Source organism: Streptomyces sp. NPDC004732 (genome assembly GCF_040609235.1).
Classification (GTDB): domain Bacteria; phylum Actinomycetota; class Actinomycetes; order Streptomycetales; family Streptomycetaceae; genus Streptomyces.
This window is the reverse complement of record NZ_JBEXJR010000006.1, coordinates 1-113,791: the sequence shown is the minus strand read 5'-3', so window position 1 is coordinate 113,791 and position 113,791 is coordinate 1. Positions and strand designations below refer to the sequence as shown.

Below are 113,791 nucleotides of genomic sequence, written 5' to 3'. Positions count from 1 at the left end.
CCGAGTTCGGAGTGTTCGCGCAGCCAGGAGCGGCTCGGCGGCGGCTCGTGGGGGACGTCGGTGGTGGTCACAGTCCCAGCTCCTTCAGTACCGACACGACGCGCTTGTCCTGGGCGTCCAGGAAGTCGCCGAACTTCTCTCCGGTCAGGAAGGCGTCGTCCCAGCCGTTCGTCTGCAGGGACTTGCGCCACTCGGGCGAGTCGTGGAGCTTCCTGATCAGCCCGGTGAGCTTCTTGCGCTCGGCGTCGCTGAGGCCCGGCGGGGCGACGATGCCGCGCCAGTTGGTGAAGTCCACGTCGTAGCCGGACTCCTTGAGGGTGGGTCCGTCCAGGCCCTTCACCCGCTCGGGCCCGGTGACGGCGAGCAGCCGCAGCTCCCCCGACTTGATCTGGTCGAGGTACTCGCCGACGCCGGAGACGCCGAAGGAGACCTTGCTGCCGAGGATGGAGGCGAGCAGTTCGCCGCCGCCGTCGAAGGGGACGTAGTTGACCTTCTTCGGGTCGATGCCCGCGGCGCGCGCCATCAGCATCGGGGCGAGGTGGTCGGGTCCGCCGGGGGACGAGCCGCCGCCGACGGGCACCTTGCCCGGGTTCTTCTTCCAGGCGTCGACGAGCTGCCCGATGGTCTTGTACGGGGAGTTCTTGGCGACCACGACGACGTCCTGCTCCTCGGTGAGCCGGGCGATGGGTGTGGTGTCGGCGAGCGTCTTGGGCGAGTCGTTGGAGCGGGCCGCGCCGACGACGCCGAGGCCCATGGACATGGCGAGCTTGCCGTTGCCGTGCTCGCCGACGAGCCGGGTCAGGCCGACGGTGCCGCCCGCGCCCGGCAGGTTGAACACCTCGATGTTGTGGGTGAGTTCGGCGTCCTCGGCGTTCTTCGCCGCGGTGCGTGCGGTGATGTCGTAGCCGCCGCCGGGCGTGTTGGGGACCATGAAGCGCAGGCCGGGGATCTGTGTGCCGGTGTCGGCGCCGCTGCCCGTGGTGAGCAGCGGCGGCGCCACGAGCACGAGGAGGGCGGCCCCGAACAGGGCGAGGGGGGTGCGCAGGCGCACGTGTGCCACCACCTGTCGGTTACGTCGGAGTGGGGATGGGTGTGAGGTGGCCCACATGTTGCCCGGGCGTTAACAACCTGTCTCTCTTCCGGAACCAACGGACGTTGTGGTCGTTGTGGTCGCGCCCATAGCCTGCGGCGATGACAAGGGTGCTGGTCGTGGACGACGACTTCATGGTCGCCAAGCTGCACAGTCGGTACGTCGCCGCGGTGGAGGGCTTCACCGTGGTCGGGGCCGCCCACAGCGGCGCCGAGGCGATCGACGCGGCCCGGCGGCTCCGCCCCGACCTCGTGCTCCTCGACGTGTATCTGCCCGACATGGACGGCATCGCGGTGCTGCGCGAGCTGCGGGCGGCCGAGGAGCGCGATCCGGCGCGGCGGCCGGTGGACGCCCTGTTCATCACGGCGGCGCGGGACGCGGAGGTGGTGCGGGCGGCGCTGCGGGCGGGCGCCCTGCACTACCTCATCAAACCGTTCAACCGGACGGCGCTGCACGAGCAGTTGCGGCACGTGGCGGCGTTGCGGGCCCGCCTCGACGGCCTCGACGAGGCACGCCAGGAGGACGTGGACCAGCTCTTCGGCACCCGCCCGCCGGGCTCCCGGGAACTCCCGAAGGGCCTCGCGGCCCACACGGCGGACCTGGTGGAACAGACCCTGCGCAACCACCCGTCCGGCCTCTCGGCATCGGAGTGCGCGGAGGCGGGCTCCCTGTCCCGCGTGAGCGCCCGCCGCTACCTGGAGTTCTTCGCGGACACGCGCCGCGCCGAGGTGACGCTTCGCTACGGCGGGACGGGGCGGCCGGAGCGGCGGTACCGGTGGGTGGGGTGATCCGCCCCGGCGCGCATTCGCCTGGCTCTCCCCCTGGTTGAGCCTGGCGATCCCTGGCGAATGGTGGCGCTGGGTCGAGCGGGCACCTGGCGCGCCGGTAGGTTCGAGAGGACCGGCGATGTCTCTCCCGGAACGCCCGCCCGGTCGGGGCGGGGCCCAACTCGGTTGGGTACGCAGAGAGACAGGAGCCGGACACGATGGACGGATCTAGGCGGAAGGGCAGGTGCCGCAGGCGCCCCCGGTACGAGTGGGTGCAATTAGCGGCGCTGTCCCTCACGGCTGTCACCGCCATCGCGGGGTGCGTCGAGCGCTTCATGTGACGCATGAGGTGTGAGCCGGACGGCTGGTCGGGCGGATGAGCGAGCCCGGCCGACGGATGCTCGGCCGGACTCACCCGCCCCGCGCACGGGCCTGGCTCCGGGCTGCATTCCCGGAGTCAGGCCCTTGTACGTGCGCAAGGAGCATTCGGCGCCCCGGCCGCGGGCCTGCGCGGGCGCTCCTGGACGAGATAACCCCATGTCACGGCATGCATCAAGCCGCTACGACCACCCCATTCGGCAATTTGCGGCTTTTGCCGGTGGCGAATGATCTTGCTAACCCTGGCGTCTGGGTGGCGCGAAAAGGAGAACTCCCAGGTGGCGAAGTGCCGGGGGTAGCGAACCCTGGCGTATTGGCGCCCCGGTCAGGCCAATCGCCGGACGCGCGGGAGGTATGCGTGGTATGGCGTGGCACGGATCCCTTCGGGATCGCACGGATCCGCCCGTAGCTCATGTAGCGGTCAAACAGGGGCGTCCGAGGACCCAGTCTGAGCCCTCGGTTAGCCCTCCCTTAAAGCGACCGTAAGCACCGCGGTAGCACATCACAGCAGGTCAACCAGCCTTTGCGGCTCAGGGAAAGAGGTCTGGGGAGCCAGACAGGGAGCCACGACCGTGGACTAGATCGGCTCGTGCGCCCCAGCCCCCTCAGGGGGCTCTCCCTCAAAGATCTCATCCATCACCTCCGCGCCCTCCGTAATCACCGGGCGAAGTTGCTTCCGGTACACCCGTTCCGTGGTCGCACTCCCCCGGTGCCCAACCAGCCGCGAGATGACTTCGATTCGCAGCCCGTGGTCGGAGAGCAGGGACACGAAGCTGGTACGTAGCTCGCGCGGGGTCCAGTCCCTTGGATTCTCGAACCCCGCCTCCTTGAGCAACCGCCGAAAGTTGCGCCGGACGTCCAGCGCAGTCCGCCGCTCCCCCACCACAGAAGGAAACACCAGGCCGTTGGAGTCCCACTCGCCTCCAGCCGCTTTGCACTCTGCCTGCTGCCGTGCTCGGTGAGCGTTCAGCACCGGTACGACGTGCCGCGGCATGGCGAGTGAGCGGCGGCTCTTTCGGGTCTTCGTGTCACCGCCGCGGCGCACGGACCTCCAGACATCCACGTGCGGCTTAGTGCCATCGTTCGGCGCCGTGTGCACGTGCGTCCAGGTGAGCGGACGGGCCTCCTCAGTGCGAACTCCCACCAGGAGGGAGAGGACCACGTACACGTGAATCCACGTCCCCATCATGGATTGGAGAACCGCCTCGGCCTGCTCAAGGGAGAGGGACTTGCTCGGCCGACCGGGTCGCCCCTCGGGGACCTCAACCCACTCGGCGACATTGCGCGTGGCTTTCCCTCTGCGCTGTGCGTGGCTGATGGAGCGCCGCAGTACCGAATGAACCATCTTCAGAGACTGTGTGGACAGTACGTCCGCCTTCTCCTCAAGCCATTCGTCCAGGTCGTCCGCCTCAAGCTCACGCAACTTGGCATAGCCCAGGTCCGGCTCGATGTGGGTTCTGGAAAGACTCCTATAGGTCTCGATGCTGCTGACCTCACGCCCTTTGAGCCCCTGGCGGAACCAGTCCTTCACGGCCTGGGAGACCGTGTAGTTAGCTGGCGTCTTTCGACCTGCCTCAAGCTCCTTCTTCAACTCCCTCAGCTTGCGCCGCACTTCAGTCTTGGTCTTGCCAGACACCTTGGGCCGGATGCGCTTGCCTGCTGGTGTGTGCCCGAGGGAAACAGCTCCCACGTAGCGAGCCTTGGACTTGTCCCAGTAAATCGAGTCTTCGCCATGGCCCGCCCTGCGTCGCCCCTCGGAATCCTCGGTCATCCGCTCCTGCCTTCCCATGCGGCCAGGCAGGGCCCACCGGGGCGGGCCCTGCCTGGGGTCTTGCCCTAACTGCTATGCGGCTGCTTGCGCTTCTCGTTTGAGCAGCTCGACGTACTCCGTGGCGTACTCGGGCGGAACAAGTCGGCGTCGACCGATCCGGACCGTCTGGAGCCGCCCAAGGCGGATTTCCTCGTAGATCAGTGAACGGCCAATAGCGAGAGCCTCGGCTGTCTCCTCCGGGGTGTAGAGGAGCCTGGCGACAGGTACAGCGGTGGCACTCATCAAGGAGCCTCCTCGGCGGTACTTTTCTTGCCTTCGAGAGATGAGCCCGTGGGCCCGTGTCTGTCCTAGGTGCGGATTTCTGCGTCATCACGTCACCTGCGTCAATCAGGCTTCTGACCTGCGGGTTTGGGTGACGCAGCAGGATGGGCCCTGCGTCATCAGTGACACGGGCTCTCGTCACGCGGGTGACGCGGGTGACGCGGGGGTGACGCAGGATTCGCCGTCTGCGTCACCGTTGTCTGTGCAGGTCAGTGGCCCTCTGTCGGGCCGTGATGACGCGGTGACGCAGATCTTCCCTACTTAGGAAAAAGACGGGGTGGTTTCTGTGGTTCTACGTCGCCCCTCAGAACTTGAAGAGCGGGCCGCTTCGCGGCGCGACCTTTGCAGGGCGGCGGAGCCGCCGAACAGCAAGAGGAGCACACCCGGCGGGGGGTGTGCTCCTCTTGCTTGTCCGCCTGCGCGCGGTCAGAACGCGATCTGCTGTGCGTGCGGCGGGGGCGGGGGCTGGCGGCTGAGCTCGATGTAGCGGGCGGCGCGGGTGCGGCCCCACTCGACCAGGACGCCGCGGGAGGCCAGGGTGGGCTGGATGCGCCGGAGCCGGTCGGAGAGCACCTTGCCGGTGGTGGGCCAGCCCTTGGGCAGGGGGCGGCAGTCCTCGCCGCTGTAGAGGGCGGTGAGGCAGTGCAGCCACTCGGCCGACGTCATCCGTACCTCTTCGCCGGGGGCGAGTTCGGCGGCGTGCTGCAGGACGGTCTGCGCGAGCAGGTCGCCTTCGATGACGTCGTCGTTCAGGTCGTCCAGGCTGGCCCGGTAGGCGGCCAGGGTGCCGAAGCTCATGGCCGCATCCAGCTGGGCGCACAGGTGCGCGAAGTCGGCCATGCGCAGGTCGGTGGGGGTTTCCGCTTCGGCCGCGCGGACCTTGACGGTCAGGTCGAGCAGGGAGCCGAGGACGGTGGGCAGGATTTCGGCGTACTCCGCCCACAGCTCTGCTTCGGTGCGCCGCACCCGGGGGCGCTCCAGGCGCAGGGTGAGGAGGCGTTCGGCGAGGTCGGGGCGGATGATGCCGACGTCGATGCCGGTGAGCAGCACCGGGCGGCGGTAGCGGGAGCGGACGACGTCGCCGTCGGTGAACAGCGCGCGCTTGATGCTCTCGGCGCCCGTGATGACGCAGCACATCAGGTCCGACAGGTCCGGGGCCAGGTGCGAGAGGTTGTCCAGAGCGGTGATCCATCCGGCCGCCACGGCCGTGATCATGTTCTCTTCGTCCTTCGGGGGGCGCCGCAGGTCGCTGCTCATCCCCTCGATGATGCGGATGAGCATCCGCCCGGCGGTCGACTTGCCCGCGCCCTGCGGGCCGGTCAGGAACGGCGCCGGGACCGGGACGGACGGTTCCAGGCAGCCGATGAGCCAGGCGACGGCCAGGCACTCGGTGGGGGCGTCGGCGAAGTTGCACAGCCGCAGCAGCTGATCCAGGCCCTTGCCGTTCGTGTCCCGGGTGGGGAGGGGGAGTTCGCCGGTGAGCTGGGTGCGCCGCCAGCAGACCTCTTCGGGGCCGGGGATGCGGATGTCCCAGCCGGTGGAGTGGATGCGCACGGACTGTCCGTCGTCGCGGCCCAGGTCGAGCCAGGTGGCGCCGTCGAAGCCGGGGGCGACGCGGATGTGCGTGGGCTGTACCTGCTCGGTGAGCGCGAGTGCTTCGATCAAGTCCAACGCCTCCTTGAGGGCGGTTCCGGTGAAGACGCCGACCTCGTCACGGAAGAGGCCGACCATGAGTTCTTGGCGGTGGCTCCCGGTGGTGCCCTGGGAGCGGATGGGGCGGGCCACGGGGTGGCCGGTGCGCTGGGCGTACACGGTGCCGTCGACCGTGCGGAAGTACCGGAAATGGGCCTGCGCGTAGTCGGTGATGACCTTGCGGGCCGGGTCCTTCTCGTCGTCGGACACGCTCACAGCTCCAACGTGTAGCGGGCGTTGGCCCACGCGTCCGCGCAGTGTCGGGGCGTTTCGCCCTTGGCCTGCGCGGCGGTGAACAGGCGCACGACGTGTGCGTCGGTGAGGCAGCCGCACCGGCCGTGGGTGGAGAGCACCGCCAGGAAGGTGCGGTAGACGGTGGCGTGCACACCGCTGGTGGCCTCGGTGATGGCCTGCTCCGCCATCGTGAGGCCGCGGGCCAGGTAGGCGGGCGTGCGGTGCGGGCAGGCACCGCCTCCGCGCGGAGCAGGAGCGGCAGCGGGGTCGGGCACGGGCCGGGCCAGGGCTGGCTTCACGGCGAGCGCGCGGACGGTGTCCGGCAGGACGGTGATGGTGCCGGTGCCGAACCCGAGCCACCGGGCGTAGGCCATGGTCGACTTGATGTCGACGCCGGGCCGCACGGCGTTGGCGGACTGCATCCGTCCGAGGTAGAGCCAGTGCTCGCCCCGGGTGGTGGACACGGTCTGAGTGGCGGGCAGGCTTTGGCGGGCCCACGCGATGGCGTCGGCGTCGTCCAGGTCCACGACCGTCAGCCCGGCCCCGCCCGGGTGGTAGGCGACCGCGCTCGCGCACAGCCACGCCCTGCGCCAGATACCGGAGCTGATGACATCCGGGTCGGTGGTGGCGGCGGCCCAGGCGTGGCACGGGGCCGGGCAGGCGCACGGCCCGGGGCTCTTCATGTTCGGTCGGCCGCCGCATGCGTTGTCCGCGCAGCGGCGGCAGTTGCCGAACGGCATCTTTCCGGCGCGCAGCGGCAGGACTGGCACACCGGAGGCGGCCAGGGATTGAGCGGTGTGCTGGTGGTCGTTCATGCGGCGCTCCGGTCGGTGAGGAGCATCTGGCGGTGGGTGGAGATGGCGTTGATGACCCGCTTGCGCCACTTCAGGGCGTAGGGCAGGCAGTTGGCACAGTTCTTGTGGGGATGGCCCGGCAGTGGCGGGCGGCGGCGCGCGTGGGAGCTCCAGGCGGCGGAGTCAGCGGAGGCCAGCAGGTGGCCGACGCGCTCCAGGCCCAGGATCTTGAACCCGAAGCCGTGCAGGCGCAGCCCGTGGGCGGCCATCGCGGTGACGATGGCGGCGCCCTGCTTGGTGGACTGCAGGCGGCAGACCGAGCCCAGACCCACGATCGACTCTGCCCGGAGGTCGACCCCGGCCCGGTCGTACATCTCCAGGCAGTCCTCATAGGCCTCTACGCGGTCGCCTTGGAGGACGGGGGCGATGCGCAGGTCGGGGGCCAGGGAGCGCAGTTCCAGGAAGTTCTGCACGGTGCGGCGCTGGTGTTCACGCACGCTCAGGTGGGTGCCGACGAAGTGCTGGCCGCCGAAGGAGCCGCCGTTGATGATGGCGTCCTCGCACATCCAGTCCTGTGGGGCGGCCCAGTCGTAGGGGCCCACGTGCTCCCAGATCCGGCGCAGGCTGTCCACGTACTGGCGCGGGGTGCGCAGCCAGGCGCCCTTGCGCTGCAGTTCGGTGAAGCCTCCGCTGTCGATGGCGTAAGGACCCCGGGCTTCATCCCACTTGACCGCGCGGTCGAAGTGCTGGGCCTTCAAGAACAGTGGCACCTTCGTCATCCGCAGCCAGTGCCGTTTGTGGGTGGTCAGGTAGAAGCGCATCCCCGGCCACGGGATACCCGGCGCGGGAGCTCCCGCGTGGCCACCACGGTCGCTACGCCCTAAGGGGGCTCGCCGAAGGTCGATGGTTTGGGTCATGCTGGAGACCTCCATCAGGTCTGTAGATGATGGGTGGACAAGGGCGGCCCCAGTTCTTTGGCGAGATGCGGGGGCCGCCCTTGGCGTAGCTACTGGCTCTTGGCCCACGCGGCGTACTCGCGCCGGACGTAGTGGCGCGGGTCGCAGGTCGCGGGCACGCGATCGAGGTCCATCAGGTACTGGGCGGACGCGTCGGCCACTTCGGCGGCGTCGCCGTGGATGCCGACGGCCTCGTCGGTCAGGGCGATGCGGTCCAGTACGGCAGCCTTGCGGAGCCAGTACTCCCGGTCCGTAGCGTCCAGGTCCGGGTCCCGTGCAGTGCGGGCGGTCCAGCCGATTTCCCGAAGGATGTTCGGGGCTGCGGCGTATGCCTGCTCGGGATTGATCCAGTCGGTGTCCATGTCAGTGCTCCTGGGGCCCGGTGCGGATGACGGCGAAGGTGTCGGTGATCGCGTCGTAGTGGATGTGGACCGGGCCGGGCGCCTCCGTGCGTGCCTGGGTGGCACGGTGGGCGGCCACGAGGGAGGCTCGGGGGTTGCCAGCCGGGTAGGTGTTCAGGCTGACGGTGTGGTGTCCGGTGCAGTCGCGGCAGGCCATGGCGCTACTCCTGACCGTGGGTACGGGTGTCGGTGATCTGTGTGCGCTCGGGCCGCGGGGTGGTGTTGCCGCTGTCGTCGCGCTGCCCAATCAGGGCGGCCACGGCCAGGAGGAGCGGGATGATCACAAACCAGAGCCAGGCGGGGCGCCGGGCCCGAATCGGGTCGACGGGAGTGATGCTGATCTCGTATCGGATGTGGTCGCGCTTGCCTAACAGCACGGTGAAACCTCCAGGTTGAGGTGGCGCAGGTGTGGGGCTGGTCGGTTCATTCAGTGCAGGCGGGTGCGTGCGAACCCGCGCGTGTGCGTGGTGACGGTGTAGTGCTCTTGGTGGACGGGACCTTCGTAGTGGTGGTGGGTTTCGGTGTTGGCGGCCTTGGCGGACCGGATCGCGGAGCCGACAGCGGCAACGACGGATGCGACGGCGGCGATGGGCAGCGTCACGAACAGCACGCTGGACAGGGTCACGGCGGCGAAGCCCTGGCAGGCGAGCCAGATGCCGCAGCCGAGGCCGACGAAACCGGCACCGACGCCAACGGCGACCACGGCGGTGCCCGCGGCCCAGGGCGGGACGATCCGGTGGTCGGGCTGCGGGACCGGGGGTGTGCTGCCGTGGGGCGGGAGCGGTGAAGTGTCGCGGTAGGAGGTGGCCGTGGGCGCCGGTTCGGGCCGGTAGGCCTCTTCGATGATCCGTCGGGCCTCGGCCGCGGCGTCCGATTCGCTCAGCGACGTGAGGTCTGGAGGTTGGGGCACGGCGGGGTGCTCCCTTCCGTGAGGAGTCGTCTGGGGAAGGCGAAGGCCCCGGACACTTGCTCTCCGGGGCCTTCGGCGTATGCGGTTGTGGGCAGGTCAGTCGTCATCGTCCGGTGTGATGTTGATGGCGTCGCAGTTCCAGCACTCCCACTCGGCCGGGAGTTGGTAGCGCTCGGTCCAGAAGCCGACCGGTTTCCCGTAGACGGAGCAGTCCGCACCGCACGACCAGCAAACGAAGTCGAAGTCCATGCCGGACAGGATGACGAGCGGCACTGACAGCGACTAGATGCACTGCCCGCGACGGGTCAGCGGACCAGCGCGTACAGGCCATGTCCGACGCGCTCGACTTCTTCGGCGTCGGCGAGCATGCCGAGCCGGTTGCGGACCGAGCCAACCTTCACCGGCTTACCGCCGTCGGCGTTCACGGCCGCGGTGACGGCGTCGGCGGTCATGGGCTCCTCGTCTGCGGCCAGGACGACGCGGATGCGGTCCTCCAGGAGCTTCGCACTGCGTCCGCCGCTGGCCGCCTGGGCCTTGGCGGTCTGCCTGGCCTGCTCGTCCTTCACGACCTGACACAGCGCCCACATGGCCGAGGTGCCGCGTACGGCGTAGGCCTCGCCCGCGGCCTCCAGGGAGTCCTCCTCCAAGCGCTCGGGGTCCCCGGGCCCGTACAGAGCGAGGATCTCCGGGTCCAGGCCCGGGGTGGGGGTGATGGAGCCGATCCGGAAGTGCCGCATCATCGACATCGGGTGGGGTCCGGACAGCAGATACGCGGTGCCCTGGGTGTCGCAGAAGTCCTCGTCCTCTTCCGTGTCCGGGGCGAACTGGCTTCGCAGCGTGCGGGGTTTGAGGGTCTTGGGGATCGGCATGAGCTGGACTCCGGCGGGCAGCAGCCCGTCCGCGACCAGCTGGCGCATCATCGACGACGACCAGCGCAGCAGGGTGACTTCGCCTTCCTTGAGCATGGCACGCAGCGTGTCCGAGCCCCCCAGCTCCTCCAAGTGGCTCGCCTGGGCGTCCAGTTCCTCCCCCACTCCGACGGAGCGCCCGGTGCGGCCCAGTTCCTTGACGAGGTAGGTGGCCTCTTCTCGGTAGGGGGCGCCCTTCTCCAGGAGCCGGTTGGCCTCGTCGATGCGCACGGACAGCAGCGGGTCCGGGTCGCCGATCAGGAAGGCGTTGCGGCCCATCGCCCGGTAGCGGGGCTGGCGGGCCTGGGTGGCGACGGCCACCGCGGAGCGGAGCATCAGGATCACCTCCTCCTGGGAGGTGGCGAACCAGTCGACGTTGCCGTCGGCCTCGGGGGCGGACTGGCCACCCTTAAGGTCGCCGTGCCACGTGACGATGCGATTGCGCTTCTCGCAGGCCAGCGTGTACTGGACCGTGCGGGACTTGCCTGAGCCGGTCGTACCGAAGTTGAGCGCGCGCTGCGCGGAGCCGGTGCGCGGGTCGTACAGGCGCCGGTGGGCGGGGCGGCCGTTGTGGTAGCGGCCGACCACGATCCGTCCGTACCGGTCCATGAGCATGTCGCTTGGTGAGGGCGGCGGCATCGTGGCGAGTGGGTTGGAGGGGTAGATCGTGACGATCGCGTGCCGGGAGCCGTCGGTTTCCACGACGATCCGGCCCGGGTCGGTGATGTTGAGAGCGGATGCCAGAGCGGCCTGGTCGTAGCGGATGACCTTGCCCAGCGGGACCGTCAGCATGAGTTCTACGATCCGGTCATCCGGGAGGGCGGGAACAGGCGTAGCGGTGGTCATGCGTCGACTTCCTTCCTGGTCATGGAGCCGAAGTTGATGGCGGTGAGGGTGGCTTCGGGCATGGCGAGCGGCGCGATGCGCTCGGCCCATACGGTCGCGGCGTCCGGCTCCTGTTCGTCGGCCTTGCCGACGGTGAGGAGCTGCACGGAGGCGCCACGGCCGGGGGCGGGGCCGATGTTGATGAGTTCCACGGGCACGTCCATGAGCGCGGACAGGCGCTTGAGGGAGATGTCCGGGACCGGCTCGCCCGGGGTGATGGAGTGGATGACCGCACGCATGGCCTGCTCGCCGGTCTGCTCGATGTCCTGCAGAACGGTGCCGGGTGCGGCGCCCTCCTCGGTGGCCGCGTTCTCCGCCCACCACCGGGCGACCGGGTGGCTGTGGGGCTGGTCGGTCACCGCCAGGTCGCTGGTCTGCTTCGTGGGCGGGGGCGGGACGAGCATGTGGCGGGCCGTGCGCGCCGGGCGCAGCCACCAGATACCGGCCGACCACAGGGACACGGCCAGGACTTCACCCCAGTGGATGCCGGGCACGAGCTGCTCGGCCAGCAGGAGCCCGGTCAGGCTCGCCCCCGGAGCCGTGTAGAGCAGGGCGGTGGTGCGGGCCTGGTGGCTGGGCTCCCTGCGGGTGATCGTGCTCGACCCATTGTGGAACTGGTGGTGCTCCTTGACCTCCGTGTACCTGGCAGCGCGGTGGGTGGGCAGGAACAGCAGGCCCGTTCCGGTGGCGGCCGCGGTGGCGAGCAGCGATTCGCCCAGGAGGTCCGGGGTGAACAGGCCGGTGGTCGCGGCGGCAGCGCCCGCGGCCGTGGCTACCCGGCCCACGCGGCTGCGGGCGGTGTCGATGTGTCGGCGCGCGGTGCCGAGCTGGGCGCGCAGCCGCTCCATACGGTCGGCGGAAAGCATCATGCGGGCCGTCCTTCTCCCGGGCGCCCGGGACTTGGGAACGACGCAGCGGCGCCCGTATCGGGCCGCCGCTGCGTCGGGGAGGGGTAGGTCAGCGGTTGCTGTAGAACTCCGCCTGCGCCATGGGTACGGGCATGTTGTTGGCCGTGTCCGCCACCGGCCCGTAGTCGCCCTCGTGCCCGGCGGCGGCCTCGTCGAAGAGGGCCGACAAGTCCTCGGTCGCGGCCGCCATCGCCTCCGCGTCCTCCAGCACGGACCGCATGACGCCCGCGGCCTCGTGGTGCTCGGTGACGGTGTCGGAGTCGACGTCCAGTTCTGCCATCTGGTCGGCGAGCCGGTCGACCGAGGTCGAGCAGCCCTCCACGTACCGGTAGGTCGCGCGGACCTGTTCGCTCATGCCCCGCAATCGCACTCCGGCGGCGGTGAGCTGGGCGATGACGACGCCGTACCGCACGCCTTCCGCCAGCACCGCGCCGGTGGCCGCGATGGCCGCGCCCGCGGCGCTACCGGCCTTCTCCAGTGCTTCGCCCACGGTCTTCTCCTACTCGTTGTGGTAGTCGCGCTCAGCCGGGCGGGTGTGGCCCATGTCGCGGGCCGCATCGGCCAGCGGCTTGTGGATGGCCTCTGCGTTGCTGCCCGCGGTACTGATGGCCTCGGAGGCCCGCGGCAGGGCGTCGGCAATGGCCTGCGCCTTCGCCTTGACCGTGTCGGTCTTCTCCATCAGCCGGACGACCATGCCCTGCAGCACGCCAGGCACCTTCAGCTCAACGACCTTGGCGTGCAGGGCTTCGAGCTTCGTCATCAGCCGTTCGCAGCCCTCAGCCGCGGCGCGGGCCTCGTCCACCCCGTCGGTGATCTCCTGCGCCATGTCGGCGTCGGCGTCGATGACGTCGTGGATGGTCAGTTCCGCGTCCTGGTACTGCGTGGACTTCACCGGTGCGCTCACGAACCGGGCTCCTCTCTGCGGGGGTACGGCCGAAGTCGCGGGCCCCGGCGGTGTCGCACCGGCCTCCTGCGGCGCCGACGCGGCGGCGGGCAGGGCCGGAGGGCTCTGGCCGATGGCAGCCGGGGCTGGCGGATCGGAGGGCGGCGGATCGTCCCGTTCCAGCGTCACGCTGTGGTCCCGGGAGGCCCCCGGGGGCGGCTGCATCCCCCCGAAGCCCGGCATGCCCCCACCCGGCGGTGTCTCCCCGAAGGCGTAGTCAGAGGGATCGTCAGGTCCCTCCCAGGCACGCCCGTACCGGCCCTGCTCGGCTGCTGGCGCATCCGCCGCCGGGTCTACCCCTGCGGTGGCTCCGTCCGCGTCCCCGCCCTTGCCCCGGTTCCCACGACCGCGGTTTGTCGGACCGGTCTTGGGTCCGGTCTTCCAGGGCAGATCGGTATCCGGCTTGTGCGGGCCGGGGATCTTGCGGTCCGGGTCGTACAACGGCCGAGGCGGAGTCGTCGGCCGCGGCGGTACCGGCGTGTCCTTCTCGCTCTTCTTGGCCCCGGGCTTCTTCGGCTCCTTGGTCAGGTCTGGCTTGCCGGGCTTCGCGTCCGGCTTCTTCGCCGCGGACTCCTTGGGGTTCTTGGAGTCCTTGGCCTGGGGTTTGTTGGTGGGCTTGTCCTTCCACGGGGAGATCCCCTCAGGCGCTTTCGGGACCTTACCCTTGCTCCCGTCCTTCGCGTCGCTGGCCGCCTTTGGCTCCTTGGCGCCCTTCGCGGACTTGGCGTCGGCCGCCTTGGAGTCCTTCGCGGACTTCGTGTCCTTGGCGGTCTTCGTGTCAGCGGCTTTGGAGGACTTCCCGTCCTTGGCCGACTTGCTGTCGGAGGCGCCCTTGGAGCCTTTGAGATCCTTCGGGCTCCGGGGGTCCTTCGGCTTGCTGCTGCGGTCCTTCGCGGACCGGTCGGCGCCGGGCTTCGGGCCTGCACGCTCCTTCCCGGAAGGGTCTTTGCCCTTCCGGCTGCTGTCCGGGGTTTTCTGCGGCGCGCTGGGACTCTGCCGGGGCCCGCCGGGCGCCTTGGGGCCCGTATTGCCTGCGCGGCTGTCAGCGGGCTTCCCCGGGCCCTTCCCGCCGCCGGGGCGCAGGGAGGCAGGAGTCCGCGAACTCCCGCCCGCCCCAGGTGCCTTGCCGCCCCCGGCGGGTGGTCCGCTGCCTGCCCGGCCGTTGTTCGCCTTGAGAGCCTTGCCATACTCGGGGCCGGACTGGAGGCGCTTCTCCGCGGCCTTGTCGGCCGCCAGGCGGGCCTTGTCCGCCAGCGCCCGGCGCTGCTCGGCATTGGCCTTCACTCCCTGGGCGGCATGCCACATGCCCTGAGCGCACGCGACCCCCACGGCCGCGAGCACGGCCATGCCCATCACGACCGCATCCCGCAGCCCCGGCTTGTCCGGGTCGGCAGGAGGCGGCGGGACGAACGCCCCTGCCTCCTGCTCACCGTCATCGCCAGATTCCGCCTCCGGTACCCCAGCGACCGTCATGCGGTAGGGCGGGGCCATGCCAGACACGTCCGGGAGCTCCGGCCAAGAACCCACCGGCGCGGCCGTGGGGATCGTCAGGCCAGTGGCGTCATCGACATCGGGCCCAGGAGGGGCCCAGGCCCCGGCGTCGGCCGACGGAGGGAGGTGGACGTGAGGGAACGGCAGAAGGGTGCCGTCCCGGTCGTCGGTGGTCACGGACACTCCTTTCTGAGGGTTGACAGAACGTCACCGAATCGGGCATCCTCGCGCGGCGCGCGTACGCGCGCCGCGCCTTGGGCCCCCGGAACCCCGGGGATTGGGCGGTGAAGATGAACATGTGCATCACGCGGCGTCACGCTGGGCCTCAGCCCGCTCCTTGCCCGCAGCCCAGTTCGCGATCTCCTGCGCGAGCTCGTGCATGGCCTTGATGTCGCCCGACTTCTGGGCGCGGCGGGCGGCAGCCTTGGCCCGGTCGAAGCAGACCTTGGCCAACTCCGCGTCATTCGTCGCGGCCTCCAGGCGCGGGTTCCAGAAGGTCGCCAGGTTCTTCAGCCGCTTCAGGCCCTCGGGGGTCATTCCGTTTCCGCTCACGCCGATCGCTCCTGGTTCACCAGATCCAGGAAGTCCCCGCTTCCGGCAGGTCCGGCGGTCGGCGCCTGGACCGGCTTGGGCGGCACCGCCCCGTCACCGGCGCCGACCTGCGGCGTCTGCCTGGCCTGCTTCTTCTCCAGCGCCGCCGCCCGGCGCGCGGCCGGGATCTCATGGCGGCCCCGCCGGTAGCGGGCCTCCAACGCGAAGGTCAGGGCAGCCGCCTGCTCCAGGTGCTCCTGGATCTCCCCGAACGGCGAGCACACCCAGCGGTGCCGCCACCAGGCTTCAAAGGTGCGGTAGCCCTCGGGGCGGTTCTGCCTCCACATCGCCTCCGCATCGCTGCGAATATCGGAGACGTAGGCGGCCTGGGCCTTCAGCACCCCGCGCAACTGCGTGGCGAACGCCTCCACCATCTCGGGTTTGTTCAGCATGTCGCCGGACCACTCCGGGCCGGACGAAGATGTGCTCACGGTGGTCTTCTCCTTTCAAGAACGCCAGATCAGGCCGGGCGTGGGGGTATCCGGGTGCTGCGCAGGAACGGGGGTTGGTGCTCAGAGCTGTGACGGGCGCGGGTGGCTGCAATCTCTTGCCGCCTGCGGTTCACGCGGCGCCATGCCGGTCGGCGTCGGCACACAGAACGCACATGCCGAGCGAGGTGGGCAGGCAGTAGCTGTAGACCACGCCGCAGACGGGGCAGGTGCGGCGAGCCAGCATCGCCAGCGCGAGCGCACCCCATTTGCGGGAGGTCATCGGACGGACCGTGGCAGCACAGTCGACGCGGTACAGGTAGGCGACCATCGCCCCGCCCTTGCGACCGCGGTGGCGCAGCATCACCTGCGCGGCTACCGGCTGACCGCCCGGCCGCAGCCCTCTCTCGCGAAGCTGACGCCGAGTGGCCAGACCCTCGGGGGCCATCCGCCAGGGGAAGGTGGGGACTCCGTAGCGGGCGCCGCAAGGGTCGAAACAGTCGGTGTACGCGAGCGACATGACCGTCTCCCCCGGCTCAACTGGCGATGGCGGCGGGGAAGTCAGCCAGGTACGGCTCACGCGCCTTGACCCGGCCACGTGCCGTGCGGGCCGTCGACTCCGACGTGCCCAGCCCCACCATGGCCATCGCGTGCGTCATGCGGGCCGTGCTCGGCTGCGTGAAGTCCGTGCCGTACAGGGCCCGCACCAACTGATCCACCCGGTTCGGGTAGAGCACCGGCGGACACAGGTCGACGGCCGTCGACGACACCACGACGGGTACCGGATCAACGGTGACGGGCGCGGGCAGTTCCGGCACCACAGCAGCCTCGGCAGGCGCAGCGGGGGCGGGGCGGTCGACGCTCACCGTGACGGGCGTCAACGACGCTTCGACACCCGGCGGCGGAGCGTCGACGCCCGTCATCGCATGGCGGGCAAGGTAGGCGTGCACCTGCCGCATCAGCGCACCGAACGCCAGCAACGCAGCCACCGGAGGCACCGCAGCCACCACGTAGTTCAGGGCGTCGGCGTCCTGCCCGACCCCCGCCACGTTCAACGCGATGGAGGCACCATCCCCGGCGGTGACCAGGCCAATGGCCCACCAGTCCACCCGATGAGCCAGCGAGGCACGCAGGATCAGGAGCTCGCCGATGACGATGAACAGATCCACGGTCGCGGGCCAGGCCCAGGAGCGGGCCACCGCGTCCGCCATGCCGTGCTGCGCGGCCACCTCCTGCAAGTGCTCGTAGGACAGCCAGAACGCCGCCGCGGTGAGCACCACCGTGAGCACCCCGGCAACCGCCGTGATCGCACCGTCCACGTTGACGCGCGTCGACGCGGCTTCGACGCCCGTCGGCCGTGCCTCGACCCGAGTTGCGGCACTCATGCCGCAACCGCCATCCGCGGCGTACCGCAAACGCCCGTCCGCCGCCCCGGCGCCCTGCGCGCCCGCCGGGGCCGCGGCGCGCGGGCAGGCAGGTCGCTCGCCCTCAGCAAGGCACGGGCGTAAGCCGCGGCCACCGGGTCGACCTCCCCCAGCTCCTTGACCACGTCGCGAGCCACCGCCAGCCGCGCCGCCCTGTCCTCCGCAGACTCCCCGGCTTCGCCAGTGAACAGTTCCGTGTCAAACCCCGCCGCATGCTCGGCGAAGCCCAACGCCAGCTCCGCGAACTCCTTCGCGGTAACGGCAGTATGACCAGCAACGATGCACTTCATGGGTCGCACTCCTCTGACATCAGATGGGACGGGAACGGCCCAAACAGCGGCTCCGGGTCTAGCCACCCGGGGCCGCGCGCCGTTGTGTGATGACCTCTCGTCGAACTGCACGAGCGGCCACGGACGCCCGGCACAGAGCGCCATGTACGGCGCCGGTGTCGGGGACCGTGAGCACTGGTGCTCAGCGCGGACCTGTACGGCCCGCGGAAGGTTCTGCGCAGTCAGATCACGCAATGCCAGTCACCGCTCCGGAGAGCGGATCCGGGCAGGTCATCCGGTCCGACATGGGTGGTCGGAATGATGACCCGCACTCATCGACCGCCCGCGTTCAGACGGCTGAGTCGGCACCCTGTTGAGTTCTTCGCAGTGCGGAATCCGGGCCTTGCTGTCCGGGCACTGCATGAGGAACATGTAGTACGTGTTCCTCATCTTGAGGAGAAGAGTTCGCCCCGTCAAGCCCTTCGGCTGTTGGAGTTCAGCGAGCTCTTCGCTCTCGATGCACCTACAGACTGGCCGCGGCGGGGGCGACACTCGACTCCGCGCATGTACGACCTGGGTCGTTCTTGGCTAGCGTGAAGTCGTACCAAGTCGTCCCAAGTAGAGGGAGGTTGACGTGGCAAACGAGCGGCTGCGCGGCGCGATAGTGGACTTGGGGCTGACGTTCGATGAGGTCGCGGCACGCCTCGGGGTCGCCGCGAAGACAGTCGAGCGCTGGATCAACGAGCCCGAGCGCAAGCCATACCGGCGCTACCAGTACGCGACCGCCTCGCTGTTGAAGTGCGAAGTCTCGTACCTATGGCCGGACGAACGCACATCAGCAGAGGTGACGGCATCCGGCAACGCGGAGCTGGTGAGGCTCTATCCGCACCGGTCCGTCGTGATGCAAACCCTCTGGACGAGCCTCTACTCCAAGGCGACCCGTCACTTTGACTTGCTGGTGTACTCGGGGTTCTGGCTCACGGAAGACGCGACGTTCCATCGCATCGTGAAGGAGAAGTCCGCGGCCGGAGTACCCATCCGATTCATGCTGGGAGAGCCCACCTCACCGGCCGTGGCCGTGCGCGGCGGCGACGAAGGAATCGGTGCGACGATGGCAGGCAAAATCCGGAACGCCCTCATCAACTACGGCCCGCTCTTCGGCCTGCCTGGAGTGGAGTTCCGGCTGCACGGTACGACCCTCTACAACTCCATCTACCGGGCCGATGACGAGATGCTGGCGAACGGCCACCTCTACGGCGTCGGCGCCTACATGGCTCCCGTGCTGCACCTGCGACGCGTGCCTGGCGGTGAACTCTTCGACGCCTACGCTGAGAGCGTTGAGAAGGTCTGGGAATCGGCTCGTCCGATCTCGTCACCTGCCGATTGGGAAGGCGCTGCCTGATGAGCCGAGTCGACTACTTCCGCGACCCGAACGCGCCTCAGGCGAACTCGGTGGTGCCCTCGGTCACAGCGGTCGTCCTGGACGACGCGGGGCGATTGCTGCTCATCCACAGGACGGACAACGGCCTGTGGGCTCTGCCCGGCGGCGGGCACGATATCGGGGAGCGAATCGGTGACACCGTCGTCCGTGAGGTCGCAGAAGAGACCGGCATTGACGTCGTGGTGGACGGCATCACAGGGCTCTACACCGACCCAGAACACGTGCTGGCGTACGACGACGGAGAGGTCCGCCAGCAGTTCTCCATCTGCTTCCGCGCTCATCCCGTTAGCGGTTCCCTGCGCACGAGCAGCGAATCGAAAGAGGTCCGCTGGATTTGCCCAACGGACCTCAGTGGACTGGACATTCACCCGTCGATGATGCTGAGGATCCGCCACGGACTCGATGAATCGCGGCAGGAACCGTACATCGGCTAATCGCCGCCAGAGACCTGCGCCAATCGGCGCTCGACACGCTTCGCTGCTGCATGGATGTCGGGAGTCGCACGCTGAATGAACCGCCCGACGATGGTGTCCGGACCGTACCGCTGCACGATCTCGCCCAGCCGCTCAGTCGACGTGGTCTGTGTCCCGTCGGGCGTCGTCGTCATGTCGCAGTACAGCAGAGCGTCGACCAATTCCGGGCGCTCAAGCTCGAACTCTGCCTCTAGCTCGCCCCTCAGCCCTCGCTCCTCAGCTTCGAGCAGGGCACAGGAGTGGTGAGCAACGAGCCGAACCACCCGGTCGTCTGCCTTCTCCTGGTCTCGAAGGAACCGCGCCCCGTCCAAAGGATGAAAGCCGGTAGTAGCGATGGCCGGCGAGTACCCGATGTCGTGCAGTATCGCCGCGGCTTCCAGCAGCTCGGCATCCTCGCGAACGATCGGGGCCAAGGTGCGAGCACGCTCGGCGACCCCCAGCGAGTGCGCCCACCGGCGCGGAAGCGGATCGGACAGCAGCGATTCGGAGAGCGAGTACGCCCACTCAGTCAGTCCCATGGCGGCCAAGGCTACGGCCGAAGGTTGGGAGTTGGGAGGGCCCGCACGGTCCGCCCCTTGCCGTGGACGGTAGCGAGCAGGCCATTTCCCTCCATCTGGGCAAGGACACGGCGCACAGCGGTACGAGAGGCACCGAAACGCTCGCACAGCTTCGCTTCGGACGGGTATGGGTCCCCCACAGACAGTGATTCTTCGTCGATGATGTCGGTCATCCGCTCCGCGAGCGACCGTCGATCGCCGCTGCGGGCAACTCGCCAACCGATACCGGGAGCAGACTCAACCACACCGTCGGCTTCAAGGACCTTGAGGGCACGGCGGATCGTGTTGCGAGAGACGCCGTGCGAGTTCACGAGGTCAGCCTCTGACGGTAGAGCTCCAGTGCCGTCCCCCTCTGCAATGTCGTTACGCAGTGCCTCCGCAATGACCAGGTAGGTTCCGCGCGGGCTGGCCTCTGGCACCTCGGCTCCTCTCGCATGGCTACATCGCTCCCCCGCCAAGGGTCCCACGGTCCCATGACAAGAGAGACCGCCGCTGAGCCGTCCGCACTGCGCCATCCAGGGCTACCACCGCCGCTTCACTGCTCCCGTATCAATGGAGCTCAGTTCCCTTGAACCCACCCGAGCGGCCCTCACTCCGATGCAAAATAATCTGCATGCTCGCAAACCTACTGCCAGGAATCCGAGAAATTCGCGCCCCACTAGCCGCTGGATACATTTTACTGATCTCCCTCTGGATCGGCTTATCTGAGCAAGTTCCAGCAAGGGGTAGTGCTCAGGGTGCGTGGAAAAGCGTCTATCAACTCACCTCCTTGATTGGCACTACAGCTACCCTTGCTGGCGCAAGCTTTGCCGCCTACCTAATCGGCTGTCTATTTGAAATCCGAGCCCGTTCCATAGTCCATTGGTTCGCATTCTCAGAGTGGCGATGGAGCTTTCATCAGAGACTCCTTGGAAACCCTTTGGCAGGTCAAATCGAAGACCCAAAAATGCTAATGTGGACGGAGATGCCAGAAACAATGAGAGGCTCCGCAGAGTTGCACTCACTCCTGATTCCGAATGAATCATTCACCGCTGTACGGCGACCCGAGTGGGGCAGGCGCGCCTCACGCTCAGCCCTGATTGACCTAGCCATCCACATTAGACAAAAGGGAGGGAGGACGGTAGATCTCAACTCGGCCATGGGGAGATTTGGCGATGAACTGGACCAGCTGGCAATCCGCCTGCAGGCTAGGAACATAGATCTTTACGGCACCTACGATCGCGCCGCCGCCGAAGCGGATCTTAGAGTAAACGTCGGCTTCAGCCTATCGATACTCGCAAGCACCGTTGCAGCTAGGAGCAGCCTCGCGATCCTCCTCCTCATCCCCTGCGCCTGGTTCCTTATTGCGCGGGGGCAACAAAAGGCCCGCGAAGCCAATGACGTATTAATCCAGGCTGTAGTCTCGGGAGAATTAGAGTCGAATGTTCTTTCATCTGCCCTTCCCCAGCTCCAAATCCCCTCGCCGAGCTCCGAAGGGGATGAAGCGGAAAGGAATCCTGGTGGCGCGCCCACCCCGCCAGACAACGGCTCGATTGGTCCGACTTGAGCAAAGCCAGCGACTAGTACCCACCTGCGCGAAATAGCAGGTCGCAGACCGTGCATGATTCGGGTCCACTTGAATTCAAGCATCTGTTGCGACTACGCATCAACAATACCTGGTGGGACATCTTCTTCGCGTCCGAAGAAGATACCTTTCATCATAACCTGTCCTGGGTATGCGATATTTGGCCCGTAGAAGGAATTTGCTGTAGCGTCGACTGGAGCGTAAATCCACCGAGCCGAGTGATCGCCACTTTTATCGAAGCGAAAGAACCCGGATTCCGATCTGCCACCATCACTTACGGGGAAGAAGCCGCTCCCTGGCGATATGTCAGTTGAAAACACATCCGCACGCCTAGTGATTAGGCTCATCACATTAGGGCCTACCGTGATGTTGCGTGCGGACACGGCGCGCACCGTTCTCGTAAGTAGGCGGGCTACGGATTCCGGGTGAATCTGCCTCTTCAAAACTCTTCTTAGTTCCCTCTCCAGAGACTTGCGCTCCTCGTCTCGCAGCGGTTGACCGGCTACATGCAGGAGGAATGGTGAATCCGTTGATAGCCACTTTTGACTGACAGTGAATTCCCAGTCAGCCTCCGGTCGCCACACTTCGTCGATTCCCTGAGCGTTACTAACGACGACCAACAGAGGGTGCAGTTCGTCATGTGAAGCCGATCTCCCGAACGGCTCAGGGTTGCGCAAACCGACGAACCCGCAGCCTACAAATGAAGTGCGTCTGACAATTCTTCGCTTGCTCGGCGGGACGCCTAGTGGAAGATTCCTGATCCCTTTAGCCGCCTTCTCGGCTAGGCCTTCCATGAGCTGCACAGGATTCCCTTGTTGCCCCATAGATTCGAGGAGGAGCTCATCAGTTGGCTTCCTAATAGCGCATGCCGCAAGCCCTGTATAGGCGTAGGACATGTAGTTCCCGACAAGCGTGGCCTTATTTGCCGCCTCTTCGGCAATTTCTCCATTGAGTCTGGTCAGTCGACGGTCGGACGTTTGAACAGCGAAATTTTGCGTTAGACATGTGAGGAGTAGCGTCATCACAGCATGATTTCAGATTCCAGGGCACAAAGGCTCCCAACCAAGAAAAGAGCGATCAAAGTGCCCGTGTACGGGATAAACCCCAGGTCAAAGCACCGTTGAGGCTGAAGCAAGCCAGTCTCTTCGAAGCGCTCGGCCGCAGGTTCGAGCCCTGCCGGAGGTGCTCTTCGTATGTAACGTCCAGCCCTTCCTTGTGGAGGGGCCTTGCTGGCCAGGGCACCGTTCACCCAATACAAAGAAGCCCCGCCCTCGGCCGATCGCAGGGAGGGGCCAGGGCTGTCACCGGCTCTTTACGGGGTGGCCGCGTACTGCACGGCAGTCGACCAGGCACAAGTTTAGTGTCCTCCGTAGGCCTGCGTCTGGCCAGCGGTACTGAGCAGTCTCTCGGTAAGGCGAAGCCTCGGGGGGGGGCAAGACGCGTTCGAGGGCTAGCCGACACCCCTCCAGGGAGCCAAACGGGGAGCCACACAAGGCGACCCGTACCGGATCTCTACGGACCCCCACGGACTGACCCGTAGCTCACGTACTGGTCAAACAGGGACTCCGCGCACCCCAGTCTGAGCCCCCGGTTAGCCCTCCCTTAAAGCGACCATAAGGATCACCATCCCCCGCCCTCAGCAGGGGATTTCGCGGATTTCAGGGGCTAGTTTTCTGGTCGCCGGGGCGGTGACGAACCGTCGGTGCCGCTGGTGATCGGGGGGCCGTGCCGCCCGTTCGCCACCGCCCCGTGTCCCCCCTGAACCGCCGTTTGAGGAGAACCGCCATGTCTGCACGCCGCAAGGTCGCAAGCCTCGCCGCCGTCGGTGTCGTGCCGCTCGCCCTGACCGCCCTTTCGGTCACGCCCGCCGCCGCGCACGGCTCGATGACGGACCCGGTCAGCCGGGTCTCCGCCTGCTTCCAGGAGGGCCCGGAGTCGCCCAAGTCGGCCGCCTGCAAGGCAGCCGTCGCGGCCAGCGGCGCGCAGGCCTTCTACGACTGGAACGGCGTGAACATCGCCAACGCCGCAGGCAAGTCGAAGGAGATCATCCCCGACGGCAAGCTGTGCAGCGCCGGGAACGACAAGTACCAGGGCCTGGACCTGCCGCGCGCCGACTGGCCGTCCAGCAAGCTCGCCGCGGGCAACCACACGTTCCGCTACAAGGGCACCGCCCCGCACAAGGGTTCCTTCGAGCTGTTCGTCACCAAGGAGTCGTACGACCCGTCGAAGCCCCTGAAGTGGTCGGACCTGGAGGAGAAGCCCTTCGTCAAGGTCACCGACCCGAAGATGGAGAACGGCGACTACGTCTTCGACGGAAAGATCCCCGCCAGGGAGGGCCGCCACCTGATCTACTCGATCTGGCAGCGCTCGGATTCCCCCGAGGCCTTCTACACCTGCTCCGACGTCGTCTTCGGCAAGGACAGCGGCGGTTCGGGCGCTGCCGCCCCCGCTCCGGCCGCGTCCGCCCCCACCGACAAGGACATCGCGGCGGGCGCCGACAAGTCCTCCGTAGAGCACCACGGCCACGGGGACACCGACGCCAAGACGGGCGCCGAGGCCACCGGGGCCGCTCCGGCCGCGGACGAGGCGGCCGGCGACAACCAGCCCGAGGTGAACGGCGGCGCCGAGAAGCCGGTGACCACGGCGAACGACAACCTCGCCGAGACCGGCGGCGACAGCAACACGCCGTACATCGCGATGGGCGGCGCCGCCGCTCTCGCCGTCGGCGCCGCGGCGATGTTCGCCACGGCCCGCCGCCGGGCCGCCGGACGCCACGGCCGCTGAACCGCCTGATGGGCCGCCGCCGCTCCCCGGTCGGGGAGGGCGGCGGCCTTTCGCGTGCCTCGCGTCAGGACAGGCAGGTCGTCGGCGTCGCGTGCTCCGGATCCAGCGCGTTCGCCACCTCGTGGTGGGCGACGCGGTCCAGGATGCCGATCGCGACGTGCTCCGACAGGTCGACGGGGCAGAGGTCCTGGACGGTGACGTTGTGGACGTTGGGACCGTTCAGGAACTGGGTGCGGTACGGGGTCACCACCTCGTCGTACTTGGTGGAGATGACGGTGTAGCGCACGCCGGGCACCGTGTCGCCGCCCTCGTTGAGCTTGGTGAGGAAGGGCGATCCGGCGATCTGGTCGGCGAGGCCCGGGGTCTTCGTGGTCAGCAGGTCCTCGATGCCGGGGAAGTACGGCAGCAGCTTGGTGAGACCGAGCAGGGTCGTGCCGTGGTTGTCGGGGGCGAGGCCGATCAGGGCGTTCACCTTGGCGGCGCCGCCGAGGAACTTGAGGTACTGGCGCGGCATCATGCCGCCCTGCGAGTGTCCGACGAGGTCCGCCTTCTTCGCGCCCGTCGAGGCGAGCACCTTGTCGACGAAGGCGTCGAGCTGTTCGGCGGACTTGTCGATGGGGCCGAGCCCGTTGAAGAACGGGACGCCCGGCAGCTGGCCGTAGTCCAGGGAGTAGACGCAGTAGCCGCGCTTGACCAGGTAGGGCGCGAGGACGAGCCAGTTGTCGACCGAGTTGCCGAACGTGCCGTGCACGAGGACGACCGGGCGGGGGTGCGCGGCGGACGGCTTGCAGTCGTAGTCGTTCCAGCCTCTCGACGACGACGCCGTCGCCGCCGACGCCGTCGAGCCAGGCGCCGTGTCGGCCGCGGCCGTTGCGGCGGGGGTGAGGGTGACCGCGCCCGTGACGAGCAGGGCGGCGGCGAGCGCACGCAGCGCTCGTCTCCAGGGCAGCATCGTGTGATCTCCTTGCGGCTCAAGGGAGTTGCGATGGCGGAATGCAGTGCCGTGATCCGGATCACCAGATGTTGCGTGCACGACAAGCTACGCGCGAGTAGTGCAGGAGTGAAGTTACGCGTCGGTAAAAGTTCCAGCGATCACTGGCGCGGTCGCTCCGCGCCTGGTCACGCTATGCCGCATCACGCCACCCCGGGTCACGCCACGCCGCATCACGCAGCCCCGCGTCACGCACCCCCGCATCACGCCGCCAGCGTTCCCGGCACGATCGCGCCCGGGCCGAACTTCTCCCGCGCCCGGTCGGCCACCTCCTCGATCCGGCGGGCCTTCTCGTCCGCCGGATCGAACGACAGCTGGTGCGCGGCGCGTTCGGCGGGGCCGATCCCCTCGGCGCGCAGGGAGACGGCGCGCACCCGGGCCCGCTGCAGGCCCAGCGCCTCGTACATGCGGTACGCGGCCGTGGTCAGCGCCGTGGAGTGGGCGGTCGGCTCGGGCAGGGTCCGGGAGCGGGTGATCGTCGAGTATCCCGTGCGGTCCGCGTACCGCACGGTGAGGGCCAGCGTGCGGCACACCTGATCCTCGCCGCGCATCCTCGCGCCCAGCTCCTCGGCGCCGGAGAGCAGCGCGCGGCGGTGCCGGAAGGGGTCCAGCTCGTCGCGGGGGAAGGGGCGCTCGACGGAGAGCGAGCGGGCGGCGGCGTTCGGCACGACCCGGGCGCGGTCGACGCCCCGCGCCTTCTCGCTCAGCTCGCGGCCCGCGCGGGCGCCGACGAGCCGCTGCAGGGTGGCCAGGGGTGCGGCGCCGACCTTCCCGAGGGAGTCGAGGCCGTACTCGCAGAGGGTGCGGGCGGTGGCGCGGCCGATGCCCGGCAGCTCGCCGACCGGCCGTTCGGCGAGGAACTCCCGTACGCCGTCCGCCCCTTCGGGCACCGAGCGGGTCACGCCGGGGGCGGCGCCGCGCGCGGCCATCCGCGCCAGCATCGGCCCGGGTCCTGCGCCGACCGCGCACTCCACCCCGTACAGCGCGAGCGCCCGCACCCGGACCAGTGCGGCGAGGTCGACGGCGCTCCGGCCGAAGTACCGCCGCGCGCCACGCACGTCGACGAGGGCGGCGTCGGGCGGGAGCGCCTCGACCTGCGGTGTGAACTCACCCAGCAGGGCGAGGAGTTGGGGCAGGGCGGCTTCGTACATCGGAGGCAGCAGGAAGCGTACGTAGAGGGTGGTGGTGCCGTTGCCCACCCCGCGCTCCCCGTCGTTCATCCCGCGCTCCCCGGACTCTGGTGCCACAACTTCCTGCCGCCACCCGCGGGCCCCTCGCCCGCCGGGCGGAGGTCCGCCCAGGGGTGCATCTCGTACCCCGTGGCCATCCGGATGCGCCGCCCTCCCGCCGAGGCCGAGGCCGAGGCCGGTTCCGAGGCCGGTTCCGGGACCGACTCCGACTCCGACTCCGACTCCGACTCCGACTCCTGAACCGGCTCCGCCAAGCGCTGCGCCACCGCGTCGAGGCCGCCCTCCGCGCGCACCTCCACCAGCTCCGCCAGATTCCAGGCCGCCGCGCCCACCACGCTGAGGCTGCGCGGTCCGCGGCGCTGCACCACACCGCGTACGAGCAGCAGCCAGGAGTGGAAGACGGTGTGCGCGCACCGCTCGTGGGCGTCGTCGAAGAAGGCCAGGTCCACCAGGCCCGTGCCGTCGTCGAGGGTGGTGAAGATGACGCGCTTCCCGGAGCGGACCGGCGGGGTCTGGGTGGCGGCCTTGGCACCCGCGACCAGGACGGTCGCGCCATGCTCGGCCTCGCGCAGGCGCCGGGCGCTGAACACGCCCAACTCCGCCAGGAAGGCCCGGTGGTCGCCCATGAGGTGGCGCGAGGAGTCCATGCCGAGGACGCCCAGTTCGGCGCTGAGCCGCTCCGCGTCGTCCAGGTCGGGCAGGCCCGCGGGCGCCGTCCGCCGGCCGCCCGCCAGCGGCAGTTGGGCGCCTGCCGCACCCCGCGCGCCGCGCCGCAGCTCGGCCAGGTGGAGCTGCAGGTCGCGGCGGTTGGCGCCGAACGCGTCGAGCGCGCCGACCTGCGCGAGCCGCTGCGCGACCGGCTTGGCGGGCCTGGCGCGCTCCCAGAAGTCGACGAGGGAGGCGTAGGGCTGCCCGTCGGCGATCCGGGCGGCCTCGGCCTCGCTGATGCCGTGCACGTCACAGAGCGCGAGCCGCAGCCCCCACCGGTCCGGAGCCCCCTCGGAACCGGACACCAGTTCGATACGGTGAGCGACCGCGGACCGGTTCACGTCCAGGGGCAGGATCGGCACCCCCCGCCGCCGCGCGTCCGCGAGCAGCAGCCGCTTCGGGTACATCCCGGGGTCGTGCGTGAGCAACCCGGCGTAGAACGCGGCCGGGTGATGGGCCTTCAGCCACGCCGACTGGTACGTCGGCACGGCGAAGGCGACCGCGTGCGCCTTGCAGAAGCCGTACGAGCCGAAGGCCTCGACGATCCCCCAGGTACGGCCGATGGTCTCCGCGTCGTACCCCCTGGCCGCCGCGTGCTGTGCGAACCAGAAGCGGATCCGGCCCTGCGACTCGGGGTCGGAGAGCCCGCGCCGCACCCGGTCCGCCTCGTCGCGCCCGCAGCCGGTCATGATGTCCACGATCTCGATGATCTGCTCGTGGAAGACGACGACGCCGTACGTCTCCTTCAGCGGTTCCGTGAGGTCGGGGTGCGGGTAGCGGACGGGCGCGCGGCCGTGCCTGGCCTCGATGAAGGGCCGCACCATGTCGGCGGCGACGGGACCCGGCCGGAACAGCGAGATGTCGACCACCAGGTCGTGGAAGGTCGCGGGCTGCAGCCGCCCGACCAGGTCCCGCTGGCCCGGCGACTCGATCTGGAAACACCCCAGCGTCTCGGCGGACTTGATGAGTCGGTACGTCGCCGGGTCGCCCGGCGGCACCTGGCGCGGGTCGTCGAGGTCCACGGCGGCGCCCGTGGCCCGCTCGACCTCCGTCACCGCGTGCGCCATCGCCGACTGCATCCGCACGCCGAGCACGTCCAGCTTGAGCAGGCCGAGGTCCTCGACGTCGTCCTTGTCGAACTGCGACATGGGCAGGCCCTCGCCGCTGGTCGGCACCACGGGGGTGCGGGCGAGCAGCGAGGCGTCGGAGAGCAGCACCCCGCACGGGTGCATGGCGACACCGCGCGGCAGCGCGTCCAGCGCCTCGACGAGGTCCCACAGACGGCCGCGGTCGCCCAACTCCTCCGCTATCTGCCGCAGTTCGGGCAGTTCCGCCATGGCGGAGCGGGCATCACGGGCGCGGATGTGCGGGAAGGCCTTGGCGATCCGGTCGATGTCGGCCGGGTCCATGGACAGGGCGGCGCCCACGTCGCGCACGGCATGGCGGACCCGGTAGGTCTCGGGCATGGCGACCGTCGCGACCCGCTCGGTCCCGAAGCGGCCGATGATCGCGCGGTAGACCTCCAGACGGCGGGCCGACTCCACGTCGATGTCGATGTCCGGCAGGACGTGCCGCCGCTTGGACAGGAACCGCTCCATGAGCAGCCCGTGCTCGACGGGGTCGGCGTGCGCGATGCCGATGAGGTGGTTGACCAGGGACCCGGCGCCCGAGCCGCGCGCCGCGACCCGGATGCCCAGGTCGCGCACGTCGTCGACGACCTGGGCCACCGTCAGGAAGTAGGAGGCGTAGCCGTGGTGGTCGATGATGTCCAGCTCGTGGTGCATCCGCTCCCAGTACGCGCGCCGGGAGTCGTAGCCGCGCAGCACCATGCCCGCCGCGGCCCGCGAGGCGAGGACCCGCTGCGCGGTGCGGCGCCCCGCGCCGACGAGGTGCGGTTCGGGGAAGCGTACGGAGCCGATGCCGATGTCGTCCTCGGGGTCGACGAGGCACTCGGCGGCGGCCGCCCTGGTCTGTTCGACGAGGCGGTGGGCGGTGTCGCGGCGGAAGCCCGCGGCCTCGACGACGCGTTCGGCGACGCCCAGCATGTCGTCCGCGCCCTTCAGCCACCGCTCGCCGCTGTCGAGTTCCTTGGTCGGGTCGACGGGGACGAGACGGCGGGCGGCGTCGAGGACGTCGGCGACGGGGCCCTGGCCGGGGTCCGCGTAGCGCACGGCGTTGCTCAGGACGGGGCGCACGCCCTGCTCGGCGGCGAAGCCGACGGTGCGCGCGGCCAGGCGCAGGGAGCCGGGGCCCGTGCCCTCGCGGCCGTGCCAGACGGACTCCAGGCGCAGCGCGTCGCCGTACCGCTCGCGCCAGGGGGCGAGGAGGCGGGCGGCCCGGTCGGGGCGGCCCGCGGCGAGCGCGCGTCCCACGTCGGACGCGGGGCCGAGCAGCACGGTCAGGCCATCGCCGTGGTTCTCCTGCCAGGGCAGGACGGGACCGCCCTCGCCGGCGCGGTGCGCGGCGGTGACCAGGCGGCAGAGCGTGGCCCAGCCGGTGGCGCCGTCCCTGGCGAGGAAGGTGACGCGCGGGGTCGACTCGTCGATGAAGGCACCGCCGCGCACGGGGGCCCGGCGCCGCTCGCCCCTGGCCGGGGCGGGCTCGCCCACCGCGAGCTCGGTCCCGAACAGCGGCCGCACGCCCGCCTTGGCGGCGGCCTTGGCGAACCGGACGGTGCCCGCGAGGGTGTCCCGGTCGGTGAGCGCGAGGGCGTCCATGCCCCGCTCGGCGGCGCGCTCGGCGAGCCGCTCCGGGTGCGAGGCGCCGTACCGCAGGGAGAATCCGGAGACGGTGTGCAGATGCGTGAACCCGAGCACACGCACCTCCTGAAGCCCTGAACCGATCCGATCTCACATCCCCCGCCTCCACCATAGACCAGTTTCGAACTTACGTACGACACATACGTTCGATTCACTCGCAAGGCCTGTTCCAGCCACCCGTCACGTCGTCCGTTCGGCCCATCCCACCTGCGCAGACGCCCCGCACACCGGAGCGTGGACCCATGAGGTTCGCCGACGAATTGAAGAACGCCGTCACCCCGCGAGCAGCCCTGCTCGTCATCGGCGTACTCGCCCTGCAGCTGCTGTTCATCGCCTCCTACGTAGGGGCCCTGCACAACCCGAAACCGACGGACGTGCCCTTCGGGGTCGTCGCCCCCGGGCCCGCGGCCGAGCAGACCGCCGACCGGCTGAAGAAGCTCCCCGGCGACCCGCTCGACCCGCGCGTCCTCAAGGACGAGGCCGCGGCCCGCCACCAGATCATGAACCGCGACATCGACGGCGCCCTGCTCGTCGACCCGCGCGGCACGACCGACACCCTCCTGGTCGCGTCCGGCGGCGGCACCGCCCTCTCCAGGACCCTCACCACGCTCACCACCGACGTCGACGCGGCCGAGAAGCGCACCGTGAAGACCGTCGACGTGGCCCCCGCATCGGACCAGGACTTCAACGGGCTCTCGTCCTTCTACCTGATCGTCGGCTGGTGCGTCGGCGGCTATCTGTGCGCGTCGATCCTCGCGATCAGCGCGGGCTCCCGGGCCTCCAACGTGCCGCGCGCGGTCATCAGACTCGGCACCATGGCGCTCTACTCGATCGTCGGCGGGCTCGGCGGCGCGATCATCATCGGGCCGATCCTCGGCGCCCTGCCCGGCAGCGTCCTGGGCCTGTGGGGCCTCGGCGCCCTGGTGATCTTCGGGGTCGGCGCGATCACGCTCGCCCTGCAGTCGCTCACCGGCATCGTGGGCATCGGCCTGGCCGTCCTGCTCATCGTCGTCGCGGGCAACCCGAGCGCGGGCGGCGCCTTCCCGCTGCCGATGCTGCCGCCCTTCTGGGAGGCGATCGGGCCCTGGCTGCCGCCGGGCGCGGGCACCTGGGTGGCCCGCTCCATCGCGTACTTCGAGGGGAACTCGGTCACCCGGCCGCTCCTGGTCCTCTCCGCCTGGGCGGTCCTCGGCGTCGCCGTCACCCTCGCCCTGTCCGCCCGGCGCAGGACGGCGCACAACGGCTCGATCGACCTCAGCGGCACCAGCTACGGCCAGGGCGGCAGCCACCTCGGATGACGTGCGCGGATCCCGTCGCGAAGGGCATTGTCAGACCCGGGTGCGAGGCTGAGACGCATGATCCGCACACTCGCCGTCGAGAACTACCGCTCCCTGCGCAAACTGATCGTCCCGCTGGACCGGCTGAACGTGATCACCGGGGCGAACGGCACGGGCAAGTCCAGCCTGTACCGCTCCCTGCGGCTGCTCGCCGACTCCGCCACGGGCGGCGCGGTCGCGGCCCTGGCCCGTGAGGGCGGCCTGCCGTCCGCGCTCTGGGCGGGCGAGCGGAAGGCCGAGCCCACCGGGTTGAAGCTCGGCTTCGCGGGCGACGAGTTCGGGTACGCGGTGGACTTCGGCCTCCCCCAGTCCAGCGGTTCGGGCCCGCACGGCGCGCCGTCCCTCTTCCAGCTCGACCCCGAGATCAAGCGCGAGTCCACCTGGGCGGGCCCCGTCCTGCGGCCCGCGGCACTGCTCTGCGACCGCGCGGGCCCCGCGGTGCGCACCCGCACGGCCGACGGCGGCTGGCACCGCGCCCAGGGCATCCGTCCGTACGACAGCATGCTGAGCGAGTTCGCCGACCCGCAGCTGGCACCCGACCTGCTGCGGCTGCGCGAGCTGATCCGCTCCTGGCGGTTCTACGACCACGTGCGCACCGACGCCGAGGCGCCCGCACGCGCCGCCCGGATCGGCACCCGCACCCCGGTCCTCGCCCACGACGGCGCGGACCTGGCCGCCGCCCTGCAGACCATCCGCGAGACCGGCGACGACGCGGCGCTGGACGACGCGGTGGACGACGCCTTCCCCGGCAGCCAGGTCCGCGTCGTCGACAACGGCGGCCGGTTCGAGCTCCAGCTGCACCAGCGCGGGCTGCTGCGCCCGCTGGGCCCCGCAGAGCTGTCCGACGGCACGCTGCGCTATCTGCTGTGGACCGCCGCCCTGCTCACCCCGCGGCCGCCCGCGCTGCTCGTCCTGAACGAGCCGGAGACGAGCCTGCACCCGGACCTCCTGCGCCCGCTGGCCGACCTGATCGTGACGGCGACGAAGGACACGCAAGTCGTCCTGGTGACCCATGCCCGCCCCCTCGCCGAGGCGGTGGCCAAGGGTGCGGCCCGCCACCGGGTCGACGTCAACTCCATAGAGCTGACGAAGGAGTCGGGCCAAACGGAAGTAGCAGGCCGAGAAAGCTTCCTGGACGAGCCCCTGTGGTACTGGCCGAAACGATGAAGCGCCCCCTTAAGGGGCGCTTCATCAAGGGCGCGGGGAACTGCGCGACAAGCCACAGCGGCCCCGCAGACGGCAACCGGGATCAGGCCCCTTCCCCGTCCCCGTAATACGCCTGCCGCATGAGCTGCTGCATCTCGTCGATCATCGGCATACGGGGGTTGGCGGGCGCACACTGATCCGCGTACGCGTTCATCGCCTGCTGCGGCAGCGCCGCGAGGAAGGCCTCCTCGTCGACGCCCTCCTCGGCGAAGGACGCGGGAATCCCGCACTTGGCGCGCAGTTCCTCGACCGCGCGGGCGTAGGACTCGACGCCCTCCTCGGGGGTCGCGGCCGGGAGGCCCAGCATCCGGGCGATCTCCTGGAAGCGCTCCGGCGCCCGGTAGACCTCGGCCTTCGGCCAGGGCGTCGCCTTGCCGGACACCGTGCCGTTGTGCCGGATGACGTGCGGCAGGAGCAGCGCGTTGGTGCGGCCGTGGGCGACGTGGAACGTGTTGCCGAGGGTGTGCGCCATGGCGTGCACCAGGCCGAGGAAGGCGTTGGCGAAGGCCATGCCCGCGACGGTCGAGGCGTTGTGCATCTTTTCGCGCGCCTCGGGGTCCTCGGCCCCGTTCACGACGCACCGCTCCAGGTTCCCGAAGATGAGCTTGATCGCCTGGAGGCAGAGCCCGTCGGTGTAGTCGTTCGCGTACGCCGAGACGTACGCCTCGGTGGCGTGGGTCAGCGCGTCGAAACCGGAGTCGGCGGTGACGGTCGCCGGGAGCCGCATCGGCAGGACGGGGTCGACGATCGCGACGTTCGGGGTGAGCGCGTAGTCGGCGAGGGGGTACTTCTGCGCGGCCTCCGGGTCGGAGATGACCGCGAACGGGGTGACCTCCGAGCCGGTGCCCGACGTGGTCGGGACGGCCACCAGCTGCGCCTTCTCCCCCAGCCCCGGGAACTTGAACGCCCGCTTGCGGATGTCGAAGAACTTCTCCTTGGTGTCCGCGAACTCGACCTCCGGGTGCTCGTACATGAGCCACATGATCTTGGCCGCGTCCATCGGCGAGCCACCGCCGAGGGCGATGATCGTGTCCGGTCCGAAGTCCCGCATCAGCGCGGCGCCCGCCCGCACCGTCGAGAGCTCCGGGTTGGGTTCCACGTTGTCGATGACCTGGACGGTGACGGCGTCCGGACGGGCCGCGAGGATGTCGGTCACGCGGGCGACGAAGCCGAGCTTCGACATGGTCCTGTCGGTGACGATCGAGACCCGCTTGATGCCGTCCATCTCACCGAGGTAGCGCAGCGCGTTGCGCTCGAAGTAGATCTTCGGCGGGACCTTGAACCACTGCATGTTGTTGTTGCGCCGTCCGATCCGCTTGATGTTGACCAGGTTGACCGCGGAGACGTTGTTCGACACCGAGTTGTGTCCGTACGAGCCGCAGCCGAGGGTGAGTGAGGGCAGGAAGGAGTTGTAGACGTCGCCGATGCCGCCGAAGGTGGAGGGCGCGTTGACGATGACGCGGACCGCCTTGACGCGCCTGCCGAACTCCTCGGCGAGCTCCTCGTCCTCGGTGTGGATGGCGGCGCTGTGCCCGAGTCCGTGGAACTCGACCATCCGGGCGGCCAGTTCGAGACCGTGCTCGGTGGTGTCGGCCTTCAGGAGGGCGAGGACCGGGGAGAGCTTCTCGCGGGTGAGCGGCTCGCCCTCGCCGACCTCGGCGCACTCGGCCACGATGACCGACGTGCCCTCGGGGACCTCGAACCCGGCCTGTTCGGCGATCCACTGCGGGGACCTGCCGACGACGGCCGCATTCAGCTTGGCGCCCGAGCAGTTGTTGGCGAAGGCGGTCGTGCCGAAGACGAACTCCTCCAGCTTGGTCTTCTCGGCCGCCGTGACGACGTACGCACCGAGCCGTTCGAACTCCGCGAGCCCCTCGTCGTAGATCTCCGCATCGAGGATGGCGGCCTGCTCGGAGGCGCAGATCATGCCGTTGTCGAAGGCCTTGGAGAGCACGATGTCGTGCACGGCTCGCCGCAGCTTGCCGCTCCGGGTGACGTACGCGGGCACGTTCCCCGCGCCGACGCCGAGCGCGGGCTTGCCGCAGGAGTAGGCGGCCTTCACCATCGCGTTGCCGCCGGTGGCGAGGATCGTGGAGATGCCCTCGTGGTGCATGAGGAGGCCGGTGGCCTCCATCGAGGGCTCCTCGACCCACTGCACGCAGTCCTCGGGCGCGCCCGCCTCGACCGCCGCGTCCCGCACGATCCGCGCGGCCTCGGCGGAGCAGCGCTGGGCGCTCGGGTGGAAGGCGAAGACGATCGGGTTGCGGGTCTTGAGGGCGATGAGCGCCTTGAAGATCGTGGTGGAGGTCGGGTTGGTCACCGGGGTCATCGCGCAGACGACGCCCACCGGTTCGGCGATCTCGGTGACGCCGTTCAGTTCGTCGCGGGAGACGACGCCCGCGGTCTTCAGGCCGCGCAGCGAGTTGACGACGTGCTCGCAGGCGAAGAGGTTCTTGACGGCCTTGTCCTCGAAGAGGCCTCGGCCGGTCTCCTCGACCGCCTGCCGCGCCAGCTCGCCGTGCTGGCTCAGCGCGGCGAGGGAGGCCTTCTTGACGATGTGGTCGACCTGCTCCTGGTCGTACGCCGCGAACCTGTCGAGCGCCGCGAGCGCCCTCTCGACCAGTCCGTCCACCATCTCCTTGGCCTGCATGGCGGGCACTCCTTCGTTGAGACCTTTTCGCTACGCCTCCAATTCCACACCTGTACGCCCCGCAAAAGACGCCGAAAAGGGCCCCATCCTCTGGGCAGAAGGTCCTTTCTGGGAATCTGATCCCTCCCAGAAACCAGATCTGACCTGCATGAAGATCAAGGGACTTTGGACCCTTGCGCTCTTGTGAAAGTTTTCACAAGGAATCCGAAAAAAGCCCCGCCCCCACATTTGCGGGGGCGGGGCTCCAAGCGTCCCGCAGGCTCAGCCGATTTCCGCGCCGTAGGCCGAAAGGGCCTCCGGAACCGGCTGGAAGAAGGTCTCGCCACCACCGGAGCAGTCGCCGCTGCCGCCCGAGGTGAGACCGAGCGCGGTGTCGTCGGCGAAGAGTGCGCCGCCGCTGTCGCCGGGCTCGGCGCAGACCGTGGTCTGGATCAGACCGTCGACCTGGCCCTCCTGGTAGTTGACCGTGGCGTCGAGCGCGGTGACGTCACCGTCGTGGACCTGGGTGGTGCTGCCGCTGCGCTGCACCTTCTGGCCGACCGTGGCGTCCCCGGCCTTGCTGATCGCCTGGGTGCCGCCGTAGAGGTTCACCTCGCTCGGGTGCGCGGTGTCGGCCGTGTACTTGACGATGGCGTAGTCGTTGCCCGGGAAGCTGGACTCCTCGGTGGCGCCGATCTCCTGGCCGCCCTGCGAGTCCGACCAGCTCTTGACCGCGTTGCCGCAGTGCCCGGCCGTCAGGAAGTACGGCTGGCCGCCCTTGACGACGTTGAAGCCGAGCGAGCAGCGCGAACCGCTCCCCCAGATCGCGTCGCCACCGGCGATGAAGGGCTTGTACTCACCCTTGCTGTGCTTCAGTTCGACCTTGCCGCCGAGGCTCTTCACGATCGAGTCGACCTTGTCGAGCTTCGCGCCCTTGACCGTGCGGTCGGCCGTCACGACGACCTTGTTGGTGGCCGGGTCCATCGCCCACGAGGTGCCGGGCACGGCCGCCTTGTCGTCGAGCGTCGCGCGGGCGCTCTTCAGCTCGGCGAGGGAGTTCTCGACGATTCTGGCCTTGCCGCCCGCCGACTCGACGGCATCCGCCGCGCTCTCGTTCAGCACGTTCACGACGAGGGTCTTGGCCTTCGCGTCGTAGTACGTGCCCGCGGCGTCCGCGCCGAGGTCCTTGCCCAGGGACGAGGCGAGCTTTCCGGCCTTCGCCACGGACAGGGTGTCGGGGGTGGGGGTGGGGGAGTTCTCGCTCGCGTTCGCAGTCTGGAAGGTGACTCCCGCGGCGACCAGCGCGGCGATGCCCGCGCCTGCCACGGCGGCACGCCGCTTGGGTATGCGTCGGTGCTTCAAAGCTCACGACCTCCTGTGGGGGGATCGACCCGTCCGGCGTGGGGGCCTGACGGACCGCGAGGCTTACGCGGCACGGAGTTGCCACGCTGAAGTAGCCGCGTCCATGCCAAGTTGGCCCGGCTAACTATCCCGATGCATTCCGGTAGCACACAAGGTCTACTTCAGGTCGCGCGAACGACAACGCCCGTGCGCCCCCCGCGAGTCGAGTGAGCCAGGTCACGCCACGTCGGTTCCCGCTGCAAACACCCCGCGCAAGGACCGATCGCCAGCCTGTAAGGTCTAGTCCTGTCCGGATCTCGATCCTCCGGATGGCCCCAGCTCTCCGACTTCCGCGTCCCGCGCTCCGGAATCCGGCAGCTTCACGGGCTCCGCGCGCGCCACGGACGGCGCCTCCGCGTGATTTCCCCCCGCCTGCGACCGTTGCGGCTGCGGCTGTTCCTGCGGCTGCTGCGGCACGGCCTGCTGGGCCCGCTCCAGGAAGCGGAGGAGCTCCACGGGGAAGGGCAGGACGAGGGTGGAGTTCTTCTCGGCGGCGACGGCCACCACGGTCTGCAGGAGCCGGAGTTGGAGGGCCGCGGGCTCCTCGGACATCTCGTGGGCGGCCTCGGCGAGCTTCTTGGAGGCCTGCAGTTCGGCGTCGGCGTTGATGACGCGGGCGCGCCGCTCGCGGTCGGCCTCGGCCTGGCGGGCCATGGACCGCTTCATGGTCTCGGGCAGCGACACGTCCTTGATCTCGACGCGGTCGATCTGCACGCCCCATCCGATCGCCGGGGAGTCGATCATCAGCTCCAGGCCCTGGTTGAGCTTCTCGCGGTTGGACAGCAGGTCGTCCAGATTGCTCTTGCCGATGATGGAGCGCAGCGACGTCTGCGCCATCTGCGAGACCGCGAAGCGGTAGTCCTCCACCTCCACGACCGCCTCGGCGGCGTCCACGACCTTGAAGTAGATGACGGCGTCGACGCGCACCGTGACGTTGTCACGCGTGATGCCGTCCTGGGCGGGCACCGGCATCGTCACGATCTGCATGTTGACCCTGTTGAGCCGGTCCACCATGGGCACGATCATGGTGAACCCCGGTCCGCGCACGTTGCGTTGGAGCTTTCCGAGCCGCAGCACCACACCGCGTTCGTACTGTTTGATGACGCGCGCCGCCGCCATCGCGTAGACCACTCCGAGCGACCCGAGGGTCACCCCCACCGCCACCAGCTCCTCGACCATGCCGGCCCCCCAGGGTCCGAATTGGGCGTGTTGCGCGCTCTCTTCGAAGGTAGCTCGCCCCCCGGGCAAGAGCGAGCCCCCGCCCGGTGTCCGGACGGGGGCCTGTGGCGGTGGAAGCTTCGACGGCAACCGCCGTATCAGTGGCCGCTGTCAGTAGACGCTGACGTTGTACGCGCGCAGCGCCTCGGTGACCGGCTGGAAGAACGTCGTGCCGCCCGACGAGCAGTTGCCGCTGCCGCCGGAGGTCAGACCGAGGGCCGTGGAGCCCGAGTACAGCGGGCCGCCGCTGTCGCCGGGCTCGGCGCAGACCGTGGTCTTGATCATGCCGTAGACGACGTCGCCCCCGCCGTAGTTCACGGTCTGGTTCAGCGCGGTGACGCGGCCGCTGTGCGTGCCGGTCGTGGAGCCGCGCCGGGTGACGTTCTGCCCGACGGTGGCGTCGGCGGCGCGGGTGATGTCCTGGCTGCCCACGGTGCCGGACTTGGTGACGGAGGTGTTCGTGTACTTCACGATGCCGTAGTCGTTGGTCGGGAAGCTGGAGCCCGACGTGGTGCCGAGCACGGTGGTCTTCGCCGAGTTGGACCACCAGGTGGTCGCCCCGTCGGTGCAGTGCCCTGCGGTCAGGAAGTAGTAGGTGCTGCCGTTGCGCACGTTGAAGCCGAGCGAACAGCGCCAGCTGCTCGCGTAGATGGCGTCGCCGCCGGAGATGTACTTCTGGAACGTGCCCGGTGTGCGCTCGATCTTCAGTGCGTCGGCATTGGGCCCTGCCGCGTCCTTGAGCTCGGCGATCTCGGCCTTGGAGACCGTGCTGTCGGCGGTCACGACGACTTGGTCGGTCTTCGGGTCGACGCCCCAGGCGGTGCCCGCGACATCGGCACCGAGGAGGGCGTCGCTGGCCTGTTCCAGCTGTGCCGCGCTGAAGGCCGCCGCGCCGTCCTGTGCGGTGGCGGCGGGCACGGCCAGCGCTCCGGCGGCCACGAGTCCGGTGGCCACGGCCAAGAGGCGGGTGTGTCTCGATATGCCACTGCGGGAAGTGGTGCGCTTGATCCTCACGTTTGTTCCTCCCGAGGGAAGTCAGTGGGTCCTTGTGGGTTGAGGACCCGTGAGGCGCAGCCAAAGAGACAGCCCGGATTCCGGATACGCCGTGCTCCTGACAAGCGCTGCTCGGGAGTATTGAGGGGCGGGGACGAGCCGCACAAGGGCGCCTTTCGGCCGTCGACCGATACATGTCGGCCAGCCCCGGTGGGTCGTACCTCTCGTACGCCACCGGGGCTCGCGTCACTTCTCCGGGTGCGCCGGCACCCGTTCGAGTGCTCTGACGTCTCAGCTGTCGCGAAGGTTCCGCTCGCCCGCCGCGATCTCGCTGAGCAGGGTGTTGCCGGGCGGCGGGAAGGGGCAGATGAAGTGGTCGGCGAAGGCGCACGGGGGCAGCAGCGCGCGGTTGAAGTCGACGGTGGTGCGGCCGTCGGCGTCGGGCGCGGCGGGCCGCAGGAAGCGGAAGCGGTGGCTGGAGAGCCCGCTCGAGGCGTCCGCGAAGACCGCCCACAGCGATCCGTCGCCCTCGACGCTCACCTGGAGGGTGTGCTCGACTCCCCCGAGCCGGAAGGAGAGTTCACCGCCGAGTCCGAGCCCGCGCTCCTTGCCGTCCGCGTTGCCGACCGTGACGGTGCGGTCCTCGTCGTACGGGGTGAAGCGCCCCGGCACGGCCCACCGGGCGTCGTACGCGGTGGCGTCGATGCCCCGGAAGACGCGGCGCGCGGCGGCGTCCGGGTCGAAGTCGCGCACCGCCCAGAGGCCCTCGCGCCGGAAGACGACGAGCCGCCGCCCGGCGAGCGCGACCCGGGCGTCGGTGACCGGACCGCTGTCGGCACCGAGCCGGACCTCTCCGGTCAGGGGCTGCCCGTCCACGGTGATGCCGTCGTCGGGGCGCGCGGCCAGAACGACCGCGTCGGGCGTCTCCACCCAGTGCCCGGGGATGCCGGGAAGGTGTCCCTCCGGATAGTCGGCGAGCCAGTGCGTGCCGGTGAGGGCGAGCGGCCCGTAGGGGGCCGACACCGTCTCCGTCCGCTGCTCGTGCCAGTGCTTCCAGTCCTGTGCGGCGTCCGTCATAGTGATCAACCCTTCCATACGGGCTCGCGCAGCCCGAGGTGGGAACGGAGTGTCGTGCCCTCGTAATCCGTGCGGTGCACGCCGCGCTCCTGGAGCAGCGGCACCACCTTGTCGACGAACTCGTCGAGCCCTCCGGGGGTGAGGTGCGGCACGAGGATGAAGCCGTCGGCGGCGTCGGTGCGCACGGACTCCGTCAGATCGGCGGCGACCTGGTCCGGGGTGCCGATGTAGGACTGCCGGGCCGTGGTCTCGATGACGGTCTGGCGGATGGAGAGCCCCTTGGCCTCGGACAGGGCCCGCCACTTGTCGGCGACGGCGAGGGGGTCGCCGATCTTCACCCGGCCCTGGACGAGCTGCGACTCCGGGTCCGGGTCGATGTCGGGCAGCGGCCCGTCCGGGTCGTACGCGGAGAGGTCGACGCCCCAGACCTGTTCCAGGGCGAGGATCGCGTTCTGCGGGGAGATCTGCGCGCGGCGGATCCCGGCGGCCTTCTCCTGCGCCTCGGCGGCGGTGTCGCCGAGGACGACGGTGACCCCGGGCATGATCTTCAGGTCGTCGGCGGAGCGCCCGTACTTCGCGAGGCGGCCCTTCACATCGGCGTAGAACTCCCGTCCTGCCTCCGGCGTGCCGTGCCGCGTGAAGATCACGTCGGCGGCGGACGCGGCGAACTCCCGCCCCTCCGGCGAATCGCCCGCCTGGATCACGACGGGGTGTCCCTGCGGGGAGCGCCGCACGGGGAACTCGCCCTCGATCGAGAAGTGCCGCCCCCGGTGCGCGAAGGGCCGCGGCCTGCCCTCCGGCGACCAGGAGTCCCACAGTTCGCGTGCCGTCGCCAGGAACTCGGCGGCGCGGGTGTAGCGGTCGGCGCGGTCGAGGTAGCCGCCGCGCCGGAAGTTCTCGCCGGTGAAGGCGTCCGAGGTGGTGACCACGTTCCAGGCGGCGCGGCCCGCGCTCAGGTGGTCGAGCGAGGCGAACCTGCGGGCCAGCTCGAAGGGTTCGTTGAAGGTGGCGTTGACGGTGCCGGCGAGGCCGAGCCGCTCGGTGACGGCGGCGAGCGCGGTCAGGACGGTGAGCGACTCGGGCCGCCCGACGACGTCCAGGTCGTGGATCCGCCCCTTGTGCTCGCGCAGCCGCAGCCCTTCGGCGAGGAAGAAGAAGTCGAAGAGGCCGCGCTCGGCGGTGCGGGCGAGCGACGCGAAGGACGAGAAGTCGATGTGCGAGCGGGACCTGGGGTCGGACCAGACGGTGGTGCTGTTGACCCCGGGGAAGTGGGCGGCCAGGTGCACCTGCTTGGGTCGCTGTGTCATGCGGACTCCCCCGTGAGTGCGGCGTATCGGTTGACGGGCCGGGCGAGCCCCAGGTGTTCGCGGAGCGTGCTGCCCGGATAGAAGGTGCGGAACAGGCCGCGGTGCTGGAGCAGCGCGACGGTGCCGTTGACGAGCCGCTCCAGGTCACGGCGGGGCTCGGCGGGCGTGAGGTGGAAGCCGTCGACGGCGCCCGCGCGGTGCCAGTCGGCGATCAGCTCCGCCAGGTCGACGGGCCCGCCGCGGTAGGCGGGCCCCTCCGCGGTGGGCAGCGGTCCGCCGCCGTGCCCCGGCTCCGCGGCGTGTTCGCCGCCGCCGAGGTCGACGTCGAGGGCGGCGAACACGAGGAGCGTCCGCGGGTCGCGGCCGAACCGGGCGGCCAGGCCGCGCAGTTCGGCCCGGGCGGCAGCGGCCCGTTCGGCGGACGCGGCGCGCACGAGGGCGACGTCCGCGTGCCGGGCCGCGGTCTCGCGGGCCTGCGGCGCGGTCGCGTCGACGACCCGCACCGGGTGGCCCTGCGGTGGCCGCGGCACGATGGAGGGCCCGCGCACCGAGAAGGAGCGGCCCTCGAAGTCGGCGTAGTGCAGCTTGTCCCGGTCGATGAAGCGGCCGGTCGCCACGTCCCGTATCTCCGCGTCGTCCTCCCAGCTGTCCCACAGCCGGGCGGCGGCTTCGGCGACCTCACCGGCCTCCTGCCAGAGCTCCTCGCGCGGCGCGGCGCGGCGCCGCCCGAAGAGCCGGGCCTCGGCCTCGGTCGCCGACACGTCGAGCGCCCAGCCGGCCCGCCCGTGGCTGACCCAGTCGAGGGTGGCCACGGCTGCCTGCACGTGGAACGGCTCGGTGTGCGTGGTCGTGACGGTCGGCACGAGGCCGATGCGTCCGGTGCGGGGCGCGATCCGTGCGGTCACGGCGAGCGCGTCGGGCCCGGAGCGCGCGAAGGAGTCCCCGAGCGTCACGAAGTCCAGCGCCCCGCGCTCGGCGAGCAGCGCCGACTCGGCGTAGGCGTCGGCCGTGTAGGCGTCGGGGGCGTCGGGCCTGTCGATGGCGACGGCGAGATGGAGCGGGCCGCGGCCGGTCACCGCGTCCTGGGTGGGGTGCGAGGCAGTCATGCGAAGGCTCCTAGAGGACCTTGGAGAGGAAGGCGCGCGTGCGGTCGTGGCGCGGCCTGTCGAGTACGTCGGCGGGGGCGCCCTGTTCGACGACGCGGCCGTCGTCCATGAAGACGACGGTGTCCGCCACCTCGCGGGCGAAGCCGATCTCATGGGTGACGACGATCATCGTGGTGCCCTGCCTGGCGAGGTCCTTGATGACGTCGAGGACCTCGCCGACCAGTTCGGGGTCGAGGGCCGAGGTCGGCTCGTCGAACAGGAGCAGCTTCGGCTCCAGGGCGAGCGCGCGGGCGATGGCGACGCGCTGCTGCTGTCCGCCGGAGAGCCGCTCGGGGTGGACGTCGGCCTTGTCGGCGAGGCCGACCCGCGCCAGGAGCTCGCGGGCGGCCCGCTCCGCGGCGGCACGCGGCCGCTTGAGCGCGGAGACAGGCGCCTCGACGATGTTCTCCAGCACGGTCAGGTGCGGGAAGAGGTTGAAGTTCTGGAAGACGAAGCCGATCCGGGTGCGCTGCTTGAGCACATCGCGTTCGGGCAGCTCGTACAGCTTGTCGCCGGAGCGCCGGTATCCGATGAGGGAGCCGTCCACGGAGACCTGTCCCGCGTCGACCTTCTCCAGGTGGTTGATGGTGCGCAGGAGGGTGGACTTGCCGGATCCGGACGGGCCGAGGACGACGGTGACCTCTCCCCTGCCGACCCGCAGGTCGACCCCCTTCAGCACCGGCAGGGAGCCGAAGGACTTGTGCACGGAGCGGACTTCGACCATGGGGTCGGCGCTGGGGGCTTCACTGGACAGGGGCATGGGTTCGTCGGGTTCCTCGGGTCGTGGCGGTGCGCAGGAAGTCGAGTACGGCGCGTGCGGTGGCGTCGTTCTGCCGGAAGGTGGGGCTGTTGGTGCGCGGCCGGGTGAACGCGCCCGCGCCGCGCGCGTCGGTGTGCGGGCCGAGCGCGAAGCGGCGCGGATGCGGCACGCCCGCTCGGTCGAGCACCCGTCCGTCGGCCGGGTCGACGGCGAGGAGCCCCGCGGCGGTCGACGCGGCGCCCTCGGCGTGCAGGGCGCGCAGCAGCGGGTCGCGGGTGCGGGCGAGGGTGGGCTGCGGCAGCCGCGCCTCGACGAGCGCGCGGGCCTCGGTGACCTGTCCGGGCAGGGTGGGACTGTGCGCGCGGAACACCCCGTCCTCGGCGGTGACCTGGACGTCCGCGCCGAGGAACCGCACGACTCCGGCGCGGGAGAGGGCGAGCAGCTGCCTCAGCCGGGGTCCTGGCGGCCCGGACGCGAGGTAGCTGAAGAAGCCGTGCCACCACGTCCCCACGTCGCCGAGCCGCACCAACTGCCCGTACACGGAGAGCAGTCCGAGGAAGACGGCGAGGTCGGGGCTGTGCGCGGGGTCGTGGCGGCGCGCGAGGTCGTCGGCGATGTGGCCGCGCAGCCCGTCCTGCAGCGCCGCGTACGAGGTGTGGCGCACCCCGGCCAGGGGGTGGTCGAGTGCCGTGAGGTCGAGCCGGTCGGCGGGGTCGGGCACGGCGGAGGCGACGAGGGCGTCCAGTTCGGGGCTGCCGGGGTCGCAGGCGGCGTACTTCTCGTCGAAGTCCGTCCATGCGGTCCTGGTGCGCTCGGGGTGCGCGGTGAACAGGCGGTGGTAGTGGGCGAAGCCGAGCTCCTTCTCGACGAGCGGCCAGACGTCCCGCCGGAAGTCGAACCCGCCGGGCCTCGCGAGGAGTCCGTCGATCTCGTCCGGCCCCAAGTAGCGGGGCAGCGGCGGCCGTTCGCCCGCCCAGTCGTAGCCGATCTTCGAGTGGTAGGGGACGCCGCGCCGCGAGCCGACGTACAGGACGGGCTCGCGGCCCGACGGGTGGTACGTGTCCCCTTCGTACCGTCCGCCGCGGCCCTCGGTGAGCAGCACCATCAGGTCGACGAAGGCCAGGCCGAAGCCGCGCACGATGACGGGTGCGCCGGGCGCGAGCCGGGACAGATCGCTGTCGGCGGTGAAGTCGGGCGGCAGATGCACGAGCCCGGACCGCTCCGCAAAGGCGGCCAGCTCGGCCTGCTCTGCGTCCAGTTCGGCGTCCAGGTGACCCATGGCCAGGATGACGAGGTCGGCGGCGAGGGGCTTGTCGAGGCCCTCGACGGTCACCTCCTGGCGGGAGCTGTGCGCGCCGGTGACGCGCAGCGCCCTGCGCCGGTGATGGTGGACGACGACGCCCTCCGGCAGGGCGGCCACGGCCTTCTCGTACACCCAGCGCATATACGCGCTCTGTTCACGGCGGCCCAGGAAGGACCGTCCGTCGTGGCCGGTCCACTCGTGCAGGGCGGGGCCCGGCAGGACGGGGCCCGCCACCTCCACCGTGGCGTCGGTGAACATCGTGACGTCCTGGGCCTGCGAGTTCATCCAGAGCAGCGGCGACTGGTCGTGGCGCCAGATGCGGCCGCCGCCCGGCGGGTAGGGGTCGACGAGGTGGATGTCGAGCCCCGGTCCGTCGTACAGCTCGGGGGCGTTCGCGGCGAGGCGCTCCAGGATGCCGGTGCCGCGCGGGCCCGCGCCCACGATCACCAGAGAGCGCCTCACCGGGCACGCTCCGAACCCCGCGCATAGTGCCGCTCGACGTAGTACTGGCCGACGCTGAGCACCGAGGTGACCACGACGTACCAGATGGTGGCGACCATGAGCAGCGGGATGACCTGGTAGGTGCGGTGGTAGACGAGCTGCACGGAGTAGAGCAGGTCCTGCACGGCGATGACGGAGACGATCGAGGTGCCCTTGAGGGTGCCGATCAGCATGTTCCCGGCGGGCGGCACGATGGACCGCATCGCCTGCGGCAGGATGATCCGCCGCCATCTGCGCCACCGCCCGAGGCCCAGCGACTGCGCGGCCTCGGTCTGCCCGCGGCCGACGGAGAGGATTCCGCCGCGCACCACTTCGGCGGCGTAGGCGGCCTCGTGGAGGGTCAGCCCGATGACGGCGATGGTGACAGGGCCGAGCAGGTTCACCGTCTTCACGCCGAACAACTGCGGGTACAGCGCCCCGATGTTGAACCAGAAGAGCAGCTGCACCAGGATCGGCATCGACCTGAAGAACCAGACGTATCCCCAGCTCACCGCCCGCAGCACGGGGTTGGCGGAGAGCCTGCCCATGGCGAGGAGCGTGCCGAGGGCGAAGCCGAGCACCATGACGAGGGCGGTCAGCCAGAGCGTGAGGCCGAGCCCGCGCAGCACGGACGCCGAGGTGAAGTAGTCGCCGACGACGTCCCACTGGAACGCCTCATTGCGTACGACGGAGTTGGCGACCAGCGCGAGCAGGACCAGGACGGCGACAGCCGCTGTCCACTGTCCCGCGCGGGGGCGGGGCACGATGCGGGGCGTGTCGGGGAGCTCGGGAGGATCCCGGGGCTCGGGGGCAGTTGCCACTTTGGCGAGGGTCTCGGAAGACATGCGGAAGGCTCCGTGGATACAGAAGATCGAACACGGGTGATGCCTTCACACGGACCGAGCCCCTCAGCACGATCCGCTTTGAGATTACGGTGCGCCGCACACGCGCTGTCAAGGCTGTCCAGGATGTGAGCCCTACGTCTCACGGCAGTTGACGCGGAAACGGATGCCTGTTCCACTTGGCCCATGCATCCGCAGCAGTGGCTGGTCACGCGCTCCCACATCGACTTCGGTCGAGTGTGGTCGGCGTCTTGTTGATGTCTCTCTGAGCCGACCCCCTGCGCTTCACGCACCCCTGAGCCCGCTCCGCGTCCGCTGAGCCCGCTCGCCCTGTCCGGGTCGGCACCCTGCGCTCTCCGCACACACGACGTCCGTGCACCCGCACGCCGTCGCTCCCGCCTTCACACGCGTACGCCGCCGCCCCTGCCTCATGGGCGCACGGCACCCCTCCCCTCGTACGTCCGCTGCACCCTGCCCTACCCCGCCCTGCCCTGCCCTGCCCTGCCGAGCTGGAGACCGTCACACCATGAGCAAGCCCCCGCATTCCCGCCGCATCCCGGCGGCCTTCGCCCTGATCACCGCGGCCGCCCTCGTACTGACCGGCTGCGGCTCGGGCGACGCCGCGGACACCACGGGCGGGGCCGCCCCCGCGGGCAAGAGCGCCGAGATCCCGACCGCGGACGTGGTCTCGTCGGTCCGGAAGGACGAAGCCGCGGCGAAGCTGCTGCCCGCGGACGTACGCGACCGGGGCTCGCTCTCCATCGCCTCCTCCGTCGGCGGCACCCCGCCCGGAGCGCTCTACCTGGAGGACGGCAGGACGATCGTCGGCCAGGACATCGACTTCGCGGACGCCGTCGCCAAGACCCTCGGCCTCAAGCTGAAGCGGGAGGCCGCGAGCTTCGAGGCGATCCTGCCCGCCCTGGGCAGCGGCAAGTACGACCTGGGCACGGGCAACTTCGGCGTGACCGACGAACGCCGGAAGACCATCGACTTCGTCACGTACATCAACGACGGCCAGGGATTCGCCGTCCGCAAGGACAGCGACCTGAAGAAGGTCACCGATTTCGAGCAGCTGTGCGGCCTGAACGTGGCGACGGGCGCGGGCACCACCTTCGAGGTCACGCTGGAGGACAACAAGCACGTCTGCGAGGACGCGGGCAAGAAGCCCTACAGCGTGAAGACGTACGCCGAGCAGGGCGCGATCTGGGCCGCGCTGCAGCAGGGCCGCGCCGATGTGGTGATGTCCACCATCAACGGCCTGCGCTACGCCGTGAAGCAGCAGGAAGGCCTGAAGTTCCTCGGCGAGTACCGGCGGCTCGACGTCGGCTTCGCCTTCAAGAAGGACACGAAGCTGGCGCCCGCGTTCCGGGCCGCGGTCGACCGGCTGATCAAGGACAGCACGTACGACCGCATCCTGAAGAAGTGGGGGACGCAGGGCTCCGCGATCGAGAAGTCGCAGATCTCACCCCCCGAGATCAAGAGCTGACGGTCGGTCACGCGCCCCGGCTAGAGCCCGCAGTCGCAGCAGGAGCAGCACTCGCAGATGCCGCAGCAGCCACAGTCGCAGTCGCAGTTGTTGCAGCAGCCCTCGCGCTTCTTGCGGGACCAGGGGCCTTCGTAGTGGTCGGCGCAGCACATCTTGCAGGTGCAGCAGAGCCCGATGGCGACGGCACACCCCGCCCAGAAGCCGCGCTTGCCGGGCTTCGGGGGCTGCGGCTCGAAGGCGGGCCCACCGCCGAAGCCACCGGGCCCTCCGGGGCCGACCGGCCCTCCGGGACCACCAGGGGCCCCGCCGCCGTACGGATTGCCGCCCCCGTACGGATTGCCGTCCCCATACGGATTGCCGCCCCCGTAAGCCCCGCCCTGCGGCGGAGCACCGTACGGGCCACCACCCTGCGGCGGCCCGAAGGAACCGCCCTGATGCGCCGTCACCTCATGCGCGTGCCCGCACGCGTCGGTGCCGAAGGCCCGGTCGATCGACCTGCCCAGCTCGTGCGCGAGCAGCAGGTGCGCCAGCTTGCCGTCGGTGAACTCGGCGTCGCGCAGTGCGAGCCGGATGCCGTGCAACGCGTCGTCGGCAAGACGCCGCGCCTCGGCCGGTGAGGTGCCGGTCGCGGTGAGCGGGTTCCACGCGCCCGACGCGGCGTCAGCTTCCTTGTCCTCCACGGCGTCGAGCAGGTGCGCGAGCCTGCCGAAGAGGCGGCCGGCCTCGGCGAGCGGCGCCGCGTTGCCCGGTCGCCCGGCGAGCACGGCGGTGTGCGCGAAGGCCGCGGCGGTCGCGGTCTCCGTCGGCTCGGTGACCGCGAGCAGCGAGGTGCCGGGGCCCGCCAAGGACTCGATTCCGGCCTGCCGTTCGACGGCGTCGACCAGGACCGCCGTGTCGAAGCCCACATCGGCGCCGGTCCGCGCGCCCGCCTTGTCCCAGTTCCTGGCCACGCGCCGGGCGGCGACGGCCACCGGCCTGCGCGCCAGGATCCCGTCCCCGTCGACGACATGGTCACGGACCTTGGCCGACGCGAGCACCAGCGAGACGGCGGCGGCGAGCCGCGCACCCTCCCCCTGGGCCACGGAGGCGGTCCGCATCCCGCGCAGCGGGCAGGGCCCCGCGGTGCGCCGCCACCCGGACGACCGCTCGGCCTGAGCCTCCGTCAGAACCGAGATGATGAGGCCGTCGTAGTTGGTGACGACGCGTGCGAACTGCCCGTGGTCACCGCGCAGTGCGAGGCAGAGCCCGCACAGGTGCGCCATCCACTGGGTCTTGAGCCCTTCGCCGAGGCGATGGCTGCAGGGCCTGACGATTCCGAACAAGACGACTCCCCCGAGAGGCCCGTATGTGATCAACCCCGGCATCGTAGCGAGGGTCCCGTTCACCCGTACGCACCGACCGTCACCCATACGCCGTGAAGAATCATATTTCACTCACTGTCAGCAGCCGTACACAGCACGACCCTTGGAGCGCACCGCACATCAGCGTGTTGACTCTGCACCAGTACCGTCACGAAAACCCCGCGCGGCGACTATCCACTTGGCGCATCATCCGCATCATGGACGACGATAGGGATGCGGAATTCAGGGAAACCGCTGCGAGAGGAGGCGTCCATGGGATCGGTGCGCAAGGCGAGTGCCTGGCTTGGCCTCGTCGACGACAACAACGACGAGCGTTACTACGACGACGGCTACGAAGACGACCGGACTGAGGGACCCGACCAGCCGGAGGCCTGGGTCACGGACCCGCGCGTGCGGGTGGCGAGCGAGCCTGCCCCGGATCAGGAACACCGGATCGGGACCGTGACCCCGGACAGCTTCCGGGACGCGCGCCGCATCGGTGAGCTCTTCCGGGACGGCGTCCCGGTCATCATGAACCTCACGGCCATGGAGCCCACCGACGCCAAGCGCGTGGTCGACTTCGCGGCAGGCCTCACCTTCGGCCTGCGCGGTTCGATCGAGCGCGTGGCCACGCGGGTCTTCCTGCTGACGCCCGCCGACACGCAGATCGTCAACGGCGAGGCCGGAAGCCGCGCGGCGGACGGCTTCTTCAACCAGAGCTAGGGGCAGGGCCGCTCACCGGAAGGCATCGAGACCGGTGAGCGCCTTGCCCAACACCAGCTGATGCATCTCGGACGTGCCCTCGTAGGTGAGCACGGACTCGAGGTTCGTCGCGTGCCGCATGACGGGGTACTCCAGCGAGATCCCGTTGGCGCCCAGGATGGTCCTGGCCGTGCGGCAGATCTCGATCGCCTCGCGGGCGTTGTTGAGCTTGCCGAAGCTGATCTGCTCGGGACGCAGCTTGCCCGCGTCAAGCCGCCGCCCGAGGTGGTGGGCGAGCAGGATGCCCTTGTGCAGCTCGACCGCCATGTCGGCGATCTTGGCCTGGGTGAGCTGGAAGCCGCCGATGGGCCGGCCGAACTGCTCGCGGCTGCGCGCGTAGTCGACGGCCGCCTCGAAGGAGGAGCGGGCCGCGCCCATGGCCCCCCAGACGATGCCGTAGCGGGCGTGCGAGAGACAGCTCAGCGGGCCCTTGAGGCCGACGACCTCGGGCAGCACGGCGTCCGCGGGCAGCCGCACCTCGTCGAGGACCAGCTCGCTGGTGACGCTCGCGCGCAGCGACCACTTGTGCTTGATCTCGGGCGCCGAGAATCCCGGTGCGTCGGTCGGAACGACGAATCCCCTGATGCCTTCGTCGGTCTGCGCCCAGACGACGGCGACCCCGGCCACCGAGCCGTTCGTGATCCACATCTTGCGGCCGGTGAGGACCCAGTCCGTCCCGTCCTTCTTGGCGTGCGTCCGCATGGACGCCGGGTCGGAGCCGTGGTCGGGTTCGGTCAGGCCGAAGCACCCGATGATCTCCCCGGCGGCCATGCCCGGCAGCCACCGCTGCTTCTGCTCCTCGGAGCCGAACTTCCAGATGCCGTACATGGCGAGGGAGCCCTGCACGGAGACGAGGGAGCGGATCCCGGAGTCGGCGGCCTCCAGCTCCAGACAGGCGAGCCCGTACTGCACGGCACTCGCCCCCGCGCAGCCGTAGCCCACCAGGGACATCCCGAGCGCTCCGATGGAGCCGAGCTCGCGGGCCAGCTCCCGGATGCCGGGCAGCTCGCCCTTCTCGTACCAGTCGGCGATGTGCGGCAGGACCCGGTCGGTCGCCCAGGTGCGGACGGTGTCACGGATCGCGAGGTCCTCGGGGTCGAGGAGGTCGTCGATGCCGAGGGGGTCGGCGGGGTCGAAGGGCGGCAGAGGGGTGCGGGCACTTGCGGACATGCGGGCCTCCGGCGACACAAAACTAGCAGTGGTAGTTAGCTACGGCTCGCGCTGACGTTACGACGCAGTGTCCCCCACGTCCAGAGCACGCCGACCCCCACCAGGGCCCCGTCAGGGGCGCGGGGAACTGCGCGACCAGCCACAGACAACCCGCACCCGAGGGGGTCAGACGTCCACGGACGACCCGGCACCGACCCGCGCAGGGTCACGAGGCGCAGGCACCCCCTGCTCAGCCCGCGCCGCAGGCGCAGACGCAGGCGCCCCACACTCCATCCCCCGCGGCAGCTTCAACGCCGCGACCGCCCCGAGCAGCAACAGCCCCGCGCTGACGAGCAGAGTCACATGCAGCCCATGCACAAAGGAGTCCCGCGCCGCACTACGCAGCGCCTCCCCCGCCCCGCCCCCGACCCGCGAAGCGACCTCGTACGCCTCGCCGAGCGAGTGCCCCGCCGCGGCGCTGTCCGCCGCCGACACCCCGTGTACCGAGGAGAGCCCCGGCGCGTACGCCGCGTTCATGACGCTGCCGAGCAGCGCGATGCCGATGCCCGCACCCAGCTGGTAGGAGGTCTCGCCGATCGCCGCCGCACCGCCCGCCTGGGACAGCGGCGCCTCGCTCAGCATCGACTCGTACGCACCGAAGAGCGTGGTCTCCAGGCCGAAGCCGAGCAGTACGAAGCCGATGAGGAGCAGCACGTCGTTGGCGTGGCCGCCCATGCCGGTGAGCAGCACCACGGCGAACGCGGTCAGGCAGAAGCCCGCGCAGACCATCGCGCGCGGCCCCAGGCGGCTGAGCATCTTCGAACCCGCGAGGCCCGCGGCCATCGCGGCGATGGTGAGGGGCAGCAGCCGCAGCCCCGTCTCCAGCGGGGAGAGGCCGAGCACCAGCTGGAGGTACTGCGCGGCGATCAGCTCGAGCCCCACGAGGGCGAGCATCGCGAGGACGATGCAGCCGACCGACGTGCTGAACGCGGGCCGCGCGAACATCGACAGGTCGACCAGCGGGTGCGTGCGCCGCCGCTGTCTGCGCACGAAGCCGACGAGCAGGGCGCCACCGCCGCCGAGGGCGAGCAGGGTCGTGAGGCCGAGCGGGTCCTCCCCGCTGCCGAGCCGCTTCACCGCGAGGACGAGGCCGAAGAGCCCGGCCGCGGCCATCAGCGCGCCGACCACGTCCCACGGCCCGTTCCTGTCACCGGTCGACTCGGGCAGCAGCCAGCGGCCGATGGGCAGGCTGATCAGCATCAGCGGGATGTTTATCAGGAAGACCGAGCCCCACCAGAAGTGCTCCAGGAGGAACCCGCCGAGCAGCGGCCCGACCGCCGCGCCCACCGCGGCCACCGCGCTCCAGAGGCCGATGGCGACGGCCCGCTCACGCCGGTCGGGGAAGACCTGGCGCAGGATCGACAGGGTCGCGGGCATGATCATCGCGCCGCCGACGCCGAGCAGGGCGCGGGCCGCGATGAGCACCTGCGCGTTGTCCGCGAGGGCCGCGATCGCCGAGGCGACGCCGAAGAGGGCGTATCCGAGGAGGAGGACGCGTCTGCGGCCGACGCGGTCGCCGAGCGTGCCGAAGAGGATGAGGAGTGCGGCGCAGACCAGTGGATAGATGTCGACGATCCACAGCAGTTCCATGGCGCCGGGCTTCAGGTCCTCGGTGACCGCGGGCACCGCGACGTGCAGCACGGTGGCGTCGACGGCGACGAGCAGCAGGCTGACGCAGAGGACGACGAGCACGACCCAGCGGTTGGCCCCGGCACCGGCCCCGGATCCCCGACGGCCCTGCGGTGCTGCGGCCGTGGTCGTCCCGGACATGTGCGTACCTCCCAGTGGTCCCTCGCATCGGCGGCCTGCGGGATGTGAACTCCCTGCTCCGGCTCCACGGACAAGGCGAGTGAGCCGTCAGAGTACGCGAGACCTCGCCCGTGACGCGTGGCGGACCTCTCACGGTTGTACGGATGTGATGTGGCGTGCGCCACGCCCCTGACCTTCGACCACGCCCCACGGCGGCGCCCGGTTCCCCCTACGGCCGATAATCGGGCTCGTGACCGATCTTGATCAACGTCTTTCGCCACCCCCGGCGGGCCATGCGCTCCGCCGCGCGGCGCCGGCGCTCCTCGTGTACGCCGGGGTGCGTGCGCTGGGCGTCGCCGTGCTCGCGGTCTGGGGCGCGGCGGCGGGCAAGAGCCCGCACACGCTGCTGACCGCCCGCTGGGACTCGCTCTGGTACACCCGCGTCGCCGAGCACGGATACGGCTGGGAAGTGACGCTCCCGGACGGCAGCGTCCACTCGAACCTCGCGTTCTTCCCGCTGCTGCCCTGGCTGGAGCGGCTCGTCTCGGCGGTCAGCCCCCTGTCGTACGCCGACGCGGGTCTGGTGGTGAGCTGGCTCGCGTCGCTCTTCGCCGCCGCCGGGATCTTCGCGATCGCCGACCGTCTCTACGGGCGCCGGGCCGGGATCTGCGCGGCCGCGCTGTGGGCGGTGCTGCCGGTCGGCATCGTGCAGTCGATGGCGTACAGCGAGTCCCTGTTCACCGCGCTCGCCGCCTGGTCGCTGTACGCGGTGCTCAGGGGGCGCTGGGTGACGGCGGGCGTGCTCGCCTCCTTCGCGGGGCTGACCCGGCCGGTGGGCGCGGCGGTGGTCGCCGCGATCTGGGCGGCGGCGGCCGTGCAGATGTACCGGGAGCGGCGGACGGACCTGCGCATGCTCCTCGGCGTGGTCCTGGCCCCGCTGGGCGCCGCGGCTTATGTGCTCTGGGTCGGCCACCGCACCGGCGGCGGCCTCTTCGGCTATCTCGACGTGCAGGCGGGCTGGGGCAACGGCTTCGACTTCGGCTATGCCTTCGTGCGCTTCATCGGGGAGAAGTTCACCTCGGTCCCCGGCGCCCTCGCGGGCCTCGGCCTCATCGTCGGTGTCGGCCTGGTCGTCTGGCTGTACGTCCTGTGCGTACGCCGCAAGCAGCCCCTGCCGCTGCTCGTCTACTGCGGGATCGTCGTCGTGCTCGCCCTCTGTGCGGCCGGTTACTTCGGCTCGAAGCCGCGGCTCCTGATGCCCGCCTTCCCGCTGCTGCTGCCGGTCGCGGTGGCGCTCGCCCGGCTGCGTACGTCCAGGTCGGCGGCGGTCCTCGGGGTGGTGGCCGTGGCGAGCGCGGTCTACGGGGCGTTCTGGCTGCACGGCTCGGGCCCGCCCTGATCCCGTCATGATCATTTCCATGCCCTTCGGTGATCGAACGGGAAATTCCGCACCAGGACCCGGTGAACGAATTCATAAGGGGTATAAAACTGCGCCGGAAATGATCAACCAATTGCGTAAGGCGGTCGGTGCGGAATAAACAAAACTCGGGAATAAACCCCGTCCTGAGATCAATCCCACATCACATCGTCATCACAAAGCCACTGATTCGGCCTAGTGCCGCACTCACTCGCTGTAACGTCGATTGGGTGCGTACCGAACGAAACCTCACCCGTCTTGACCGGGTCTTCGCCCGGCTGGACCGTGAGCCGGAACGACCGGCCCACCTCGATGTGCCGAGGATGAGCCGGCACAGGGTCGTGCTCTTCAGCGCGACCCTGGCCTTCTACCTGGCCATCGTCGTCGCCGTGCTCGTCACCTCGTGGCTGGTGCGGTTCGACTGGCAGGTCATGTTCTTCCGGCCCTACCAGCAGTGGCCGGAGATCCACGCCTTCCTGGACTACTGGGTCGTGCTCGGCCAGCGCGGCCCCACGGCCGTGATGGTCGCGGCCTGGCTCGGCTGGCGCTCCTGGCGGCAGCACACGCTGCGCCCGCTCCTCATGTTCGGCGCCGCCCTCCTCCTGCTCAACATCACCGTGGGCGCCGCCAAGATCGGCATGGGCCGCCTCGGCCCGCACTACGCGACCGCCATCGGCTCGAACGAGATGTGGCTCGGCGGCGATATATTCCCTTCAGGCCACACCGCCAACGCCGTCGTGACCTGGGGAATCCTGGCCTACCTCGCCTCCACCCCACGGACCCGCCGCTATCTGTCGGCCCTGTCCGCAGTGGTCTCGCTGAGCGTCGGCCTCACCACCGTCTACCTCGGTACGCACTGGCTGAGCGACGTCTTCCTCGGCTGGGCCGCGGGCCTGCTCATCCTGCTCGCGCTGCCCTGGTGCGAGTCGCTGATCGCCCGGGTCGAAGCCGTGATCTTCAGCGTCCGCGAGGCCTGGCGGGCCCGCCGCACCGGCATCATCACGGTGCCGGAGCCCTCGCCGGTCGGCGCCGCCGCAATGGTCCCGCAGCGCTCCGCCCCCGACGGGGACGCGCCGTCGCGCGAGCCGGTCGCGGCCGCCCGCGGCGCACGCCCCTCGGCCTACCTGGCGCCCGGACCGCACACGGCCCGCTCCGAGCGGACCCCGGTCACCCCGGCGGGCAGCCGCCGCCCGCCGCACCCCGACCGCGTGTCGCGCGGCACCCCGTCGGCCCGCCCGGTGGCGGGCGGCTGACCCACGAGCGGCGGGGGCCGGTACGCACAGCCCATCCCCCGCACCGCGAAGGCCCCGGTTCCGTGTCGGAACCGGGGCCTTCTGCTGTACGGCAGGGGCGCGCCTCAGCCCTTCCAGCAGCGCGCCACCACGCCGTCCTTGACCTCGAAGTTGAGCCGCCCCGCGAGGTACTCCATCGTGATCATCGCGCCCGGCTGCAACGACCTGACGGTGGACCAGCCGCGCTCGCGCGCCTGTCGCTCGGCGCCGTCGGCCTGCAGGCCGACGTAACCGTCCGGGCTGTCCTGGGGTTCTGCGGGAGGGGTCGGGATAGGTGCCATGCCCGCCACGTTAGGCGGCACGGCCCCGGCGGGGAAGGCCGGGAGGCGTACACCATGGGTCACCGGTACCTCTCCGGTCACGCTTTTGTCACAGGATCACGACGTGCGTTTCGGTCGAACTCCATCACACGTACGGGCGGTTCCGTACTTGTACCGACGTAATTCACGGGTGTCCTCACGTCACTCGGAAGGGTTCTTCCCCACTCCCGGAAAATACTGGTCCGAATAGGATCGCGACTCTTTAAGGGGACCCCCCGCATTTCCGAATCCCGGCCGTCGCGCGGGAGGTGACGAAGCGTGGGGGAATTCGCCATTCCGGCACGCCCCCTGTCGGAGCCGGGGCGACGCGAGCATCATGGGTGGGCTTCGAACAGGCTTCGGGCGGGCCCGGGACGCGAGGGCGAAGGGGCGGGCGATGGGGACCGAAACGGCACGGGCGGCCGAACGACCGGTGCGGGATCGGCGCCCCGGCCGGATCATCGTGGACTGGCTGACCACCACGGACCACAAGAAGATCGGTCACCTCTACCTGATCACGTCGTTCGTCTTCTTCCTGTTCGCCGGGGTCCTCGCCCTGCTGATGCGGGCCGAACTGGCCCGTCCCGGGCTGCAGCTGATGAGCAACGAGGAGTTCAACCAGGCCTTCACCATCCACGGCACGATCATGCTGCTGCTCTTCGCGACGCCCACGTTCGCGGGGTTCGCCAACGAGATCATGCCGCTGCAGATCGGCTCGCCCGACGTCGCCTTCCCGCGGCTGAACATGCTCTCGTACTGGCTGTTCCTCTTCGGCGGCCTGATGGTCCTCGGCTCGCTCCTGGTGCCGAGCGGGCCCGCCGCGTTCGGCTGGTTCGCGTACGCCCCGCTCAACAGCATGGAGCGGTCGCCCGGCGTCGGCGCCGACCTGTGGATCATGGGGCTCGCGCTCTCCGGCTTCGGCACGATCCTCGGCTCGGTGAACTTCCTGACCACCATCATCGGGATGCGGGCGCCCGGCATGACGATGTTCCGCATGCCCATCTTCACCTGGAACGTGCTCTTCACGTCGATCCTGGTGCTGATCGCGTTCCCCGTGCTCGCCGCCGCGCTGCTCGTCCTGGAGGCGGACCGGCAGTTCGGCTCGCTCGTCTTCGCCCCGGAGAACGGCGGCGCGCTGCTCTGGCAGCACCTCTTCTGGTTCTTCGGGCATCCCGAGGTCTACATCATCGCGCTGCCGTTCTTCGGCATCATCACGGAGATCATCCCCGTCTTCAGCCGGAAGCCGATCTTCGGCTATCTGCCGCTGGTCGGCGCGACGACGGCCATCACCGGTCTCTCGGTGGTCGTCTGGGCGCACCACATGTTCGCCACCGGCGCGGTCCTGCTGCCGTTCTTCTCCTTCATGTCCTTCCTCATCGCCGTCCCCACGGGCGTGAAGTTCTTCAACTGGACGGGCACGATGCTCAAGGGCTCGCTGTCCTTCGAGACGCCCATGCTGTGGGCGGTCGGCTTCCTGGTGAGCTTCCTCTTCGGCGGCCTCACCGGCGTCCTGCTCGCCTCGCCGCCCATCGACTTCCACGTCACCGACACGTACTTCGTCGTCGCGCACTTCCACTACGTCGTGTTCGGCACCGTCGTCTTCGCGACCTTCGGCGGCTTCTACTTCTGGTGGCCGAAGCTGACCGGCAAGATGCTCGACGAACGGCTCGGGAAGATGCACTTCTGGACGCTCTTCGTGGGCTTCCACACGACGTTCCTCGTCCAGCACTGGCTGGGCGCCGAGGGCATGCCGCGGCGGTACGCCGACTACCTGGCGGCGGACGGCTTCACGGTGCTCAACACCATCTCGTCCATCGGGGCGTTCCTGCTCGGCCTCTCCACGCTGCCGTTCCTCTACAACGTCTGGAGAACCGCGAAGTACGGCAAGAAGGTCGAGGTCGACGACCCCTGGGGCTTCGGCCGCTCCCTGGAGTGGGCGACCTCGTGCCCGCCCCCGCGGCACAACTTCGTCACGCTGCCCCGGATCCGCTCGGAGTCCCCGGCGTTCGATCTGCACCATCCCGAGTACGCGGCGTACGCGGCTCAGGAGCCGGAGCAGGCGCCGGAGGATCCGCAGACGGAGCACCCCGGTCCAGGGCCCGGCTGAGCAGGTCCCTGGACGCCGCGATCCGTTCGGTGAGTCCGGCGGGCTCGACGACCTCGAACTCCATGCCCATGAACAGCACGTGGAAGACCATCACGTCCAGGCTCGTCGCGCCCGTGCGCAGCAGGCAGGTCTCCGCGGTCTCGGCCTCCAGGGTGCCGTCGGCGGGCGCGATCCGCTGGGCCGCCTCCGCCATCGGCACGAAGAGCCTGACCACCGCTTGTGCGGCGTACGCGCGCGTGGAGACGCCCTGCTGGACGTAGGCGGCGAGGTCGTCGGCCGGTGGGGTGCGCGGGGTGAAGCGCGGGCCGTGCGGCGGCCTCGGTTCGACGCGGTCCGCGCGGAACGTACGCCAGTCCTCGCGGTCGAGGTCCCAGGCCACGAGGTACCAGCGGCGCTCGGTGCAGACCAGGCGGTGCGGCTCCACCGCCCTGCGGGTCGCACTGCCCTCGTGGTCGCGGTAGTCGAAGCGGAGGCGCTCCGAGTCCCTGCAGAGGTCGGCGAGTTCGGTGAGGACCGCCGGGTCGACGCCCTGTGGCTGCGGGGCGCGCAGCATCGGCACGGTGAACGCGTTCAGGGCGCCGACGCGGCGGCGCAGCCGGTTCGGCAGCACCTGTTCGAGCTTGGAGAGCGCGCGGACCGAGGTCTCGCCGATGCCCTCGATGCCCTGCCCGGCGGCGGTCCGCAGCCCGACGGCGACCGCGACCGCCTCGTCGTCGTCCAGGAGCAGCGGCGGCAGTTCGGCCCCCGCGCCGAGCTGGTAGCCGCCACCGGTGCCGGGGCTGGCGTTCACGGGGTAGCCGAGCTCGCGCAGCCGGTCCACGTCGCGACGGACCGTGCGCGGGGTGACGCCGAGCCGGTCGGCGAGGTCCGCGCCGGACCAGTCGCGGTGGGCCTGCAGCAGGGAGAGCAGGCGGAGCAGTCGTGCCGAGGTCTCCAACATGGACGTGATTGTGCCGGTGATCGAGGACAGCCGCTGTCCTCGGTGTCAGCCGGACGGGGCGTTACCGCGTCGTCTCGCGGACCCGCACGGACAGGTCGTTGTCGAGCGTGTAGTACGGGCCCGCCTCCAGCGTGCCGTGCTCCTCCGTCGCGCACGGCACGACCGGATACGTGAAGATCGCCTTCTTGTCCGGGACGTCGTCCAGGAGCCGGGCGAGGCGCACCCGCGGACCGCTCTCACCGGCAGGCAGCAGCCACAGGTCCCAGGGGCCCGCCCCGCTGTCGGCGAGCGGGCCGTACCGCAGCGCGAAGGAGAACGCCGGTCCCTCGGCGGTGATGTCGACCCGCAGGACGCGCTCCGGCTCGTCGCGCCGGACCGCCTCGACGTACGCGGCGTCGGTGAGCGCGGTGCCGTACACCCGGCCCTGCACGGTCATGGCGGTGCCGGTGATCTCCAGCTCGCCGGTCTCCGCGTGCGGCGCGCGCCGCCAGCTGCGCACCGAGAGGTTGCCCTGCTTCGTCGCGTACGGGATGCGCACCGCGACATGGCCGCGGCTGCCGCTCGGCGCGCGGTCGACCAGCGAGCGCAGGTCGTTCACGCCCGGCATCAGGCGCCGCGGCTCACCGCCCGCGACCTGCGCGTACGCGTTCCAGCGGCCCTCGGCGAGCTCGACGCTGCTGGGCAGCGCGGCCCGCAGCCGTCCGTCACCTGACGGGGTGAGCGGCAGCCGCACGACGTCCTCGGCGGAGTCGGCGTCGGCGTCGCGCAGGCGCAGCAGGAGGTGGGCCACCTCCTCCGTGCCCGGCTCGCTGGGGTCCGTGACGTCGAACGTGAGTCCCCCGGCGGAGTCCGCGATGCAGTCGGCACGTGGCGCCTCCGACGCCTCCTGGTCGTCTCCGGCGTGCGACGCCTGCGAGGTGGCCAAGGCCGTCATGCGGTCGATCCCTTCGTCTGTGCGCGGCCGAGATCCCGCACGGCGTACGCGCCCCCGAGCAGCGCGCCTCGTGTGCGGTGCAGGGAGCCGCGCATCCGGCCCCCGAGCGAGCTGCCCCGGGCGAGCATCCCGGTGAACATGTCGTCGTAGCGCTCGGCGATGCGTTCCGGGTCGAAGCGCTCGGAGTCCTGGAGCGCCGCGCCCGCCATCCGCTGCCGGAGCGAGTCGTTGTTGATCAGTTCGAGCAGCCCGCCCGCGATGGCGTCGGCGTTGCCCACCTCGACGAGCCGCCCGTCGACACCGTTGTCGATGATTTCGCCGGGTCCGTGCGGGCAGTCGGTGGCGACCACGGGCAGTCCGCAGCGCATCGCCTCGACGATCGTCATGCCGAAGGACTCCAGGCTGGAGGTGACGGCGGCGATGGAGCCCTTGGCCCACTCGGGCTCGATCGGGTGGGCGGGGCCCATCAGGAAGACGTGGTTGTACAGGCCGAGCTCGTCGATCAGGGCGCGCAGCTTGTCCTTCTGCTTGCCGCCGCCGTAGATCCGCAGCCGCCAGTCGGGGCGCTCGCGCCGCACCTTGTCGAAGGCCCTGATCAGCAGGTCGTACCGCTTGACCGGGGCGAGCCTGCCCGCCGCCACGACCCACTTGTGGGAGCCGTCGGCGGGCTCGATGCCGGGTGCGGGCACGGGGTTAGGCACGGCTTGGACGTGTACGCCGGGCAGCCGCATCTTGCGGGTGTACGCGCGGGCGTCGGCCTCGGTCGTCGTGGTCAGGACGTCGAGGCGCGGGTAGACGCTGCGCAGCTGGCGGCGGAGTTCCTTGCTGTGGCTGTCGAGCGTGAGGTGCTCCTGGCCGACGCGCAGCGGGCCGCGCGCGGTCTGGCGGGCGAGGTGCACGTTGAGCCCGGGCCGGGTGCCGATGACGACGTCCGCGTCGGTCCCGGTGAGGTGGTCGGCGATGCGCCGGTCGGTGAGGGCGCTGTACTGCTCGTAGCGTCCTTCGGCGCTGGGGAACGTACGGGCGGGGCGCAGGTGCTCGGGGTCTTCGCCCTCGTACCCGGCGGTGCCCTTGCGCAGGTCGACGAGGTGGCGCAGTCGGACGCGCTGGTCAGGCGCGAAGACAGGCTCGTCGCGGTGCCGGAAGACGGATACAACCTCGACATCATGCTGCTGGGCCAGCGTGTTCGCCAGGTTGTACGTCGTCCGGATCGTCCCTCCGATTCCGTACGCGTTGTGAATAAGGAAAGAGATGTGCATGCGTCCCCGTATTCCGCGCTTCCTTGCGGACAGTCCCCCTCGTCCGCCTACCGCAGGGTTAGACGGGGATTCCTGGCCAAGGGTTGGGTTTCCTCACCATCCTGTTCCCGAACGGATGCGTGATCGGTAGCCAAGGATGGGAACCTTTTTGCGATGGCGTGCATCAAGGCTGGTAGGCGAGCTGAGGGACGACGAAGCAGTTGTCGTTCATGTCGCCCCCTTGAGTGACCCAGCCGTCACCGTCCCGCCAGCGTGCAACGGACACACACGTCCGGCGCGTCCCCGGCGGCTCCGGCCGCCGCTCGAACGTCACGGGCACCAGCAGCCCCCGCGCGGAGTACGGCTCGCCCCGCCCCATGAAGCGGTCCACGCACGCGCGCGTGACCTCCCCGCCGCTGCCGCTCAGGCAGGACTTCGCGGCGTCGGTGAACCACATGGCGGCGGCCCAGCCCTCCAGTTCCCACTGGGAGAGCGCCTTGCCGCGCAGGGCCGCGCGAAACTCGCGTACGGCCGGGTGATCGGTGTCCTCGTAGTTCCTGCTCGACCCGGTGGCCCACAGGGCGTTGCGGCAGCGGGGCGCGTCCTTGTAGTCGTCGCCGACGGTCGAGGTCCAGTTCTGCACGTTGGTGACCTTGGCGGTGACCTTCGCGCCGACGTCGTCCATCGCCTCGCACAGCCGGGCGTTGCCGTGGGTGTCCATCGCGTCGAAGACCAGGTCGGCGCCCTGCTCCTTGAGGTCGGCCGCGGCGGCCCGGAAGTTGGGCAGGGCGAAGTCGACCTGTTCGGTGACCACCTTGTAGCCCTCGGCCTTGAGGCCCCGGGTGACGAGCCGTGCGTACGCGGCGGACGCGGCCTGGTTGTAGGAGACGACGGCCGCGGTCCGCGCGCCCTGCTCCCGTTTGAAGTAGCGGTAGACCTCGGTCCCGCCGTACAGCTTGCCGTCCCAGCCCGGCGTGCCGTTGCGCGGGGCGAGGCTGCCGTAGATCCCGTAGAGATGCGGGTACGTGTCGTACGCCGGGCCGATGGGCTGTCCCCCGATGTCGGGCACGCCCACGCGCGAGACACGGGCCGCGCCCGCGTAGTCCAGGGAGGCCGTGGCGACGAGCGCGACGACCTTCTGCTCCTCGACGAGCTTGCGCACGCAGTCGTTGTTGCCGACGCCGCTGCCGCCGTCGTCGCAGGTGCGCACCTCGACCTTGCGGCCCCCGATGCCGCCGTGCGCGTTCAGCCGGTCGAAATAGGCGCGGGCCCCGTCGCGCGGCCCGGTGAACGCGGCCCCGCCGACCGGACTGGTCGCGCTGGTGATGATGCCGACCCTGACCGGCGCTCCCCCCGCGGGGGCAGACGCCGTGCCACGCCGCTCGAAGTCGCTCTCGGGCAGGCGGCTCCCGCAGGCGGCGCCCGCCATCAGGGCCGCGACGACGAGCAGCGTTTCAGCAGCCCGGACCGGGCGACGCATTTCCGCTCAGCTTCACCAGGGCGCAGAGGGTCTTGACGGAGACCTTCCAGGTGTCGTCCTCGTTGACGGACGTGCCCGAGGCGTCGGGCAGCGCGGTGGCGCCCTTCAGGGTCAGCGCGTACGTCACGTCGGCCTCCGTCGCCGAGCCGAACTCGACCTTCGTCACGTCCGCCGCGACCTGCTGGCCCCGCTTGTCACCGCTGAAGCTCTCCAGAACGTCGCGCATCCCGGCGCCGTTCTCCAGGACGGTCTCCTTCTCCTTCAGCGACGTCTTCGGGTCGAAGAACTTCTCCCAGTTCTCCGTGACCTCTTTCTTCGCGGCCGCCGGGTCGGCGGGGGCGGACGCGGATGCGGAGCCGTCCTTCTCTGCCGGGTCCGTGGTCTTCTCCATGGACGGCTCGGGCGGCGTGGCTCCGTCCCCGCCTCCGCTGTCGTCGCCGCAGGCCGCGACGGCCGGTCCGATCAGCAGGACCGCGGCGGCCGCCAGCGCCGCGCTCCGCGCCCTGCCCCGCCCGTGGTACGTCCCCCGCCTTGGGCTGCTCCCGAGAACCATCTGGCTCACCACCGGGTATCGGTCCGGGCCGTGCGGGCCCGGAGCTTTCAGGGTCAGCTTCCAGAAGGCATAGTGCAATCCATCGGCTGACATGGACAGCCCACCGACGTTACTGATGTGACCGACGACGTGTCCCAGGGGGCCTCGATGCGGGCGGATCGGACAGCTCGGACGGCCGGTGCGTCCGGCTCCGCACGCCTGCGCGCCGTGCACCCCATGCTGTGGGCCGCCTTCGCGTCGCTCGCCGCGGGCGCGGTGCTCTGCGTCATCGGCTGGTACGGCATCTCCGGGGAACGGTTCGCCGAGCGGCAGCTGCCCTACCTCGCGTCCTGCACGGTGCCGGGCGCCGCGCTGATCGTCACGGGCGCGCTGCTGCTCACCCACGGCAGGAGCGTCCTGGCGGCGGCGCGCGTCGAGGAGCTGTACGGACTGCTGGTGGCGACGGAGCCCGTGGCGGCCGGGGAGCGGGCCCAGGGCCCCGCGGCGGGCGGCGGCACGCCCCTCATGGTCCCCGGCGGAACGCTCTGGCACCGCGCGGACTGCCCGCTGGTCGCGGGGAAACCGGAGGCGGTCCCCGCCGACGCCACGGTCCTGTCGGCCCAGGCCCTCGCCCCCTGCCCCATCTGCGAACCACGGCGCCCCCCGGAACCCGACGGTCCGCCGTCCGGCCCCACGTCGGCCCCGGAGCACTGACCCGGTGGCGTCCCTGAGCTACGACCTCACGCTGGCCGGGCTCTCGGTCGGCAGCGCGGCCGCCCTCACCGGCATCGGACTGATCGTCACGTACCGCGCGACCGGCGTCCTCAACTTCGCCCACGGCGCGATCGCCATGCTCTGCGCCTACGTCCTGCGCCAGCTGACGGTCGAGTGGCACTGGCCGCTCCCCCTGGCCGCTGCGGTCACCCTGCTCCTGGTCGCGCCCGGCATCGGCCTGCTCCTCGACCGCGCGGTCTTCCGTCCGCTGGCGGTGCGCGGGTGGGGGTCCGCCCAGGGGACCGGCTCCGGGGGCGATCCGGCGCAGACCCTGGTCGCCTCGATCGGCCTGTTCGTCCTGCTCGTCGGCGGGGCGGCCCTCCTCTGGGGCCCGGGCGCCCGTGACGACGCGCCCGAGCTGCTCTCCGCCGACCCCTGGGCCCAGCTGGGCGCGGCCGTCGCCCTCGCGCTCGCGGTGGCCGCGCTGACCCGCTGGACCCGCTTCGGCGGCGAGCTGCGCGCGGTCGTCGACAACCGCGGCCTCGCCGTGCTCTCCGGCATCGACGCGGACCGGGTGGCCGCGGCGGGCTGGGCCTTCGGTTCGTTCACCGCGGGCCTCACGGGCGTCCTGCTCGCCCCCTTCGTACGTCTCGATCCGTACGGCATGCCGCTGCTGGTCATGGAAGTGGTGGCGGTGGCCGTGGTGGCCGGGATGCGGAGCCTGCCCGTCGCCGTGGCGGTCGCCCTCGGCCTTGGCGTGGCACAGAGCCAGCTGACGCGCCTGCACCCCGGGGGCCGGACCGAGCAGCTCCTGCAGACCGCGAGCGCGAACCTCTTCGTGATCGCCCTGCTGGTCGCGGCGCTGATCCTGCCGGGCGTCGGCACCAAGGACGCGCTGCCCCGCACCGCGACGGCCCGCGTCCCGACGCCTTCGGGCGCCTGGATCGTGGCGGCGGTGCTCTTCCTCCTGCCGCTCGGCTTCGCGGGCCCGGACCTGACGACCGCGGTCCAGGTCCCTGCCCTCGCGGTGATCCTGCTCTCGCTGGTGATCGTCACGGGCCGGGGCGGCCAGATCTCGCTCGGCCAGGCGGCGTACGCGGGCCTCGGCGCCCTCTTCACGGCCCTCATCGCGGCAGGCCGTTTCCCCGGCCTCCCCGAACTCCCGCACCTCCCCGCCCTGGCCGTGGCGGTCCTCCTCGTCGCACCCCTGGGACTGCTCACCGGCTGGCCCGCGATCAGCCGCCACGGCCTGGCCCTGGCGCTCGCGACGTTCGCGGTCGGCGTGGGCGTCAGCCGCTTCGTCTTCACCCAGCCGTACGCGACGTCGGGCCTGACCCTGGACCGCCCCGCGGGCTTCTCGGGCGACCGCGCGTACTACGTACTCGAACTCGTCCTGCTGGCCGGGGCGTCGGTCCTGGTCACGGCGTTGCGCCGGGGCCGTACGGGGCGGGCGCTCGCGGCGCTGCGGGACCACGAGGCGGGCGCGGCGGCGGCGGGGGTGCCGGTCCCGGCGCTCAAACTCGGCGCGTTCGTCACCGGGGCGGCGCTCGCGGCACTCGGCGGCGGCATGCTCGCGCTGGGTCAACGGGCGTTCGACACGGGGGCGTACGACCCCGTCCGCGGTCTGCTGTGGTTCGCCGCGATCGTGGTCCTCGGCTCGGACAGCGTCCTCGGCGCCCTGGCCGCGGCGGCCCTCCTGGTCGGCCTGGACGCGGGAACGCGCGGCGGTGTGGCGGCCGCCGTGATCGGTCTCCTCGCGGTCCTGATCGGCCGCTTCCCCGGCGGCCCGTACGACGCGCTGCGCGCCGCCACCCGCAGACTCCGCCGCACCCCGCGCCTCACCGCCGCGGGCGAGAGGGCCCGCGCGTCCCTGGCGATCACGGGCGGAGTCGGCCTCGTGCACGGTCCGCCACCGCCCCGGCGGGTGGCTCCCCCACCGGCCAGGCCCCGCACCGGGCAAGCCGAACCAAGAAAGCCCCACCCCACCCTCACCGCCCACCACATCACCCTCGCCTACGGCGGCTTCACCGCCCTGGACGGCGTGAGCCTCAGCGTCCTCCCGGGCCGCATCACCGCCGTGGTGGGCCCCAACGGCGCGGGCAAGAGCACCCTCTTCCACTGTCTGGCAGGCACCCTCCGCCCCTCCGCCGGGCGCATCACCCTCGGCTCCAGGGACATCACCGCGCTGCCCGCGCACGCCCGCACCCGTACCGGCACGGCCCGCACCTTCCAGCAACTGGCGGTCTTTCCGTCGCTGACGGTCGCGGAGAACGTCCGGGTGGGAGCGGAACAGGGAGGAAGAGGAGGAGGAAGAAGAAGAGGAAGAGGGAACACCCGGGACGCCGCCGCCCGGGCTCTCCGGCTCCTGGATCTGACGGCCCTTCGCGCCCGGCCCGCGACCGGCCTCTCCACCGGCACCCTCAGACGCACGGAACTGGCGAGAGCCCTCGCGGGCGGCCCCCACACCCTCCTCCTGGACGAGCCTGCCGCGGGCCTGGACGCGTCCGAAGTGGCGGCGCTCGCCGCGCTGTTGCATGCCCTCGCGGCCGACGGCATGGCGCTCCTCGTCGTCGAGCACGACCTCGACCTGGTCGCGGGCCTCGCCGACACCGTGCACGTGATGGCGGCGGGCCGCATCGTGACGACAGGCCCCGCGGGCCAGGTGCTGGAAGGGGCCCCCTGAGTGCACGGCATCGAACTGCGCGGCGCCCGCGTCCACTACGGCCCCCTGGAGGCCCTGCACGGCATCACGCTGGCAGCCCCCGCCACCGCCCTCACCGTCCTCCTCGGCCGCAACGGCGCCGGGCGGACCACGGCCCTGCGCGCCCTGGCAGGCACGGTCCCCCTCTCCGCGGGCTCGGTCGTCCGCGACGGGCGGGACATCACGCGCCGTCCGGCCCATGAACGGGCCGCGGACGGCCTCTGTTTCGTACCGGACCGCGGTGCGGTATTCCCCTCCCTCACCGTCGCGGAGAACCTGGGCCTCGCACACACCGCGGGCGACTGCGCACGCGCGCTGGACGCCTACCCCGAGCTGCGCCCCCTGCTGCACCGCTGCGCGGGCACCCTCTCGGGAGGCGAGCAGCGCATGCTGGCCCTCTCCAGGGCCCTGCTGTCGGACGCCGGGATCATCCTCGCGGATGAGCCGACCCAGGGCATGTCACCCGCCGTCGCGGCACGGACCTACGCACTCCTCGCCGGGCTCGACGCCTGTGTGGTCCTGGCCGAACAGCGGCTGCCGCCCGGCCTGCGGGAGGGCGCGGGCCGGACGGCGGTCGTGCACGAACTGCGCCGGGGCGCGGTCGTGTTCAGCGGAGAGCCGGGAGAGCTCGGGTCTGGCCGGTCGCGGTACGCCCCGGGATGACGAGGAGCGTGCCGACGCCGAGCCGTTCGGGGCGGCTCCCGACCTTGTCGCGGTTGGCCTTGTACAGGGCCTGCCAGCCTCCCTTCACGTCGTAGCGGCGCGCGATCGAGCTGAGCGTCTCCCCCGGCTTCACCTTGTGGACGCGGCGGTCGAACCGCTCGATGCGCACTTCCTTGGAGCAGACGGGCCAGGCGCCCCAGCCCTGGGTGCGCAACACCCTCTCGGCGACCTTGATCTGCTCCTCCCGGGTGGCGAGATCGGCGCGCGGCGCGTACTTGAGCCCGCCGTGCTCCTCCCAGGTGGGCTGCCAGAACTGCAGTCCTCCGTAGAAGCCGTTGCCCGTGTTCGTCTGCCATCGGCCATTGCTCTCGCACTCGGCGAGGCAGTGCCACGGCCCCTTGTCCAAGGAGCAGTCGTACGGCCTGGAAACGGTGCCCGACGGCTGCGGCGGAGCCGCGGACGCGGTGCCCGACGGCAGCGCCACCGCCGCGAGGACCGCGCCGACGACCAGAGACCCCAGCGATACGGACCGGACACGCTTGATCGACTTCGGGTGCATCGGGTCACGCTAGGCGGCTCCGCGGCGGGCCCGTGGCGTGCCGCGCCGCCGCGGAGCCGACCCCCACCCGGTCGGACGATCGGATCAGACGCTCAGCCGCTGCCCCGGCACGATCACGTCCGGGTCACCGCCGATGACCCGCTGATTGGCCGCGTACACCCGCTGCCAGCTGGTTCCGTGCCGGGCCGCGATGCGGCTGAGGGTGTCGCCCTGCCGGACGGTGTAGTTGCCGGGAGCGCCGCGCGAGGCGCCCCGGTCGGAGCGGTACGCGGTGGCGCCGGGCCGCTGCCCGACCGCCTTGGGTGCGGGCTTCGCCGCCCTGGGCGCGGGCTTCACGGCCTTCGGCACCGGCGCCGCGGCGGACGGCGCGCCGCCGTACGCACCGGCCCGCGCCGAACAGCTGGGCCACGCGCCCCACCCCTGCGCTCGCTGCACCTTGGCGGCGACGGCGATCTGCTGCGCCTTCGACGCCCTGTCGGCGGTCGGCGCATAGGCCCCACCGCCGTACGCACGCCACGTACCGGCGGAGAACTGCAGTCCGCCGTAGTAGCCGTTGCCCGAGTTGATCTGCCAGTTTCCGCCGCTCTCGCACCGTGCGATGCGGTCCCACACTCCGCTGTCCGCGGCACCGGCCTGGCCGGTCGCGGCAAGCAGGCCGAGCGGGGCCAGGAGTGCGGCCCCTCCGATCACTGCCATGGTGCGCGTGTTCCTGGGACGTGCGGACATGAATTTCCCTCTCGCAGGACCCGGGCTCCCCCTGGCCGTACGGGCCCCTCACGCATCCGGCGCCTGGGGTCCGTCCGGCCCCGCCCGCCGGTGTCGGTGCTTGAGCTGGCTGGTGCGACCGGCGGACGTACCCGAGCGGTGCTCGCTGCACACGGCGGTGGAATCTAGAAGTCCTCCCGTCCCGTATCAACCAAGTCCTTGTCATTCCAGGCCAGTTGGGCGTTACCCGCGGTATCGGCGAGTTTCGGCCACCCACTTCATTCGCCGATATCCGGATTTAGTGACCGCGCCCCTCAGTGATCTGTGACTCAGCTCACCACTCCAACCTCCGTGCACTCAGCACTTGTTGGCGCGGAGTGACAGATTCCGCCGCCCGATTCACCCTCCGCTGCGGATGGTTCGATTCCGTTCGTCTTCGTGCGTGACCTGCGCCACTGATCCGCCGTTGAGTCTTAAGAGCCGGACACCGTCCGGCCCGCCACAACCTCCCCATGCACCCCAGATGACGATCCCGAGGAGCCACCCGTGCCGCGCATGCTGGACGTCAGCGACGACGTACGCGCCGAGATCGGCGACGAAGAAGCCGACCGGCTGCTCGCCGGAGACAACACCCCGGGCAGCTACGACTGCACGTCCTGCCGCACCCCGGGCGACGCGGAACAGGAGCGCACCAGCACCGTCCTGTTCGTCGGCGACGAGACGGCCGTGCTCGCCTTCGCCCACGCCACCTGCCTGCCCTCCCAGATCGTCACGGTCTCCGAGGAGCAGCTGCAGGGCGCCGTCCGTTCGATCACCGGCGACGACGGCTCCGCGTCGTCCGACGCGCCGAGCCAGGCCGTGCTCGGCGTGACCAGCGGTCTCGTCCTGATCGAGGGCGAGCTGCGCCCCGCCCTGGTCGTCGAGCCGACCGGGGCCATCGCCCGCCCCGGCGCCGCCCAGAGCGGCGGCGGCGACGAGTTCCTGCCGCTCCTGATCGAGCAGGGCTTCATGCCCGTCACCTCGCTCGACTCCGTGCCGCCCGCGCTGCCCGGCTGGTCGGTGCTGCTCGCCATGGGCCAGCTGCACGCCATCCTGCAGCCCGGCGCCACCGGCAGCTCCCCCGTCGCCTGGTGGCAGGCGCACCACCCGCTCCAGGTCACCGAGGACTGGCGGACCGCGGCCAACAAGACCCAGACCGTGCTGCTCTTCGCGGCCCCCGTCGGCTCCATCGGACGGCAGCCGCGCGAGGACATGCTGCGGGACGCGCTGGACAAGGCGGCGACCCACGGCCGCCTCGTCGCGAGCTCGCTGCCGCTCGCCGGGACCTGAGCGGCCGCTGGTCGGCGAGGGCCGCCCCGGACCCCGAATGCGCCGGTCACACTCCTGCCGGACGGGGAAAGCGGCGCGGCCCCCGCATCCGCACGGCGCCCGTTTCGTTGGCACATACGTGCATCCATACGACCCCTCCCCCCGCCACCGGCCGGCGTACCAGAGCCCCATCCCGTCCATGCGCACCGCGCAGGACTCGACGGGCAGCCACTCGGCCACACCCATCTACGACGCGCTGTACTCGGAGTACCTCAGGGCCTTCAGGGCCCTGCCGGGCGACCGGAGCGGCGAGGAGGACCTGGGATTCACCGCCTTCGGTCCGGGGCCGTACGGCATCCAGCACCGCGTCGACGGGCGGCACGACCCCCGCTACGGGCAGTTCCACGTGTCCCGCTACGGGCAGTACGAGCACCACGCCACGGGCCACCACCAGTTCCCCGCGGCCCTGCCGCCCGGCTCGCGCGGCGGGCGCTGAGCGCGCCCGCCAGGACAGCCGAATGCCCGGCCTCCCCACGACGGGGGGCCGGGCATTCGGCTTGCGTACGAAGGCGCCCGCGGGCGGTCCTACTTCTTGCGGCCGCGCTTCTCGCGCACCCGCACCGAGACGTGGATCGGCGTGCCCTCGAAGCCGAACTCCTCGCGCAGGCGGCGCTCGAGGAAGCGGCGGTAGCCCGCCTCGATGAAGCCGGAGGCGAAGAAGACGAACCGCGGCGGCTTGGTGCCCGCCTGCGTGCCGAAGAGGATGCGGGGCTGCTTGCCGCCGCGGACCGGGTGCGGGTGGGAGGCGACGATCTCGCCGAGGAACGCGTTCAGACGCCCGGTCGGCACGCGCGTCTCCCAGCCCTCCAGGGCCGTCTCGATCGCCGGGACCAGCTTCTCCATGTGGCGCCCGGTGGTCGCCGACACGTTGACGCGCGGGGCCCAGGCCACCTGGGCGAGCTCCGTCTCGATCTCCCGCTCCAGGTAGTAGCGGCGCTCCTCGTCGAGGGTGTCCCACTTGTTGTACGCGACGACGATCGCGCGGCCCGCCTCGACGGCCATCGTCACGATGCGCTGGTCCTGGACCGAGATGGACTCGGAGGAGTCGATGAGGATCACCGCGACCTCCGCCTTCTCGACGGCGGCGGCGGTGCGCAGCGAGGCGTAGTAGTCCGCGCCCTGCTGGAGGTGGACGCGCTTGCGGATGCCCGCCGTGTCGACGAACTTCCAGGTCACGCCGCCCAGCTCGATGAGCTCGTCGACCGGGTCGCGGGTGGTGCCCGCCAGCTCGTTGACGACCACGCGGTCCTCGTTGGCCACCTTGTTGAGCAGCGAGGACTTGCCGACGTTCGGACGGCCGATCAGCGCGATGCGGCGCGGCCCGCCGATGCCCGCGCCGAAGGTCTGCGCGGGGGCGTCGGGCAGCGCCTCCAGGACGGCGTCCAGCATGTCGCCGGTGCCGCGGCCGTGCAGCGCGGAGATGGGGTGCGGCTCGCCGAGGCCGAGGGACCACAGGGCGGTGGCGTCGGCCTCGCCGGACGGGCCGTCGACCTTGTTGGCGCAGAGCACGACGGGCTTGCCCGCCTTGCGGAGCAGGCGCACGACGGCCTCGTCGGTGTCGGTGGCGCCGACCGTGGCGTCGACGACGAAGACCACGGCGTCCGCGGCCTCGATCGCGTACTCCGCCTGGGCGGCGACGGAGGCGTCGATGCCGAGCACGTCCTGCTCCCAGCCGCCGGTGTCGACGAGCTTGAAGCGGCGGCCCGACCACTCGGCCTCATAGGTGACGCGGTCGCGGGTCACCCCGGGGCGGTCCTCCACGACGGCCTCGCGGCGGCCGATGATGCGGTTCACCAGAGTCGACTTGCCGACATTGGGGCGGCCGATGACGGCGAGGACGGGCAGCGGGCCGTGGCCCGCCTCCTCGATGGCGCCCTCGACGTCCTCGATGTCGAAGCCCTCTTCGGCGGCGAGCTCCATGAACTGTGCGTACTCGGCGTCGCCGAGCGCCCCGTGGTCGTGCTCGGCGAAGCCGTCGCCCTCGGGCTGGATCTGGTCGTTCATGAAGTCCGTACCTCGTCGTTCATCGTGGTGATCGGTGCACCGGCCTGCGTATCGGGTCGGGGCACTACTTGATAAGTCTCGCTCAGCGCCCGGTCAGGCGCCTGGCGTTTTCCAGGTGGGCGGTGAGGTTGCTCTGGATGCGCACGGTCGCCTCGTCGAGCGCCTTGCGCGTGCGCCGCCCGCTGCCGTCGCCCGCCTCGAAGGGGTCGCCGAAGACGACGTCGACCCGGCTGCGGAGCGGGGGCAGCTGCTTTATCAACCGTCCAGGACGCTCGGTGCTTCCCAGCACCGCGACCGGCACGATCGGGGCGCCGGCCCGCACCGCGAAGTACGCGAGCCCGGCCCGCAGCGACGCGAAGTCGCCCTCTCCCCGGGTGCCCTCCGGGAAGATGCCGAGGACGCCGCCCTGCTCCAGGACGCCGACCGCCCGGGTGATGGCCGTGCGGTCGGCGACCGAGCGGTCCACCTTCAGCTGGCCGATCCCGTGCAGGAAGGGCCCGAGCGGCCCGATGAACGCTTCCTTCTTGATCAGGAAGTGCGTGGGCCGGGGTGCGACACCCATGACCATCGGGCCGTCGACGTTGTGCGAGTGGTTGACGGCCAGGATCACGGGGCCGGTCGCGGGCACCCGCCAGGCACCGAGCACGCGCGGCTTCCACAGGCCGTACATGAGGCCGACGCCGATCCTGCGGCCGACCTCGGCGCCCCGCTCGGAAGCCGCCCGCTCGGCGGGAGCCCCGCTCACTTCGCTGCCCGCTTCTCCTCGACGAGGGTGACGACGCACTCGATGACCTGCTGGAGCGTGAGCTCGGTGGTGTCGACCTCGACGGCGTCGCCCGCCTTGGCCAGGGGGGACGTCTTGCGGCTCGAGTCGGCCGCGTCCCGCTTGATCAGGGCTTCCTGGGTCGCCTTGACGTCGGCGCCCTTGAGCTCGCCGGAGCGGCGGGCGGCGCGCGCCTCGGGCGACGCGGTGAGGAAGATCTTCAGGTCGGCGTCGGGCAGCACGGTCGTGCCGATGTCCCGGCCCTCGACGACGATGCCCTTCTCGGCCGAGACCGCGATGGAGCGCTGCAGCTCGGTGATGCGGGTGCGCACCTCGGGGACGGCGCTGACGGCGCTGACCTTGGAGGTGACGTCGGTGGTGCGGATCGGGCCCGCCACGTCCGTGCCGTCGACCGTGATGGTCGGGGCGGCCGGGTCGGTGCCGGAGATGATCTCCGGCTTGCCCGCGACGGCGGCGATGGCGGTCGGGTCGGTGAGATCGATGCCGTTGTGCACCATCCACCAGGTGATGGCCCGGTACTGGGCACCGGTGTCCAGGTAGCTGAGGCCGAGCTGGGCGGCGACAGCCTTCGAGGTGCTCGACTTGCCCGTGCCGGACGGTCCGTCGATGGCGACGATCACGGCTGCCGGGGCGGCGGTTTCGGCTGTTTCCACGGGGCTGTGGGCACCTTTCGCTGTACGCGGGCCAGGGAAGCGGGGCGCGAATGCGCCCCGCACAAGGTTACTGGCTCGCACGCCCTGCCCCGACAGCCCCTTCGCGGGCCCGCTACTGCCGGATCGACCAGCCCCGCTCCCGCAGCGCCGCCGTCAGCACCGGCACGTACTTCGGCTCGACCATCAGCTGCACCAGGCCCGCCTGCTGCCCGGTCGCGTGCTCGATGCGCACGTCCTCGATGTTGACGCCCGCGCTGTCCGCGTCGGCGAAGATGCGGGCCAGCTGACCCGGCTGGTCGCTGATGAGCACCGCGACGACCTCGTACGCGGCCGGGGCTGCGCCGTGCTTGCCCGGCACCCTGACCTGCCCCGCGTTGCCACGCCGCAGCACCTTCTCGACGCCGGCGGCGCCCTCGGTCCGCTTCGCGCCGTCGGCGGACTGCAGGGCGCGCAGCGCCGCCACCGTCTCGTCGAGGTCGGCTGCGACGTCCGCGAGCAGGTCGGCGACCGGTCCCGGGTTGGCCGAGAGGATGTCGATCCACATCCGCGGGTCGGAGGCGGCGATCCGCGTGACGTCGCGTATGCCCTGGCCGCACAGCCGTACCGCGGACTCCTCGGCGTGCTCCAGGCGGGCCGCGACCATGCTGGAGACCAGGTGCGGCATGTGCGAGACGAGGGCGACCGCGCGGTCGTGGGCGTCGGCGTCCATGACGACGGGCACGGCCCGGCAGAGGGCGACGAGCTCCAGGGCGAGGTTGAGCACCTCGGTGTCGGTGTCCCGGGTCGGGGTGAGCACCCAGGGCCTGCCCTCGAAGAGGTCGGCGGTGGCGGCGAGCGGGCCGCTGCGCTCGCGCCCCGACATGGGGTGCGTGCCGATGTACGGGGTCAGGTCGAGGCCGAGCGCCTCGAGGTCGCGGCGCGGGCCGCCCTTGACGCTCGCCACGTCGAGGTAGGCGCGCGCGACCCCGCGGCCCATCACGTCGGCCAGCGTGGTGGCGACGTGTGCGGGCGGCACGGCGACGACGCACAGGTCGACGATGCCCTCGGGCGCCTCGTCCGTGCCCGCGCCGAGTGCGGCGGCGGTGCGGGCCTGTCCCGGGTCGTGGTCGTCGAGGTGGACGGTGACGCCGCGGGAGGCGAGTGCCAGGGCCGCGGAGGTGCCGATCAGGCCGGTGCCGATGACGAGGGCGGTTCTCACTGGGCGATGTCCTTGCGGAGTGCGGCCGCGGCGCCGAGGTACACATGCGTGATCTCGGAGCGGGCCCGGTCGGTGTCGATGTGCGCGAGGACGCGGACGACCCGGGGCAGGGCGCCCTCGATGTCCAGCTCCTGCGCGCAGATCAGCGGTACGTCGACGATGCCGAGTCCGCGGGCGGCGGCCGCGGGGAAGTCGGAGTGCAGGTCGGGCGTGGCCGTGAACCAGATGCTGATCAGGTCGTCCTGCGTCAGCCCGTTGCGTTCGAGGACGGCGGTGAGCAGCGCACTGACCTGCTCGCCCATGTGCCCGGCCTCGTCCCGCTCCAGCTGGACGGCGCCCCGGACCGCTCGTACCGCCACGTCACTGCCCTCTTGTCTCGCGTTGTCCCGCGTACGCCGTGGATGAGCGTCAAGCCTATCCAGCGTGCGGCACAGGAGTGCGCGGCGCCCGTCTGCCGAGACGGGCGCCGCGCACCATACCGGGGTGGGTCAGAGCTGCTGCTGCCTGATCAGGTCCTCGAGCGACCCGGAGGGCACCTGGCCCTCGGGGGTCAGCTTGTCGACGGCCTGCGGCAGCACCTGAGCGATCTCGTTCGCGGCCTGCTCAGGGGAGACTCCGGCCTCCTCGGCGACTTGGCGGAGGGTGTCATCGGGCAGTGCCTGCTGCAGCTGCGCGCCGGTCACCTCCTTGTTCTCTCCGGCGCCGACCCAGGACTGGGACTGATCGGCGAGTCCGGCCTTGTTCAGCCCCTCCAGGAGGCCGGACAGCGGGTTGCCGCCGCCCGCGCCGCCCTTGCTCATCAGGGCGCCGAGCAGCGCGCCGAGGATGTTGGCACCACCGCCGGACGAACCGCCGCCCTGCTGGCCGCCGCCCAGGAGACCGCCGAGAAGGCTGCCCAGATCGTTGCCCGCCATGGTCCTGCCTTTCGCGTGGAGAGCCGGGCCCGCGCCGTACCCGGCCGCGGCCCTCGGACCATGCCAATGTCGCCCGAATCGCCCTCTGTCGCCACTTGGGCCGATTGGGGGTCGTTCAACCCTGGACGAGAGGGCCGCGGATCCGCTTGCATGGAGGGTCGGCAGGTGCCGCGCCTCGGGGGAGGCTCGTATGAAACGCTCAGGTCCGCTCCTCACCCTTCTGACCGGGCTGCTGCTCGCCCTGTTCATGCTGTCGCTCAACGCGACGACGGAGACCGGCAGTTCGTCGTACGGCGGGGACGCACCCGACACCGCGGCGTCCTCCCCCACGAAGGGCACTCCGAAGGGCACACCGAAAGGCACGCCGAAACCCTCCGCGAAGCCGACGCGGTCACCGGCCGAGAAGCCGCCGCCGAAGGCCGAGTACGCGGGCCGCACCGACGACGACACCTCCGCGGTCTCCATCTCGGTGCGCGACAGCAAGGCCATCGCCTACTACTGCGACGGCCGCGACACGGAGTCCTGGCTCAAGGGGAACGTCAAGGACGACGGCTCGATGCGCCTGACCGGCAAGCACGGCGCGAAGCTCGAAGGACAGATCACCGGCAAGAAGGTCCGCGGCACCGTCGACGTCGACAAAGCGACCCGGAAGTTCACCGCCGACAAGGCCGTCAAGCCCTCGGGGCTGTACCGCGCCACGACCGAGGTGCGCGGCGCGAAGGTCGACGGCGGCTGGATCGTCCTGCCCGACGGCAGGCAGGTCGGCATCCTCAAGCGCGACGGCAGGCCCGCGCAGGCCCCGCGGCTCGACCCCGAAACCGGCGCCGTCCGGGTCGACGGCGACGTCGTCACCGCCACTCCCGTGACGCCCTAGCGTCCCGTACCGCCGTGAAGGGAGACCCGCATGAGCGTCGACCCGAGCGCCCCCACCCAGGGCGGATTCCCCGTGCCCCCGGGCGCGACAGGCCACCGCAGGCCGGGCGCCGCCCGCTATCTGCTGCCCGCGCTGGTCGCCGCGGCCGTGGCCGTCGGCCTCGGTGCGTACGGCAAGGCCCACGACCCGGCGGGCACCGCCTTCAACCTGGCCGGGTTCAGCAGCACGAGCGCGGTCAAGGCCTGGCTCGCCACGACGGCGTTCGCCTTCGCGCTGCTCCAGGTCGTGTCGGCGCTGATGCTGTACGGGCGGGTCCCTGGACCCTCCTGGTCGGCGGCGCTGCACCGCTGGGCGGGCCGGATCGCGTTCCTGGTCTCCGTCCCCGTGGCGGTGCACTGCCTCTACGCGCTCGGCTACCAGACGTACTCCACGCGCGTGCTGTGGCACTCGCTGCTCGGCTGCTTCTTCTACGGGGCGTTCAGCGCCAAGATGCTGCTCCTGCGCACGGAGCGGCTGCCGGGCTGGCTGCTCCCCGTGGTCGCGGGCCTGGTCTTCGCCGCGCTGACGGGCATCTGGCTGTCGTCGGCGCTGTGGTTCTTCCGTACGTTCGGGGTGACGGCATGAGCGGGGGCGGGAGCGGGGGCACGCCGCGGCGGGCGGTCCTCGCGGTGGGCGCGGTGGCGCTCGCGGCGGGGTGCACCAAGTACGGCGACGAGGGGGCGGAGCCCCAGCCGCCGGAGTCCCCCGCGTCGGACGGCAGCACGCCCGCATCGAAGGAGCCCGCGGGCGACGAGGAGCCCGCGGGCCCGGAGCTGGCGAAGACCTCCGAGGTCCCGGTGGGCGGCGGCAAGGTCGTCAAGGACAAGAAGGTCGTCGTGACGCAGCCGGAGAGCGGCACCTTCAAGGCCTTCTCGGCGGTCTGCACCCATTCGGGCTGCATCGTCGCGGAGGTGGCGGACGGCACGATCAACTGCCCGTGCCACGGCAGCAAGTACCGGGTGGCCGACGCGTCGGTGGCGGACGGACCCGCTCCGCGCCCGCTGCCCCCGGAGAAGATCACGGTCACCGGAAATTCGATCACCCTGGGCTGACCCCGGGCCGTACGCTCCCCTCCATGCACCCTCAGGACCTGGTACGCGACCACACCGTCTACTCCTGCGTGATGGGTTCGCGCGCCTTCGGCCTGGCCACGGACGGCAGCGACACCGACCGCAGGGGCGTCTTCCTGGCCCCCACACCGCTGTTCTGGCGCTTCGAGAAGCCCCCGACGCACGTGGAAGGTCCCGCCGACGAACAGTTCGGCTGGGAGCTGGAGCGGTTCTGCGAGCTCGCGCTGCGCGCCAACCCGAACGTCCTGGAGTGTCTGCACTCCCCGCTCGTGGAGCACCTCACGGACACCGGCCGCGAGCTCCTCGCGCTCCGCGATGCCTTCCTCTCCCGCCAGGCCCACGACACCTTCGCCCGCTACGCGCTGGGCCAGCGCAAGAAGCTCGACGCCGACGTCCGCACGCACGGCGCCCCGCGCTGGAAGCACGCCATGCACCTGCTGCGGCTCCTGATGTCCTGCCGCGACCTGCTGCGCACCGGCGAGCTGACGATCGACGTCGGCGAGCAGCGCGAGCCGCTCCTCGCGGTGAAGCGGGGCGAGCTCTCCTGGCCGGAGGTCGAGTCCTGGATGAACCGGCTCGCCGCCGAGTCGCGGAGCGCGGCCGCGCACAGCCCGCTCCCGGCCGAGCCCGACCGGGAGCGGATCGAGGACTTCCTGTTCCGCACGCGCCGGGCGTCAGCCCTCGGTTCCCTTGAGCCGCACGCGCACGACGAGGTCGTGCAGGGCGTCGTACGCCGAGTGGCTACCGGGCAGGGCTGAGTCCGCCTGCGCCTCGTCGAGGACGGCGTGCAGCCGCTCCACGTCGGCGGCCACGCGCGCGTGGTCCACGGTGGCGCCGCCGTGCTCGGCTTCGGCCTTGGCGGCGACGAGCTCCGGCAGGTAGGCCGGAGCGGCCGCCTCCTCCTGGACGAGCGTGGGCAGATGGGCGACCACGGCGCCGCTGCGCATCAGGTGGATGCCGGTGAGCAGCACGCGGAAGGTGTAGAGCAGCGGCTTGAGCTCGCCGTTCTTCTCGAAGAGCCGCCACTGGGTGTTGGCGAACCCCCGGTAGTGGTGGGCGTGGTGGCTGGTGAGCACGTCCGGCGCGAGCGCGAGGAGCTCCGCGTGCGCGCCGGTGGTGTGCACGACCAGCGGGGAGAGCAGCTGCTCCAGGACGTATCCGTTGTGCCGCAGCATCAGCCGGACGAACTTGCGCAGGTCGTGCGTGACGAGGTCCATCTCGACGCCGTCCCGGTCCCACATCCTGGACCGCGTCTCCTCCGGCTCCCGCAGCCCGACCAGATCGGTCACGGGCAGCAGGTGCACGCCTCGCAGGTCGACGTCCGAGTCGCGCGAGGGAAAGCCGTACAGATGCGCCCCGGAGACCGTCGCGAAGAGCAGCGGGTCGGCCTGCTCGGCGACGACGGAGGTGAGGTCGATGTCCAGGCCGGGGCCCAGGTGCACAGTCATGGCTCAAGCCTCCCAGAGCGCCCCGAACTCCTGGAGCTCGACCCTGTGTTCGACCTGCTCGACCCACTCCGCGGGCCAGGCGTCCGCGCCGAGGTGCGCCCCCGCGAAGGCGCCCGTGAGACAGGCGATCGAGTCCGAGTCCCCCGACGTGCAGGCGGCCCTGCGCAGCGCGGTGACCGGTTCGTCGACGAACATCAGGAAGCAGAGCAGCCCGGTGGCGAAGGCCTCCTCGGCGATCCAGCCCTCGCCGGTCGCCAGGCAGGGGTCGGTCTCGGGCGAGGGCGTGCGCAGCGCGTCACGGAGCCGCTCGAGCACCCCGAGGCACTCGTCCCAGCCGCGCGCGATGAACGCCTGCGGCGACGCGTCCCCGCCCCGCCGCCACAGCTCGCCGAGCCAGCGCTCGTGGTACGTCTCCCGGTTCTCGTACGCGTACGAGCGCAGCAGCCCGACGAGTCCCGTCGGCTCCGCGCCCTCGGCGAGCAGCCGCACGGCGTGGGCGGTGAGGTCGGAGGCGGCGAGCGCCGTCGGGTGGCCGTGGGTGAGGGCGGACTGCAGCTGGGCGGCGCCCGCCCGCTGTTCGTCGCCCAGTCCGGGCACGAGCCCGATCGGCGCCACGCGCATGTTGGCGCCGCAGCCCTTGGAGTGCACCTGGCTCGCCTCCTCCCAGGGCTTGCCGGTCTTGAGGAGGTAGCAGGCCTTGAGGCAGGTGTTGCCGGGCGCGCGGTTGTTCTCCGGCGACTGGTACCACGCCACGAACTCCTCGCGCAGCGGCCGCTCGAGCCGCTTGGGTCCGAGCAGTCCGCGGTCCATGGCGGTGCGCAGGCCGCGGCTCAGCGCGAGCGTCATCTGGGTGTCGTCGGTGATGTACGCGGGCCGGGGCAGCGCCATCTCCCGCCAGGGCCCGCACTTCGCGAGGATCGAGGGCACGTCGTTGAACTCGGTCGGGAAGCCGAGTGCGTCCCCGAGGGCGAGGCCCACGAGGGATCCGGTGGCGGCACGCTTCATGAGGGCTGTCCTTCCGGAGCGGGGCGGAGCAGGGGCGGGTGCAGCGCGGTGGCGGTGCCCGCCCGGAAGAGGGCCGCGGGCTTGCCGCGTCCGCCGGTCAGCCGCGCGGCGCCGGGCACGGCCTCCACGAGCCCTGCGGTGCCGACCACCTTGCGGCGGAAGTTGGCGGGGTCGAGCTCGGCGCCCCACACCGCCTCGTAGACCTGGCGCAGCTCGCCGAGCGTGAACTCGGGCGCGCAGAAGGCCGTGGCGAGCCCGGTGTACTCGAGCTTGGCGCCGACCCGGTCGTGGGCGTCGGCGAGGATCCGGTCGTGGTCGAAGGCGAGCGGACGGTAGGTCGCCGGGCTGTAGGGCAGCCAGGCCGCGCGGGCCGCGTCGCCCCCGCCGCGCGCCTCCGGCAGATCGGGGACGAGCGCCGCGAACGCGACGGAGACGACCCGCATGCGCGGATCGCGGTCCGGGTCGCTGTAGGTGCGCACCTGCTCCAGGTGCAGCCGCCCGACGTCGGCGATCCCGGTCTCCTCGGCGAGCTCCCGCCCGGCGGCGGCCTCGGCCGACTCCTCGGGGAGCACGAAGCCTCCCGGCAGGGCCCAGCGCCCGGCATGCGGCTCCTGGCCGCGCTCGACGAGCAGGACGTGCAGCGCGCCGTCGCGGACGGTGAACACGGCCAGGTCCACGGTGACGGCGAACGGCTCGAAGGCGTGCTTGTCATACCCCTGCATGCACCACCACCCCCCTCTCTTTATAGTCCCGTTGACTATAAAGAGAGGGGGGTGGGCGGCACAAGCGGTTCCCGCAGACCTGCCGGCCTACAAGTCGACTTCCTGCATCAGCATCCCGACCTCCGTGTTGGACAGCCGCCGCAGCCAGCCGGACTTCTGGTCGCCCAGGGTGATCGGCCCGAAGGCCACCCGCACCAGCTTGTCGCAGGGGAAGCCCGCCTCGGCGAGCATGCGCCGCACGATGTGCTTGCGGCCCTCGTGGAGGGTGACCTCGACCAGGTAGTTCTTGCCGGTCTGCTCGACGACGCGGAAGTGGTCCGCCTTGGCGTACCCGTCCTCCAGCTGGATGCCGTCCTTGAGCTGCTTGCCCAGGTCACGCGGGATGGGGCCCACGATGTGCGCGAGGTAGACCTTCTTCACGCCGTACTTGGGGTGGGTCAGTCGGTGCGCCAGCTCGCCGTGGTTGGTGAGCAGGATGACACCCTCGGTCTCGGTGTCGAGCCGCCCCACGTGGAAGAGCCGCGTCTCGCGGTTGGTCACGTAGTCGCCCAGGCACTGACGGCCCTCGGTGTCCTCCATGGTGGAGACGACGCCGGAGGGCTTGTTCAGGGAGAAGAACTGGTACGACTGGGTGGCCACGGTCAGGCCGTCGACCTTGATCTCGTCCTTCTCGGGGTCCACGCGCATGCCCTGCTCGAGGACGATCTCGCCGTTGACCTCGACACGGGCCTGCTCGACCAGCTCCTCGCAGGAACGGCGCGAGCCGTAGCCCGCGCGCGCGAGCACCTTCTGCAGACGCTCGCCCTCCTGCTCGGCGCCCGGGAAGGTCTTCGGCGGGCTCACCTTGGGCTTGCCCGCGTACCGGTCGCGGTTGCGCTCCTCGGCACGGGCCTCGTACTCACGGGAGCGGGCCGGCTCCGACCGGCCGCCGCGCTGCTGGCTCTGCTTGGGACCGCCCTTGGCGCCACCGCGCGCGGCGTTGCCACGACCGGACTTCGGTCCTGCGTTGGTGCCGCCGGGGCCCACGTCGTAGCGACGCTCCTCGGGGCGCGGCTTGCTCGGGCGGCTCGGCCGGTCGTCCCGGCCCTGCCGGTCGTCCCTGCCCTGCCTGTCGTCACGGTTGTTACCGGCGCCCCGGAAGTTGCCGCGACCGCCGCCGCCACTTCCCCGGCCGCCGCCGCTGTTGCCGCGGCCGCCGCTGTTGCCACCACGGCTCCCGCCGTTGTTTCCGCTGCTGTTCCTGCCGCTGCTGCTTCGCATCAAAAGTTCCGTCTAGTCGGCTGTGCCCTCGTAACCCGGCGCATCGGGTGCGTCCGGGTCGAACGACGGAACACCTTCCTGCGTCTCTCCTTCGATCGCGTCCGCCTCGGGGAGGAAGGGCGCGAGCTCCGGGAGCTCGTCCAGGCCACGCAGGCCCATCCGCTCCAGGAAGTAGTTCGTCGTCCTGTACAGGATCGCACCTGTTTCGGGTTCCGCGCCCGCCTCCTCCACCAGACCCCTCTGGAGGAGCGTGCGCATCACCCCGTCACAGTTCACCCCGCGCACCGCGGAGACCCTGGAACGGCTGACCGGCTGGCGGTACGCGACGACGGCGAGGGTCTCCAGGGCCGCCTGGGTGAGCCGCGCCTGCTGTCCGTCGAGGACGAAGCCCTCCACGGCCGCGGCGTACTCGGGCCGCGTGTAGAACCGCCACCCACCGGCCACGAGCCGCAGCTCGAAGCCCCGCTTCTGCACGGTGTACTCGTCGGCGAGCTCCCGCAGCGCGTCGGCGACGGCGCGCCGCGGCCGCTGCAGGATCTTCGCGAGGTGCTCCTCGGTGGCGGGCTCGTCCACCACCATCAGGACGGCCTCGAGGGCGGGCCGCAGCTCGAGATCGGCCACGGCACCGGCAAGCTCCCCGACCGGGCTCTGTACGCTCACGCCTTCTCCTCCACGGGCTCGGGGGCCCGGTCGAACTCGTCGGTCACCGTCGGCTCCGCGGCACTGTCCCCGCCGGTCCACCGCACCATCAGCTCGCCCAGGGGGTCCTCCTGGTCCAGGGCGACGGCCTTCTCGCGGTAGAGCTCGAGCAGGGCGAGGAAGCGGGCGACGACGGTGAGGGTGTCCCCCGCGTCCGCCACGAGCAGCCGGAAGCTGGCCTCCCCCTGCTCCCGGAGCCGGGCGACCATGAGCCCGGCCTGCTCCTGCACGGAGACCAGCGGAGCATGGATGTGTTCGACGTACACCTGCGGCTTCGCGCGGGGCTGCATCGCCTTCACGGCGAGCTTGGCGAATCCTTCCGCCCCGATGCTGATGACGACTTCCGGGAGCAGCTCGGCGTGGTGCGGTTCGAGGCCCACGGTCCGCGGATAGCGCCGCGCCTCCTCGTCGAGCCGCCCGCTGAAGATGTCCGCGACGTGTTTGTACGCGCGGTACTGCAGGAGCCGTGCGAACAGCAGGTCCCGCGCCTCGAGGAGCGCCAGGTCCGCCTCGTCCTCGACCTCGGCGGTGGGCAGCAGCCGCGCCGCCTTGAGGTCGAGCAGGGTGGCGGCGACGACCAGGAACTCGGTCGTCTGGTCCAGGTCCCAGTCGGCTCCCATGGCCCGGATGTGGGCCATGAACTCGTCGGTCACCTTGGAGAGCGCGACCTCGGTGACGTCCAGCTTGTGCTTCGAGATCAGCTGGAGCAGCAGATCGAAGGGCCCCTCGAAGTTCGCGAGCCGGACCTTGAACCGCCCGTCGTCGGGCTCTGCGTGCTCTGCGGGTTCCGTGGGCTCGACGGGCTCGGTCGGGGGCTCCGGCGCCGCGGGCTCCGCCACCGCTGCCCGCTCCGCGGGCGCCGCGCCGGGCCCACGGCCCAGGATGCGGCGACGGGAGGGCGGGGGCGGAGCGGATTCACTGTTCGAGGCCATGAGGCCTGAAACGCTACCCCTACCGCCCGCGCAATCGTCGTACGAGGATGCTCGCGTCCCCGCGGGACTCCAGATCGGCGAGGACGACCGCGACCGCCTCCCGCACGATCCGCCCGCGGTCGACCGCGAGCCCGTGCTCACCGCGGAGCACGAGCCGCGCGTGCTCGAGGTCCATCAGCTCCTCGGCGGAGACGTACACGGTGATCTTCTCGTCGTGCCGCTCGCGCCCGCTGGGCCGACGGTTGGCCGCCCGCGCCCGCCGCCGCGCCTGCGCGGTCGACGAGCCGCCGGACTTGCCGCCCTGGGCGGCCGAACCTTCCTGCGCCGGTCCCGAGCGCCGTCCGGCGCCCTTGTCGGCCTCGGCGGCAGCCGCCCTGGCACGCGACCCGTCGCCCGACTCCGCGTCCGATGCCGCGTGTTCGGCGGGCTCACCGTCGCCCTGAGCCGCGTCCTCGGCCGCCGTCTCGTCGCTCTCGCCCGCCGGAGCGGGCACCTTCGCCTCGCCGTTCGCCTGGCGTCGCGGCGACGACGACTGCAGCGCCATGCCCCCGGTCGTACGGAACAGTTCGTCGGCCCCGGGCAGACTCACTCGGCGTGACACCGGGCGAGCACCTCCCTGGCGAGCTGGCGATAGGCGGCCGCGCCGACCGAGTTGGAGGCGTACGTGGTGATCGGCTCACCGGCGACCGTGGTCTCCGGGAAGCGGACCGTACGCCCGATGACCGTGTGGTAGACGTGGTCGTCGAAGGCCTCGACCACGCGCGCGAGCACCTCACGGCTGTGCACCGTGCGGGAGTCGTACATGGTCGCGAGGATGCCGTCGAGCTCCAGGTCGGGGTTGAGCCGCTCCTGGACCTTCTCGATGGTCTCCGTCAGCAGGGCCACGCCGCGCAGCGCGAAGAACTCGCACTCGAGCGGCACGATCACCTTGTGAGCCGCCGTCAGGGCGTTCACGGTGAGCAGGCCGAGCGAGGGCTGACAGTCGATCACGATGTAGTCGTAGTCCTGCATCAGCGGCTTGAGCGCCCGCTGCAGGGTGGACTCGCGCGCGACCTCGCTCACCAGCTGCACTTCGGCGGCCGACAAGTCGATGTTGCTGGGCAGCAGGTCCATGTTCGGGACCGCGGTCTTCAGGAGCACCTCGTCCGCGGACATGCCGCGCTCCATGAGGAGGTTGTAGACCGTCAGGTCCAGCTCCATCGGGTTGACCCCGAGGCCCACGGAGAGGGCGCCCTGCGGGTCGAAGTCGACGAGCAGGACCCGGCGTCCGTACTCCGCGAGGGCCGCGCCCAGGTTGATGGTCGACGTCGTCTTGCCGACGCCGCCCTTCTGGTTGCACATCGCGATGATCTTCGCGGGACCGTGGTCGGTCAGCGGGCCCGGGATCGGGAAGTACGGCAGCGGGCGTCCCGTCGGGCCGATGCGCTCGCGGCGCTGACGGGCGGCGTCCGGCGCGAGCGTGGCCGCGTACTCCGGATCGGGCTCGTACTCGGCATCGGGGTCGTAGAAGTGCCCCTGGGGCAGTTCCTCGTAGTCGGCGAGGTGGGTGTGGGTGTTATCGCCACTCCGGTCGCCGGCCATGGCGTTCACGTGATGGCCATCCATGCTCTGGGGTGCTGACTGTGTCGGCTGGGGGCCCTGCCGGGCTTCGAAGGTGCGGACAGCGACCGAGCCGACGGCTTCGAGCCCCTCGGGACCCTGGTCCCGCACAGACGTTCCTGGTTGACCACCCCCGGGAGCAAATGTCGACTCATTCACAAGTCGTCTTACCTCCTTGGTGACCAGGAAATTTCTCGATAGGTCAGCGTGGCACCATGCCGACGGTTGGCGACTCTATGGCGTGTCACCGCTCCGCAGCAACACAATCCGCCGGACCCGGCCTGATGTGTCGGCAATGGAACACCCTTGTGTCAAGGGCGCACGGCTCGTCATCGTTGCGTTTTGGGGGTGGGCGAAACGGTTAAAGGGTTACGTTCAAGGCCAGTTGAGCGTGTCCACACTGATACGCATACGGCCGGACCCCTCTCAAGGTCCGGCCGCGGGCGTGAGATTGACGACTTTCGTTGACGACAGCGCCGAAAGTGTCGGAGACCGACCGGAGTCGGTCACCTCGGTCAGCCGAGGAGCGACTCCAGCTCGAGGTGCTCAAGACCGTGGGCCTCGGCGACCTCCTTGTAAACGACCTTGCCGTCATGGGTGTTGAGACCCAGGGCAAGCGCCGGGTCGCGGCGCAGGGCCTCGACCCAGCCGCGGTTCGCCAGCTCGACGATGTACGGCATCGTCGCGTTGGTCAGCGCGTACGTCGACGTGTTCGGCACCGCGCCGGGCATGTTGGCGACGCAGTAGAAGACCGAGTTGTGGACCGGGAAGGTCGGCTCGGCGTGCGTGGTCGCGTGCGAGTCCTCGAAGCAGCCGCCCTGGTCGATCGCGATGTCGACAAGGACACTTCCGGGCTTCATCCGCGAGACGAGCTCGTTGGTGACCAGCTTCGGGGCCTTGGCGCCGGGGATGAGGACGGCACCGATGACGAGGTCGGCCTCGAGGCAGGCCTTCTCCAGCTCGAAGGCGTTGGAGACGACGGTCTGGATCTTCGTGCCGAAGATCTTGTCGGCTTCCTTGAGCTTGTTGATGTCCTTGTCGAGCAGGGTCACGTGGAAGCCCATGCCGATGGCGATCTGCGCGGCGTTCCAGCCGGAGACGCCGCCGCCGATGACGACGGCCTTGCCCGCGGCCACGCCGGGGACACCGCCCGGCAGGACGCCGCGGCCGCCGTTGGCGGCCATCAGGTGGTAGGCGCCGACCTGCGGGGCCAGACGGCCCGCGACCTCGGACATCGGGGCGAGCAGCGGGAGCGCGCGGTTCGCGGTCTCGACCGTCTCGTACGCGATGGCGGTGGTGCCCGACTCCAGGAGCGCGTCCGTGCACTCCTTGGACGCGGCCAGGTGCAGGTAGGTGAAGAGGGTCTGGTCCTTGCGGAGGCGGTGGTACTCCTCCGCGATGGGCTCCTTGACCTTCAGGAGCAGGTCCGCGGTGGCCCAGACCTCATCGGCGGTGTCCAGGATCTTGGCGCCCGCCGAGACGTACTCGGCGTCCGTGATCGAGGAGCCGACGCCGGCGTTCCGCTCGATGACGACCTCATGGCCGTGGCGCACCAGCTCGTGCACTCCGGCGGGGGTGATGGCCACCCGGAACTCGTTGTTCTTGACCTCGCGGGGGATGCCGACCTTCATCGTCGATCACGGTCCTTGGCTCAGGGGATTTCTCGGGCAATGCAACGCATACCGGTACGCGTGGGGGCGCAGCGGAAGACACCGCAGAGGTACGCGGCGGAGCCAGTCTAATGAAGGATTTCTCGCTGTCTAGCCTTTCAATACTTCAATCTTCTGTGGAAGCACTACGGATTTCGTAGGCGGAAGGTGCTGCTCCACCGTTTGTTTCAAGCCTCGCGGCCGCCGGAAGCTCTTCTCCCAGCATGCGCTCGGCCGCACCCCGGTGCAGCCTGGCGGCCGCGGGGTCGCCGAGCCGCTCCAGGGTGTCCGCGAGCCGGAGCTGCAGCGCCGCCTGCAGCCGGACGTCCTTCGCGTGCCTGGCCAGCTCGACGGCCTCCTGGCAGGTGCGCAGCGACTCCTCGGGCCGACCCGCGTACTCCTGCACACGGGCCATCTCGCTCAACGCCCGCGCCTGGGCGGCCACATCGCCCGTCTTGCGATAGCCGGTGACCGCCGAACTCCAGTTGCGCAGCGCCTCTCCGTAGCGCCCCGCATAGGTGTGCACCGCGCCGATCCGGCCGTAGAGGCGGGCGGCGTCCGCGCGCTCGTCCCGGGCCAGGCGCTGGGCCAGTGCCCTGCCGAACCAGTCGGAGGCCCGCGACCAGTCCCCCAGCTCCTGATGTGCGCCGCCGACGGATTCCATCGCGCGTCCGGTGGCGTACGGATCGGCCGCCGCCCGCGCCGCGTCCAGCGCCGCCCGATAGCGGGCCAGCGCATCCTCGGTACGTCCGGTCTGCGCGTCCAGATCCGCCAGGTTCAGCAGCGCCGCGGCCTGCTCGCGCGGCAGCTTCCGCCGCTCGGCCACGTCCAGGACCAGCTGATGGATGCCGTACAGCTCGGGAGCCGCGTCCTCCGTGCCGCGGTGCGCCACCAGGGCCCTGGCCAGGGCGGCCATCAGGCGCCGCGCGAGGGTGTCGAGCTCCCCGTCGGCCACCGCGAGCCGCGTGGCGGCGAGCAGCGCGGGCTGCCGGATCCGCAGCCACTCGGCGGCCGCTCGCGGGCCGGGGAAGCGCAGCGCGCGCGGCAGCCCCGCGAGCTTCTTGCGGGCGGCGGAGGCGTCCGGCTCCGTGATCGCCCGGCAGGACTGCAGCAGGCGCACGGTCCGCTCCAGCATCCGGGCGCGGGCCAGCTGGATCTCGGCCGGGCGGTCCTGGCTCTCGGTGCGGGCCCGCAGCAGCGGCACCAGGCAGCCGGGCACCTCGTACTGCGGCAGCGGGGAGGCGACGGCCCGCACGAGCCCGAGGCCGACGAAGTCGTCGAGCGTGGTCCTGGCCGCGGAGACCGAGCAGCCCGCGAGCGCGGAGGCGGTGTGCGGGTCGACGTGACCGGCCGGGGCGAGGGAGAGGAAACGCAGTATCCGGGCCGCGGGCGCGGGCAGCGATGCGTAGGTGTGAGCGAAGACACGGGCGAGGGCCGAGCCCTCCTGAGGCATGTCGTGCACCTGCTTGGCCAGATCGGCGACGGCGGCCTTGGGCCGCTCCTTGAGCCAGCCCCCGGCGAGGACGAGCGCCGCCGGATGTGCCGAGCACGCCTCGACGAGGGACTCCGCGGAGCGCGGGTCCACGGTGATGCGGACGGGCCCCGCGGCGCGCGCGAGGAGCTCGACGGCGGCCGGTTTGTCCAGGCCGCCGAGCGTGCAGGGCCGCACGTCGGGGATGCCGGTGAGCGGGCCCTCGGCGACCGCGACGACCAGGCAGTCGGGGGTGTCGGGAAGCAGCGGGTCGACCTGCTCGGCGTCCGTCGCGTCGTCGAGGAGGAGCAGGGCCCTGCGGCCGGAGAGCGCGTCCCTGAGGATGTCGGTGAGGTCGTCCTCGGACGCTCCGGGGGGTGCGGGCACGCCCAGGGCGTCGAGGAGTTCCCTGGCGGTGCGGTCCGTGGGCACCCGGCTGCCGTCGGGGTCGGTGAGGCGGGCCCGCAGCACGCCGTCCGGGTAGTCGCCCGCGAGCTGCCGGGCCAGTTCCTCGGCGAGCGAGGTGCGGCCCGAGCCGGGTCGGCCCGCGACGAGCAGCACGCGCGCGCGGGGTGCCTTGCGGCCCGCGAGGGTGTCGAGCCCCGCCCGGTCGATGTCCGCGCGGAGATCCTTCAACTCCCGGCGTCTGCCGACGAACTGAGCCCCCGTCGACTCCAGGGCACTCGCGGGCGGTGGCACGGCGCCACCCGCCGCCGCACCGTCCGTGTCGACCGCCTGATCCGTCACGGGCCACGCTCCCGTCCGCCTGCGCACGAACCCGCCCGGAACTCCGGGCGGGACGCTTTCAGAGCCTAGTTCAGGCCCTGCCGCGCTTCCGGCCGCACGGCGCGCACAAGTCGCCCGATCGGATCAGTGGATCGTCATATCGGGAGTACTCCCCGGCGGGATCGGGGCTATGCCTCGAAGGGCCGGGCGGGCCAGGGCGCCTCGGCCGGGCGCAGCGCGTCCAGACCGTCGCCGTGCAGGGCCGCGTGCAGCGAAAGGGCACCCACGACCAGGCAGTTGTTGTGCAGCTCACCGGCGAGCACACCGCGTACGAGCTCGTCGAGGGGCACCCGGGCGAGCTCCATGTCGGACTCCTCCTCGGAGACCTCGAAGCGCTCCCCCTCGGCCTCGGCCAGATCGCGGGCCAGGAAGATCCGCACGGCTTCGTCGCAGCCACCGGGGGTGGTGTACACGTCGGTGAGAACGCGCCAGTCCTCGGCCTTGACGTGCGCCTCTTCGTAGAGCTCGCGCTGGGCGGCGTGCAGGGGGTTCTCGCCGGGGATGTCGAGGAGCCCCGCGGGGATCTCCCAGAGCTTGTGGCGGACCGGGTGGCGGTACTGGCGGATGACCAGGACGCGGCCCGTGTCGTCGAGCGCGAGGACGGCCACCGAGCCGGGGTGGACCTGGTAGTCGCGGCGGACGACCGACCCGTCGGGCATGACCACGTCGTCGGTGCGGACGGAGGTCTTGTTCCCGACGAAGGGGGTTTCCGTCGCCGTGACCTGCCACTCCTCGGCGGTGTCCTTGATCGTCATGTCGCCCTGTCCTCCCACACGTACAAAAAGAAACCGGAGTGCGCGCCTCGAAGGCACGCACCCCGGCAACCGTATCGCCTGGTGTTACTTGCCCGACTTGCCGCCGGACTTGTGCTCGCCCTGCTGGCGCTCGACGGCGGCCTTCACGAGGCCCGCGAAGAGCGGGTGCGGGCGGGTCGGACGGGACCGCAGCTCCGGGTGCGCCTGCGTGGCGACCAGGTAGGGGTGGACGTCGCGCGGGTACTCGACGTACTCGACGAGCTTGCCGTCCGGGGAGGTGCCGGAGAACTGGATTCCGGCCTTCTTCTCCAGGTCGGCGCGGTAGGCGTTGTTCACCTCGTAGCGGTGACGGTGGCGCTCCTCGACGTACTCCTTGCCCTCGTACACCTCGCGCACGATGGAGCCCTCGGCGAGCTTGGCGGGGTACATGCCCAGGCGCATCGTGCCGCCCATGTCGCCCTCGCCCGCGACGATGTCGAGCTGCTCCGCCATGGTGGAGATCACCGGGTGGCCGGTGGCCGCGTCGAACTCCGTGGAGTTCGCGTCGGGGATGTCCGCGAGGTTGCGGGCGGCCTCGATGACGATGCACTGCAGGCCGAGGCAGATGCCGAGCAGCGGCACCTTGTTCTCGCGGGCGTACTGGATCGCGCCGACCTTGCCGGAGACACCGCGGTCGCCGAAGCCGCCGGGGATCAGGATCGCGTCGCAGTCGGCGAGCTGCTTCTTGGCACCGGCCGGGGTCTTGCAGTCGTCCGAGGTGACCCACTTGACCTTGACGCGGGCCTTGTTGGCGAAGCCGCCGGCGCGCATGGCCTCGGTGATCGAGAGGTAGGCGTCGGGCAGGTCGATGTACTTGCCGACGAGCGCGACCGTGACCTCGTGCTTCGGGTTGTGCACGCGGTCGAGCAGGTCGTCCCACTGCGTCCAGTCGACGTCGCGGAACGGCAGGTCGAGCTTGCGCACGACGTAGGCGTCGAGGCCCTCGGTGTGCAGGACCTTCGGGATGTCGTAGATCGACTTGGCGTCGATGGCGGCCACCACGGCGGCCTCGTCGACGTCGCACATCAGCGAGATCTTGCGCTTGATGGCGGTCGGCACCTCGCGGTCGGCGCGCAGGACGATGGCGTCCGGCTGGATACCGATGTTGCGCAGGGCGGCGACCGAGTGCTGGGTCGGCTTGGTCTTCAGCTCGCCGGAGGGGCCGATGTAGGGCAGCAGCGAGATGTGCACGACGAAGACGTTGTCGCGGCCGACCTCGTGGCGGACCTGGCGGACGGTCTCCAGGAACGGCAGCGACTCGATGTCGCCGACCGTGCCGCCGACCTCCGTGATCACGACGTCGACGTCGTCGGTCGCCATGCGGCGGATGCGGTGCTTGATCTCGTTGGTGATGTGCGGGATGACCTGGACGGTGTCGCCCAGGTACTCACCGCGGCGCTCCTTGGCGATCACCTGCGAGTAGACCTGGCCGGTGGTCACGTTCGCCGAGCCGTCGAGGTCGACGTCGAGGAAGCGCTCGTAGTGGCCGATGTCCAGGTCGGTCTCGGCGCCGTCGTTGGTGACGAACACCTCGCCGTGCTGGAAGGGGTTCATCGTGCCCGGGTCGACGTTCAGATACGGGTCGAGCTTCTGCATCGTGACGCGCAGGCCGCGCGCCTTGAGGAGCGCACCCAGGCTGGAGGCAGTCAGACCCTTGCCGAGGGAAGAGGCGACACCCCCGGTGACGAAGATGTGCTTGGTCGTCGTGGATTTGGGCTGCATGGCCAAGAGGGGGCTCCCGTGGTCGCGGTCTGGAGGGTGCGTACCGGCGCTCTCACCAGGGGGTCGGGAGAGGTGCCGTCGCTGCGGTTCGGGGGTTCTATGACCACCGGCTCACGGGCTACCAGGGTATCAGCGACGGAGGGAGCCCGCGCCCGACCACACTCCGCCATCGGGCGCACACATCTCGGTCACGAGACCCGCACGCCCCCATTTTCCCCCGCCGCACCCCCTCTCACCTGCCGCTCACCCGTTCGGCCGAGCCTCGTTGCCAGGAGGGGCGCGCAGATCACTAGGGTGCGTCGTATCCTGCTCGGACAATCGCTGCCGAGCCCCTCCGGCACACGGCACCATCCCGCCTTGCACCCGGAACAAGCGCTCGTCGACGATCACTTGACCGCTGACCTGTAAGCGCCCCGCGGGGCGAACGTGGCCGTTCGACTGGAGATAGACGTGGCCGGGCGCATCGAGGATTACGCACTCATCGGAGACATGCAGACCGCAGCCCTGGTCTGCCGGGACGGCACAGTGGACTGGCTGTGCCTGCCCCGCTTCGATTCCCACGCCGTTTTCGCCGGCCTGCTGGGCACAGAGGAGCACGGCTTCTGGCGTCTGGGGCCCGCACACAACCCGGACACGCAGCCACCCAGTGCCGCGCGCCGCACCTATCGCGGCGATTCCCTGGTGCTCGAATCCGAGTGGGACACGACGCGCGGCACGGTCCGCGTGATCGATTTCATGCCTCCGCGCGACACCGACGCGCCGCAGCTGGTGCGGATCGTCGAGGGCGTCAGCGGCCGGGTGCCGATGCGCTCGGCACTGCGGATGCGTTTCAGCTATGGCCGTGTGGTGCCCTGGGTGCACAAGGTCGACGGACGCACGGTGGCCGTGGCGGGCCCCGACTCGGTGTGGCTGGACACCGGCGCCGAGACCTACGGCAAGGACCTCACCACCTACTCCGACTTCACGGTCTCGCCGGGTGAGCGGATCGCGTTCACCATCTCCTGGCAGCCCTCGCACAAGGACCAGCCCGCGCTGCCGGAGCCCGAGAACGCGCTCACCGCCACGGAGGACTTCTGGCGGGAGTGGGTCGAGCACTGCACGTACCACGGCCCCTACCGGGAAGCCGTGGTCCGCTCGCTGATCACGCTCAAGGCGCTCACCTACGCGCCGACCGGCGGGATCGTCGCCGCGCCCACCACCTCGCTGCCCGAGGACATCGGCGGCTCGCGCAACTGGGACTACCGCTTCACGTGGCTGCGCGACGCGGCGATCACGCTCTCCTCGCTGCTGCGCACCGGCTACCGCGAGGAGGCCCGCGCATGGCGCGAATGGCTGCTCCGCGCGGTCGCCGGCGACCCGGAGAACCTGCAGATCATGTACGGCATCGCGGGCGAGCGCGAGCTCGGCGAGACGGAGCTCGACTGGCTGCCGGGGTACGAGAACTCGCAGCCGGTGCGGGCGGGCAACGGCGCGGCGGGCCAGCTGCAGCTCGATGTGTACGGCGAGGTGACCGAGGCCCTGCACCTGGCCCACATGACGGGCCTGGCCCGCAACGACTACGCCTCGCTCCTGCAGCTCAAGCTGATCCGCTACCTCGAGGACCACTGGGACGAGCCGGACGAGGGCATCTGGGAGGTGCGCGGCCCGCGCCGCCACTTCGTGCACTCCAAGGTGATGGCATGGGTCGCCGTGGACCGCACCATCAAGCTCATCGAGTCCGGCGACGCGGACGGACCGCTGGAGAAGTGGCGCGGGCTGCGCGACGACATCCACCGGGACGTCTGCGAGAAGGGCTACGACAAGGAGCGGAACACGTTCACGCAGTCGTACGGCTCGAAGGAGCTGGACGCCTCGCTGCTGCTGATTCCGCAGATGGGCTTCCTGCCGCCGGACGACAAGCGCGTCATCGGCACGATCGAGGCGATCCAGCGGGAGCTCTCGACCTCGGACGGCTTCATCCTGCGCTATCCGACGTCCGGCGACGACGAGGGCGTGGACGGCCTGGAGGGCGACGAGGGGGCGTTCCTGGCCTGCTCGTTCTGGATGGCCGACGACCTCGCGATGATCGGCCGGGTCGACGAGGCCCGCAAGCTCTTCGAGAAGCTCCTCGGCCTCCGCAACGACCTGGGGCTGCTCGCCGAGGAGTGGGACCCGCGCCTCCAGCGGCAGGTCGGCAACTTCCCGCAGGCGTTCAGCCACGTGCCGCTGATCGACACGGCGCTGCGGCTGACGGCTTCGGGGGCGTACGGGGGCTGACGCCTCCAGCACCCCCCGTCACCTGTGGCGTACGTCACAGGTGACGGGGGGTGCGTGCAATTTCCGCGCGCAGGCCACGAGTTGCCGGGCCGCCGTCGCCGGTGGCCACCCCCGTGATCGTCCGGAGATGTTCCCCGAAGGTGTGCCCCGGTAGCGTCCGCGCCATGGACAGTCAGGGCACTCAGGGCGGCATCACCGTGCAGCGCGCGCTGGAACTTCCGGGGCTGCGCGGCGGGCTCCCCGAGGTCGTCGCGGGCGCGGAGCGGCTGCAGCGGACCGTGCGGTGGGTGCACGCGGGCGAGGTGCCCAACATCGCCTCGCTGCTCAAGGGCGGCGAGCTGCTGCTCACCACCGGCCTCGGGCTCGGCTCCCGCCCCGCCGAGCAGCGCGCCTTCGTGCGCAACCTCGCCGAGCGGGGCATCGCGGCGCTCGTCGTCGAGCTGGGGCCGCGCTTCACCCGGCTGCCCGCGGCGATCGTGGAGACGGCGCGGTCCGCCGGGCTTCCGCTGGTGCAGCTGCACCGCGAGGTGCCGTTCGTGACGGTCACCGAGGAAGTGCACACCGAGATCGTCAACGGCCACTACGCGCTCCTCCAGCAGGCCGAGGAGGTGCACAGGCGCTGCACGGAGGCGCTGCTCGGCGGGGGCGGCACGCCGCAGGTCCTCGGCATCCTCGCGGAGTTCAGCGGCAACCCGGTGTTCCTGGAGACGGCGGACGGCCAGCTCCTGTACGCCGCCGGGGCGGGCACCGAGTGCGCGGACCCGCTGCAGGTGTGGGAAGGACTGCGGGGGAGCACCGTCGACCGGCAGGCCCCGCCCGCGAGCGCGGTCATCGTCGATGTGCCAGGCGGCGGTCCGGGCGCGGGCTCGGTGCGGGCCAGGCTCGTCCTGCTCGCCGTGGAGTCGGCGCCGCTGCCGGTGCACCGCATCGCGGCGGAACGGGCGGCGGGCAGCCTCGCGGTGGTGCTGATGCAGGCCCGCCAGGAGGAGGAGCTCGCCGCGCGCGGACGCGGCGACTTCCTCACCGACCTCGCGGAGGGGCGCATCGCCGCCGAGGACGCCCCGGCGCAGGCCCGCGTCCTCGGCTTCAAGCCGGTCCCGGCCGACAGCCCGCTGCTCCCGGTGGTGATGCGGCTCGCGGACGGGCTGCCGACCGGCGGCGGCTGGGCGGTCCTCGCGCGGGCCGTCGCGGAGGAGCTGGCGTCCGTGGGGGTGCCCGCGCTGTTGGGCGTACGTCCCGTGGAGGGGCGCGTGCCGCTGCTGCTCGGGCTGCGGTCGGAGACCGAGCGGACCGCGGTGGCCGACCGGGTCGCCGCCGCACTGCGGGCCGGTGTCGAGCGGGCCGGGATGCAGCGGCCGGGGGCGCAGCCGCCGGTCGTGGTGGTCGGGGTCGCCGGTGGCTGGGCGGCGGCGTCGGCGGGGCTGCGGCACGCGGCGGAGACGGCGACGGCCGCGCAGGGCCTCTCCGACCGGCCCTGGTACGACGCGCGGCGGCTCGACATCGACCTGCTGCTGTGGCGGCTGCACCGCCATGACGAGGACGGGGTCCTCGCGGCGTTCGTGGACCGCGCGATCGGCCCGCTGCGCGCCCACGACCAGCGCTCGAAGCCGCCGCTGCTGCCGACGCTGCAGACCTATCTGGCGCATGCGGGGCGCAAGGCGGAGACGGCGCGCGAGCTGCACCTGAACCGCCAGACCCTGTACAACCGCCTCGCCAGGATCAGCGAACTCCTCGGCACGGATCTCGACGACCCGCAGACGGTCCTCGCGCTGAGCCTGGCGCTGCGGGCGCGCAGGCACGTGGCGTAGCGGCCGCAAGCGCACAGGCCTCAGGCGTACGGGCCTCAGGCGTACGGGCCTCAGGCGTACGGGAGGGGCCGGGTCAGCTCGTCGTAGATGCTGAGGACTTGGGTGACCGTTTCGTCTTCGGTCGGCCACGTGGCGGCCTGGGCCTCGCCCCGGTCCTTGAGCTCCGCCCGGCGGACCGGGTCGGCGAGGAGTCGTACGACGGCGGTGGAGAGGGCCTCCGCGTCGCCGTACTCGACGAGTTCGGCCGCGTCGCCGACGAGCTCGGGGATGCCGCCGACCGCGGTCGCCACGAGCGGCACGCGCGCGTGCAGCGCCTCCTGGGCGAGCACGGAGCGGGACTCCCAGCTGCTGGGCAGCACCGCGAGGTCGGCCGCCGCGAGGAGTTCGGGGACGTCGTCGCGCCGCCCGACGAGACGGGCGGGCAGCTGCTCGTCCTCGATGCGGCGCTGCAGGGCGGCCCGTTCGGGCCCCTCCCCCGCGATGACGAGGAGCGGCAGCGGGTCCAGGTGCCGCCACGCGCGCGTGGCGTTCAGCAGGACGTCGTAGCCGCCGTTCCGTTCGAGTGCGCCCACGGCGATGATCAACGGGCGGTCCACGGCGCCGACTTCGGCACGGGCCTTGTGGAGGAGGCCGTCGGGTTCCTCGGCGGCCTCCGTGCGGCGCGGTGCGGGCAGCGCGACGGCCGCGAGGCGTGCGTCGCGAGCACCCCTGCCGCGGGCCCGGTCGACCAGATCGGACGAGGTGCCGAGGACCACGGCCGCGGCCCTGGCGACGCGCCGCTCCAGGAGGCGCAGCACACGGGCCCGGGCGCCGTCCGCCTGCGCGCGGGTGTGCCAGGTGACGACGAGGGGGACGCGGCGCCCGGTGAGGGCGACGGAGGCGCGGAGGGCGGCGTGCAGTCCGTGCGCGTGCACGAGGTCCGCATCGGCGCAGGCGGCGCGGAGGGCGGCCACGGAGGCGGGGTCGCCGCTGCGGGGCACGGGGACGTGCCGGGCACCGGCACCCGCGAAGTCGTAGGCGCGGGCGGCCTCGTCGGGGGCGCACACGGTGACCCGCACACCCCGGGCGGCGAGGCCCGCGGCAAGGGATCTGACGTGCGCGCTGCTGCCCGCGCTGCCACCTCCGAGGACTTGCACGGTGTGCAGCGGCGTCCGTCCGTGCGGCAAGTGGCTGCTCACGTGGCTCACGTGGCGGGGGCTCCTGGGTCTGCGTCGGTGGGTGCTCGGACTGTACTCGGGCAGATGCTGCGCCAAGGATGCCAGTACGCACGGGCGTTCCGGCACTGCCGAAAGGTCACTTCCGTAATTGGCGGGGCAACTCCGTGGACGGGATCACCCACACGGGGGAGAGATGTGGGAGTTTCGGTACGTACGGGGCCCAAGGTGCTTGCGGCGCCTCGCCCCTAGAACGGCCGCGTGAACGGAGCGTCCTGCACTCGGTCGTACACCGCGCGCAGCCAGGGTTCACGGACGGCGGGCAGCCTGGCCAGCGTACGGAGGAAGATCCGCCGGTCGGGTGCGAACAGCCGCATCGGGCGCAGCGGCAGCGGATCGTCGCGGTAGACCCCGTCGGGCAGCCCGCCCGTCGCCGGAACCGGCAACTGCTCACGGGGGAAGGCCACATGCAGCCATACGTCGGCTTCGAGCGGCACGACCGCGGCCGTGGTGTCCGACGGCTGCCACACCTCGCCGGTCCTCGGGTGCCGCGGCACCAGGGCGATGTCGGTGTCCCCGGCCACCGACGGCAGACCGGGACCGGCCACCACCACCCGCCGCGCCGCGGGCCCCGCCGGGAGCAGCGCGTCGAACGCACGGCCGAACGTAGCCGTGAGGATCCCGTCGGGCAGAGCCACCGGCGCGCCCGCCGAGGCCGCCAGCAGATGGGCCAGCGCCGCGCCGACCGCCGCCTCCCACCGCGCGTCCCACGCCCCGCACGGCTCGACCGGTGGCGCCCCCTGGTGTTCCCGCGCGAGCGCCTCCCAATCGGCCGCCGGGTGCCCGGAGGCAGGGCCGTCCTCGGGGACGCGCCGGACGGCGTCCGGGACGAGCCACACCGTCTGCCAGAACGAACAGTCGTCGATGCGGGTCGCCACCGGGCTCGCGCACCGCGCACAGGCGAGGTTCGGGCCGTCCCGACCGTCGAGCCCGATGCAGTAGCCGTCGCACCGCTCGGGGATCAGGACGGTGCCGCGGGTGTCGCCCGGCGCGACGACGACCGCGCCCGGCGGCCCGAAGGACAGCCCGTGCACGGGCGCGAACACGCCACGCTCCGCCGCCTCGTCGGCCCCGACCTCGCCCCAGGGCCGCCAGGGCAGCCAGAACGGCTCCGGTTCGACGGCGTACGTGCCGGGCTCCATGAGTGCGGGGAGCAGGTCGTGTCCGTACGTCTGATGGGCCCGTACGGGCAACGCGACCCGCTCGACGGGCCCGGTGAGCACGGCATCGCACCGCGCGCACGCGAACACGACCACGCACTCTTCCCCTAGCCCCGGACCGGCCCTGCCCCCCGCCGAACCGTCCGACACTAACCCCGCGCGACGATCACGATCCACCCCTTTTGTCCCCGTACACCGCCACGGCCACCAGCGCCGCCGCGTGTGCGGCAAGCCCCGCGCGGCCGTTGCCCGCGACGACGGCCGTGCCGAGGGCCGCGCCCAGGGCGTGCGCGCCCGCGTCACCGAGCATCGCGCGCTCGCCGAAGTCGTCGGGGAGGACGGCGGCCGCGGCCCCCATCGACGCGGCGGCGACCACCCCGCCGGGCCCCTTGCGCAGCAGCCCCGGCGCGCCCAGCGCGAGCACGGCCGCACCGGCCCGCCCCGGACGCACGTCCACGAGGTTCACGACGTGGGCGGTGCCCGCGATCACCACACCCGCGAGGACCTTGTCCACGGGCCGTTCCTCGAGCAGGGCACCGGCGGCGAGCCCCGCGGCGGAGATCCCGAACAGCTTCACGGCGCCGCTGGTGACCTCTCCGCTCCGCAACGCCCCGATGTGCGCACGGAACCCACGGCGCGGGTCTCCCGCCCCCACCATGTCGTCGTACGCCCCGCAGGCACCGGCGGCGAGCACGGCCAGCGCGGCGGCCGCCCGCGGCCTGGCGGGCAGCGCCGCGACACCCGCCGCCGCACCGACCGCAGCAGCGGGCCCTGCGTACAGGTCGACGCTCTTCCCCGCGTAGTTCTTCCGCGTCCACCGGTCGGCCCCACCGGGCGCGAGGGAACGCAGCGCGGCGGTGCCCGCGCAGGTGACACCGGCGGCGGCGAGCAGCGCGCCGAGCCGCCGCCCGGACTTACGTTCGATCATCCGGTCACCTTACGACCGCGGCCCCGGCACCGGCACCGGCACGACCCCGGGAGCTACCCGTCGCCCCGCGCCGTCGCCAACAGCTCCTCCGCATGGGCCCGGGCCGTCTCGGAGTCCTCCTGGCCCGCCAGCATGCGCGACAGCTCCCGCACCCTGTCCTCGCCCTCCAGGACCTGCACCCCGGAGCGCGTCACCATGCCGTCGTTGGTCTTCTCGACGAGCAGCTGACGGTCGGCAAAGGCAGCGACCTGCGGAAGGTGCGTCACGACCACGACCTGTGCCGACTTGGCGAGCCGTGCGAGGCGTCGGCCGATCTCGACCGCCGCCTTGCCGCCGACCCCCGCGTCGACCTCGTCGAAGAGATACGTCGGTACGGGGTCCGTGCCCGCGAAGACCACCTCGACGGCGAGCATCACGCGCGACAGCTCACCGCCCGACGCACCCTTGGCGATGGGCCGGGGCGGTGCGCCCGGGTGCGGGGCGAGCAGCAGCTCCACCTCGTCGACGCCCGCGGGCCCGTACGCGACGGTGCGGCCACCGACCTCCACGCCGTCGGACCCCTCCGGGACCTCCGTGGCGCTGATGGCGATCGACACGCGCGCGTGGGGCATCGCCAGCGAGGCCAGCTCTTCGGTGACGGCCGCGGCGAACCGCGAGGCCGCCTCCTGGCGCGCGTCGGTCAGCGCCTGGGCGAGCCCGGCGAGTTCGGCGCGCAGGGCGTCCCGCTCGGCGGTCAGCTCCTCAAGACGGTCGTCGTCGCCCTCAAGATCCGTCAGCCGCGCCGCGCCCTCCTCCGCCCAGGCGAGTACGGCGTCGATGTCCGCGCCGTACTTCCGGGTGAGCTGCGTCAGCGCGGCCCTGCGCTCCTCGACCGCGGCGAGCCGCAGCGGATCGGCGTCCAGGTCGTCGGCGTACCCGGCGAGCTCGCCCGCCACGTCGCCAAGGAGGATCCCGATCTCGCCGAGGCGGTCGGCGAGGGCGGACAGGGCGGGGTCGTGGGAACGTACGGACTCAAGGGCCCGTGAGGCGCCCGCGACCAGCGTCGAGGCGTCGACGACCTCCGGGTCCTCGGGGTTGCCCGCGAGCGCCGAATGCGCGGAGGTGGCGGCGGAGGCGAGGGCCTCCGCGTGACCGAGCCGCTCGGCCTCGGCCGCGAGTTCGGTGTCCTCGCCCGCCCGCGGTTCGACCCCCGAGATCTCTTCGAGGCCGAAGCGCAGCAGATCCGCTTCCTGGGCACGCTCCCGCGCGCGCGTGGTGATCTCCTCGACCTCGGTCGTGACGGCCCGCAGTCTGCGGTACGCGGCCGTGTACTTGGCCAGCGGCGCGGCGACGGCGTCGCCCGCGTACCGGTCGAGGGCGCCGCGCTGCCGGGCCGGTTTGAGCAGGCCCTGCTGGTCGGTCTGGCCGTGCACCGCGACGAGGTCGTCGGCGAGCTCCGACAGCAGGCCGACGGGCACGGAGCGGCCGCCGAGGTGTGCCCGTGAGCGCCCCTCCGCCGAGACCGTACGGCTGATGAGCAGCGCCCCGTCGTCGAGTTCGGCCCCCGCCTCCTCCGCACGCACGACGGCCGAGGCACCGGGGGGCACGGCAATGCGCCCCTCCACCACCGCCGACTTCGCGCCGATCCGCACCAGGGCGGGATCGGCGCGTCCGCCGAGCAGCAGGCCCAGGCTCGTGACCACCATCGTCTTGCCCGCACCGGTCTCACCCGTCACGGCGGTGAAGCCCGGTGACAGCTCGACGACCGCGTCGTCGATGACTCCGAGCGACCGTATCCGCATCTCCTCCAACACGGACAAGACCTTACGAGGTCAGCGGGCCGGTGTGCGACGGGCCCTGGGACCCTTCCGTGAAGGCGCAGGTCGAAGCGGCGCACCCGATGCCGCTGTCACCCGCCGGGGTGGGGCCCCGGGGCAGGCCACGGAGGTGGGGCTATCCCCCGCAAGATCCACCGGTTCTCCACATGGTCCCGGCCCCGCACCCGGCGAGACCATGATCCACATGACAACAGGACTGGCCCGGGCGGCCCTGCGCGCGCACCGCCCGGCATTCGTGGGGACGGCGGTGGCCGCGCTCTTCGCGGCGACCGTGGTGAGTGCGTCGACGATGATGCTCGGCACGACGAGCGCCGACCGTGCCGGGCTCTCCCCCGCGGCCCGCAGACAGATCACGGAGAACGGCGTGGGCGACATGGCGGTCGTCCTGCTGATCGGATCCATCTACATGTCGATATTCGTCGTCGTGTCGACCATGGGCACGGCGGTCGCGCAGCAGCACCGCGAACTGGCGATGGTGCGTTCCATCGGCGCCAAGCCCCGTCAGATCCGCCGCGCGGTGGCGGTCCAGGCCCTCGCCGCCTCGATCCCCGCGGCGCTCGTCGGCTTCGTGCTCGGCGGCTTCGGCGCCCGCTGGTGGCACGCGGGCATGGTCGACCACGGCCTGCTCCCCGCCGAGGCCGCCTTCCGTTTCAGCTGGCTCGCACTGCCGGTCTGCCTCGGCGTGGCCGTGGTGACGACGACGGTCGCCGCGCTGCTCTCCGCACTGCGGTTCTCCCTGCTCCGCCCGGCCCGCGCCCTCAGCGAGGCCGCCACGGGCCGCCGCGGGCTCGGCCTGCTGCGGGCGCCGCTCGGCGTGCTCGCGGTGGCGGGGGCCTGCGTCGTCTCGGTGCTTCTGTCGAAGCAGCCCGCGGACGAGGCGGGCGAGGGCGCGTTCCTCGTCCTCATCCTCTTCTGCGCGGGCGCGGGCCTGCTCGGTCCGCGCCTCGTCGGCCCCGCGGCCCGGCTGGTCTCCGCGGTCGTCGGCCGGTTCGGCCCCAGCGCACGCCTGGCGATGCTCAACGTCCGCTCGCAGCCCCGCCGTTTCTCCGCCGCGGTCGTCCCGCTGGTCCTGGTCGTGGGCTTCGGCCTCACCAAGATCGGCATGCACACGACGGCCGAGCACCGCACCGGTTCGGCGGGCAGCACGGGCGAGGTCTGGCTCGACTACGTGGGCACGGGACTGTACGCGGGCTTCGCCGCCATCGCCGCCGCGAACACGCTCGCCATGATCTCCTTCGAACGCCGCCGTGACGTGGCACTGCTCCGGGTCGTCGGCAGCCGACGGGCGCAGGTGGGGGCGATGGCGGCGTGGGAGGCCGTGGTGGTCGCCGGAACAGCGCTCCTCCTGGGCACCGCGATCGCCCTCGGCACGCTGGCCCCCATCCTCAGCACAGCCTTCGGCTCCGCACTCCCGTACCTCCCGTGGCCGGTCCCGACAGCAGTAGCAACAGCCACCCTGCTCCTGACCCTCCTGGCAACGGGCATCCCGGTACGCGCAGCAATGCGACGACGAGCGATCTCCGTACTGAGCACCACGTAAAAACCGCACGAGATCCCCCACCAGGGGCGCGAGGAACTGCGCGCCAAGCCACTCACAACCCGCACAGGAAGCCCGGCGGCCACCCCCTCAGGGGCGCGAGGAACTGCGCGACCAGCCACACACAACCCGCACCGGAAGTGCAGTGGCAACCCCCTCAGGGGCGCGGGGAACTGCGCAACCAGCCCCCACCAACCCGCACCGGAACCCCGCACCGGAACCCCGCACCGCCAACCCCAGCGGAGCGCTACTGCGGAGCCCCCCGCCACCCCGAAACCGGCAACGCAAATTTAGCGACAAGTCGATCCGTGAACGACGCATGATGCAGCCGCGCGAGCCGCACCGGCACCTCTCCCCTGCGCACCTCGACCCGCGCCCCCGAGGGCAGCTCCATCGTCCGGCGCCCGTCGCACCACAGCACCCCGTGCGGAGTGTGCGGCTGGACCTCGACGGCGAGCACCGAGTCCGGCGAGGTCACCAGGGGCTTCGCGAAGAGGGCGTGTGCGCTGATCGGGACCATGAGCAGCGCCTCGACCTCCGGCCACACCACGGGCCCGCCCGCCGAGAACGCGTACGCCGTCGAACCGGTCGGAGTCGCGCAGACGATGCCGTCGCAGCCGAAGCCGGTGACGGGCCGCCCGTCGATCTCCAGGACGACCTCGAGCATCCGCTCGGGCGACACCTTCTGCACGGCGGCCTCGTTCAGCGCCCAGTCGCGGTGCATGACGTCGCCGTTGCGGTGCACGACGACGTCGATCGTCATGCGCTCCTCGACCTCGTACGCCTTGGTGACCACCCGGTCGACCACCTTGTCGAGGTCGTCCCGCTCGGCCTCCGCGAGGAAGCCCACGCGCCCGAGGTTCACCCCGAGCATCGGCACTCCGGAGGCCCGCGCGAACTCGGCGCCCCGCAGCAGCGTTCCGTCACCGCCGAGGACGACGATCAGCTCGCAGTCGTCGATGCAGTCGGCCGTGGCCTCCTTGACCGTCTCGACCTCGGCGGGCAGCGGCAGGTCCACCGCCTCCGCCTCCAGGACCCGCACGCCGAGACCGCTGCGCAGCAGCCCCTGGACGACGAGTTCGGCGCTGCGGATGGCCGCGGGCCGTCCGGTGTGCGCGAGCAGGAAGACGGTACGAGCTCGGGTCTGGGTCACTCGGGTCTGGGTCAACGGGGCCCCTCCGCCACGGCACGGTCAACGTCCGCCGGGTCCAGTTCGGGAGCCCCGGCGCGCAGCCACAGAAAGTACTCGACATTCCCTGAAGGCCCTGGCAGCGGGCTCGCGGTCACCCCGCGCACGCCGAGGCCCAGCCCCCACGCCTGACGTGCCACGCCGCGCACGGCGTCCGCCCGCAGTTCGGTGCTGCGCACCACGCCGCCGGTGCCGAGCCGCTCCTTGCCGACTTCGAACTGCGGCTTGACCATGAGGACGAGGTCCGCGTCGGGTGCCGCGCACCGCACCAGGGCGGGCAGCACCAGGCCCAGCGGGATGAAGGAGAGGTCGCCGACGACCACGTCGACGGGGATCCCGTCGATCGCTTCGAGCGTCAACTCACGTACGTTCGTACGGTCCTTCACAGTGACCCGGTCGTCGCTCTGCAGCGACCAGGCGAGCTGGCCGTAGCCGACGTCGACGGCGACGACGTGCGCGGTGCCCGCGCGCAGCAGCACGTCGGTGAAGCCGCCGGTGGACGCGCCCGCGTCCAGCGCGCGGCGGCCCTCGACGACCAGGCCCTGCGGCACGAAGGCGGCGAGGGCGCCCGCGAGCTTGTGCCCGCCGCGCGAGACGTAGTCGGGGTCGCTGTCGTCCTGCGTCACCACGATCGCGGCGGCCGTCTCGACCTGCGTCGCGGCCTTGGTCGCGACGGTCTTGCCGACCGCGACCCGGCCTGCGGCGATCAGCTGGCTCGCGTGCTCGCGCGAGCGCGCGAGCTTCCTGCGGACGAGCTCGGCGTCGAGGCGGCGTCGTGCCACTCCTGCCACGTTCGGTTCAGCTCCTGTCGTACGAAGATGGGGATGCCGGTGCCGCGGTGGGCGCCGGCGGGCCGGGGCGCGCGTCGAGCGCGGTCAGTGCGTCGCGCAGGCCCCGGTGTACATCCTCGTACACCTCGATGTGGCCGTCCGTGGCGAGGTGGTCCGCGTCGCCGATCCGGGCGAGACAGGCATCCACCTCGGCGTTGCCTGTAGGGGTGCGCTCGACGCCGAGGGGCGCGGGGGCGGCGGGGTCGTACGACGGCTCGTCCTGGACCTGACGCTCCGGCTCCGCCGCCTCCCCCTCTCCGGGGCCCGCGTGAGAGTCGTTCATGGCACGACGCTACCGCGAAGGCCTGGGGTACGGTCGATCACGATGGCGACCATGGCGGAGTGCCGCACAGCACTCGACAAACTCTCCGACAACCTCGCGTCGGCCGACGGCGACGTGCGCGGTGCCGCTGCCCTGAACCGCTCGCTGAGCTGCCGCATCACCGATCTCGACGTCACCTTCACCGGCCGCCTCGAGAACGGCCGGATCACGGTGCTCGACAGCCACCCGGGGCCGCCGCGCGAGAAGGCGGAGATCCGCCTCGCGATGACCGGGGACGACCTGCTCTCGATGGTGGACGGCGAGCTCAACTTCGCGAAGGCCTGGGCCTCGGGCCGGGTGAAGCTGGAGGCGGGCTTCCGGGACCTGCTGCGGCTCAGGTCGCTGCTTTGACCGGTGCCCTGCGACCCGCACGGGCGGCAGGTATCACCAGCGGGGTCCCCGTCTCGGGGTCCTCGATGATCTGGCAGTCGATGCCGAACGCCTCCTTCACCAGCTCCGCCGTGACGATCTCGGACGGCGGGCCCTCGGCGAGGACGGCGCCGTCGCGCAGCGCGATGAGGTGCGTGGCGTAGCGGGCGGCGTGGTTCAGGTCGTGCAGGACGGCGACGAGCGTGCGGCCCTGCTCCTCGTGGAGCTCGGCGCACAGGTCCAGGACGTCGAGCTGGTGCTGGATGTCGAGGAAGGTCGTCGGCTCGTCGAGGAGCAGCAGCGGCGTCTGCTGGGCGAGCGCCATGGCGATCCAGACGCGCTGGCGCTGGCCGCCGGAGAGCTCGTCGACGAACCGCTCGGCGAGCTCGCGCACGCCGGTCGCGGCCATGGACTCGTCCACGATCCGCTCGTCGTCCTGTGACCACTGCCGCAGCAGCCCCTGGTGGGGGTAGCGGCCGCGGGCGACCAGGTCGCCGACGGTGATGCCGTCGGGCGCGATGGAGGACTGCGGGAGCAGGCCGAGCGTCTTTGCGACCTTCTTCGCCGACATCGACTGGATGACGTTCCCGTCGAGCAGCACCCGGCCGGTGGACGGCTTGAGCATCCGGGACAGGGCGCGCAGCAGCGTGGACTTGCCGCAGGCGTTGGGGCCCACGATCACGGTGAAGGAGTTGTCGGGGATCTCGACGGACAGCTTCTCCGCGATGACGCGCTGGTCATAGCCGAGGGTGACGTCGTCGGCGATGAGCCGGTTCACAGCAGCACGCTCCTGGTCGTGGGGTGGTACGGGTTCGCGGCGGGGCTTCATATCCGTCCCGCCTTGCGCTGGGTGACGAGCAGCCACAGCAGATAGACGCCGCCGAGCACGCCGGTGACGACGCCGACGGGCAGCTGGTCGGCGCCGAAGGCCCGCTGCGAGGCCCAGTCCGCGACGATCAGCAGCGTGGCGCCCATGAACATGGCGGGCATCAGGTTGGGTCCTGGCGAGCGGGTGAGGCGGCGCGCCAGCTGCGGCGCGGTGAGCGCGACGAAGCTGACCGGGCCCGCGGCGGCGGTGGCGGCCGCGGTGAGCAGCACGGAGGCGCCGAGGAGCACGAACCGGGTGCGTTCGACGCGTACGCCGAGCGAGTTCGCGACGTCGTCGCCCATCTCCAGCATCCGCAGCGGACGCCCGTACACGAGCACGAGCGGTACGAGGACGGCGCAGAGCACGAGCAGCGGCCAGACCTGTGCCCAGTCGCGGCCGTTGAGGGAGCCGGTCATCCAGACCACGGAACGGGCGGCGTCGACGAAGTCCGCCTTGGTCAGCAGATAGCCGTTGATGGCGGTGATGAACGCGGAGACGCCGATGCCGACCAGGATGAGGCGGTAGCCGTGCACGCCGCGCTTCCAGGCGAGCAGATAGATGGCGAGGCCGGTGACGAGGCCGCCGACGAGCGCGCCGCCCGCGACCTCGACCGCGCTGCCCTTGAACAGGACGATCATGGTGAGCGCCCCGGCGGTCGCCCCCTGCCCGAGGCCGAGCACGTCCGGGCTGCCCAGCGGATTGCGTGCGATGGACTGGAACAGCGCGCCGCCGAGCCCGAGGGCCGCGCCCACCAGGAGCCCGACGAGGACCCGCGGCAGGCGCAGGTCGTTGATGATGAACTCCTGCCCGGCGTCGCCGTTGCCGAACAGGGTGCGGACGACGTCGGCGGCCGGGATGTCGAAGTCGCCGGTGCCGATCAGGACGACGCCCGAGACGAGGGCGGCGACCACGAGCAGGGTGACGACCACCGTCGTGCGGACGTCGAGCCGGACGGAGAGGCCGCCCCGGGTGCGTATCGCCTTCACAGCTGGGCCACCTTGCGCCGACGTACGAGGAAGATGAAGACCGGCGCTCCGATGACCGCGGTCACGATGCCGACCTGGAGCTCCGCGGGCCGGGCCACGATCCGCCCGACGACGTCCGCGCCGAGCAGCAGGACCGGCGAGAGGACGGCCGCGTACGGCAGGATCCAGCGCATGTCGGGCCCGGTGAAGGAGCGCACGATGTGCGGCACCATCAGGCCGATGAACACGATCGGCCCGCAGGCGGCGGTCGCGGCCCCGCACAGCAGGGTCGCCGCCGCCATGGACAGGATGCGGGTGCGCGTGAGGTGGGCGCCGAGCGCGCGGGCGGTGTCCTCGCCCATGGCCATCGCGTTCAGGGGCCTGCCCAGGAAGAGGGCGAGCACGGCGCCGATCGCGAGGAAGGGCAGCACCTGCTTGATGGTGTCCATGTTGGCGGAGGCCAGCGAGCCCACCGTCCAGAAGCGCATCTTGTTGAGCGCGGCACCGTCCATGATCATGACGGCCTGCAGATAGCCGTAGAGCGCCGCACTGAGCGCGGTACCGGCCAGCGCGAGCCGCACCGGGGTCGCCCCGCGCGATCCGCCGAGGAAGTAGAGCAGCACGCCGACGAGGAGCGCGCCGGTGAAGGCGAACCACACGTAGCCGCTCAGTGAGGTGACGCCGAAGAAGCTGATCGCGCTGACCACGGCGGCCGATGCGCCGAGGTTGATGCCGAGCAGCCCGGGGTCGGCCAGCGGGTTGCGGGTGAGCGCCTGGAGCACGGCGCCGGAGAGGCCGAGCGCGACACCGGCGAGCGCCCCGAGCAGGCTGCGAGCGAGCCGCTCACCGACCACGACGTCCCCGTACGTCCCGGTGTCCTGGAACAGCCCGTGCCAGACCTGGTCCATGGACATCGATTTGGAGCCGACCGCGATGCTCGCGAGGAACACGAGCAGCAGCACGGCCACGGAGACGAGCAGCCCGACGCTGCGTATCGCACGGCGGCCGGGGGGCGCGGCGGCGGTCTCCGCGCGGGGTTCTGGGGGACTGTCGACCAACACCTGGTTAGGTTAGCCTACCCTCGCACTGGACTTCGACGAGAGAAGCACCACCCATGCACGCAGCCCGGCGCTCCCCCTCGCCTGCCCCGAACCGCCGCCGCGTACTCCTCGCGGGCGGCGCCCTCGGCCTCGGCGCCCTGCTCACCGCGTGCGGGGACGGCGACTCCTCCGCGACCGGCAGGAACGGCTCGGGAGGCGGGGGCGCCGGGTCCTGGAAGTTCAAGGACGACCGCGGCAAGACCGCCACGGCCGAGGAGCACCCTAAGAACATCGTCGCCTTCATCAGCACGGCGGCCGCCCTGCACGACTACGGCATCGAGTGCAAGGGCGTCTTCGGCCCCTCCGAGCCCGTCGGCGGCAAGCCGAACCCCCAGGCAGGCGACCTCGACCTCGCCGAGCTCACCAGCCTCGGCACCGAGTGGGGCCAGTTCAACATCGAGAAGTACGCGGCCCTCGAACCCGACCTGCTGATCAGCAACATGTTCCCGGCGCCCGCCCTCTGGTACGTGCCCGAGGAGAGCACCGAGAAGATCGCCTCGCTTGCCCCCACCGTCGGCATCAGCGTCGCCCGCGCCTCCCTGAAGGAGCCGCTGAAGCGCTACACCGAACTGGCCGCCTCCCTCGGCGCGGACCTGGAGACCGAACGGGTGCGCGCCGCCAAGGCCCGCTTCCACCGGGCCGAACGGATGCTGCGCAAGGCCGCGGCGGCCAACCGGGGCCTCAAGGTCATGGCGATGACGGGCACCACCGACCAGATGTACGTCGCCGTCCCCGACTCCTACTGCGACCTCAACTACTTCAAGGACCTCGGCATCGAGTTCGTCGAGGGCAAGAAGAGCGACGAGTGGGGCTTCTGGGAGTTCCTCGGCTGGGAGAACGCCGACAAGTACCACGCCGACCTCATCATGATCGACAACCGTTCGTCCGCGCTGCCCGCCAAGGAGCTCGCGCAGAAGGGCACCTGGAACAAACTCCCGGCCGTCAAGGCCGACCAGACCATCCCCTGGCCGATGGAGGAGCGCTACAGCTACGCCGGTTACGCACCCGTCCTGGAGCGGCTCGCCGCCGCCGTCGAGAAGTCGAAGAGGCTCAAGCGATGACAGACTCCCCGTACCAGTTCTTCGACGTCGAGGTCGTACGCACCGAGCACGTCACCCCCGCCATGATCCGCGTGACCTTCGGCGGCGCCGACCTGCCCCGCATGGCGACCGCGGGACTCGACCAGCGCGTCAAGATCTTTCTGCCGCACCCCGGCCAGGACAGCCCCGTCATGCCGGACACCTCCGGGGACACCCTCGACTGGTACGCCGCGTGGTGCGGCCTCGACCCCTCCGTACGCGGCATCATGCGCACGTACACGACCCGTGAACTGCGCCGCGACCCGGACGAGCTGATCATCGACTTCGCCGTCCACGGCCCCGCCCCGTCGCCCTCCGACGGCCCGGCGACCAGCTGGGCGCGGACCGCACGGCCGGGCTCCCGCATCGGCGTCCTCGGCCCGGTCGACGAGGAGAACTCCGCGTACGACTTCCGCCTCCCCGACGACACCGACTGGCTGCTCCTGGCCGCCGACGAGTCGGCGCTGCCCGCCGTCGCGAACATCCTCGAGACGCTCCCACCGGGCCTGCCGACCCGCGTCTGGATCGAGGTCCACGACCTCGCCGACCGCCAGGACCTGCCCACCAAGGCCGACGCGGAGATCCACTGGCTGACCCGGACGGGCACCACCGCGGACGCGATCCGCGGCACGGACCTCCCCGAAGGCAGCCCCTACGCGTGGATCGCAGGCGAGTCCGCGACCGTCAAGGCCGTCCGACGCCACCTCGTCCGCGACCGCGCATACGACCGCAAGAAGGTGTCGTTCTCGGGCTACTGGCGCAGGGGAACGACGACGGACCAGCTGATCGACTCCGGCGAAAGCGCCTGAGCGGCACCCCGGCCCAAACGCCCCCCTCTCCCCCTCCGGCCCCTCTCCCCCTCCGGCCTCACAACCCCAGCCGGGACAGCGCCTTCCCCGCGTCCGACGCGCACACCCCGTCGCCCGCCTCCGTCCAGGCCGCCGCGCACAGCGCCCGCAGCCCGTCCATGGCCTCGCCGTCACCGTCGAGCACAAGCTCCTCGCCGCGCACCGAAGCGGTCCAGCCTCCGCAGCGGAACCCGCCCTCCACCGGGGCGACCTCCGGCTGACCGGTGAGCATGCCGCGCAGATCCGCGTCCACGTACGTCGGCCGGTGCTCGGGAGGCGCGGCGAGCAGCTGCGCGCCGTCCGTCACGCCGGTCAGCACGAGCAGCGAGTCCACCTCTCCGTTGAACGCACCCTCGATGTCCGTGTCCAGCCGGTCGCCGACCACGAGCGGCCGCTCCGCGCCGGTCCGCAGGATCGTCTCCCGGTGCATCGGGGGCAGCGGCTTGCCCGCGACCTGGGGCTCGGCGCCCGTCGCGATCCGGACGACCTCGACCGCGGCGCCGTTGCCGGGCGCGATGCCCCGGGCGCTGGGGATCGTCAGGTCCGTGTTCGACGCGAACCACGGCACCCCGCGCGCGATGGCGAAACAGGCCTCCGCGAAGCGCCCCCACGCCATGTCCGGGCCCCCGTACCCCTGCACCACAGCAGCCGGATCGTCGTCGGCCGACTCCACCGGCTCAAGACCCCGCTCCCTCAGCGCGACCCGCAGCCCCTCACCGCCGATCACCAGCACCCGCGCGCCCTGCGGCACGTGCTCGCTCACCAGCCGGGCCGCGGCCTGCGCCGACGTGATCACGTCCGGCCCTTCGGTCGCGATCCCCAGCTCCGTCAGATGCTCCGCCACCGCGTCCGGCGTCCGCAGCGCGTTGTTCGTGACGTACGCCAAGTGCATACCGCCGTCCCGCGCGGTGCCCAGCGAGTCGATTGCGTGCGCAATGGCGTGCCCGCCCGCAAAGACCACCCCGTCGAGGTCGAGAAGAGCTGTGTCGTAGACCTCACTCAGCGCCCGTTCGCTGCCGTCCGGGCAGGTCCTGACACGGGCATCTGTACTCCGGCTCGCGGCCTGGCTCATTACGCATCGCTCCTCGCTCGATCCCACTCCCCCGATCATCGCTTATGCCACTGACACACATACGATGCCCTAATGAACACAGCGGGTGACAACGACGTCAGCGGCCTCGACCTGATCCCGTTCCGGGGTGTGCGCTATGTCCCCGAACGGGTCGGAAGTCTCGCCGCGGTGACCTCACCGCCGTACGACGTGGTCGTACGGCCGGACGGCCTGCTCCACCTGGAATCCGCCGACCCGCACAACATCGTCCGGCTGATCCTCCCCCAGGCCACCACCCCGGCGGCCCGCAACCAACAGGCCGCCGACACGCTCCACACCTGGCTCGGCGAGGGCGTCCTCGCCCCCGACGCCGAGCCCAGCCTGTACGTCTACGAACAGCAGGACAGCGACATGCTGCAGCGCGGCGTCATCGGCGCGCTCCGCCTCTCGGAGGCCGCGGACGGAATCGTCCTCCCCCATGAAGGCGTCATGCCCCATGTCGTCGAGGACCGCGCCGCCCTCATGCAGGCCACCTCCGCCAACCTGGAGCCGCTGCTCCTGACCTACCGCAGCGACTCCGACGGCGAGCACGAGCCCAGCGGCGCGACGGCCGTGGTCGAACGCATCGCCCGGCGCGAGCCCCTCCTCTCGACGACCACGGAGGACGGCTTCCACCACCGCCTGTGGTCCGTGACGGACCCCGCGGAGATCGCCGAGATCCAGTCGGACCTCGCCCGCCACCAGGCCCTGATCGCGGACGGCCACCACCGCTGGGCGACCAACCTGCGCCTGCGCGCCGAGCACCCCTCACCGAGCGCCTGGGACTACGGCCTGGTGCTCCTCGTGGACACCCTCCGCTACCCGCTGCGCGTCCGCGCCATCCACCGCTACCTGCACCGGCTGCCGGTGGCGGACGCCCTCGCCGCCCTCGGGAACTCCTTCCGCATACGGACCGTCGACGGCTCCCTCGACCACGCCCTCGAGGCCCTGGCCGAGGCAGCGGCGAGCACGAACGCCTTCGTCCTCGCGGGCGACGGCGCCTTCCACCTCGTCGACCGCCCGTCCCAGGCCCTCCTCGCCCGCACGGTCCCGAACGACCACCCCGAGGCCTGGCGCACCCTGGACGCGACGGTCCTGCACTCCACCCTGCTCGACCACGTGTGGCAGATCCCGGACACCCCGGACCACATCGCGTACATCCACGACACGGCGGCGACGGTCGAGAAGGCGGAGCGCGACGGCGGCACGGCGGTCCTGATGCATCCGGTACGGGAAGAGGTCGTCCGCGACCTCGCGGTGCAGGGCGTCACGATGCCCCGGAAGTCCACGTCGTTCGGCCCGAAGCCTGCGACGGGCCTGGTCCTGCGGGACCTGACCTTCTGAGGCCTGACCTTCTGAGGCCTACGCAAAAAGGGCGGGTCCCCCGAGGGGGCCCGCCCTTTTTCTTTTCGCGTGTCAGTCCTTGTCGAGGCTGTCGGCGTCGTCGTCCTCGACGTCGTCGTCCTCGGCGGCGGGGGCGATCGGCTCCGCGGAGCCTTCGCCCTCTCCCTCGTCGTCCATGGCGTCGACGAACTCGACGCCTTCCAGCTCGGCAAGCCGGTCCGACGCGTCGGTGGTGCCGTCCTTGTCGGACTCGACGGCCTTGGCGAACCACTCGCGTGCCTCGTCCTCGCGTCCCGCGACGAGCAGCGCGTCGGCGTACGCGTACCGCAGTCGGGCCGTCCAGGGCTGCACGGAGTTCGACGCCAGCTCGGGGCTCTGCAGGGTGACGATGGCGGCGTCGATCTGGTCCAGATCGCGGCGGGCCCCGGCGGCGACGAGCCGCATCTCGACCTGCCCCGCCTTGTCGAGCTTGTGCACCTCGGGCGCACCGGCCATCTCCAGCGCCTTCTCGGGCCTGCCGAGCCCGCGCTCGCAGTCCGCCATGACGGGCCACAGCTCGACGGTGCCGGTCATCCGCCGCGCGGCCCGGAACTCGGCGAGCGCCTCGCTGTACTTCTGGTTCGCGTACGCGGCGAAGCCCGCGGCCTCGCGCACGGCGGCGACCCTGGAGGCCAGCCGCAGGGCGATCCGCGAGTAGGCGTAGGCCTGCTCGGGGTCCTCGTCGATGAGCTTCGCGACCATCACCAGGTTCCTGGCGACGTCCTCAGCGAGCCCCTTGGGAAGGCTCTGCAGCTCCTGCTGTACGTCCTTGTCGATCTCGTAGCCCGTGACGTCCTCGGGGATCGGCAGCCGCCGGATGGGCTCGCGGTCACGGTCCCGGTCGTCACGCCCGCCGCGGTACCCACCGCGGTCCCCGTCACGCCGGTCGTCACGCCGGTCGTCGCGCCCACGGAACCCGCCGCCGCCACCGGGCCGCCCGCCACGGTCGTCACGCCCTCGGTCATCGCGCCCGCGGTAGCCGCCACCGCCGCCACGGTTGTCATCACGCCGGAACCCACCACGGTCGCCGCGGTCGTCACGCCGGTCATCCCGACGGTCGAACGAGCGGTCGTCGCGGCGGAAGCCGCCGCGGTCGTCGCGTCGGTCGTCGCGCCGGTCATCACGGCGGTCGTCGCGACGGAACGGAGGCCGGTCGCCACCGCCACGGTTGTCGTCACGGCGGAAGCCGGGCCGGTCACCGCCACCACGGTTGTCGTCACGCCGGAACCCGCCGCCGCCACGGTTGTCGTCGCGGCGGAAGCCACCGCCACCGCGGTTGTCATCACGACGAGGCCCGCTCGGCCGGTCGTCGCGCCCACGGTAGCCACCGCCACCGCCGCCGCCACGGTTGTCATCACGCCGGAAGCCACCACGGTCGCCCCGGTCACCGTCACGACGGTCATCGCGGCGATCGTCACGACGGAACGGAAGCCGGTCACCGGCACCGCCACGGTTGTCGTCGCGGCGGAAGCCGCCGCGGTCGTCGCGCCGGTCATCACGGCGGTCGTCACGGCGGTCGTCGCGACGGAACGGAGGCCGGTCGCCACCGCCACGGTTGTCATCACGACGGAAACCGGGCCGGTCACCGCCACCACGGTTGTCATCGCGGCGGAAGCCACCGCCACCGCGGTTGTCATCACGACGAGGCCCGCTCGGCCGGTCGTCGCGCCCACGGTAGCCACCGCCACCGCCGCCGCCACGGTTGTCATCACGCCGGAAGCCACCACGGTCGCCCCGGTCACCGTCACGACGGTCATCCCGGCGATCGTCACGACGGAACGCAGGCCGGTCGCCACCACCGCGGTTGTCATCGCGCCGGAAGCCACCGCCACCGCGATTGTCATCACGACGAGGGCCACTCGGCCGATCGTCACGACGGAACGGGGGCCGACCGCCGCGGTCCCGGTCGCCGCCGCGGTTGTCGTCACGGCGGTCATCGCGACCCCGGTAGCCACCGCCACGGTTGTCGTCGCGTCGGTTGTCATCACGACGGTCGTCACGGCGGAACCCACCGCGGTCACCGCGGTCGCCGCCGCGGTCGTTGTCCCGTCGGGGAGCCGCTCCGCGGTATCCGCCCCGGTCACCACTGTCCCGGCGGCGCTCGTCGCGCTCCGGTCGCTCGTCGGGAGAGTTGGGGGACATCGGTGACTCCTAGTCTTCGGTACCGCAGTCATTCTCGCGCAGCCGGGGTGCCGGCGCGCTTCGACAAAAACAAAAGGACCCCTGGTCCCAGCGTGGACGCTGGGACCAGGGGTCCTCCAAAGATTGTTCGGCGGCGACCTACTCTCCCACAGGGTCCCCCCTGCAGTACCATCGGCGCTGTGAGGCTTAGCTTCCGGGTTCGGAATGTAACCGGGCGTTTCCCTCGCGCTATGACCACCGAAACCCTATGAAATATCCCGCGGATACGCAGGATCTCAAACAGGGCAGCGAACAAGCACACTTTTCAATTAATTAGTGACGCTGTTCAGCCGACACAACTGTTCGTTGTTTCAGAACCAACACAGTGGACGCGAGCAACTGAGGACAAGCCCTCGGCCTATTAGTACCAGTCACCTCCACCCGTTACCGGGCTTCCAGATCT

At 71.2% G+C, this 113,791-nt stretch carries 104 protein-coding genes, 1 rRNA gene and 1 pseudogene (1 of these 106 cut by a window edge); 27 read left to right on the top strand and 79 right to left on the bottom strand.

Features of this window, described 5'->3' with window-relative positions:
- On the bottom strand, positions 1-71 hold the start of the coding sequence (locus ABZV77_RS19175) for a tripartite tricarboxylate transporter TctB family protein (protein ID WP_356257933.1). Its footprint begins 460 nt before the window's first position; 71 of the gene's 531 nt are visible here — the first part of the coding sequence; the start codon lies at positions 69-71; its stop codon lies off the left edge, out of view.
- Positions 68-1,051, bottom strand: coding sequence for a tripartite tricarboxylate transporter substrate binding protein (locus ABZV77_RS19170; protein ID WP_356257930.1), 984 nt, complete (start codon positions 1,049-1,051; stop codon positions 68-70). Before ABZV77_RS19170 ends, ABZV77_RS19175 begins: the two co-directional genes overlap by 4 nt.
- A gap of 140 nt (positions 1,052-1,191) precedes the next feature.
- Here ABZV77_RS19170 and ABZV77_RS19165 point away from each other — a divergent pair, with 140 nt between their 5' ends.
- The gene (locus ABZV77_RS19165) at positions 1,192-1,878 is read left to right on the top strand and encodes a response regulator (protein ID WP_356257927.1); all 687 of its coding nucleotides are present in this window, start codon (positions 1,192-1,194) and stop codon (positions 1,876-1,878) included.
- A gap of 934 nt (positions 1,879-2,812) precedes the next feature.
- Here the strand turns inward: ABZV77_RS19165 and ABZV77_RS19160 are convergent.
- The 19 genes from ABZV77_RS19160 to ABZV77_RS19070 form a co-directional block, all read right to left on the bottom strand.
- Positions 2,813-4,006 carry a site-specific integrase gene (locus ABZV77_RS19160; protein ID WP_356257924.1) on the bottom strand — a complete coding sequence of 398 codons (1,194 nt, stop codon included), beginning with the start codon at positions 4,004-4,006 and terminating at the stop codon, positions 2,813-2,815.
- 72 nt (positions 4,007-4,078) lie between these two features.
- On the bottom strand, positions 4,079-4,288 hold the full coding sequence (locus ABZV77_RS19155; protein ID WP_356257923.1) for an excisionase family DNA-binding protein: 210 nt from the start codon (positions 4,286-4,288) through the stop codon (positions 4,079-4,081).
- Positions 4,289-4,753: 465 nt separating this feature from the next.
- A complete protein-coding gene (locus ABZV77_RS19150; RefSeq protein ID WP_356258976.1) occupies positions 4,754-6,229 on the bottom strand; it encodes an ATP-binding protein in 1,476 nt (491 codons plus the stop codon).
- A gap of 2 nt (positions 6,230-6,231) precedes the next feature.
- Positions 6,232-7,068: a bifunctional DNA primase/polymerase gene (locus ABZV77_RS19145; RefSeq protein WP_356257921.1), complete on the bottom strand. Its 837-nt coding sequence runs from the start codon at positions 7,066-7,068 to the stop codon at positions 6,232-6,234.
- Positions 7,065-7,868: a hypothetical protein gene (locus ABZV77_RS19140; RefSeq protein WP_356257919.1), complete on the bottom strand. Its 804-nt coding sequence runs from the start codon at positions 7,866-7,868 to the stop codon at positions 7,065-7,067. Before ABZV77_RS19140 ends, ABZV77_RS19145 begins: the two co-directional genes overlap by 4 nt.
- Before the next feature lie 185 nt (positions 7,869-8,053).
- Positions 8,054-8,365 carry a hypothetical protein gene (locus ABZV77_RS19135; RefSeq protein ID WP_356257916.1) on the bottom strand — a complete coding sequence of 104 codons (312 nt, stop codon included), beginning with the start codon at positions 8,363-8,365 and terminating at the stop codon, positions 8,054-8,056.
- Position 8,366: 1 nt separating this feature from the next.
- Positions 8,367-8,561: a hypothetical protein gene (locus ABZV77_RS19130; RefSeq protein ID WP_356257914.1), complete on the bottom strand. Its 195-nt coding sequence runs from the start codon at positions 8,559-8,561 to the stop codon at positions 8,367-8,369.
- A gap of 4 nt (positions 8,562-8,565) precedes the next feature.
- Positions 8,566-8,781 carry a hypothetical protein gene (locus tag ABZV77_RS19125; protein WP_356257912.1) on the bottom strand — a complete coding sequence of 72 codons (216 nt, stop codon included), beginning with the start codon at positions 8,779-8,781 and terminating at the stop codon, positions 8,566-8,568.
- Positions 8,782-8,831: 50 nt separating this feature from the next.
- Positions 8,832-9,314 (bottom strand): hypothetical protein, encoded by a 483-nt coding sequence (locus ABZV77_RS19120; protein WP_356257910.1) that lies wholly within the window; start codon positions 9,312-9,314, stop codon positions 8,832-8,834.
- 96 nt (positions 9,315-9,410) lie between these two features.
- On the bottom strand, positions 9,411-9,563 hold the full coding sequence (locus ABZV77_RS19115; protein ID WP_356257907.1) for a hypothetical protein: 153 nt from the start codon (positions 9,561-9,563) through the stop codon (positions 9,411-9,413).
- 56 nt (positions 9,564-9,619) lie between these two features.
- The gene (locus tag ABZV77_RS19110; RefSeq protein ID WP_356257905.1) at positions 9,620-11,068 is read right to left on the bottom strand and encodes a transfer protein; all 1,449 of its coding nucleotides are present in this window, start codon (positions 11,066-11,068) and stop codon (positions 9,620-9,622) included.
- Positions 11,065-11,976 carry a hypothetical protein gene (locus ABZV77_RS19105; RefSeq protein WP_356257902.1) on the bottom strand — a complete coding sequence of 304 codons (912 nt, stop codon included), beginning with the start codon at positions 11,974-11,976 and terminating at the stop codon, positions 11,065-11,067. Before ABZV77_RS19105 ends, ABZV77_RS19110 begins: the two co-directional genes overlap by 4 nt.
- Positions 11,977-12,064: 88 nt before the next feature.
- Positions 12,065-12,505, bottom strand: a complete 441-nt coding sequence (locus ABZV77_RS19100; protein ID WP_356257899.1) for a hypothetical protein — start codon at positions 12,503-12,505, stop codon at positions 12,065-12,067.
- Between the two features lie 9 nt (positions 12,506-12,514).
- Positions 12,515-14,626, bottom strand: a complete 2,112-nt coding sequence (locus ABZV77_RS19095; RefSeq protein ID WP_356257896.1) for a hypothetical protein — start codon at positions 14,624-14,626, stop codon at positions 12,515-12,517.
- A gap of 126 nt (positions 14,627-14,752) precedes the next feature.
- The gene (locus ABZV77_RS19090; protein ID WP_356257894.1) at positions 14,753-15,001 is read right to left on the bottom strand and encodes a hypothetical protein; all 249 of its coding nucleotides are present in this window, start codon (positions 14,999-15,001) and stop codon (positions 14,753-14,755) included.
- Positions 14,998-15,471 carry a hypothetical protein gene (locus ABZV77_RS19085; protein WP_356257891.1) on the bottom strand — a complete coding sequence of 158 codons (474 nt, stop codon included), beginning with the start codon at positions 15,469-15,471 and terminating at the stop codon, positions 14,998-15,000. The genes ABZV77_RS19090 and ABZV77_RS19085 overlap by 4 nt, the downstream gene beginning before the upstream one ends.
- 130 nt (positions 15,472-15,601) lie before the next feature.
- Positions 15,602-15,988, bottom strand: coding sequence for an RRQRL motif-containing zinc-binding protein (locus tag ABZV77_RS19080; RefSeq protein WP_356257889.1), 387 nt, complete (start codon positions 15,986-15,988; stop codon positions 15,602-15,604).
- 16 nt (positions 15,989-16,004) lie between these two features.
- A complete protein-coding gene (locus ABZV77_RS19075) occupies positions 16,005-16,853 on the bottom strand; it encodes a DUF2637 domain-containing protein (protein WP_356257886.1) in 849 nt (282 codons plus the stop codon).
- A complete protein-coding gene (locus ABZV77_RS19070) occupies positions 16,850-17,182 on the bottom strand; it encodes a hypothetical protein (RefSeq protein WP_356257884.1) in 333 nt (110 codons plus the stop codon). The genes ABZV77_RS19075 and ABZV77_RS19070 overlap by 4 nt, the downstream gene beginning before the upstream one ends.
- A 613-nt stretch (positions 17,183-17,795) precedes the next feature.
- Between ABZV77_RS19070 and ABZV77_RS19065 the strand changes: the two genes are divergently transcribed.
- Together ABZV77_RS19065 and ABZV77_RS19060 are read left to right on the top strand one after the other, a co-directional pair.
- Entirely contained in the window at positions 17,796-18,563 is a 768-nt protein-coding gene (locus tag ABZV77_RS19065) for an XRE family transcriptional regulator (RefSeq protein WP_356257881.1), read from the top strand.
- Positions 18,563-19,036, top strand: coding sequence for an NUDIX domain-containing protein (locus ABZV77_RS19060; RefSeq protein ID WP_356257879.1), 474 nt, complete (start codon positions 18,563-18,565; stop codon positions 19,034-19,036). Before ABZV77_RS19065 ends, ABZV77_RS19060 begins: the two co-directional genes overlap by 1 nt.
- On the opposite strand, the gene ABZV77_RS19055 is transcribed toward ABZV77_RS19060, so the two are convergent.
- From ABZV77_RS19055 to ABZV77_RS19045, 3 genes are all read right to left on the bottom strand, one after another.
- Positions 19,033-19,593: an HD domain-containing protein gene (locus ABZV77_RS19055; protein WP_356257876.1), complete on the bottom strand. Its 561-nt coding sequence runs from the start codon at positions 19,591-19,593 to the stop codon at positions 19,033-19,035. The two genes, ABZV77_RS19060 and ABZV77_RS19055, sit on opposite strands and share 4 nt — an antisense overlap.
- Before the next feature lie 11 nt (positions 19,594-19,604).
- Positions 19,605-20,051: a winged helix-turn-helix domain-containing protein gene (locus ABZV77_RS19050; RefSeq protein ID WP_356257874.1), complete on the bottom strand. Its 447-nt coding sequence runs from the start codon at positions 20,049-20,051 to the stop codon at positions 19,605-19,607.
- Between the two features lie 1,219 nt (positions 20,052-21,270).
- Complete coding sequence (locus ABZV77_RS19045; RefSeq protein ID WP_356257871.1) at positions 21,271-22,218, bottom strand: hypothetical protein; 948 nt, start codon at positions 22,216-22,218, stop codon at positions 21,271-21,273.
- Positions 22,219-22,981: 763 nt separating this feature from the next.
- Here ABZV77_RS19045 and ABZV77_RS19040 point away from each other — a divergent pair.
- Positions 22,982-23,980: a lytic polysaccharide monooxygenase gene (locus ABZV77_RS19040; protein ID WP_356257869.1), complete on the top strand. Its 999-nt coding sequence runs from the start codon at positions 22,982-22,984 to the stop codon at positions 23,978-23,980.
- A gap of 64 nt (positions 23,981-24,044) precedes the next feature.
- On the opposite strand, the gene ABZV77_RS19035 is transcribed toward ABZV77_RS19040, so the two are convergent.
- The 3 genes from ABZV77_RS19035 to dnaE form a co-directional block, all read right to left on the bottom strand.
- Entirely contained in the window at positions 24,045-24,932 is an 888-nt protein-coding gene (locus ABZV77_RS19035) for an alpha/beta fold hydrolase (RefSeq protein WP_356257866.1), read from the bottom strand.
- Positions 24,933-25,174: 242 nt separating this feature from the next.
- Positions 25,175-26,191 (bottom strand): hypothetical protein, encoded by a 1,017-nt coding sequence (locus ABZV77_RS19030; RefSeq protein WP_356257863.1) that lies wholly within the window; start codon positions 26,189-26,191, stop codon positions 25,175-25,177.
- Entirely contained in the window at positions 26,188-29,685 is a 3,498-nt protein-coding gene (gene dnaE, locus ABZV77_RS19025; protein WP_356257860.1) for a DNA polymerase III subunit alpha, read from the bottom strand. Before dnaE ends, ABZV77_RS19030 begins: the two co-directional genes overlap by 4 nt.
- 185 nt (positions 29,686-29,870) lie before the next feature.
- Between dnaE and ABZV77_RS19020 the strand changes: the two genes are divergently transcribed.
- Both ABZV77_RS19020 and ABZV77_RS19015 read left to right on the top strand, forming a co-directional pair.
- A complete protein-coding gene (locus ABZV77_RS19020) occupies positions 29,871-30,926 on the top strand; it encodes a DUF3533 domain-containing protein (RefSeq protein WP_356257857.1) in 1,056 nt (351 codons plus the stop codon).
- Between the two features lie 57 nt (positions 30,927-30,983).
- Positions 30,984-32,132 (top strand): AAA family ATPase, encoded by a 1,149-nt coding sequence (locus ABZV77_RS19015; protein WP_356257854.1) that lies wholly within the window; start codon positions 30,984-30,986, stop codon positions 32,130-32,132.
- 82 nt (positions 32,133-32,214) lie between these two features.
- On the opposite strand, the gene adhE is transcribed toward ABZV77_RS19015, so the two are convergent.
- From adhE to ABZV77_RS18965, 10 genes are all read right to left on the bottom strand, one after another.
- Positions 32,215-34,821 (bottom strand): bifunctional acetaldehyde-CoA/alcohol dehydrogenase, encoded by a 2,607-nt coding sequence (adhE, locus tag ABZV77_RS19010; RefSeq protein ID WP_356257851.1) that lies wholly within the window; start codon positions 34,819-34,821, stop codon positions 32,215-32,217.
- 261 nt (positions 34,822-35,082) lie between these two features.
- Positions 35,083-36,162 carry a S1 family peptidase gene (locus tag ABZV77_RS19005; protein ID WP_356257848.1) on the bottom strand — a complete coding sequence of 360 codons (1,080 nt, stop codon included), beginning with the start codon at positions 36,160-36,162 and terminating at the stop codon, positions 35,083-35,085.
- Between the two features lie 279 nt (positions 36,163-36,441).
- Positions 36,442-37,380, bottom strand: a complete 939-nt coding sequence (locus tag ABZV77_RS19000) for a slipin family protein (RefSeq protein WP_356257845.1) — start codon at positions 37,378-37,380, stop codon at positions 36,442-36,444.
- 150 nt (positions 37,381-37,530) lie between these two features.
- A complete protein-coding gene (locus tag ABZV77_RS18995; protein WP_356257842.1) occupies positions 37,531-38,433 on the bottom strand; it encodes a S1 family peptidase in 903 nt (300 codons plus the stop codon).
- A gap of 270 nt (positions 38,434-38,703) precedes the next feature.
- The gene (locus tag ABZV77_RS18990; RefSeq protein ID WP_356257839.1) at positions 38,704-39,489 is read right to left on the bottom strand and encodes a DUF1684 domain-containing protein; all 786 of its coding nucleotides are present in this window, start codon (positions 39,487-39,489) and stop codon (positions 38,704-38,706) included.
- A gap of 5 nt (positions 39,490-39,494) precedes the next feature.
- A complete protein-coding gene (locus ABZV77_RS18985; protein WP_356257836.1) occupies positions 39,495-40,796 on the bottom strand; it encodes an NtaA/DmoA family FMN-dependent monooxygenase in 1,302 nt (433 codons plus the stop codon).
- Positions 40,793-41,902 (bottom strand): LLM class flavin-dependent oxidoreductase, encoded by a 1,110-nt coding sequence (locus ABZV77_RS18980; RefSeq protein ID WP_356257834.1) that lies wholly within the window; start codon positions 41,900-41,902, stop codon positions 40,793-40,795. The genes ABZV77_RS18985 and ABZV77_RS18980 overlap by 4 nt, the downstream gene beginning before the upstream one ends.
- A 10-nt stretch (positions 41,903-41,912) precedes the next feature.
- Positions 41,913-42,701 (bottom strand): amino acid ABC transporter ATP-binding protein, encoded by a 789-nt coding sequence (locus tag ABZV77_RS18975; RefSeq protein ID WP_356257831.1) that lies wholly within the window; start codon positions 42,699-42,701, stop codon positions 41,913-41,915.
- Positions 42,685-44,466, bottom strand: coding sequence for an FAD/NAD(P)-binding protein (locus tag ABZV77_RS18970; RefSeq protein ID WP_356257828.1), 1,782 nt, complete (start codon positions 44,464-44,466; stop codon positions 42,685-42,687). Before ABZV77_RS18970 ends, ABZV77_RS18975 begins: the two co-directional genes overlap by 17 nt.
- Positions 44,463-45,329, bottom strand: a complete 867-nt coding sequence (locus ABZV77_RS18965; protein WP_356257825.1) for an amino acid ABC transporter permease — start codon at positions 45,327-45,329, stop codon at positions 44,463-44,465. Before ABZV77_RS18965 ends, ABZV77_RS18970 begins: the two co-directional genes overlap by 4 nt.
- Positions 45,330-45,852: 523 nt before the next feature.
- On the opposite strand from ABZV77_RS18965, the gene ABZV77_RS18960 reads away from it, so the two are divergent.
- Positions 45,853-46,812 (top strand): ABC transporter substrate-binding protein, encoded by a 960-nt coding sequence (locus ABZV77_RS18960; RefSeq protein ID WP_356257822.1) that lies wholly within the window; start codon positions 45,853-45,855, stop codon positions 46,810-46,812.
- 20 nt (positions 46,813-46,832) lie between these two features.
- On the opposite strand, the gene ABZV77_RS18955 is transcribed toward ABZV77_RS18960, so the two are convergent.
- Positions 46,833-48,134 carry a DUF5685 family protein gene (locus ABZV77_RS18955; RefSeq protein WP_356257819.1) on the bottom strand — a complete coding sequence of 434 codons (1,302 nt, stop codon included), beginning with the start codon at positions 48,132-48,134 and terminating at the stop codon, positions 46,833-46,835.
- Positions 48,135-48,425: 291 nt separating this feature from the next.
- Between ABZV77_RS18955 and ABZV77_RS18950 the strand changes: the two genes are divergently transcribed.
- Complete coding sequence (locus ABZV77_RS18950; RefSeq protein WP_356257816.1) at positions 48,426-48,875, top strand: cell division protein SepF; 450 nt, start codon at positions 48,426-48,428, stop codon at positions 48,873-48,875.
- A gap of 12 nt (positions 48,876-48,887) precedes the next feature.
- Here the strand turns inward: ABZV77_RS18950 and ABZV77_RS18945 are convergent, their stop codons facing one another.
- Entirely contained in the window at positions 48,888-50,084 is a 1,197-nt protein-coding gene (locus tag ABZV77_RS18945; RefSeq protein ID WP_356257815.1) for an acyl-CoA dehydrogenase family protein, read from the bottom strand.
- A gap of 165 nt (positions 50,085-50,249) precedes the next feature.
- Positions 50,250-51,893: an MFS transporter gene (locus tag ABZV77_RS18940; protein ID WP_356257812.1), complete on the bottom strand. Its 1,644-nt coding sequence runs from the start codon at positions 51,891-51,893 to the stop codon at positions 50,250-50,252.
- A 229-nt stretch (positions 51,894-52,122) separates the two neighbouring features.
- Here ABZV77_RS18940 and ABZV77_RS18935 point away from each other — a divergent pair, with 229 nt between their 5' ends.
- Positions 52,123-53,271: a mannosyltransferase family protein gene (locus ABZV77_RS18935; protein ID WP_356257809.1), complete on the top strand. Its 1,149-nt coding sequence runs from the start codon at positions 52,123-52,125 to the stop codon at positions 53,269-53,271.
- Between the two features lie 248 nt (positions 53,272-53,519).
- Positions 53,520-54,542 carry a phosphatase PAP2 family protein gene (locus ABZV77_RS18930; RefSeq protein ID WP_356257806.1) on the top strand — a complete coding sequence of 341 codons (1,023 nt, stop codon included), beginning with the start codon at positions 53,520-53,522 and terminating at the stop codon, positions 54,540-54,542.
- 104 nt (positions 54,543-54,646) lie between these two features.
- Here the strand turns inward: ABZV77_RS18930 and ABZV77_RS18925 are convergent, their stop codons facing one another.
- Positions 54,647-54,862: an I78 family peptidase inhibitor gene (locus ABZV77_RS18925; protein WP_356257804.1), complete on the bottom strand. Its 216-nt coding sequence runs from the start codon at positions 54,860-54,862 to the stop codon at positions 54,647-54,649.
- A gap of 415 nt (positions 54,863-55,277) precedes the next feature.
- Between ABZV77_RS18925 and ctaD the strand changes: the two are divergent.
- Positions 55,278-56,918: pseudogene (gene ctaD, locus ABZV77_RS18920) on the top strand (cytochrome c oxidase subunit I); the annotation flags it as partial.
- Here the strand turns inward: ctaD and ABZV77_RS18915 are convergent.
- The 5 genes from ABZV77_RS18915 to ABZV77_RS18895 all read right to left on the bottom strand — a co-directional run bounded on the left by ABZV77_RS18915 (position 56,851) and on the right by ABZV77_RS18895 (position 62,132).
- Entirely contained in the window at positions 56,851-57,927 is a 1,077-nt protein-coding gene (locus ABZV77_RS18915; RefSeq protein ID WP_356257802.1) for a YafY family protein, read from the bottom strand. The pseudogene ctaD and the gene ABZV77_RS18915 overlap by 68 nt on opposite strands.
- Before the next feature lie 61 nt (positions 57,928-57,988).
- A complete protein-coding gene (locus ABZV77_RS18910; RefSeq protein ID WP_356257799.1) occupies positions 57,989-58,861 on the bottom strand; it encodes a hypothetical protein in 873 nt (290 codons plus the stop codon).
- Positions 58,858-60,120, bottom strand: coding sequence for a glycosyltransferase family 4 protein (locus ABZV77_RS18905; protein WP_356257796.1), 1,263 nt, complete (start codon positions 60,118-60,120; stop codon positions 58,858-58,860). Before ABZV77_RS18905 ends, ABZV77_RS18910 begins: the two co-directional genes overlap by 4 nt.
- 163 nt (positions 60,121-60,283) lie before the next feature.
- Positions 60,284-61,579 carry an ABC transporter substrate-binding protein gene (locus ABZV77_RS18900; protein ID WP_356257794.1) on the bottom strand — a complete coding sequence of 432 codons (1,296 nt, stop codon included), beginning with the start codon at positions 61,577-61,579 and terminating at the stop codon, positions 60,284-60,286.
- Complete coding sequence (locus ABZV77_RS18895; RefSeq protein ID WP_356257792.1) at positions 61,554-62,132, bottom strand: hypothetical protein; 579 nt, start codon at positions 62,130-62,132, stop codon at positions 61,554-61,556. The genes ABZV77_RS18900 and ABZV77_RS18895 overlap by 26 nt, the downstream gene beginning before the upstream one ends.
- Before the next feature lie 147 nt (positions 62,133-62,279).
- Here ABZV77_RS18895 and ABZV77_RS18890 point away from each other — a divergent pair, with 147 nt between their 5' ends.
- The 3 genes from ABZV77_RS18890 to ABZV77_RS18880 are packed head-to-tail and all read left to right on the top strand — an operon-like array spanning position 62,280 to position 66,189.
- Positions 62,280-62,825, top strand: a complete 546-nt coding sequence (locus ABZV77_RS18890) for a hypothetical protein (protein ID WP_356258973.1) — start codon at positions 62,280-62,282, stop codon at positions 62,823-62,825.
- A 4-nt stretch (positions 62,826-62,829) separates the two neighbouring features.
- A complete protein-coding gene (locus ABZV77_RS18885; RefSeq protein WP_356257790.1) occupies positions 62,830-65,508 on the top strand; it encodes an ATP-binding cassette domain-containing protein in 2,679 nt (892 codons plus the stop codon).
- Positions 65,509-66,189 carry an ATP-binding cassette domain-containing protein gene (locus tag ABZV77_RS18880; RefSeq protein ID WP_356257787.1) on the top strand — a complete coding sequence of 227 codons (681 nt, stop codon included), beginning with the start codon at positions 65,509-65,511 and terminating at the stop codon, positions 66,187-66,189. It abuts the gene before it with no gap.
- Here the strand turns inward: ABZV77_RS18880 and ABZV77_RS18875 are convergent.
- Together ABZV77_RS18875 and ABZV77_RS18870 are read right to left on the bottom strand one after the other, a co-directional pair.
- Positions 66,134-66,748, bottom strand: a complete 615-nt coding sequence (locus ABZV77_RS18875) for a transglycosylase family protein (RefSeq protein WP_356257785.1) — start codon at positions 66,746-66,748, stop codon at positions 66,134-66,136. The two genes, ABZV77_RS18880 and ABZV77_RS18875, sit on opposite strands and share 56 nt — an antisense overlap.
- 84 nt (positions 66,749-66,832) lie before the next feature.
- Positions 66,833-67,474, bottom strand: a complete 642-nt coding sequence (locus ABZV77_RS18870) for a transglycosylase family protein (RefSeq protein ID WP_356257783.1) — start codon at positions 67,472-67,474, stop codon at positions 66,833-66,835.
- A gap of 525 nt (positions 67,475-67,999) precedes the next feature.
- Between ABZV77_RS18870 and ABZV77_RS18865 the strand changes: the two genes are divergently transcribed.
- Both ABZV77_RS18865 and ABZV77_RS18860 read left to right on the top strand, forming a co-directional pair.
- Positions 68,000-68,782 carry a hypothetical protein gene (locus ABZV77_RS18865; protein WP_356257781.1) on the top strand — a complete coding sequence of 261 codons (783 nt, stop codon included), beginning with the start codon at positions 68,000-68,002 and terminating at the stop codon, positions 68,780-68,782.
- Between the two features lie 178 nt (positions 68,783-68,960).
- Positions 68,961-69,257, top strand: coding sequence for a hypothetical protein (locus ABZV77_RS18860; RefSeq protein WP_356257778.1), 297 nt, complete (start codon positions 68,961-68,963; stop codon positions 69,255-69,257).
- A gap of 89 nt (positions 69,258-69,346) precedes the next feature.
- On the opposite strand, the gene der is transcribed toward ABZV77_RS18860, so the two are convergent.
- The 6 genes from der to ABZV77_RS18830 all read right to left on the bottom strand — a co-directional run bounded on the left by der (position 69,347) and on the right by ABZV77_RS18830 (position 74,374).
- The gene (der, locus tag ABZV77_RS18855) at positions 69,347-70,825 is read right to left on the bottom strand and encodes a ribosome biogenesis GTPase Der (RefSeq protein WP_356257776.1); all 1,479 of its coding nucleotides are present in this window, start codon (positions 70,823-70,825) and stop codon (positions 69,347-69,349) included.
- An 82-nt stretch (positions 70,826-70,907) separates the two neighbouring features.
- The gene (locus ABZV77_RS18850; RefSeq protein WP_356257773.1) at positions 70,908-71,609 is read right to left on the bottom strand and encodes a lysophospholipid acyltransferase family protein; all 702 of its coding nucleotides are present in this window, start codon (positions 71,607-71,609) and stop codon (positions 70,908-70,910) included.
- Positions 71,567-72,262 carry a (d)CMP kinase gene (gene cmk, locus ABZV77_RS18845; protein WP_356257771.1) on the bottom strand — a complete coding sequence of 232 codons (696 nt, stop codon included), beginning with the start codon at positions 72,260-72,262 and terminating at the stop codon, positions 71,567-71,569. The genes ABZV77_RS18850 and cmk overlap by 43 nt, the downstream gene beginning before the upstream one ends.
- Before the next feature lie 112 nt (positions 72,263-72,374).
- Positions 72,375-73,460: a prephenate dehydrogenase gene (locus ABZV77_RS18840; RefSeq protein WP_356257768.1), complete on the bottom strand. Its 1,086-nt coding sequence runs from the start codon at positions 73,458-73,460 to the stop codon at positions 72,375-72,377.
- The gene (gene aroH, locus ABZV77_RS18835) at positions 73,457-73,819 is read right to left on the bottom strand and encodes a chorismate mutase (RefSeq protein ID WP_356257766.1); all 363 of its coding nucleotides are present in this window, start codon (positions 73,817-73,819) and stop codon (positions 73,457-73,459) included. Before aroH ends, ABZV77_RS18840 begins: the two co-directional genes overlap by 4 nt.
- 129 nt (positions 73,820-73,948) lie before the next feature.
- A complete protein-coding gene (locus ABZV77_RS18830; RefSeq protein ID WP_356257764.1) occupies positions 73,949-74,374 on the bottom strand; it encodes a YidB family protein in 426 nt (141 codons plus the stop codon).
- Positions 74,375-74,564: 190 nt separating this feature from the next.
- Between ABZV77_RS18830 and ABZV77_RS18825 the strand changes: the two genes are divergently transcribed.
- From ABZV77_RS18825 to ABZV77_RS18810, 4 genes are read left to right on the top strand one after another with little or no spacing between them, the layout of a single operon-like run.
- A complete protein-coding gene (locus tag ABZV77_RS18825; protein WP_356257761.1) occupies positions 74,565-75,248 on the top strand; it encodes a hypothetical protein in 684 nt (227 codons plus the stop codon).
- A gap of 30 nt (positions 75,249-75,278) precedes the next feature.
- Entirely contained in the window at positions 75,279-75,872 is a 594-nt protein-coding gene (locus tag ABZV77_RS18820) for a DUF6529 family protein (RefSeq protein WP_356257758.1), read from the top strand.
- Positions 75,869-76,339, top strand: coding sequence for a Rieske (2Fe-2S) protein (locus ABZV77_RS18815; protein WP_356257755.1), 471 nt, complete (start codon positions 75,869-75,871; stop codon positions 76,337-76,339). Before ABZV77_RS18820 ends, ABZV77_RS18815 begins: the two co-directional genes overlap by 4 nt.
- 23 nt (positions 76,340-76,362) lie before the next feature.
- A complete protein-coding gene (locus ABZV77_RS18810; protein ID WP_356257752.1) occupies positions 76,363-77,115 on the top strand; it encodes a nucleotidyltransferase domain-containing protein in 753 nt (250 codons plus the stop codon).
- On the opposite strand, the gene ABZV77_RS18805 is transcribed toward ABZV77_RS18810, so the two are convergent.
- The 12 genes from ABZV77_RS18805 to ABZV77_RS18750 form a co-directional block, all read right to left on the bottom strand.
- Positions 77,032-77,793 carry a nucleotidyltransferase domain-containing protein gene (locus tag ABZV77_RS18805; protein WP_356258971.1) on the bottom strand — a complete coding sequence of 254 codons (762 nt, stop codon included), beginning with the start codon at positions 77,791-77,793 and terminating at the stop codon, positions 77,032-77,034. The two genes, ABZV77_RS18810 and ABZV77_RS18805, sit on opposite strands and share 84 nt — an antisense overlap.
- A gap of 15 nt (positions 77,794-77,808) precedes the next feature.
- On the bottom strand, positions 77,809-78,810 hold the full coding sequence (locus tag ABZV77_RS18800) for an ADP-ribosylglycohydrolase family protein (protein WP_356257750.1): 1,002 nt from the start codon (positions 78,808-78,810) through the stop codon (positions 77,809-77,811).
- A complete protein-coding gene (locus ABZV77_RS18795; RefSeq protein ID WP_356257747.1) occupies positions 78,807-79,532 on the bottom strand; it encodes an NUDIX domain-containing protein in 726 nt (241 codons plus the stop codon). Before ABZV77_RS18795 ends, ABZV77_RS18800 begins: the two co-directional genes overlap by 4 nt.
- Positions 79,533-79,619: 87 nt before the next feature.
- On the bottom strand, positions 79,620-80,792 hold the full coding sequence (locus ABZV77_RS18790) for a pseudouridine synthase (protein WP_356257744.1): 1,173 nt from the start codon (positions 80,790-80,792) through the stop codon (positions 79,620-79,622).
- 12 nt (positions 80,793-80,804) lie between these two features.
- Positions 80,805-81,452, bottom strand: a complete 648-nt coding sequence (scpB, locus tag ABZV77_RS18785) for an SMC-Scp complex subunit ScpB (protein WP_356257741.1) — start codon at positions 81,450-81,452, stop codon at positions 80,805-80,807.
- Positions 81,449-82,423 (bottom strand): segregation/condensation protein A, encoded by a 975-nt coding sequence (locus ABZV77_RS18780; RefSeq protein ID WP_356257738.1) that lies wholly within the window; start codon positions 82,421-82,423, stop codon positions 81,449-81,451. The genes scpB and ABZV77_RS18780 overlap by 4 nt, the downstream gene beginning before the upstream one ends.
- A 19-nt stretch (positions 82,424-82,442) precedes the next feature.
- A complete protein-coding gene (locus tag ABZV77_RS18775; RefSeq protein ID WP_356257735.1) occupies positions 82,443-83,024 on the bottom strand; it encodes a hypothetical protein in 582 nt (193 codons plus the stop codon).
- Complete coding sequence (locus ABZV77_RS18770; protein WP_244177429.1) at positions 83,009-84,181, bottom strand: ParA family protein; 1,173 nt, start codon at positions 84,179-84,181, stop codon at positions 83,009-83,011. Before ABZV77_RS18770 ends, ABZV77_RS18775 begins: the two co-directional genes overlap by 16 nt.
- A 356-nt stretch (positions 84,182-84,537) precedes the next feature.
- Positions 84,538-85,653: an alanine dehydrogenase gene (gene ald / locus ABZV77_RS18765; RefSeq protein ID WP_055563015.1), complete on the bottom strand. Its 1,116-nt coding sequence runs from the start codon at positions 85,651-85,653 to the stop codon at positions 84,538-84,540.
- Positions 85,654-85,798: 145 nt separating this feature from the next.
- Positions 85,799-87,778 (bottom strand): tetratricopeptide repeat protein, encoded by a 1,980-nt coding sequence (locus tag ABZV77_RS18760; protein ID WP_356258968.1) that lies wholly within the window; start codon positions 87,776-87,778, stop codon positions 85,799-85,801.
- A 278-nt stretch (positions 87,779-88,056) separates the two neighbouring features.
- A complete protein-coding gene (locus ABZV77_RS18755; protein ID WP_356257731.1) occupies positions 88,057-88,683 on the bottom strand; it encodes an NUDIX hydrolase in 627 nt (208 codons plus the stop codon).
- 84 nt (positions 88,684-88,767) lie between these two features.
- Positions 88,768-90,444 carry a CTP synthase gene (locus ABZV77_RS18750; protein ID WP_356257729.1) on the bottom strand — a complete coding sequence of 559 codons (1,677 nt, stop codon included), beginning with the start codon at positions 90,442-90,444 and terminating at the stop codon, positions 88,768-88,770.
- Between the two features lie 444 nt (positions 90,445-90,888).
- Here ABZV77_RS18750 and ABZV77_RS18745 point away from each other — a divergent pair, with 444 nt between their 5' ends.
- Together ABZV77_RS18745 and ABZV77_RS18740 are read left to right on the top strand one after the other, a co-directional pair.
- Complete coding sequence (locus ABZV77_RS18745) at positions 90,889-92,700, top strand: glycoside hydrolase family 15 protein (RefSeq protein ID WP_356258966.1); 1,812 nt, start codon at positions 90,889-90,891, stop codon at positions 92,698-92,700.
- Between the two features lie 164 nt (positions 92,701-92,864).
- Positions 92,865-94,508: a PucR family transcriptional regulator gene (locus ABZV77_RS18740; RefSeq protein WP_356257726.1), complete on the top strand. Its 1,644-nt coding sequence runs from the start codon at positions 92,865-92,867 to the stop codon at positions 94,506-94,508.
- A gap of 50 nt (positions 94,509-94,558) precedes the next feature.
- Here ABZV77_RS18740 and ABZV77_RS18735 read toward each other — a convergent pair whose 3' ends face one another.
- The 4 genes from ABZV77_RS18735 to recN form a co-directional block, all read right to left on the bottom strand.
- Positions 94,559-95,695: a glycosyltransferase family 4 protein gene (locus tag ABZV77_RS18735; RefSeq protein ID WP_356257724.1), complete on the bottom strand. Its 1,137-nt coding sequence runs from the start codon at positions 95,693-95,695 to the stop codon at positions 94,559-94,561.
- Between the two features lie 215 nt (positions 95,696-95,910).
- On the bottom strand, positions 95,911-96,978 hold the full coding sequence (locus tag ABZV77_RS18730; protein ID WP_356257721.1) for a hypothetical protein: 1,068 nt from the start codon (positions 96,976-96,978) through the stop codon (positions 95,911-95,913).
- Between the two features lie 70 nt (positions 96,979-97,048).
- A complete protein-coding gene (locus tag ABZV77_RS18725) occupies positions 97,049-97,810 on the bottom strand; it encodes a hypothetical protein (protein ID WP_356257718.1) in 762 nt (253 codons plus the stop codon).
- A gap of 53 nt (positions 97,811-97,863) precedes the next feature.
- Positions 97,864-99,591 carry a DNA repair protein RecN gene (gene recN / locus ABZV77_RS18720; RefSeq protein ID WP_356258964.1) on the bottom strand — a complete coding sequence of 576 codons (1,728 nt, stop codon included), beginning with the start codon at positions 99,589-99,591 and terminating at the stop codon, positions 97,864-97,866.
- A 220-nt stretch (positions 99,592-99,811) separates the two neighbouring features.
- Here recN and ABZV77_RS18715 point away from each other — a divergent pair, with 220 nt between their 5' ends.
- A complete protein-coding gene (locus ABZV77_RS18715; protein ID WP_356257716.1) occupies positions 99,812-101,167 on the top strand; it encodes an ABC transporter permease in 1,356 nt (451 codons plus the stop codon).
- Between the two features lie 244 nt (positions 101,168-101,411).
- On the opposite strand, the gene ABZV77_RS18710 is transcribed toward ABZV77_RS18715, so the two are convergent.
- From ABZV77_RS18710 to ABZV77_RS18700, 3 genes are read right to left on the bottom strand one after another with little or no spacing between them, the layout of a single operon-like run.
- Positions 101,412-102,317 carry an NAD kinase gene (locus ABZV77_RS18710; protein ID WP_356257714.1) on the bottom strand — a complete coding sequence of 302 codons (906 nt, stop codon included), beginning with the start codon at positions 102,315-102,317 and terminating at the stop codon, positions 101,412-101,414.
- Between the two features lie 11 nt (positions 102,318-102,328).
- Entirely contained in the window at positions 102,329-103,144 is an 816-nt protein-coding gene (locus ABZV77_RS18705; protein ID WP_356257711.1) for a TlyA family RNA methyltransferase, read from the bottom strand.
- A gap of 7 nt (positions 103,145-103,151) precedes the next feature.
- Positions 103,152-103,466 carry a hypothetical protein gene (locus ABZV77_RS18700; RefSeq protein ID WP_356257708.1) on the bottom strand — a complete coding sequence of 105 codons (315 nt, stop codon included), beginning with the start codon at positions 103,464-103,466 and terminating at the stop codon, positions 103,152-103,154.
- Positions 103,467-103,508: 42 nt separating this feature from the next.
- Here ABZV77_RS18700 and ABZV77_RS18695 point away from each other — a divergent pair, with 42 nt between their 5' ends.
- Positions 103,509-103,856, top strand: coding sequence for an SCP2 sterol-binding domain-containing protein (locus tag ABZV77_RS18695; RefSeq protein ID WP_356257706.1), 348 nt, complete (start codon positions 103,509-103,511; stop codon positions 103,854-103,856).
- On the opposite strand, the gene ABZV77_RS18690 is transcribed toward ABZV77_RS18695, so the two are convergent.
- The 3 genes from ABZV77_RS18690 to ABZV77_RS18680 are packed head-to-tail and all read right to left on the bottom strand — an operon-like array spanning position 103,840 to position 106,768.
- On the bottom strand, positions 103,840-104,703 hold the full coding sequence (locus tag ABZV77_RS18690) for an ABC transporter ATP-binding protein (RefSeq protein WP_356257703.1): 864 nt from the start codon (positions 104,701-104,703) through the stop codon (positions 103,840-103,842). The two genes, ABZV77_RS18695 and ABZV77_RS18690, sit on opposite strands and share 17 nt — an antisense overlap.
- Positions 104,700-105,728 carry an iron chelate uptake ABC transporter family permease subunit gene (locus tag ABZV77_RS18685; RefSeq protein ID WP_356257700.1) on the bottom strand — a complete coding sequence of 343 codons (1,029 nt, stop codon included), beginning with the start codon at positions 105,726-105,728 and terminating at the stop codon, positions 104,700-104,702. The genes ABZV77_RS18690 and ABZV77_RS18685 overlap by 4 nt, the downstream gene beginning before the upstream one ends.
- The gene (locus ABZV77_RS18680; RefSeq protein WP_356257697.1) at positions 105,725-106,768 is read right to left on the bottom strand and encodes an iron chelate uptake ABC transporter family permease subunit; all 1,044 of its coding nucleotides are present in this window, start codon (positions 106,766-106,768) and stop codon (positions 105,725-105,727) included. Before ABZV77_RS18680 ends, ABZV77_RS18685 begins: the two co-directional genes overlap by 4 nt.
- A 53-nt stretch (positions 106,769-106,821) precedes the next feature.
- On the opposite strand from ABZV77_RS18680, the gene ABZV77_RS18675 reads away from it, so the two are divergent.
- Positions 106,822-107,868 carry an ABC transporter substrate-binding protein gene (locus ABZV77_RS18675; RefSeq protein WP_356257694.1) on the top strand — a complete coding sequence of 349 codons (1,047 nt, stop codon included), beginning with the start codon at positions 106,822-106,824 and terminating at the stop codon, positions 107,866-107,868.
- A complete protein-coding gene (locus ABZV77_RS18670; RefSeq protein WP_356257691.1) occupies positions 107,865-108,695 on the top strand; it encodes a siderophore-interacting protein in 831 nt (276 codons plus the stop codon). Before ABZV77_RS18675 ends, ABZV77_RS18670 begins: the two co-directional genes overlap by 4 nt.
- A 58-nt stretch (positions 108,696-108,753) precedes the next feature.
- Here ABZV77_RS18670 and ABZV77_RS18665 read toward each other — a convergent pair whose 3' ends face one another.
- The gene (locus ABZV77_RS18665) at positions 108,754-109,806 is read right to left on the bottom strand and encodes an HAD hydrolase-like protein (RefSeq protein WP_356257688.1); all 1,053 of its coding nucleotides are present in this window, start codon (positions 109,804-109,806) and stop codon (positions 108,754-108,756) included.
- A gap of 72 nt (positions 109,807-109,878) precedes the next feature.
- On the opposite strand from ABZV77_RS18665, the gene ABZV77_RS18660 reads away from it, so the two are divergent.
- The gene (locus ABZV77_RS18660; RefSeq protein WP_356257686.1) at positions 109,879-111,168 is read left to right on the top strand and encodes a DUF1015 domain-containing protein; all 1,290 of its coding nucleotides are present in this window, start codon (positions 109,879-109,881) and stop codon (positions 111,166-111,168) included.
- A gap of 72 nt (positions 111,169-111,240) precedes the next feature.
- Here the strand turns inward: ABZV77_RS18660 and ABZV77_RS18655 are convergent, their stop codons facing one another.
- Both ABZV77_RS18655 and rrf read right to left on the bottom strand, forming a co-directional pair.
- Complete coding sequence (locus tag ABZV77_RS18655) at positions 111,241-112,017, bottom strand: hypothetical protein (protein ID WP_356258961.1); 777 nt, start codon at positions 112,015-112,017, stop codon at positions 111,241-111,243.
- 1,457 nt (positions 112,018-113,474) lie between these two features.
- Positions 113,475-113,591: ribosomal RNA gene (gene rrf, locus ABZV77_RS18650) — 5S ribosomal RNA — on the bottom strand.
- Positions 113,592-113,791 lie beyond the last annotated feature (200 nt).

Bases quoted from the DNA above. Each gene is read 5' to 3' on its own strand.
- ald (WP_055563015.1), bottom strand. From the start codon at position 85,653: ATGAAGGTCGGCATCCCCCGCGAGGTCAAGAACAACGAGTTCCGGGTG.
- ABZV77_RS19040 (WP_356257869.1), top strand. From the start codon at position 22,982: ATGTCTGCACGCCGCAAGGTCGCAAGCCTCGCCGCCGTCGGTGTCGTG.
- ABZV77_RS18800 (WP_356257750.1), bottom strand. From the start codon at position 78,810: ATGAAGCGTGCCGCCACCGGATCCCTCGTGGGCCTCGCCCTCGGGGAC.
- ABZV77_RS19015 (WP_356257854.1), top strand. From the start codon at position 30,984: ATGATCCGCACACTCGCCGTCGAGAACTACCGCTCCCTGCGCAAACTG.
- ABZV77_RS19020 (WP_356257857.1), top strand. From the start codon at position 29,871: ATGAGGTTCGCCGACGAATTGAAGAACGCCGTCACCCCGCGAGCAGCC.
- ABZV77_RS18700 (WP_356257708.1), bottom strand. From the start codon at position 103,466: ATGAACGACTCTCACGCGGGCCCCGGAGAGGGGGAGGCGGCGGAGCCG.
- ABZV77_RS19160 (WP_356257924.1), bottom strand. From the start codon at position 4,006: ATGACCGAGGATTCCGAGGGGCGACGCAGGGCGGGCCATGGCGAAGAC.
- ABZV77_RS18915 (WP_356257802.1), bottom strand. From the start codon at position 57,927: ATGTTGGAGACCTCGGCACGACTGCTCCGCCTGCTCTCCCTGCTGCAG.
- ABZV77_RS18900 (WP_356257794.1), bottom strand. From the start codon at position 61,579: ATGCGTCGCCCGGTCCGGGCTGCTGAAACGCTGCTCGTCGTCGCGGCC.
- recN (WP_356258964.1), bottom strand. From the start codon at position 99,591: ATGCGGATACGGTCGCTCGGAGTCATCGACGACGCGGTCGTCGAGCTG.
- ABZV77_RS18715 (WP_356257716.1), top strand. From the start codon at position 99,812: ATGACAACAGGACTGGCCCGGGCGGCCCTGCGCGCGCACCGCCCGGCA.
- ABZV77_RS19145 (WP_356257921.1), bottom strand. From the start codon at position 7,068: ATGAACGACCACCAGCACACCGCTCAATCCCTGGCCGCCTCCGGTGTG.
- ABZV77_RS18925 (WP_356257804.1), bottom strand. From the start codon at position 54,862: ATGGCACCTATCCCGACCCCTCCCGCAGAACCCCAGGACAGCCCGGAC.
- ABZV77_RS18975 (WP_356257831.1), bottom strand. From the start codon at position 42,701: ATGCCCCTGTCCAGTGAAGCCCCCAGCGCCGACCCCATGGTCGAAGTC.
- ABZV77_RS18780 (WP_356257738.1), bottom strand. From the start codon at position 82,423: ATGGCCTCGAACAGTGAATCCGCTCCGCCCCCGCCCTCCCGTCGCCGC.
- ABZV77_RS18980 (WP_356257834.1), bottom strand. From the start codon at position 41,902: ATGACTGCCTCGCACCCCACCCAGGACGCGGTGACCGGCCGCGGCCCG.
- ABZV77_RS19070 (WP_356257884.1), bottom strand. From the start codon at position 17,182: ATGAAGTGCATCGTTGCTGGTCATACTGCCGTTACCGCGAAGGAGTTC.
- ABZV77_RS18740 (WP_356257726.1), top strand. From the start codon at position 92,865: ATGGACAGTCAGGGCACTCAGGGCGGCATCACCGTGCAGCGCGCGCTG.
- ABZV77_RS19105 (WP_356257902.1), bottom strand. From the start codon at position 11,976: ATGATGCTTTCCGCCGACCGTATGGAGCGGCTGCGCGCCCAGCTCGGC.
- ABZV77_RS18870 (WP_356257783.1), bottom strand. From the start codon at position 67,474: ATGTCCGCACGTCCCAGGAACACGCGCACCATGGCAGTGATCGGAGGG.
- ABZV77_RS18910 (WP_356257799.1), bottom strand. From the start codon at position 58,861: ATGACGGCCTTGGCCACCTCGCAGGCGTCGCACGCCGGAGACGACCAG.
- ABZV77_RS18990 (WP_356257839.1), bottom strand. From the start codon at position 39,489: ATGACGGACGCCGCACAGGACTGGAAGCACTGGCACGAGCAGCGGACG.
- ABZV77_RS19060 (WP_356257879.1), top strand. From the start codon at position 18,563: ATGAGCCGAGTCGACTACTTCCGCGACCCGAACGCGCCTCAGGCGAAC.
- ABZV77_RS19155 (WP_356257923.1), bottom strand. From the start codon at position 4,288: ATGAGTGCCACCGCTGTACCTGTCGCCAGGCTCCTCTACACCCCGGAG.
- ABZV77_RS18660 (WP_356257686.1), top strand. From the start codon at position 109,879: ATGAACACAGCGGGTGACAACGACGTCAGCGGCCTCGACCTGATCCCG.
- ABZV77_RS18695 (WP_356257706.1), top strand. From the start codon at position 103,509: ATGGCGACCATGGCGGAGTGCCGCACAGCACTCGACAAACTCTCCGAC.
- ABZV77_RS19165 (WP_356257927.1), top strand. From the start codon at position 1,192: ATGACAAGGGTGCTGGTCGTGGACGACGACTTCATGGTCGCCAAGCTG.
- ABZV77_RS18755 (WP_356257731.1), bottom strand. From the start codon at position 88,683: ATGACGATCAAGGACACCGCCGAGGAGTGGCAGGTCACGGCGACGGAA.
- ABZV77_RS19080 (WP_356257889.1), bottom strand. From the start codon at position 15,988: ATGTCGCTCGCGTACACCGACTGTTTCGACCCTTGCGGCGCCCGCTAC.
- ABZV77_RS18940 (WP_356257812.1), bottom strand. From the start codon at position 51,893: ATGTCCGGGACGACCACGGCCGCAGCACCGCAGGGCCGTCGGGGATCC.
- ABZV77_RS18945 (WP_356257815.1), bottom strand. From the start codon at position 50,084: ATGTCCGCAAGTGCCCGCACCCCTCTGCCGCCCTTCGACCCCGCCGAC.
- ABZV77_RS19140 (WP_356257919.1), bottom strand. From the start codon at position 7,868: ATGCGCTTCTACCTGACCACCCACAAACGGCACTGGCTGCGGATGACG.
- ABZV77_RS19075 (WP_356257886.1), bottom strand. From the start codon at position 16,853: ATGAGTGCCGCAACTCGGGTCGAGGCACGGCCGACGGGCGTCGAAGCC.
- ABZV77_RS19110 (WP_356257905.1), bottom strand. From the start codon at position 11,068: ATGACCACCGCTACGCCTGTTCCCGCCCTCCCGGATGACCGGATCGTA.
- ABZV77_RS18675 (WP_356257694.1), top strand. From the start codon at position 106,822: ATGCACGCAGCCCGGCGCTCCCCCTCGCCTGCCCCGAACCGCCGCCGC.
- ABZV77_RS18890 (WP_356258973.1), top strand. From the start codon at position 62,280: ATGCGGGCGGATCGGACAGCTCGGACGGCCGGTGCGTCCGGCTCCGCA.
- ABZV77_RS18690 (WP_356257703.1), bottom strand. From the start codon at position 104,703: ATGAAGCCCCGCCGCGAACCCGTACCACCCCACGACCAGGAGCGTGCT.
- ABZV77_RS18815 (WP_356257755.1), top strand. From the start codon at position 75,869: ATGAGCGGGGGCGGGAGCGGGGGCACGCCGCGGCGGGCGGTCCTCGCG.
- ABZV77_RS18860 (WP_356257778.1), top strand. From the start codon at position 68,961: ATGCGCACCGCGCAGGACTCGACGGGCAGCCACTCGGCCACACCCATC.
- ABZV77_RS18960 (WP_356257822.1), top strand. From the start codon at position 45,853: ATGAGCAAGCCCCCGCATTCCCGCCGCATCCCGGCGGCCTTCGCCCTG.
- ABZV77_RS18950 (WP_356257816.1), top strand. From the start codon at position 48,426: ATGGGATCGGTGCGCAAGGCGAGTGCCTGGCTTGGCCTCGTCGACGAC.
- ABZV77_RS19045 (WP_356257871.1), bottom strand. From the start codon at position 22,218: ATGACGCTACTCCTCACATGTCTAACGCAAAATTTCGCTGTTCAAACG.
- ABZV77_RS18825 (WP_356257761.1), top strand. From the start codon at position 74,565: ATGAAACGCTCAGGTCCGCTCCTCACCCTTCTGACCGGGCTGCTGCTC.
- ABZV77_RS18985 (WP_356257836.1), bottom strand. From the start codon at position 40,796: ATGACACAGCGACCCAAGCAGGTGCACCTGGCCGCCCACTTCCCCGGG.
- ABZV77_RS19130 (WP_356257914.1), bottom strand. From the start codon at position 8,561: ATGGCCTGCCGCGACTGCACCGGACACCACACCGTCAGCCTGAACACC.
- ABZV77_RS18820 (WP_356257758.1), top strand. From the start codon at position 75,279: ATGAGCGTCGACCCGAGCGCCCCCACCCAGGGCGGATTCCCCGTGCCC.
- ABZV77_RS18965 (WP_356257825.1), bottom strand. From the start codon at position 45,329: ATGTCTTCCGAGACCCTCGCCAAAGTGGCAACTGCCCCCGAGCCCCGG.
- ABZV77_RS18795 (WP_356257747.1), bottom strand. From the start codon at position 79,532: ATGCAGGGGTATGACAAGCACGCCTTCGAGCCGTTCGCCGTCACCGTG.
- ABZV77_RS18670 (WP_356257691.1), top strand. From the start codon at position 107,865: ATGACAGACTCCCCGTACCAGTTCTTCGACGTCGAGGTCGTACGCACC.
- der (WP_356257776.1), bottom strand. From the start codon at position 70,825: ATGAACGACCAGATCCAGCCCGAGGGCGACGGCTTCGCCGAGCACGAC.
- ABZV77_RS19000 (WP_356257845.1), bottom strand. From the start codon at position 37,380: ATGGTCGAGGAGCTGGTGGCGGTGGGGGTGACCCTCGGGTCGCTCGGA.
- ABZV77_RS19135 (WP_356257916.1), bottom strand. From the start codon at position 8,365: ATGGACACCGACTGGATCAATCCCGAGCAGGCATACGCCGCAGCCCCG.
- ABZV77_RS19115 (WP_356257907.1), bottom strand. From the start codon at position 9,563: ATGGACTTCGACTTCGTTTGCTGGTCGTGCGGTGCGGACTGCTCCGTC.
- ABZV77_RS19035 (WP_356257866.1), bottom strand. From the start codon at position 24,932: ATGCTGCCCTGGAGACGAGCGCTGCGTGCGCTCGCCGCCGCCCTGCTC.
- ABZV77_RS18875 (WP_356257785.1), bottom strand. From the start codon at position 66,748: ATGCACCCGAAGTCGATCAAGCGTGTCCGGTCCGTATCGCTGGGGTCT.
- ABZV77_RS18665 (WP_356257688.1), bottom strand. From the start codon at position 109,806: ATGAGCCAGGCCGCGAGCCGGAGTACAGATGCCCGTGTCAGGACCTGC.
- ABZV77_RS19030 (WP_356257863.1), bottom strand. From the start codon at position 26,191: ATGAACGACGGGGAGCGCGGGGTGGGCAACGGCACCACCACCCTCTAC.
- ABZV77_RS18830 (WP_356257764.1), bottom strand. From the start codon at position 74,374: ATGGCGGGCAACGATCTGGGCAGCCTTCTCGGCGGTCTCCTGGGCGGC.
- ABZV77_RS18810 (WP_356257752.1), top strand. From the start codon at position 76,363: ATGCACCCTCAGGACCTGGTACGCGACCACACCGTCTACTCCTGCGTG.
- ABZV77_RS18895 (WP_356257792.1), bottom strand. From the start codon at position 62,132: ATGGTTCTCGGGAGCAGCCCAAGGCGGGGGACGTACCACGGGCGGGGC.
- ABZV77_RS18750 (WP_356257729.1), bottom strand. From the start codon at position 90,444: ATGCAGCCCAAATCCACGACGACCAAGCACATCTTCGTCACCGGGGGT.
- adhE (WP_356257851.1), bottom strand. From the start codon at position 34,821: ATGCAGGCCAAGGAGATGGTGGACGGACTGGTCGAGAGGGCGCTCGCG.
- ABZV77_RS18905 (WP_356257796.1), bottom strand. From the start codon at position 60,120: ATGCACATCTCTTTCCTTATTCACAACGCGTACGGAATCGGAGGGACG.
- ABZV77_RS18725 (WP_356257718.1), bottom strand. From the start codon at position 97,810: ATGATCGAACGTAAGTCCGGGCGGCGGCTCGGCGCGCTGCTCGCCGCC.
- ABZV77_RS19055 (WP_356257876.1), bottom strand. From the start codon at position 19,593: ATGGGACTGACTGAGTGGGCGTACTCGCTCTCCGAATCGCTGCTGTCC.
- ABZV77_RS18790 (WP_356257744.1), bottom strand. From the start codon at position 80,792: ATGCGAAGCAGCAGCGGCAGGAACAGCAGCGGAAACAACGGCGGGAGC.